112 protein-coding genes and 1 other RNA gene (1 of these 113 running past the window's edge) are annotated in these 114,625 nt (G+C 51.4%); 96 read left to right on the plus strand and 17 right to left on the minus strand.

What is annotated here, in order from left to right:
• Positions 1-177 precede the first annotated feature (177 nt).
• From ELY33_RS05370 to hisD, 9 genes are all read left to right on the plus strand, one after another.
• The gene (locus ELY33_RS05370; RefSeq protein ID WP_126945052.1) at positions 178-999 is read left to right on the plus strand and encodes an ABC transporter ATP-binding protein; all 822 of its coding nucleotides are present in this window, start codon (positions 178-180) and stop codon (positions 997-999) included.
• The gene (gene mlaE / locus ELY33_RS05375) at positions 1,000-1,800 is read left to right on the plus strand and encodes a lipid asymmetry maintenance ABC transporter permease subunit MlaE (protein WP_126945055.1); all 801 of its coding nucleotides are present in this window, start codon (positions 1,000-1,002) and stop codon (positions 1,798-1,800) included.
• 16 nt (positions 1,801-1,816) lie between these two features.
• The gene (gene mlaD, locus ELY33_RS05380) at positions 1,817-2,281 is read left to right on the plus strand and encodes an outer membrane lipid asymmetry maintenance protein MlaD (RefSeq protein ID WP_126945057.1); all 465 of its coding nucleotides are present in this window, start codon (positions 1,817-1,819) and stop codon (positions 2,279-2,281) included.
• Positions 2,282-2,353: 72 nt separating this feature from the next.
• Positions 2,354-3,013, plus strand: coding sequence for an MlaC/ttg2D family ABC transporter substrate-binding protein (locus ELY33_RS05385; protein ID WP_126945060.1), 660 nt, complete (start codon positions 2,354-2,356; stop codon positions 3,011-3,013).
• A complete protein-coding gene (locus ELY33_RS05390; protein ID WP_126945063.1) occupies positions 3,010-3,342 on the plus strand; it encodes an STAS domain-containing protein in 333 nt (110 codons plus the stop codon). The genes ELY33_RS05385 and ELY33_RS05390 overlap by 4 nt, the downstream gene beginning before the upstream one ends.
• 122 nt (positions 3,343-3,464) lie before the next feature.
• Complete coding sequence (locus tag ELY33_RS05395) at positions 3,465-3,713, plus strand: BolA family protein (protein ID WP_126945066.1); 249 nt, start codon at positions 3,465-3,467, stop codon at positions 3,711-3,713.
• Positions 3,714-3,726: 13 nt separating this feature from the next.
• Entirely contained in the window at positions 3,727-4,989 is a 1,263-nt protein-coding gene (gene murA / locus ELY33_RS05400; protein WP_126945069.1) for a UDP-N-acetylglucosamine 1-carboxyvinyltransferase, read from the plus strand.
• A 28-nt stretch (positions 4,990-5,017) separates the two neighbouring features.
• The gene (hisG, locus tag ELY33_RS05405) at positions 5,018-5,671 is read left to right on the plus strand and encodes an ATP phosphoribosyltransferase (protein WP_126945072.1); all 654 of its coding nucleotides are present in this window, start codon (positions 5,018-5,020) and stop codon (positions 5,669-5,671) included.
• 13 nt (positions 5,672-5,684) lie between these two features.
• Complete coding sequence (gene hisD / locus ELY33_RS05410; RefSeq protein ID WP_126945074.1) at positions 5,685-7,001, plus strand: histidinol dehydrogenase; 1,317 nt, start codon at positions 5,685-5,687, stop codon at positions 6,999-7,001.
• A 38-nt stretch (positions 7,002-7,039) separates the two neighbouring features.
• Here hisD and ELY33_RS05415 read toward each other — a convergent pair whose 3' ends face one another.
• On the minus strand, positions 7,040-8,284 hold the full coding sequence (locus ELY33_RS05415; RefSeq protein WP_126945077.1) for a Do family serine endopeptidase: 1,245 nt from the start codon (positions 8,282-8,284) through the stop codon (positions 7,040-7,042).
• Between the two features lie 138 nt (positions 8,285-8,422).
• Here ELY33_RS05415 and ELY33_RS05420 point away from each other — a divergent pair, with 138 nt between their 5' ends.
• Positions 8,423-9,184, plus strand: a complete 762-nt coding sequence (locus tag ELY33_RS05420; RefSeq protein ID WP_126945080.1) for a Nif3-like dinuclear metal center hexameric protein — start codon at positions 8,423-8,425, stop codon at positions 9,182-9,184.
• Between the two features lie 71 nt (positions 9,185-9,255).
• On the opposite strand, the gene ELY33_RS05425 is transcribed toward ELY33_RS05420, so the two are convergent.
• A complete protein-coding gene (locus tag ELY33_RS05425; protein WP_126945083.1) occupies positions 9,256-9,702 on the minus strand; it encodes a ZapG family protein in 447 nt (148 codons plus the stop codon).
• Between the two features lie 220 nt (positions 9,703-9,922).
• Between ELY33_RS05425 and zapE the strand changes: the two genes are divergently transcribed.
• The 8 genes from zapE (at position 9,923) to ELY33_RS05465 (ending at position 16,331) form a co-directional block, all read left to right on the plus strand.
• Complete coding sequence (gene zapE, locus ELY33_RS05430) at positions 9,923-11,104, plus strand: cell division protein ZapE (RefSeq protein WP_126945086.1); 1,182 nt, start codon at positions 9,923-9,925, stop codon at positions 11,102-11,104.
• Between the two features lie 233 nt (positions 11,105-11,337).
• A complete protein-coding gene (gene rplM / locus ELY33_RS05435; RefSeq protein ID WP_126945089.1) occupies positions 11,338-11,766 on the plus strand; it encodes a 50S ribosomal protein L13 in 429 nt (142 codons plus the stop codon).
• A 13-nt stretch (positions 11,767-11,779) separates the two neighbouring features.
• Positions 11,780-12,169: a 30S ribosomal protein S9 gene (gene rpsI, locus ELY33_RS05440; protein ID WP_022523918.1), complete on the plus strand. Its 390-nt coding sequence runs from the start codon at positions 11,780-11,782 to the stop codon at positions 12,167-12,169.
• A gap of 208 nt (positions 12,170-12,377) precedes the next feature.
• Positions 12,378-12,977 (plus strand): ubiquinol-cytochrome c reductase iron-sulfur subunit, encoded by a 600-nt coding sequence (petA, locus tag ELY33_RS05445; RefSeq protein WP_126945092.1) that lies wholly within the window; start codon positions 12,378-12,380, stop codon positions 12,975-12,977.
• Positions 12,977-14,236 carry a cytochrome b gene (locus ELY33_RS05450; RefSeq protein WP_126945095.1) on the plus strand — a complete coding sequence of 420 codons (1,260 nt, stop codon included), beginning with the start codon at positions 12,977-12,979 and terminating at the stop codon, positions 14,234-14,236. Before petA ends, ELY33_RS05450 begins: the two co-directional genes overlap by 1 nt.
• Positions 14,236-15,003, plus strand: a complete 768-nt coding sequence (locus ELY33_RS05455) for a cytochrome c1 (protein WP_126945098.1) — start codon at positions 14,236-14,238, stop codon at positions 15,001-15,003. Before ELY33_RS05450 ends, ELY33_RS05455 begins: the two co-directional genes overlap by 1 nt.
• Before the next feature lie 150 nt (positions 15,004-15,153).
• Entirely contained in the window at positions 15,154-15,780 is a 627-nt protein-coding gene (gene sspA / locus ELY33_RS05460; RefSeq protein WP_126945101.1) for a stringent starvation protein SspA, read from the plus strand.
• 62 nt (positions 15,781-15,842) lie between these two features.
• A complete protein-coding gene (locus ELY33_RS05465; protein WP_126945104.1) occupies positions 15,843-16,331 on the plus strand; it encodes a ClpXP protease specificity-enhancing factor in 489 nt (162 codons plus the stop codon).
• Positions 16,332-16,461: 130 nt separating this feature from the next.
• Here the strand turns inward: ELY33_RS05465 and ELY33_RS05470 are convergent, their stop codons facing one another.
• The 4 genes from ELY33_RS05470 to ELY33_RS05485 form a co-directional block, all read right to left on the minus strand.
• Entirely contained in the window at positions 16,462-17,034 is a 573-nt protein-coding gene (locus ELY33_RS05470; protein WP_126945107.1) for a BON domain-containing protein, read from the minus strand.
• Between the two features lie 130 nt (positions 17,035-17,164).
• Entirely contained in the window at positions 17,165-17,758 is a 594-nt protein-coding gene (locus ELY33_RS05475) for a phosphoheptose isomerase (protein ID WP_126945110.1), read from the minus strand.
• A 22-nt stretch (positions 17,759-17,780) separates the two neighbouring features.
• Complete coding sequence (locus ELY33_RS05480) at positions 17,781-18,170, minus strand: YraN family protein (RefSeq protein WP_126945113.1); 390 nt, start codon at positions 18,168-18,170, stop codon at positions 17,781-17,783.
• Entirely contained in the window at positions 18,160-19,665 is a 1,506-nt protein-coding gene (locus ELY33_RS05485; RefSeq protein ID WP_126945116.1) for a penicillin-binding protein activator, read from the minus strand. Before ELY33_RS05485 ends, ELY33_RS05480 begins: the two co-directional genes overlap by 11 nt.
• 113 nt (positions 19,666-19,778) lie before the next feature.
• On the opposite strand from ELY33_RS05485, the gene rsmI reads away from it, so the two are divergent.
• The 17 genes from rsmI (at position 19,779) to lpxC (ending at position 38,803) form a co-directional block, all read left to right on the plus strand.
• Positions 19,779-20,636, plus strand: coding sequence for a 16S rRNA (cytidine(1402)-2'-O)-methyltransferase (gene rsmI, locus ELY33_RS05490; protein ID WP_126945119.1), 858 nt, complete (start codon positions 19,779-19,781; stop codon positions 20,634-20,636).
• Positions 20,637-20,682: 46 nt separating this feature from the next.
• An RNA gene (gene rnpB, locus ELY33_RS05495) (RNase P RNA component class A) lies at positions 20,683-21,042 on the plus strand.
• Between the two features lie 50 nt (positions 21,043-21,092).
• On the plus strand, positions 21,093-22,049 hold the full coding sequence (gene rsmH / locus ELY33_RS05500; RefSeq protein ID WP_126945122.1) for a 16S rRNA (cytosine(1402)-N(4))-methyltransferase RsmH: 957 nt from the start codon (positions 21,093-21,095) through the stop codon (positions 22,047-22,049).
• A 2-nt stretch (positions 22,050-22,051) separates the two neighbouring features.
• Positions 22,052-22,387 (plus strand): cell division protein FtsL, encoded by a 336-nt coding sequence (gene ftsL / locus ELY33_RS05505; protein ID WP_126945125.1) that lies wholly within the window; start codon positions 22,052-22,054, stop codon positions 22,385-22,387.
• Positions 22,384-24,090 carry a peptidoglycan D,D-transpeptidase FtsI family protein gene (locus ELY33_RS05510; RefSeq protein ID WP_126945128.1) on the plus strand — a complete coding sequence of 569 codons (1,707 nt, stop codon included), beginning with the start codon at positions 22,384-22,386 and terminating at the stop codon, positions 24,088-24,090. The genes ftsL and ELY33_RS05510 overlap by 4 nt, the downstream gene beginning before the upstream one ends.
• Before the next feature lie 16 nt (positions 24,091-24,106).
• Positions 24,107-25,600 (plus strand): UDP-N-acetylmuramoyl-L-alanyl-D-glutamate--2,6-diaminopimelate ligase, encoded by a 1,494-nt coding sequence (locus ELY33_RS05515; RefSeq protein WP_126945131.1) that lies wholly within the window; start codon positions 24,107-24,109, stop codon positions 25,598-25,600.
• Positions 25,600-26,958, plus strand: coding sequence for a UDP-N-acetylmuramoyl-tripeptide--D-alanyl-D-alanine ligase (locus ELY33_RS05520; protein WP_126945134.1), 1,359 nt, complete (start codon positions 25,600-25,602; stop codon positions 26,956-26,958). Before ELY33_RS05515 ends, ELY33_RS05520 begins: the two co-directional genes overlap by 1 nt.
• Positions 26,959-26,967: 9 nt before the next feature.
• On the plus strand, positions 26,968-28,050 hold the full coding sequence (gene mraY / locus ELY33_RS05525; RefSeq protein WP_126945137.1) for a phospho-N-acetylmuramoyl-pentapeptide-transferase: 1,083 nt from the start codon (positions 26,968-26,970) through the stop codon (positions 28,048-28,050).
• A gap of 59 nt (positions 28,051-28,109) precedes the next feature.
• Positions 28,110-29,504, plus strand: a complete 1,395-nt coding sequence (gene murD / locus ELY33_RS05530) for a UDP-N-acetylmuramoyl-L-alanine--D-glutamate ligase (RefSeq protein WP_126945140.1) — start codon at positions 28,110-28,112, stop codon at positions 29,502-29,504.
• Positions 29,501-30,682 (plus strand): putative lipid II flippase FtsW, encoded by a 1,182-nt coding sequence (gene ftsW / locus ELY33_RS05535; RefSeq protein WP_126945143.1) that lies wholly within the window; start codon positions 29,501-29,503, stop codon positions 30,680-30,682. The genes murD and ftsW overlap by 4 nt, the downstream gene beginning before the upstream one ends.
• Before the next feature lie 18 nt (positions 30,683-30,700).
• Positions 30,701-31,798: an undecaprenyldiphospho-muramoylpentapeptide beta-N-acetylglucosaminyltransferase gene (murG, locus tag ELY33_RS05540; RefSeq protein ID WP_126945147.1), complete on the plus strand. Its 1,098-nt coding sequence runs from the start codon at positions 30,701-30,703 to the stop codon at positions 31,796-31,798.
• 53 nt (positions 31,799-31,851) lie between these two features.
• Positions 31,852-33,264, plus strand: coding sequence for a UDP-N-acetylmuramate--L-alanine ligase (gene murC, locus ELY33_RS05545; protein ID WP_126945480.1), 1,413 nt, complete (start codon positions 31,852-31,854; stop codon positions 33,262-33,264).
• The gene (locus tag ELY33_RS05550; RefSeq protein ID WP_126945150.1) at positions 33,261-34,202 is read left to right on the plus strand and encodes a D-alanine--D-alanine ligase; all 942 of its coding nucleotides are present in this window, start codon (positions 33,261-33,263) and stop codon (positions 34,200-34,202) included. Before murC ends, ELY33_RS05550 begins: the two co-directional genes overlap by 4 nt.
• On the plus strand, positions 34,199-34,912 hold the full coding sequence (locus tag ELY33_RS05555; protein ID WP_126945153.1) for a cell division protein FtsQ/DivIB: 714 nt from the start codon (positions 34,199-34,201) through the stop codon (positions 34,910-34,912). Before ELY33_RS05550 ends, ELY33_RS05555 begins: the two co-directional genes overlap by 4 nt.
• A 316-nt stretch (positions 34,913-35,228) precedes the next feature.
• On the plus strand, positions 35,229-36,518 hold the full coding sequence (ftsA, locus tag ELY33_RS05560; RefSeq protein WP_126945156.1) for a cell division protein FtsA: 1,290 nt from the start codon (positions 35,229-35,231) through the stop codon (positions 36,516-36,518).
• 34 nt (positions 36,519-36,552) lie between these two features.
• Positions 36,553-37,731 (plus strand): cell division protein FtsZ, encoded by a 1,179-nt coding sequence (gene ftsZ, locus ELY33_RS05565; RefSeq protein WP_126945159.1) that lies wholly within the window; start codon positions 36,553-36,555, stop codon positions 37,729-37,731.
• A 160-nt stretch (positions 37,732-37,891) separates the two neighbouring features.
• Positions 37,892-38,803 carry a UDP-3-O-acyl-N-acetylglucosamine deacetylase gene (lpxC, locus tag ELY33_RS05570; protein ID WP_126945484.1) on the plus strand — a complete coding sequence of 304 codons (912 nt, stop codon included), beginning with the start codon at positions 37,892-37,894 and terminating at the stop codon, positions 38,801-38,803.
• A 177-nt stretch (positions 38,804-38,980) separates the two neighbouring features.
• Here the strand turns inward: lpxC and ELY33_RS05575 are convergent, their stop codons facing one another.
• Positions 38,981-39,454 (minus strand): DUF721 domain-containing protein, encoded by a 474-nt coding sequence (locus tag ELY33_RS05575; protein ID WP_126945162.1) that lies wholly within the window; start codon positions 39,452-39,454, stop codon positions 38,981-38,983.
• Positions 39,455-40,002: 548 nt separating this feature from the next.
• Here ELY33_RS05575 and secA point away from each other — a divergent pair.
• From secA to ELY33_RS05595, 3 genes are all read left to right on the plus strand, one after another.
• Positions 40,003-42,735, plus strand: a complete 2,733-nt coding sequence (gene secA / locus ELY33_RS05585) for a preprotein translocase subunit SecA (protein WP_126945169.1) — start codon at positions 40,003-40,005, stop codon at positions 42,733-42,735.
• Between the two features lie 36 nt (positions 42,736-42,771).
• Positions 42,772-44,001 carry a bifunctional glutamate N-acetyltransferase/amino-acid acetyltransferase ArgJ gene (gene argJ / locus ELY33_RS05590; RefSeq protein WP_126945172.1) on the plus strand — a complete coding sequence of 410 codons (1,230 nt, stop codon included), beginning with the start codon at positions 42,772-42,774 and terminating at the stop codon, positions 43,999-44,001.
• Between the two features lie 112 nt (positions 44,002-44,113).
• Complete coding sequence (locus tag ELY33_RS05595) at positions 44,114-45,061, plus strand: Nudix family hydrolase (protein WP_126945175.1); 948 nt, start codon at positions 44,114-44,116, stop codon at positions 45,059-45,061.
• 88 nt (positions 45,062-45,149) lie between these two features.
• Here ELY33_RS05595 and ELY33_RS05600 read toward each other — a convergent pair whose 3' ends face one another.
• Positions 45,150-46,052, minus strand: a complete 903-nt coding sequence (locus tag ELY33_RS05600; protein ID WP_126945178.1) for a carbon-nitrogen hydrolase — start codon at positions 46,050-46,052, stop codon at positions 45,150-45,152.
• A gap of 41 nt (positions 46,053-46,093) precedes the next feature.
• A complete protein-coding gene (locus ELY33_RS05605) occupies positions 46,094-47,164 on the minus strand; it encodes an agmatine deiminase family protein (RefSeq protein WP_126945181.1) in 1,071 nt (356 codons plus the stop codon).
• A 237-nt stretch (positions 47,165-47,401) separates the two neighbouring features.
• Here ELY33_RS05605 and ELY33_RS05610 point away from each other — a divergent pair, with 237 nt between their 5' ends.
• Entirely contained in the window at positions 47,402-48,643 is a 1,242-nt protein-coding gene (locus ELY33_RS05610) for a lipoprotein-releasing ABC transporter permease subunit (protein WP_126945184.1), read from the plus strand.
• Between the two features lie 10 nt (positions 48,644-48,653).
• Positions 48,654-49,364 (plus strand): ABC transporter ATP-binding protein, encoded by a 711-nt coding sequence (locus ELY33_RS05615; RefSeq protein ID WP_126945187.1) that lies wholly within the window; start codon positions 48,654-48,656, stop codon positions 49,362-49,364.
• Positions 49,365-49,376: 12 nt separating this feature from the next.
• Here the strand turns inward: ELY33_RS05615 and ELY33_RS05620 are convergent, their stop codons facing one another.
• A complete protein-coding gene (locus tag ELY33_RS05620; protein WP_126945190.1) occupies positions 49,377-49,928 on the minus strand; it encodes a DUF2062 domain-containing protein in 552 nt (183 codons plus the stop codon).
• A gap of 96 nt (positions 49,929-50,024) precedes the next feature.
• Here ELY33_RS05620 and ELY33_RS05625 point away from each other — a divergent pair, with 96 nt between their 5' ends.
• Genes ELY33_RS05625 through murB form a run of 7 tightly spaced genes read left to right on the plus strand, consistent with a single transcriptional unit; the run spans position 50,025 to position 57,627 of the window.
• Complete coding sequence (locus ELY33_RS05625) at positions 50,025-52,292, plus strand: DNA internalization-related competence protein ComEC/Rec2 (protein ID WP_126945193.1); 2,268 nt, start codon at positions 50,025-50,027, stop codon at positions 52,290-52,292.
• A gap of 56 nt (positions 52,293-52,348) precedes the next feature.
• On the plus strand, positions 52,349-54,085 hold the full coding sequence (gene msbA, locus ELY33_RS05630; RefSeq protein ID WP_126945196.1) for a lipid A export permease/ATP-binding protein MsbA: 1,737 nt from the start codon (positions 52,349-52,351) through the stop codon (positions 54,083-54,085).
• Entirely contained in the window at positions 54,082-55,077 is a 996-nt protein-coding gene (gene lpxK / locus ELY33_RS05635) for a tetraacyldisaccharide 4'-kinase (RefSeq protein ID WP_126945199.1), read from the plus strand. The genes msbA and lpxK overlap by 4 nt, the downstream gene beginning before the upstream one ends.
• A 13-nt stretch (positions 55,078-55,090) precedes the next feature.
• Positions 55,091-55,300 carry a Trm112 family protein gene (locus tag ELY33_RS05640; protein ID WP_126945202.1) on the plus strand — a complete coding sequence of 70 codons (210 nt, stop codon included), beginning with the start codon at positions 55,091-55,093 and terminating at the stop codon, positions 55,298-55,300.
• Positions 55,300-56,091 (plus strand): 3-deoxy-manno-octulosonate cytidylyltransferase, encoded by a 792-nt coding sequence (gene kdsB, locus ELY33_RS05645; protein ID WP_126945205.1) that lies wholly within the window; start codon positions 55,300-55,302, stop codon positions 56,089-56,091. Before ELY33_RS05640 ends, kdsB begins: the two co-directional genes overlap by 1 nt.
• On the plus strand, positions 56,088-56,573 hold the full coding sequence (locus tag ELY33_RS05650; protein WP_126945208.1) for a low molecular weight protein-tyrosine-phosphatase: 486 nt from the start codon (positions 56,088-56,090) through the stop codon (positions 56,571-56,573). The genes kdsB and ELY33_RS05650 overlap by 4 nt, the downstream gene beginning before the upstream one ends.
• 1 nt (position 56,574) lies before the next feature.
• A complete protein-coding gene (gene murB, locus ELY33_RS05655) occupies positions 56,575-57,627 on the plus strand; it encodes a UDP-N-acetylmuramate dehydrogenase (RefSeq protein ID WP_126945211.1) in 1,053 nt (350 codons plus the stop codon).
• Between the two features lie 52 nt (positions 57,628-57,679).
• On the opposite strand, the gene rne is transcribed toward murB, so the two are convergent.
• Positions 57,680-61,069: a ribonuclease E gene (rne, locus tag ELY33_RS05660; RefSeq protein ID WP_126945214.1), complete on the minus strand. Its 3,390-nt coding sequence runs from the start codon at positions 61,067-61,069 to the stop codon at positions 57,680-57,682.
• Between the two features lie 703 nt (positions 61,070-61,772).
• Between rne and ELY33_RS05665 the strand changes: the two genes are divergently transcribed.
• The 3 genes from ELY33_RS05665 to sppA are packed head-to-tail and all read left to right on the plus strand — an operon-like array spanning position 61,773 to position 64,586.
• Positions 61,773-62,714 carry an RluA family pseudouridine synthase gene (locus ELY33_RS05665; RefSeq protein ID WP_126945217.1) on the plus strand — a complete coding sequence of 314 codons (942 nt, stop codon included), beginning with the start codon at positions 61,773-61,775 and terminating at the stop codon, positions 62,712-62,714.
• 9 nt (positions 62,715-62,723) lie between these two features.
• A complete protein-coding gene (locus ELY33_RS05670; RefSeq protein ID WP_126945220.1) occupies positions 62,724-63,374 on the plus strand; it encodes an HAD-IA family hydrolase in 651 nt (216 codons plus the stop codon).
• Positions 63,375-63,434: 60 nt separating this feature from the next.
• Positions 63,435-64,586, plus strand: coding sequence for a signal peptide peptidase SppA (gene sppA, locus ELY33_RS05675; RefSeq protein WP_126945223.1), 1,152 nt, complete (start codon positions 63,435-63,437; stop codon positions 64,584-64,586).
• Positions 64,587-64,629: 43 nt separating this feature from the next.
• Here the strand turns inward: sppA and ELY33_RS05680 are convergent, their stop codons facing one another.
• Positions 64,630-65,232, minus strand: a complete 603-nt coding sequence (locus tag ELY33_RS05680) for a Maf family protein (RefSeq protein WP_126945226.1) — start codon at positions 65,230-65,232, stop codon at positions 64,630-64,632.
• Between the two features lie 230 nt (positions 65,233-65,462).
• Between ELY33_RS05680 and ELY33_RS05685 the strand changes: the two genes are divergently transcribed.
• The 15 genes from ELY33_RS05685 to ELY33_RS05755 all read left to right on the plus strand — a co-directional run bounded on the left by ELY33_RS05685 (position 65,463) and on the right by ELY33_RS05755 (position 78,619).
• A complete protein-coding gene (locus ELY33_RS05685; protein WP_126945229.1) occupies positions 65,463-66,011 on the plus strand; it encodes a YceD family protein in 549 nt (182 codons plus the stop codon).
• Positions 66,012-66,047: 36 nt separating this feature from the next.
• Entirely contained in the window at positions 66,048-66,218 is a 171-nt protein-coding gene (gene rpmF / locus ELY33_RS05690) for a 50S ribosomal protein L32 (protein ID WP_075879182.1), read from the plus strand.
• Between the two features lie 42 nt (positions 66,219-66,260).
• Entirely contained in the window at positions 66,261-67,280 is a 1,020-nt protein-coding gene (gene plsX / locus ELY33_RS05695; RefSeq protein WP_126945232.1) for a phosphate acyltransferase PlsX, read from the plus strand.
• Positions 67,281-67,430: 150 nt separating this feature from the next.
• Positions 67,431-68,390, plus strand: a complete 960-nt coding sequence (fabD, locus tag ELY33_RS05700) for an ACP S-malonyltransferase (RefSeq protein WP_126945235.1) — start codon at positions 67,431-67,433, stop codon at positions 68,388-68,390.
• Between the two features lie 66 nt (positions 68,391-68,456).
• Entirely contained in the window at positions 68,457-69,200 is a 744-nt protein-coding gene (gene fabG, locus ELY33_RS05705) for a 3-oxoacyl-ACP reductase FabG (RefSeq protein WP_126945239.1), read from the plus strand.
• A 124-nt stretch (positions 69,201-69,324) separates the two neighbouring features.
• Positions 69,325-69,558, plus strand: coding sequence for an acyl carrier protein (gene acpP / locus ELY33_RS05710; protein ID WP_083005609.1), 234 nt, complete (start codon positions 69,325-69,327; stop codon positions 69,556-69,558).
• A gap of 193 nt (positions 69,559-69,751) precedes the next feature.
• On the plus strand, positions 69,752-70,990 hold the full coding sequence (gene fabF / locus ELY33_RS05715) for a beta-ketoacyl-ACP synthase II (protein ID WP_126945242.1): 1,239 nt from the start codon (positions 69,752-69,754) through the stop codon (positions 70,988-70,990).
• Positions 70,991-70,996: 6 nt separating this feature from the next.
• Complete coding sequence (gene pabC / locus ELY33_RS05720; protein WP_126945245.1) at positions 70,997-71,803, plus strand: aminodeoxychorismate lyase; 807 nt, start codon at positions 70,997-70,999, stop codon at positions 71,801-71,803.
• A gap of 30 nt (positions 71,804-71,833) precedes the next feature.
• Positions 71,834-72,841 carry an endolytic transglycosylase MltG gene (mltG, locus tag ELY33_RS05725; protein WP_126945248.1) on the plus strand — a complete coding sequence of 336 codons (1,008 nt, stop codon included), beginning with the start codon at positions 71,834-71,836 and terminating at the stop codon, positions 72,839-72,841.
• Positions 72,842-72,944: 103 nt separating this feature from the next.
• The gene (tmk, locus tag ELY33_RS05730; RefSeq protein WP_126945251.1) at positions 72,945-73,598 is read left to right on the plus strand and encodes a dTMP kinase; all 654 of its coding nucleotides are present in this window, start codon (positions 72,945-72,947) and stop codon (positions 73,596-73,598) included.
• A complete protein-coding gene (locus tag ELY33_RS05735) occupies positions 73,589-74,572 on the plus strand; it encodes a DNA polymerase III subunit delta' (RefSeq protein ID WP_126945269.1) in 984 nt (327 codons plus the stop codon). The genes tmk and ELY33_RS05735 overlap by 10 nt, the downstream gene beginning before the upstream one ends.
• A 22-nt stretch (positions 74,573-74,594) precedes the next feature.
• Positions 74,595-74,930 (plus strand): PilZ domain-containing protein, encoded by a 336-nt coding sequence (locus tag ELY33_RS05740; protein ID WP_126945272.1) that lies wholly within the window; start codon positions 74,595-74,597, stop codon positions 74,928-74,930.
• Between the two features lie 54 nt (positions 74,931-74,984).
• A complete protein-coding gene (locus ELY33_RS05745) occupies positions 74,985-75,818 on the plus strand; it encodes a TatD family hydrolase (protein WP_126945273.1) in 834 nt (277 codons plus the stop codon).
• Positions 75,819-75,848: 30 nt separating this feature from the next.
• The gene (locus ELY33_RS05750; protein WP_126945276.1) at positions 75,849-76,415 is read left to right on the plus strand and encodes a DUF1285 domain-containing protein; all 567 of its coding nucleotides are present in this window, start codon (positions 75,849-75,851) and stop codon (positions 76,413-76,415) included.
• Complete coding sequence (locus tag ELY33_RS05755; protein WP_126945279.1) at positions 76,412-78,619, plus strand: ATP-dependent helicase; 2,208 nt, start codon at positions 76,412-76,414, stop codon at positions 78,617-78,619. The genes ELY33_RS05750 and ELY33_RS05755 overlap by 4 nt, the downstream gene beginning before the upstream one ends.
• 50 nt (positions 78,620-78,669) lie before the next feature.
• Here the strand turns inward: ELY33_RS05755 and ELY33_RS05760 are convergent, their stop codons facing one another.
• Positions 78,670-80,334, minus strand: coding sequence for an electron transfer flavoprotein-ubiquinone oxidoreductase (locus ELY33_RS05760; RefSeq protein ID WP_126945282.1), 1,665 nt, complete (start codon positions 80,332-80,334; stop codon positions 78,670-78,672).
• A gap of 423 nt (positions 80,335-80,757) precedes the next feature.
• On the opposite strand from ELY33_RS05760, the gene ELY33_RS05765 reads away from it, so the two are divergent.
• From ELY33_RS05765 to ELY33_RS05845, 16 genes are all read left to right on the plus strand, one after another.
• Positions 80,758-81,507, plus strand: a complete 750-nt coding sequence (locus ELY33_RS05765) for an electron transfer flavoprotein subunit beta/FixA family protein (protein ID WP_126945285.1) — start codon at positions 80,758-80,760, stop codon at positions 81,505-81,507.
• A 14-nt stretch (positions 81,508-81,521) separates the two neighbouring features.
• Complete coding sequence (locus ELY33_RS05770; protein WP_126945288.1) at positions 81,522-82,448, plus strand: electron transfer flavoprotein subunit alpha/FixB family protein; 927 nt, start codon at positions 81,522-81,524, stop codon at positions 82,446-82,448.
• A gap of 231 nt (positions 82,449-82,679) precedes the next feature.
• Entirely contained in the window at positions 82,680-83,291 is a 612-nt protein-coding gene (locus tag ELY33_RS05775) for a superoxide dismutase (RefSeq protein WP_126945291.1), read from the plus strand.
• Positions 83,292-83,544: 253 nt separating this feature from the next.
• The gene (gene nrdH / locus ELY33_RS05780) at positions 83,545-83,766 is read left to right on the plus strand and encodes a glutaredoxin-like protein NrdH (RefSeq protein WP_126945294.1); all 222 of its coding nucleotides are present in this window, start codon (positions 83,545-83,547) and stop codon (positions 83,764-83,766) included.
• A gap of 9 nt (positions 83,767-83,775) precedes the next feature.
• Positions 83,776-84,225 carry a class Ib ribonucleoside-diphosphate reductase assembly flavoprotein NrdI gene (gene nrdI / locus ELY33_RS05785; protein ID WP_126945297.1) on the plus strand — a complete coding sequence of 150 codons (450 nt, stop codon included), beginning with the start codon at positions 83,776-83,778 and terminating at the stop codon, positions 84,223-84,225.
• Complete coding sequence (gene nrdE / locus ELY33_RS05790; protein ID WP_126945300.1) at positions 84,192-86,420, plus strand: class 1b ribonucleoside-diphosphate reductase subunit alpha; 2,229 nt, start codon at positions 84,192-84,194, stop codon at positions 86,418-86,420. The genes nrdI and nrdE overlap by 34 nt, the downstream gene beginning before the upstream one ends.
• 43 nt (positions 86,421-86,463) lie before the next feature.
• Entirely contained in the window at positions 86,464-87,435 is a 972-nt protein-coding gene (nrdF, locus tag ELY33_RS05795; protein WP_126945301.1) for a class 1b ribonucleoside-diphosphate reductase subunit beta, read from the plus strand.
• 100 nt (positions 87,436-87,535) lie between these two features.
• Complete coding sequence (locus ELY33_RS18355; RefSeq protein ID WP_208644206.1) at positions 87,536-87,763, plus strand: GNAT family N-acetyltransferase; 228 nt, start codon at positions 87,536-87,538, stop codon at positions 87,761-87,763.
• Between the two features lie 182 nt (positions 87,764-87,945).
• Entirely contained in the window at positions 87,946-88,203 is a 258-nt protein-coding gene (locus ELY33_RS05805) for a type II toxin-antitoxin system Phd/YefM family antitoxin (protein WP_126945304.1), read from the plus strand.
• Positions 88,191-88,493: a type II toxin-antitoxin system RelE/ParE family toxin gene (locus tag ELY33_RS05810; protein WP_126945307.1), complete on the plus strand. Its 303-nt coding sequence runs from the start codon at positions 88,191-88,193 to the stop codon at positions 88,491-88,493. The genes ELY33_RS05805 and ELY33_RS05810 overlap by 13 nt, the downstream gene beginning before the upstream one ends.
• Before the next feature lie 346 nt (positions 88,494-88,839).
• A complete protein-coding gene (locus ELY33_RS05820; protein WP_126945310.1) occupies positions 88,840-89,622 on the plus strand; it encodes a DUF3450 domain-containing protein in 783 nt (260 codons plus the stop codon).
• Positions 89,619-90,989, plus strand: coding sequence for a MotA/TolQ/ExbB proton channel family protein (locus tag ELY33_RS05825; protein WP_126945313.1), 1,371 nt, complete (start codon positions 89,619-89,621; stop codon positions 90,987-90,989). The genes ELY33_RS05820 and ELY33_RS05825 overlap by 4 nt, the downstream gene beginning before the upstream one ends.
• 1 nt (position 90,990) lies before the next feature.
• Entirely contained in the window at positions 90,991-91,533 is a 543-nt protein-coding gene (locus tag ELY33_RS05830) for a MotA/TolQ/ExbB proton channel family protein (protein WP_126945316.1), read from the plus strand.
• A complete protein-coding gene (locus ELY33_RS05835; RefSeq protein WP_126945319.1) occupies positions 91,526-91,933 on the plus strand; it encodes an ExbD/TolR family protein in 408 nt (135 codons plus the stop codon). Before ELY33_RS05830 ends, ELY33_RS05835 begins: the two co-directional genes overlap by 8 nt.
• Positions 91,930-92,697, plus strand: coding sequence for an energy transducer TonB (locus ELY33_RS05840; protein WP_126945322.1), 768 nt, complete (start codon positions 91,930-91,932; stop codon positions 92,695-92,697). The genes ELY33_RS05835 and ELY33_RS05840 overlap by 4 nt, the downstream gene beginning before the upstream one ends.
• Before the next feature lie 43 nt (positions 92,698-92,740).
• Positions 92,741-93,835 (plus strand): tetratricopeptide repeat protein, encoded by a 1,095-nt coding sequence (locus ELY33_RS05845; protein ID WP_126945325.1) that lies wholly within the window; start codon positions 92,741-92,743, stop codon positions 93,833-93,835.
• A 46-nt stretch (positions 93,836-93,881) separates the two neighbouring features.
• Here ELY33_RS05845 and xthA read toward each other — a convergent pair whose 3' ends face one another.
• Positions 93,882-94,715: an exodeoxyribonuclease III gene (gene xthA / locus ELY33_RS05850; RefSeq protein ID WP_126945328.1), complete on the minus strand. Its 834-nt coding sequence runs from the start codon at positions 94,713-94,715 to the stop codon at positions 93,882-93,884.
• Positions 94,715-94,963 (minus strand): hypothetical protein, encoded by a 249-nt coding sequence (locus tag ELY33_RS05855; RefSeq protein ID WP_126945331.1) that lies wholly within the window; start codon positions 94,961-94,963, stop codon positions 94,715-94,717. Before ELY33_RS05855 ends, xthA begins: the two co-directional genes overlap by 1 nt.
• A 146-nt stretch (positions 94,964-95,109) precedes the next feature.
• Here ELY33_RS05855 and rhlB point away from each other — a divergent pair, with 146 nt between their 5' ends.
• Together rhlB and dinG are read left to right on the plus strand one after the other, a co-directional pair.
• Positions 95,110-96,384, plus strand: coding sequence for an ATP-dependent RNA helicase RhlB (gene rhlB / locus ELY33_RS05860; RefSeq protein WP_126945334.1), 1,275 nt, complete (start codon positions 95,110-95,112; stop codon positions 96,382-96,384).
• A gap of 5 nt (positions 96,385-96,389) precedes the next feature.
• Complete coding sequence (dinG, locus tag ELY33_RS05865) at positions 96,390-98,516, plus strand: ATP-dependent DNA helicase DinG (RefSeq protein ID WP_126945337.1); 2,127 nt, start codon at positions 96,390-96,392, stop codon at positions 98,514-98,516.
• Positions 98,517-98,614: 98 nt separating this feature from the next.
• Here dinG and ELY33_RS05870 read toward each other — a convergent pair whose 3' ends face one another.
• The gene (locus ELY33_RS05870) at positions 98,615-99,691 is read right to left on the minus strand and encodes a 3-deoxy-7-phosphoheptulonate synthase (protein ID WP_126945340.1); all 1,077 of its coding nucleotides are present in this window, start codon (positions 99,689-99,691) and stop codon (positions 98,615-98,617) included.
• A 381-nt stretch (positions 99,692-100,072) separates the two neighbouring features.
• Between ELY33_RS05870 and rpoE the strand changes: the two genes are divergently transcribed.
• The 12 genes from rpoE to acpS all read left to right on the plus strand — a co-directional run bounded on the left by rpoE (position 100,073) and on the right by acpS (position 111,159).
• Complete coding sequence (gene rpoE / locus ELY33_RS05875; protein ID WP_126945343.1) at positions 100,073-100,672, plus strand: RNA polymerase sigma factor RpoE; 600 nt, start codon at positions 100,073-100,075, stop codon at positions 100,670-100,672.
• Positions 100,673-101,044: 372 nt separating this feature from the next.
• On the plus strand, positions 101,045-101,785 hold the full coding sequence (locus tag ELY33_RS05880; RefSeq protein ID WP_126945346.1) for a sigma-E factor negative regulatory protein: 741 nt from the start codon (positions 101,045-101,047) through the stop codon (positions 101,783-101,785).
• A gap of 84 nt (positions 101,786-101,869) precedes the next feature.
• The gene (locus tag ELY33_RS05885; protein ID WP_244208565.1) at positions 101,870-102,787 is read left to right on the plus strand and encodes a MucB/RseB C-terminal domain-containing protein; all 918 of its coding nucleotides are present in this window, start codon (positions 101,870-101,872) and stop codon (positions 102,785-102,787) included.
• A gap of 14 nt (positions 102,788-102,801) precedes the next feature.
• Positions 102,802-103,248: a SoxR reducing system RseC family protein gene (locus ELY33_RS05890; RefSeq protein ID WP_244208566.1), complete on the plus strand. Its 447-nt coding sequence runs from the start codon at positions 102,802-102,804 to the stop codon at positions 103,246-103,248.
• 78 nt (positions 103,249-103,326) lie between these two features.
• Positions 103,327-104,742 carry a DegQ family serine endoprotease gene (locus ELY33_RS05895; protein ID WP_126945352.1) on the plus strand — a complete coding sequence of 472 codons (1,416 nt, stop codon included), beginning with the start codon at positions 103,327-103,329 and terminating at the stop codon, positions 104,740-104,742.
• 191 nt (positions 104,743-104,933) lie between these two features.
• Positions 104,934-106,751 (plus strand): translation elongation factor 4, encoded by a 1,818-nt coding sequence (gene lepA / locus ELY33_RS05900; protein WP_126945355.1) that lies wholly within the window; start codon positions 104,934-104,936, stop codon positions 106,749-106,751.
• Between the two features lie 15 nt (positions 106,752-106,766).
• Positions 106,767-107,570, plus strand: coding sequence for a signal peptidase I (lepB, locus tag ELY33_RS05905; RefSeq protein WP_126945358.1), 804 nt, complete (start codon positions 106,767-106,769; stop codon positions 107,568-107,570).
• A 61-nt stretch (positions 107,571-107,631) separates the two neighbouring features.
• Positions 107,632-108,324: a ribonuclease III gene (gene rnc, locus ELY33_RS05910; protein WP_126945362.1), complete on the plus strand. Its 693-nt coding sequence runs from the start codon at positions 107,632-107,634 to the stop codon at positions 108,322-108,324.
• Entirely contained in the window at positions 108,321-109,220 is a 900-nt protein-coding gene (gene era, locus ELY33_RS05915) for a GTPase Era (protein ID WP_126945365.1), read from the plus strand. The genes rnc and era overlap by 4 nt, the downstream gene beginning before the upstream one ends.
• An 8-nt stretch (positions 109,221-109,228) precedes the next feature.
• Positions 109,229-109,921: a DNA repair protein RecO gene (recO, locus tag ELY33_RS05920; protein WP_126945368.1), complete on the plus strand. Its 693-nt coding sequence runs from the start codon at positions 109,229-109,231 to the stop codon at positions 109,919-109,921.
• 34 nt (positions 109,922-109,955) lie between these two features.
• A complete protein-coding gene (gene pdxJ / locus ELY33_RS05925) occupies positions 109,956-110,780 on the plus strand; it encodes a pyridoxine 5'-phosphate synthase (protein WP_126945371.1) in 825 nt (274 codons plus the stop codon).
• A 1-nt stretch (position 110,781) separates the two neighbouring features.
• Entirely contained in the window at positions 110,782-111,159 is a 378-nt protein-coding gene (gene acpS, locus ELY33_RS05930) for a holo-ACP synthase (protein ID WP_126945490.1), read from the plus strand.
• A 41-nt stretch (positions 111,160-111,200) separates the two neighbouring features.
• Here the strand turns inward: acpS and ELY33_RS05935 are convergent, their stop codons facing one another.
• Positions 111,201-113,900 (minus strand): ATP-binding protein, encoded by a 2,700-nt coding sequence (locus tag ELY33_RS05935; RefSeq protein WP_126945374.1) that lies wholly within the window; start codon positions 113,898-113,900, stop codon positions 111,201-111,203.
• Positions 113,901-113,991: 91 nt separating this feature from the next.
• Here ELY33_RS05935 and cysM point away from each other — a divergent pair, with 91 nt between their 5' ends.
• Positions 113,992-114,625: the 5' portion of a cysteine synthase CysM gene (gene cysM, locus ELY33_RS05940; RefSeq protein ID WP_126945377.1), read on the plus strand. It continues 263 nt past the right edge of the window; 634 of the gene's 897 nt are visible here — the first part of the coding sequence; its start codon is at positions 113,992-113,994; the stop codon falls past the right edge of the window.

Here is a 114,625-nt window from a genome sequence, read left to right on the forward strand (position 1 = left end):
GCCACAACAAGACAGTCATAACGAGCGAATCTGTTACTGTGGGTAGCGTTAAGTTACGATGTTCGATAATATTTCGAAAACACTGTTTTTTAAACTGTCATTTTTTTAACTATCGCGTGCGTAGCCAGCATATACTACTGCTGTTGCGCCAAGACGACTATCAAGGCCAGCCAGCCCATGACAGATGTTCCTTTCATCGAAATTGAAGATTTGTATTTCTCGCGGGGTGATCACGATATTTTTCGTGGAATCAATATGACGATTTCGCGCGGCCAGGTAACGGCTATCATGGGACCAAGCGGTACCGGCAAGACGACCCTTTTGAAGTTAATTGGTGGACAGTTAACGCCTGACCGAGGTCGAGTGCTAATCGATGGGCAAGACGTACATCGATTGTCACGTAAAGCACTGTTTGCACTTCGAAAACGCATGGGTATGTTGTTTCAGAGCGGCGCGTTGTTTTCAGATCTAGACGTTTTTGAAAATGTAGCATTTCCACTTCGGGTGCATACTGACCTGCCGGATCAGATGATACGTGACCTTGTGCTTCTTAAGTTACAGGCAGTGGGTTTGCGCGGAGCAAGACATTTATCGCCTGCTGAGCTTTCGGGTGGCATGGCAAGGCGTGTGGCGTTGGCTCGGGCGGTGGCACTTGACCCAGAACTGATCCTTTATGATGAGCCTTTTGTTGGTCAAGATCCCATTTCAATGGGGGTGCTTGTACAGCTGATTAAACGCCTTAATCAAGCATTGTCGCTTACGTCAGTGATCGTTTCTCACGATATCAAAGAGACCCTTAGTATTGCCGATTATTTGTATCTCATTGCCGATGGGCAGGTGGTAGCCTCCGGCACGCCACGTACCTTAGATACGAACCAAGACCCTCGGGTGAGCCAGTTTATTCATGGGGAGCCAGACGGGCCGGTGCCGTTTCACTATCCTGCTGAGACACTTTACCGCGATATTTTAGGTCAAACCTCTGCAGGGAAGGTGGGTTAAATGCAATCAAACGTAAAACATGCTATCTCGCATGTTGCTCAGCTGGGGCGAAAAGGATGTGACGCCTTAGAATCGCTAGGGCGTGCAGGTGTCTTTTTGGCTCAGTCAGCCGTCGGGGTTCCTTCACGGGAAGGATGGTCATTGTGGCTGCGCCAAGTGCATTTCGTTGGTGTTCTGTCTCTAGCTATTGTGCTGGTATCAGGGCTGTTTATTGGCATGGTGCTTGCGCTACAGGGATATACCATTTTGGTTGACTTTGGGGCTGAACAAGCGCTCGGCCAAATGGTTGCGCTGTCACTTCTTCGAGAGCTGGCGCCGGTGGTCGCCGCGCTGTTGTTTGCTGGCCGCGCAGGCTCTGCGTTAACGGCAGAAATCGGTCTTATGAAGGCGACCGAGCAGTTGACAAGCATGGAAATGATTGGCGTCGACCCATTGCGCCGGGTGGTGGCGCCAAGGCTGTGGGCAGGCTTTATTTCGCTACCTATTCTTACCGTTGGTTTCAGTGTGGTGGGAATTTGGGGCGGTTATTTAGTCGGGGTTGAATGGCTGGGGGTTTTTGAAGGTTCTTATTGGAGCAATATGCAAGCGAGCGTTTCGTTTGTTAATGATATTGGTAACGGCATAATCAAAAGCCTTGTATTTGCCGTCGTAGTTACCTGGATTGCGGTGTTCCAAGGGTATGACTTAGTGCCCACTTCTGAAGGGATTTCACGTGCGACAACACGTACGGTGGTCTATTCGTCGCTTGCTGTTTTAGGGCTGGATTTTGTGTTGACTGCCGTTATGTTTGGCGGTCTTTAATGGGTGGAGCAATAACATGAAGCGCAGTAAAACCATGGAGTTTGGTGTTGGCCTGTTTATGCTTGCGGGCATTCTGGGGCTTGTTTTTTTGGGCTTGCGCGTCAGTGGAATGACACTATCGGCACCTTCTGATACGTTTCGCCTTGAGGCAAATTTTGCCAACATCGGCAGTCTGAAGCCGCGTGCGCGCGTCACTATGGCCGGTGTTACTGTGGGTCGGGTAGAGGCTATTGAGCTTGATACTGAATGGTATGATGCGCGGGTGGTGTTAAGCCTCAATAGCGAGCTTGCAGGCCAGCTTTCGCAAGATACTACCGCGGCAATTTTGACGGCTGGCCTGCTTGGAGAGCAGTACATTGGCCTGAGTGTTGGCGGTGCTCCAGAAGTGCTTGCAGAAGGTGATGTTATTCGAGATACCCAGTCTGCCTTGGTGCTCGAAGAACTTATCCAGCAATTTGTATCCAATATGGTTACTAACTAAAAATAGTTACTAGCTAAATATGGTCACTGGGTGAGCGCTAAGAGTGCTACCAGTTGTCAAGAGGTGATTTTAATGAAAGAAAACAGCGTAATGTTGGCTCGTCGTTTGGTCTTTTTGCTGGCGTTAGCGGTGGCTTTGCTGCCATTTATTGCCCAGGCTCAGTCGAAATCGCCAGAAGCGTTGGTTCGTGAAAACGTCAATGAATTCATGGAGCAGATTAACGGTAGAGAAGATTACTATGCCAATAATCTTAATGAGCTAAAAGCGCTAGTTAACGATAGCCTGAATGATGTGGCAGACTTTCGTTATATTGGCGCGAGCGTGATGGGAAGTTATTTCCGCAATGCCACGCCAGAGCAGCGTAGCCAGTTCGCCGATGTGTTTCGTCAAACTCTGATCGACACCTACACGCGCGGACTTGTGACATTTGATTATGACGAGCTGAGGGTGCTGACCGATCAGCGCGGTCAGCGCTACGATGATCAAGCCAGCGTTGATATGGAAGTTGTTGCCAATAATGGTCAAATTTACCCTGTTAGCTACAGCTTGCGGCTGTCGAATGGTGAATGGAAAGTAGTCAATGTCATTGTTAATGGGATCAATTTAGGGCTAACGTTCCGCAATCAATTTGACCAGTCAATGCGCGAACATAACCGTGACTATGATGCGGTAATTCGTAGCTGGTCACCTGAAATTGGCGTCGACGAACTTGAACAAGGTGGCAATGCATGACGACGCTGTTATCTACGCCCCATGTTTCGCTGACTGCCCAGTCTTGCACGTTGGGGGTTCAAGGTGATCTTAATGTTAATGCAGCGGCCGAAGTGGCCGCTGCAGGCGTTAAATGGCTTGAGAGTGCTCATTTAACCGAGGTCGCCCTGAATTTCGCTGAAGTTTCTAAAGCCAGCAGTGCGGCCATTAGCGTGTTATTTGAATGGCTGCGTGCTTGTCACTCGCTGGGAATTGTCGTTACATCGATTGCATTGTCTACGCCACTAGAGCGTTTGACCTCGCTTGCCGAGCTTGATGCGCTGATAGACTCGCCCAACGCTGAAGCGTGAGTGGCCGTCCGGCATCGCCAAGCGTGCCGCTTTTCTTTATCATGTTTTTTATTTTTCGCTATTTCAGCGTCCCCTCTATTTTAATGCCCCCATTCAATGACCCCAAAGGAGTTTCCTGTCTTATGCAACCCAACGAGGTAAAAGCACTGCTTGAGTCCCGCATCGATGGATGTAATTTCCATATCCAGGGTGAAGGCTGTAACTTTCAGGTGATCGCAGTTGGCGAAGCTTTCGAAGGTCTTTCTCCTGTAAAGCGTCAGCAGTTAGTTTACGCGGCGCTAAGTGATGAAATTGCGTCCGGCGCGCTTCACGCCATTAGTATCAAAACGTTTACTCCGGGGCAGTGGCAAACTGCACCGGAAAACGTTTAGTTGCGGCCACTCTATGGATAAATTAATCATAACCGGCAATGGGTCGGTAGATGGCGAAGTGTGGGTGAGCGGTGCTAAGAATGCGGCGTTGCCGATTTTGTGCGCAAGTCTTTTGGCAGATGGCCCGGTAATTATTGGTAACTTGCCTCACTTGCAAGATATCACTACTACGCTGGAGCTGCTGGGGAGAATGGGCGTTGAACCTGTGATGGGAGAGAGGCTCAGTATTCAGCTTGATGGCTCCCAGGTAACGCAGTGCCACGCCCCTTATGAGCTAGTTAAGAAGATGCGTGCCTCCATTCTAGTGCTAGGCCCGTTGTTAGCGCATTTTGGCAAGGCAGATGTTTCCTTGCCAGGCGGGTGCGCAATTGGTTCGCGTCCGGTGGACTTGCATATTCGTGGTCTCGAGGCGATGGGTGCAGAAATTCGCGTTGAAGCCGGTTATATTCGTGCCCGAGTCGATGGACGCCTGAAAGGAGCGACCATATTTTTTGATACTGTCACGGTAACGGGTACTGAAAATCTGTTGATGGCGGCGACCCTTGCAGAGGGTACCACTATTCTTGAGAATGCTGCGCGTGAGCCTGAAATCGTTGATCTCGCCGAGTGTTTGATCAAGATGGGGGCCAAGATTCGTGGTCATGGCACTGACACCATCGTAATTGAGGGCGTTGCATCGCTTCACGGTTGTGAGCACGATGTCATGCCTGATCGTATTGAAACCGGCACTTTTCTGGTGGCGGCGGCTATGACGGGTGGCCGCGTGAAAGTTAAGCGTACCCGTGCTGATATTTTGGAAGCGGTTCTCGCTAAGCTTGAGGAAGCGGGTGCTGAGATTACTAGCGGCGATGATTGGATCGCGTTGGATATGCATGGCAAGCGGCCAAAAGCGGTTAATATTCGCACCGCCCCTTATCCTGCCTTTCCTACAGATATGCAGGCACAGTTTGTGGCGATGAATGCTGTCGCTGTGGGCCATTCCCGGGTAGTGGAAACCATCTTTGAAAACCGTTTTATGCACGTGCAAGAGCTAAACCGGATGGGTGCGAATATTGCGCTTGAAGGTAATACTGCTCTGATTGAAGGGGTAGAAAAACTCTCAGGTGCACCGGTAATGGCGACCGACCTTCGTGCGTCAGCATCATTGGTGATCGCGGCAATGATGGCCGAAGGTGAAACACTTGTAGATCGTATCTACCATATCGATCGTGGTTATGAGTGCATAGAGGAAAAATTACAGCTGCTGGGTGCGCGCATTCGCCGTATTCCCGGCTAAGCCATGTTATTAACCATTGGCCTAAAAAATGAGTAAGCAACTGATTTTAGCCCTTTCAAAAGGGCGTATTTTGGACGAAACACTGCCATTATTGGCAGATGCGGGAATTACTCCGGTAGAAGATTTGAGTAAGAGTCGTAAGCTGTTGTTTGATACCAATTTGCCAGACGTGAAGCTGGTTATCATACGGGCAACCGATGTGCCGACTTATGTGCAGTTGGGTGCTGCAGATGTGGGGATTGCCGGTAAGGATGTGCTGCTTGAGCATGGCGCCGAGGGGCTATACGAGCCGCTAGACTTAGATATCGCTCGTTGCAAGCTAATGACAGCCGGCGTCACAGGCCAGTCGCCTGCCAAAGCACGCCGCCGCGTAGCCACTAAGTTCGTCAATGTGGCAAGGCGTTACTACGCAGAGCAGGGCATTCAAGCCGAAGTGATTAAACTATATGGGGCGATGGAGCTTGCGCCCCTCATGAATTTGGCCGATGAAATTGTTGATATTGTAGATACTGGCAACACGTTGCGTGCCAATGGAATGGAACCTCGTGAGCTCATTGCTTATATCAGCACCCGTCTAGTGGTTAATAAAGCGGCCATGACCATGAAACATGACCGAATTAAGCCATTGTTAGCCCGTTTGGAAAGTGCGGTTAAAAAGCGCCAGACTCAGCCTATTGAATGACGCGAGGTTTACCATGAGCGATAAGTTCGCAGCCACCATTGCCCGTCTCTCGACTGTTGATGGGACATTTCATCAGCATTTAGATGCGCTGCTGGATTGGGAAGGAGTGTCTGATAAGGCAGTGCAGGCTCGTGTTGAAGAGATATTAGCAGACGTTAAGCAGCGAGGTGATAGTGCTGTGGTCGAGGCGACAAATCGCTTTGATCGGCTGTCAGTCGAAAGTATGGAGCAGCTACGTTTAACCCCGGAGCAGCTGAAAAAGGCCTTTGACGGTCTATCTACTGAGCAACGGGATGCGCTGTCGGCCGCCGCTGAGCGCATAAAGCGTTATCATGAGCGGCAGAAGCCAAGCTCGTGGCAATACGAAGAGGCTGATGGAACGGTGCTTGGTCAAAAGGTAACGCCCTTGGATCGAGCTGGTATTTATGTACCGGGCGGAAAAGCGTCTTATCCGTCATCAGTATTGATGAACGCGATCCCGGCGCATGTTGCTGGCGTGCGCGAAATTGTGATGGTGGTGCCGACCCCGGATGGTGTGCTGAATGACCTTGTGTTGGCGGCTGCCCATCTTGCGGGCGTCGATTATGTGTTCACGATTGGTGGAGCCCAGGCGGTTGCGGCGCTTGCCTATGGTACTGAGAGTGTTCCGCGGGTAGATAAAATCGTCGGGCCCGGAAATATCTACGTGGCGACTGCTAAGCGCGCCGTGTTTGGTCAGGTCGGTATTGATATGATTGCAGGTCCTTCTGAAATCATGGTGGTATCCGATGGTCAAACAGATCCGGATTGGTTGGCAATGGATTTGTTTTCCCAGGCTGAGCACGACGAGGATGCCCAAGCGATTTTGGTTAGTTGGAACGCTGCCCACTTAGATGACGTAGAGGCTTCAATTGAGCGGTTACTGCCGACACTTGAGCGGGAAAATATTGCACGTGCTTCGCTGCAGCGTCGTGGAGCGTTAGTTTTATGCCAAGATCAAGCTGAAGCGATAGCGTTGATTAACCGCATTGCGCCCGAACATCTCGAACTTTCTGTCGATACACCTAGCGGTTGGCTTGAAGATATACGTCACGCTGGAGCTATCTTTATGGGACGGCATACGTCTGAAGCGCTGGGTGACTATTGTGCGGGGCCGAATCACGTGCTGCCCACGTCTGGAACGGCCCGTTTTTCGTCGCCACTGGGGGTTTATGATTTTCAGAAACGCTCATCCATTATCCACTGCTCACCTGAGGGTGCGTCTGAACTTGGCAAAATTGCGTCGGTACTTGCTCGCGGCGAATCGCTAACTGCTCATGCGCGTTCAGCTGAATATCGTATTAACAACTAAGCATTGTTTGCATAGGCATCAATAACCATCAGGGCGACTTATGAGTCGCCTTGATGTTCTCCAGAGGTAGCATTGGTTGGCACAGGCCGTTCGCCTACCTTGAGCGTCATATCCATACGCTCACCGCTCCGGACAATTGTCAGCGGTAGCTCTGTGCCGGGTGGTATGGAAGCAATCGCACTCATTGTGGCTCGAGCATCCAAGATTACTTGACCGTCAATCGACAGTAGGACATCACCGGGCTGAAGACCTGCTTTGGCGGCAGGCCCATCTTTTACGACGCCAGCGACGATCACGCCTTGAGGTGTTCTTAATCCGAACGATGCAGCTAGCTCGCGGGAAAGAGCCTGTGCTTCTATGCCTAACCAGCCGCGTATAACGCGACCGCGAGTAACAAGCTCATTCAAAATGCTGTGGGCAAGGTTGGCTGGAATCGCAAATCCAATCCCTTGTGAGCCTCCTGAGCGTGAAAAAATAGCTGTATTAATGCCCACTAAAGCGCCATCAGGATTAACTAATGCACCTCCAGAATTACCCGGGTTTATCGCGGCATCTGTCTGGATAAAGTCTTCATAGGCATTTAAGCCCAAGTGGCTACGTCCCGTCGCGCTGATAATACCCATGGTAACTGTTTGCCCAACACCGAAAGGGTTGCCTATAGCGAGTGCTACATCGCCCACGGCTACCTGTTCAGAATCAGCCAGCTCTATCGCTGGCAAATCATCAAGGGTAATGCGTAAAACGGCAAGGTCGCTCTCCGGATCAGTGCCAATTACCTCTGCAAGGGTTTCTCGCCCGTCTCGAAGTGCCACCTGTATTTGGTCGGCGCCGTTAATGACATGGTGATTGGTCAATACGTAGCCGTCATGGCTGACAATAACGCCAGAGCCCAAGCTCGACAGCATTCGCTGATGAGTGGTGGCATCGTCGCCGCTGAAGAACTGTTGAAAAAAAGGATCGGACATTAATGGGTGTTGATCCCGCTCAACAATGCGCGACGAGTAAATGTTAACGACAGCTGGTGCCGCTAGATTAACGGCATTGGAGTAGCTGGCAGGCCCCTGATTACGATTGAGCGGTTCTGCATGACGGATTTCTGGCGCTGGTCGACTTGCTAACGGTTCGCCGCTGGTTGGTACAAGCGAAGAGGGAGATTCGGCGGTTGCGGGAGGCGTTTGCCTAAACGGGTTAGGCAAATACTCTGGGAAGGCAAGTAGTACCAGGGCAGCAAGAAGTAGTCCGGTGATAATCGGCCATACATAAGGCAGCACAGAGCGGTGCATGCGAAGTTTCCTCAGCGGGTGGTCGTCTAAATAGTCGCGAGGTTCGCGATAACGCGAAGCGAGATTTACAATGGTTCTATCGTAACACTTTATTGAGACGTTCCTCACGATAGCCTGTTAATCGATTAAGGAGTCAGAGTGATCCATCGCGACCAGTTAGTAGCCGCTTGTGACCATCAATTGCGCTCATCGCAATTTAAAGATTTTACCGTTAACGGCCTTCAGGTAGAGGGAGGCGATACGGTAAAGCGGGTGATGTCAGGCGTAACGGCATGTCAGGCGTTATTGGAGGAAGCGGTTGCTTGGCAAGCGGACATGGTATTAGTACATCATGGTTATTTCTGGAAAAATGAACCGGTAGCCATTACTGGCATGAAGCAGAGGCGAATTAAAACTCTGCTTAACAACGAAATAAGCTTACTAGCTTATCATTTGCCATTAGATGCCCATGCAGAGTTTGGCAATAATGCTGAGCTTGCCAAGCGTCTGGGCTGGAAGGTCGAGGGTTGTATAGATGGTGAGCTTGGCGAGGGTTTGTTGTGGTCTGGCCGACTGCCTGAGCCGCTAAGCATAGGCGAGCTGGGGGCTCATTTGGGCGCAGTGTTGCACCGAGCGCCTTTAGTGGTCGAGGCGCCAATAGATGGCCCAATAGAGCGGATAGCGTGGTGTAGCGGCGGTGCTCAGGACATGATCGCAGCGGCTTATAACGCTGGGGCGCAAGTTTTCGTGTCTGGGGAAATTTCAGAGCGCACTACGCATTTGGCTAGAGAGATGGGTATTCACTATATCGCGGCGGGGCATCATGCAACTGAGCGCTTTGGCGTTCAGGCGCTGGGTGAATGGTTAGCGAGCGAGTATGGTATCGAACATCGATTCGTCGATATTGATAATCCAGCTTAATACTGACTTGCGTAAAGCATCCGCATTAATTTGTCGTGCGGATGCGACAGAGACATTGGTCCTGTTATTTATCAATAACGAGGTGGTTGTGGTGTGGATGCGTCATGTTCTTTCGCACTGCCTTTTAATCCAAAGTCCTCAGACAGTGTTCCGCTTTTGCCATCAGCATAATCACGCGGGGTGTTAACATCGTCTTCGCTTTCGGTGCTAGGCAAGGGGGCATCCGCGGCGGGTGTTATGGAGGTTTCCAGTTTCCATTCAGCCGCTTCGCTCTCTATTTGTTGCTCTAGCTGATCAGCTTCTTTTCTAAGAGTAATTAAGTGCTGCTGGATGCCAGAGAGGTGGCTTCCCATACCTTTCTTAAGCTCGGCAATTTGATGTTCACGCTCAAGCAATGCTTGCTTTAATGTGGCGTGATCACGCTGATTTTTGCTGAACAAGCGATAGCACGCCAAGCCGACAGCAAATCCAATAACGAGACCAATAATCGCAAAAGTGAGTGGTGAGCTTGCTTCCACAGTATTCTCCCTAGGGGTGATGCACGCCACCAAACGTATGGCGAAATTTAACAAACAGCTTAACAAAGCTCGACCATTATAGGCGTGTATCTGTTGGTTGGGTCAATTCGCTCATGCGCTCAGTTACTATGCAGCGTATAATATTTCTCTTTTATCTGAGCAGGCTGCGTTCTGACAGTCTCACAGTTTTGTTCAGGAAGCGCGCTGCTGGAGCGAGTTAATGTCATCATTATCTGCACGTGAAGACCGTGAGCAGGCGAGCCGATTAACGCCATTTGCACGGTATCAAGAAGACTTAAAGCGTGACGATTTTCAGTACGATCCTGCTCAAGAACAGGCAGTTAAGCATCTTCAGCATCTTTATGATGAATTGTTGGCTACGCCTGCTAATGCACCAAAAGCCGTTGTTGCGAGCAAAGGGTTAAAAGCAAAAGTTGCCGGGCTACTGGGTAAAAAGACCAGCGCTGTTGGACCAGCAATGCCTGAAGTAAAGGGACTTTATTTTTGGGGAGGCGTGGGGCGTGGCAAAACGTATCTGGTCGATACCTTTTACGAGGCTTTGCCGTTCCCCGAAAAGATGCGCACGCACTTTCACCGGTTTATGCAGCGTGTTCACAACGAGTTGACGCATTACAAGGGTGAAAAGAACCCTCTGACACTGATCGCTGGCAAGTTTGCTGCTGAAGCACGCGTCATCTGCTTTGATGAATTCTTCGTCAAAGATATTACTGATGCGATGATCTTGGCAAATTTACTAGAGGCGCTGTTTGAGCGCGGTGTGGTGTTAGTTGCAACCTCAAATATAGTGCCTGATGACCTTTATAAAGATGGGTTGCAGCGCGCACGATTTGTTCCTGCTATTGAGCTAGTGAATCGTCATTGTGAGGTCGTCAACGTGGATTCCGGCATTGACTATCGTTTGCGTGCTTTGGAGCGGGCCGAAATATTTCACGCGCCACTTGATGAAGCGGCAGAGCAAGAACTAAACAGAAGCTTTAGAGAAATAGCGGGTCATAAGGGCGAGGAGAGTGCGCCCCTTGAGATCAATCATCGCGTTTTAAAGACACGCCGTCTTCACGACGATGTAGCATGGTTTGAATTCGCTGAATTATGTGATGGGCCGCGCAGCCAAAATGATTACATCGAGCTCGCCAGGGAATTCCATACGGTTTTGGTATCTAACGTTATCCAGATGAGTGGCAAAACAGATGACCAGGCTCGGCGTTTTATTAACATGGTTGATGAGTTTTATGATCGCGGGGTTAAGCTGTTGATGTCGGCGGAAGTACCGGTTGAAGCGCTCTACGGCGATGGGAAGCTAACATTTGAATTTCAGAGGACGCTGTCGCGTCTGCAAGAAATGCAGTCTAAAGAATATTTAGCGTTACCTCATAAGCCATAACGCCGAATATGTAATGGCTGGGTTATGAGCATGGCGTCGGAAATACGGTATTGATAAAACGGTACTAATAAAAAAGATGGTCGGCTCTTAACTTGCTGCTGCGCTTACTGTAGAATGCTGCTTCGCTGCATGTTGCTGGGTTTTCTCTGGCAACCAAAAAAAATAGGGATGGTGCTTCACCGCTTGTTTTGCGATGTAAGCTACCCAATACACTTAATCTGGTGATTTTATCCATGAAGACGTTCAGTGCTAAGCCGCAGTCCGTCCAGCGCGACTGGTATGTAGTCGATGCTACGGACAAAACGCTCGGTCGTCTGTCAACCGAGATTGCTCGCCGCCTGCGTGGCAAGCATAAACCCGAATTTACTCCTCACGTTGATACTGGCGACTATATTGTTGTTATCAACGCTGAAAAAGTCCATGTAACCGGTAACAAGGCGAAGGCAAAAACCTATTACCGCCACACTGGTTACCCGGGCGGTTTGCGCTCTATGACATTCGACAAAATGCTTGATCATGCCCCTGAGCGCATTATCGAGTCTGCCGTTAAAGGCATGTTGCCGAAAGGTCCTTTGGGTCGCGCCATGTACTCCAAGTTAAAAGTGTACGCCGGTGCCGAGCATCCGCATGCTGCCCAACAGCCGCTTGAACTGAACATCTGAGGAAATCTTCGCCATGACACAGCAGTATTACGGTACCGGGCGCCGCAAGACTTCCACCGCTCGCGTGTTTATGAAGCCGGGCTCTGGCAAAATTACTGTCAATAACCAAGACCTTGACCTGTATTTCGGTCGCGTCACTGGTCGCATGGTTGTTCGTCAGCCGCTTGAATTGACTGAAACGCTGAATCAATTTGACATTTTTGTAACAGTTGCTGGTGGTGGTGGCTCCTCTCAAGCAGGTGCTATTCGTCACGGTATTACTCGTGCTCTAATGAACTACAATGAAGATCTACGCCCATCACTGCGTGCCGCTGGTTATGTAACCCGCGATGCCCGTCAGGTCGAGCGTAAGAAAGTCGGTCTGCGTAAAGCACGTCGTCGTCCGCAGTTCTCCAAGCGTTAATTTCGAGCTATGCGGCAAAAGCGCTCAGGTCAACGGCCTGGGCGTTTTTTATTGGAATATCAAAAAATTATAACGCTTATACCACCATGGTCACGGGCGGTAGTTCTTGTGCAGAGCGCTTTGTTTTTTTAACATAGAACGTATTTGATATTCGTCGTCGCAAGACGCCTTTGCGGCGGAACGGGTAAGCTGATGGGAGAAACCAGAAATGGCAGATAACGGCGTAAACAAAGGTCGGCGCCGTTTCCTCGTAGGCGCCACCTCCGTTGTAGGGGCGGTGGGCGCTGTCGGGGTTGCGGTCCCCTTTGTGGCTTCTTGGCAGCCTAGTGCCAAGGCAAAAGCGGCAGGCGCGCCTGTTCAAGCTGATATATCGAAGCTTGAGCCTGGTCAGCGTATGACTGTCGAGTGGCGTGGTCGTCCGGTGTGGATTATTAATCGTACGCCTGAAATGATAGAGCGTACTGAGGCTCTGGGTGCCGATAGTTTGTCGGATCCTAATTCGGAAGTGCCTCAGCAACCAGCCTATATTCAAGGTGGTCTACGCTCTATTAAGCCAGAGATAGGGGTGTTGATTGGGATCTGTACGCACTTGGGCTGTTCGCCATTGTTTCGGCCTGAGCCAAATGCCGAAGGAGTAGGGGTGGATAACTGGCCGGGTGGTTTCTTTTGTCCATGCCATGGTTCCCGCTTTGACTTAGCTGGCCGCGTGTACAGTAATGTCCCTGCGCCAACTAACCTTGAAGTGCCGCCCTACCGTTTCGAAAGCGATGACATCATCGTGGTAGGCGAAGATCAGGAGGCTGTATAATGGGTAATCCAGATAAGGCCAAGGCAGAAAGCGGGATCATGCGTTGGGTGGATGATCGTTTTCCTGCCACGCAGATGATGCAAGATCATCTGACAAAATACTACGCTCCGAAGAACTTCAACTTCTTTTACCTTTTTGGTGTTTTGGCATTGTTGATGCTAATTAACCAAATTCTGACCGGTGTGTGGCTCACAATGAGCTATAACCCGTCAGCTGAAGGTGCTTTTGCCTCCGTTGAGTACATCATGCGCGATGTGGAATGGGGCTGGCTGATTCGTTATATGCATACCACGGGGGCATCTGCCTTCTTTTTGGTGATTTACCTGCATATGTTCCGCGGCTTGATGTACGGCTCCTATAAAGCCCCGCGCGAGCTGGTGTGGATCTTTGGTATGACCATTTATCTGATGCTTATGGCAGAAGCCTTTATGGGTTACCTACTGCCATGGGGGCAGATGTCTTACTGGGGTGCTCAGGTAATTATTTCGCTGTTCTCAGCTATTCCTGGTATCGGTCCTGACCTGGCTCAGTGGGTGCGTGGTGACTTCCTGATCTCTGGTATTACACTGAATCGTTTCTTTGCGCTTCATGTTGTCGCATTGCCCATTGTTATCTTAGCGTTAGTGGTTCTGCACATTATTGCGTTACACGAAGTAGGTTCGAATAACCCAGACGGCATCGATATCAAGCAAAAGAAAGATGAGACTGGTAAGCCGCTAGATGGTATCGCTTTCCATCCTTATTACACTGTGAAAGATCTGGTGGGTATTGCGATTTTCCTGTTCGTTTTCTGTGTGGTGGTCTTTTACTTCCCTGAGGGAGGTGGTTACTTCATTGAGAAACCGAACTTTGAACCAGCTAACCCATTGGTTACGCCTAACCACATTGCGCCGGTTTGGTACTTCACGCCTTTCTACGCGATTCTGCGAGCCATTACTTTTTCGTTATTTGGCTTAGATGCTAAGTTCCTTGGGGTCCTCTTCATGGGCGGAGCCATCGCGGTTCTTTTCGTCTTACCGTGGCTGGATCGTAGCCCGGTGCGTTCGATGCGCTACAAAGGCTGGATGTCCAAAGTGATGTTGCTGCTGTTCTGCATCAGCTTTGTGATCCTTGGTATTTTGGGCGTGCTGCCATCGACTGAGGGTCGCACTATTTTAGCGCAAGTATGTACAGTCATTTACTTCGCCTTCTTCGTGCTGATGCCGTTTTATACCAAGCTGGAGAAGACTAAACCCGTTCCGGAAAGGGTGACTGGCTAATGAAAAAACAACTGATTGCACTTCTGTTTGCGCTATTGCCGGTAACGGCACTAGCTGCTGGTGGCGCGAGTGTGCCCCATAGTATGGATCCTGATCTTCGAGATCAGGCGTCTTTGCAAAATGGTATGAAGCTTTTCGTTAACTATTGTATGGGTTGTCACTCGCTTGAACACCAGCGTTTTGCCCGCGCAGCAGAGGACTTGGGTATTCCGCAGGACTTGGTCGAGGAGAACTTGATTTTCTCCTCCGATCTAGCGTTTAACGATCAAATGCACATTGCAATGGATAGTGGCGATGCAGAAACTTGGTTCGGTGCCGCGCCGCCTGACCTTACGCTGATTGATCGTTTGCGTGGCTCGGACTACATCTATTCCTACCTGCTGACTTTCTATCGCGACCCTACCCAGCCGCTGGGTGTTAACAACATGGTGCTCGAAGCTTCAGCGATGCCAAACGTGTTGGAGCCGCTGCAAGGTGTTCAGGAGATGGTCTGTTCAGAAACAGATCAGCCGGTAGCAGGCCAGTCGCCGGACCCTCTGTCGGGTAAATACCAGTCTTGCGATGTATTGAAAGTGACGCAGGCGGGCGCCATGGAACCCGCTGAATTTGAGGAAGCGATTTATGATTTGACTAACTTCCTTGCCTACGTAGGTGAGCCGTCTAAGCTTCATGCTCAGACATTGGCTCCTAAAGTGCTTATTTTCATCTTTATTTTTGGTGTGATTGCCTACTTGCTTAAGCGTGAGTACTGGCGAGACGTTCACTAACAATTAAGTGATCACAGGCATGTCGGGCGCACGGCGTAAGCCGTGCGCCTTTTGTTTATATAGTCAGTCGTAATGCAAAGCGGGTTACCTTCCCATAAGCTAGCGCTGGCGTGTTATTATCAAAGATTGTTTTGATGCGAGGATGCTTTCATGGGTGTTGTGGCCAAGCGGTCGTCGATGATCTTTTATTCTGGTAGTGATGATCATTTTAGTCATCGTGTGCGCATTGTTCTGGCTGAAAAGGGGGTGGCAGTTGATATTGTTGACGTCAACGATGAGCGTCCGCCTGAAGAATTAGCAGACCTCAACCCGTACAACAGCGTGCCTACGCTGCTGGATCGTGACTTAGTGCTTTATGAATCTAAAGTCATGATGGAATATTTGGATGAGCGTTTCCCTCATCCGCCTTTGTTGCCTGTATACCCGGTAGCACGGGCGCAAAGCCGTTTGTGGATGCATCGCATTGAGCGCGAGTGGTGCCCGATGCTGGAGCAAATACGTACTAGTGGTAAAAAAGAAGCGGAAAAGGCGCGTAAAGAACTGCGCGAAAGCCTTATTGGAATTTCGCCTATCTTTGAAGACATGCCTTACTTCATGAGTGAAGAGTTCACGCTTGTAGACTGCTGTCTAGCGCCGATTTTGTGGCGTTTGCCGGAGCTGAATATTGAATTGCCTGAGAAGCAGGTGAAACCTTTGCTGGGCTATATGTCGCGGGTATTCGAACGCGAAGCGTTTAAGGCATCTTTAAACGAGCGTGAAAAAGAGATGCGCGCTTGAATTCATGTTGCCTCTTTTCCTTGACTAGGTAAGGGGCATATTTGTCAGGAGGAGGGAGTCTTATGAAATCGAGCCGTCCCTATCTCGCCCGAGCTCTCTATGAGTGGTTGTTGGATAATGAATTAACGCCATACGTGGTGGTGGATGCTACCCAACCTGGCGTGGAGGTGCCGCGTCAGTTTGTTCAAAATGGACAAATTGTGCTGAATGTAGCGCCAACCGCTGTACGTGATTTGTTTATGGAAAACCAGGCAATGGGTTTTAGCGCTCGTTTTGGAGGTCAGCCTATGCAGGTAATGATTCCAACATCTGCGCTTATCGCGATTTACGCTCGTGAAAATGGTGCTGGTATGGTGTTTGGGCATGAGCCAGAGCTGGATGCTGCAGAGTTTGATGATGCGGAATTGGAAGAGGATTTTGCAGACTCCTTTGATGAATCTTCCAAGCCCGAGTTGACGGTGACAGAGTCGGTTCCTGAGAAAGAAGGGGATATCTCTGCCCGGGCGTCTAAAAAGACTAAGAAAAAGCCGACGTTACGTGTGGTCAAGTAGGATGTTGGTTTGACTGCGTTATCTAGCTGTATTTATAACGACGGTTTTTCTTAGAAAAACCGTTGGCAAATAAAAAAACCTCGTTTCAGATATTACTGAGACGAGGTTTTTTTGTGAATTGACGCGTTAATCAATCCATATAGTCAAAGACTTTAACGATTCGCTGAATGCCGCCAACTGACGATACCGCATTAGCAATTCGATCGCCTTCATCGCGTGTCACCCTACCCATCAGATACACATTTGCGTTTTCTGTAGTGATTTTTAGTTTGGATGAATCGATGCGGTCATTGGTGGCGAGTTGGCTCATGACATTAGTGGTAAGCCAAGTGTCATTTAGACGTTGGCTAGTAGGTAAATTTGCAGCAATGCTAAGTTCATTGTGTACTTGGTTGACGCCTCGAAGAGAGCCGGCGACCTCGCCTGCTTTATTACGCAGTTCCTCGCTTGGTACTTGACCCACCAGAAGTAGCGAGCCGTTATAACTATGTGCTCTTATGCGTGCATCTCTTAATCGAGCATCTGAACGATCTAATGCTCGTGAGGCTTCACGCTCAATAGTGGTGTCGATGGCTTCAACATCGCTACTGCGCTGTCCATAATTGGACGGGTTAGATGCCGCGTTATTCGCACATCCGGCGAGTAAAATAACGCTAAGCGCCGCAACGGCAACCAGTTTGTGTGAAGAATAACGCAGGCCCATGGCAATGACTCCCTTTGAAAATGTTGAGTAAATAGGTATTAATCTATCTGCTTAATCGATTCTGTTCAGTTTAATCCGGTCAGTTTAAATTGTTTAGCACTGTCTATTTAGTTTAGTTAGCACTGTCTATTTAGTTAGCGCTGCCAAACAGCTGTTCGTCAATTAAATCACACAAACAGTGGATGACGAGTAGGTGAACTTCTTGAATGCGCGCGGTGGATGTTGCCGGAACGCGGATCTCACAGTCATCTTGGCCAAGCAGTGATGCCATATCGCCACCATCTCGGCCGGTTAGGGCTACTACCGTCATATCTCGATCATGGGCCGCCTGAATGGCTTGAACGATGTTGGCGGAGTTGCCGCTGGTGGAAATGGCTAATAGAACGTCTCCAGGCTGACCTAGCGCTCTGATCTGCTTGGAAAATACCTCATTATAACTGTAGTCGTTTGCAATAGAGGTAAGCGTTGAGGTGTCAGTGGTCAACGCTAATGCGGGCAGGCTAGGGCGTTCACGTTCAAAGCGATTCAATAGCTCTGAGGAAAAGTGCTGACTGTCGCCTGCGCTGCCGCCATTGCCACAGGCAAGAACTTTACCTTCGTTAACCAGGCACTGAACCATCATTTGGCTGGCGACTTCGATAAAAGGCGGCAGTACTTCGCTAGCATACGTTTTCGTGTCTATGCTGGCGTTAAAGTGATTAAGTATTCGTGATTGAAAGTCCATAAGGGCTTCCTAGGTAAAAGTATCAGTATGCGTCAAAGGCCGCTTTTTCCCATTGAAATTCTAGGGCGGGAGGCGTGCCTGTAATTGCTAGAATATCAAAGCGACAGGGACTTGAAACAGCATGCCGAGCGATATAGAGCTTGGCGGCTCGAATTAGGCGATGCCGCTTTTGCGCAGTGACGGTCTCTAAAGGATGGCCGTAGGTTGAAGTGGTACGGTGTTTGACCTCGATAAAGACCAGGGTATCCTGGTCTTTCATCACAAGATCTAGTTCACCACCTTTAACGTGGTGATTGCTAGTAATAAGCGTTAAGCCATGTTGCTGCAACCATCGAGCGGCTAATTGCTCAATGGCAGCACCTCGTGCTCGGGCTGTCTGCGGTGTATTAGACGTCTGTTGATTACTGGTCATCGTTCAGCAGGCCGGGAATCAAAATGGGCGAAGGCACACCATTTTGGAACTTAGCCCACGGTAACTCTCGATAAACCCTGCCATCTGCCGATAGGCGAAGTATTCCAGTGCTTCCATTCATTCCATCAAGGGCAGATAAATCTGAAAGGCGAATGCCAAGTTCGTAGGCATCCACACCCATTGCCATTAAACGGAACATGGAGGCATCTGACCCATTGCGTAGCTCAGTGTAGCTGGAATAAAAGGGTAGCGCCTCTTCACCGCCTACCGCTGCGTCAGGGATTTGCCAGGGAATATCGATAAACATCACACCATTCAGATCTTTATCTAAGCGTGCCTGTAAACGTCCTTCGTGAAGGTGGGAAGTGGCGTAAATAGGCAAGTTAGGGGCGTAGTAGTAATCCATGGTTGGCGGCACCTGGCGCGCATACTCGGGTAGTGCCAACAGGAATAGCGCATCAATGTTGCTAAGACGTGCGCGGTCACCGCTAACATTTAAGGCTGTTTTTACTGCGTTAGCTACGGCGCTACTAGGGTCATAGCGTACGGCGTTTGTGATTTCACCGCCTTGACCTTGCCATTCGTTCCAGAACGCTTCGCCTACACGTCGACCCCAGGCGTTGTCAGGCACCATAATTGACATTTGGCGATGGCCGTCCTGAAAGGCTCTGCGAGCCGCTTGGCGAGCTTCATCTTCAGCGGATAAACCATACTGAAGGAGTTGAGGCGCTTGATTGCTTGCGCTGTTGCCATAGTTCAGGGCCAGCGTAGGTAGCGGTACACTGTTGCGTTGCTCAAGTTGAGTGACTTGTTCTTTATCAATCGGGCCAATCAGAATTTGAGCATTCATTTGCGCTGCACGTTGGTAGACCTCATCAAGTGAATATTGAGACGTATCGATGAAATTAAGCTGTACGTTATCTCCCTTTAAGCCGTGATGACGGCGCATGGCGGTCGCGATCGCGTTAGCCACGCTACTCAGTGGGCCGGATTCTGGTAATGCCACTGCAATGCGGCGTATGTCGACGCCCTCTAACTCGGGTATAGATGCTGTGGCTGGCGGTGTTTGATCCAATGCTTGACGTGCCCACTGTTGGCGTTCAGCAAGCGTTTTTTGTTGATTTGCTTGCATGGGGAGTTCGTCGTCAAGCACTTGAGTCGCGCGAAGGACCGCGCGGGGGTTGTCAAGGCCACGTGCTAGTTCTGAGAAAAGCATTGCCCAGCGCACCCGATCCGATTCTGAAAGCATGCTTTCATTAACCGCATCGGCTGCGTCAAAAGCGCTTTCGCGTTGCCCTTGTCTGGCGAGGATATTTGCCGCTTCCAGTCGCGTTTTGGCTGCTTGCTCTGGCGCTTGCTGCTCTGCTTGATTGAGCAATCGATTAGCATCCTGGTCAGGGACGCGGTCAACCACGCTTGGCGGTTGCATGGCGCACCCTGTGATAAGAAGCGCCATGAAGGCAGTGGCCAGTAATCCACGTATTGACTGTTTCATGTATCCTTCCTTAGTTTCCATTTGCGCTGCCGCCACTCAACGAGCAGATAAATTTACCACTGCACAAGCATAGCGCACCGTCAGTGCAGGCTATTAACAAGTCGGGAGTCACAATGACACACCAACATCCGGGTATATTGTACGTGGTTGCAACACCAATTGGGAATTTGGAAGACTTATCGCCACGCGCTGCTCGGGTATTAGCAGAGGTATCACGTATTGCTGCTGAGGATACACGTCACAGCGGCCGCTTGTTAGCGCATTTAGGCATTAATACGCCGATGCTTTCATTGCATGAACACAACGAGGCGCGGCGAGTCGATACACTGGATAGCTATTTAATGGCGGGGGAAAATATTGCCCTAATTAGTGATGCCGGGACGCCGCTTATATGTGACCCGGGTTTCGTATTGGTGAGAGAGTTGCGATTGCGGGGTAGGCAGATCGTCCCACTTCCGGGGCCTTGTGCACTGGTTAGTGCGCTGTCAGCTGCTGGTTTACCTACAGACAGGTTTACATTTGGTGGTTTTTTGCCATCAAAACCCAGTGCGCGACGGCAAGCGCTTGAGAAATGGCAGGCCCGCGAGGAAACCTTGGTGTTCTATGAGTCGCCACACCGGATTGTGCATACTCTGGAAGCTTTGTGCGAGCAAATGCCTGATAGAGCAGTAGTGTTGGCAAGAGAGCTAACCAAGACATACGAAACCTTTCTGCAAGGTTCTCCCCAGGCATTACTTGAACAATTGTTACAAGATCCTAATCAAAGTCGAGGGGAGTTTGTGGTGATGATCGCTGGGGCGCCACCCGCTGTACAAAGCGATGAGCAATTGATTACTGCCGCCGAGCTGCTTAACGCAATGCTTGCAGAGGGTGTTGGCGTTAAGCAAGGTGCTGCTATTGCTGCAAAAATGTTAGGTGGTCGAAAACAAGAATGGTACGCAAGATTGCAAACATTAAAAGGTGAGTATTGAAAGGAGAGCATTGAGGCGACGGCGGGGCGCTGGTATGCTTGCCGCCGGAGTTGGCCAGACAGTCGCCGCTAACACGCTTGTAAAAGCGGTTGGGGGAGGAAAGTCCGGGCTCCATAGGGCAGAGTGCCAGGTAACGCCTGGGCGGCGTAAGCCGACGGAAAGTGCAGCAGAGAGTAGACCGCCTAAGCCTTTCGAGGCCGGTAAGGGTGAAAGGGTGCGGTAAGAGCGCACCGCGCGCCTGGCAACAGTGCGTGGCATGGTAAACCCCACTCGGAGCAAGACCAAATAGGGACCCAATGGCGTGGCCCGCGCTGGGTCCGGGTAGGTTGCTTGAGCGCTGTGGTGACGCAGCGCCTAGAGGAATGACTGTCCACGACAGAACCCGGCTTATCGGCCGACTCCCCATTTCCATAAAGGTGCTTCGTTAGTACCTTTTTAACATTGTGTGAGATTAACATGCCTTCTCCTGACGCTGACCAGGTTACTTCCCGTTTTCGCCACACCAGCGTTTTATTAGAAGGGGCAGTGGATACACTTGTTCATAATCCCGGTGGTATTTATTTAGACGGCACGTTCGGGCGAGGCGGGCATTCTCGTCTTATTCTTTCCCGTTTGAGCGAACAAGGCCGATTAATGGCCATGGATCGTGACCCTCAAGCAATTGCAGCCGCTGAAGATATCGATGATCCTCGCTTTGATATTACGCAGCGGGAGTTCGCGCGGTTAGCTGAATATGCACAAGAGCAAGAGGTTTACGGAAAGCTTGCAGGCGTATTGCTAGACATCGGCGTTTCTTCTCCACAGTTAGATGATCCAGAGCGTGGCTTTAGCTTCATGCGCAACGGGCCGCTTGATATGCGAATGGATCCAACGCAAGGAGAGAGTGCCGCCGCGTTTTTAGCCCGTGCAAGCGAAACTGATATTGCCTATGTATTTAAAACCTACGGGGAAGAGCGCTACGCAAAGCGCTTAGCGCGCGCCGTTGTTACGCGCCGCGTGGAAAGGCCGTTCACTCATACCGTCGACTTGGCAGACGTATTAAAAACGGCTCATCCTGCCTGGGAAAAAGGTCGTCACCCAGCTACTAAAGCCTTTCAGGGCCTACGCATCTATTTAAATGGTGAGCTTGATCAGCTGGATGCAGCGCTTGAAGGGGCGCTGGAAGCACTTGCGCCAGGCGGCCATCTTGTTGTGATTAGCTTCCACTCTCTTGAAGATCGTCGTGTAAAGCGTTTTATTCGCCACCATGTGCGTGGTGATACGCACTTGCCGCGGGGTGTGCCAATTCGCGATGATCAGCTAAATCGTCGTCTTGAAGCCTTGGGTAAAGGAATGCGCCCAAGCGATGAAGAGGTAGACGCTAACCCCCGGGCGCGCAGTGCCGTTATGCGAGCCGCCCGTAAACGAGTGTGATCATGAGCATGGATCGGATTGAGCGTTGGGCGTCAACGCTGCGCACCGAATGGCCTTTCAAGCTACGTTTTCGTGCTTGGCCAGCTATCCTTATTGTGCTGTTTTTAGCGTGTGTTGTTACTGGTGGTTTAGTAGTTGCCACTACACACATGACGCGAGTGCAATATGCGCAGCTACAACAACTGGAGCAGGAAAAAAATCAGCTGCAAACAGAGTGGGGGCAGCTGCTATTGGAAGAAGGGGCGTGGTCTACTCCGGCCCGTATAGAGCAAATTGCTACGGAACGGCTTGAGATGCGCATTCCCGATGTGAATGATGTCGAGGTGATTCGACCATGAAGCGCGAAAGTCGGGGAGGGATATCCCGTCAGATGCCTATCGCGCCGCCATTAGCTGGCGGACGGTTTTTGTTTATTCTTATCATTGTAATGGTCGCATCAGCCATCCTAGTCGGTAGGATTACGCTACTGCAGGTAATTGACCGTCCTTTTTTACAAAGCCAAGGCGATGCCCGGACGCTTCGCCATGAGGCAATACCTGCACACCGCGGTATGATCACTGATCGTAATGGTGAGCCGCTGGCTATTTCTACGCCTGTTGTGACACTTTGGGCAAACCCTCAAGAGCTTCCTACTGATGCCATTCAGCGGGTTATGCTGGCTCAAGCCCTAGGCATGTCATTAGATGACTTTGAGTCGCGCGTTTCTCGATATAGCAGCCGCGAGTTTATGTATCTGCGACGTCAAATGACCCCTGATGCGGCCCAGCGAATTTTAAACCTACGTACGCCAGGTGTTTATCAGCAACGTGAATATAAGCGTTACTACCCGGCGGGCGAGGTAGCGGCGCAGTTATTAGGGGTGACGAATGTTGACGATGTTGGTCAAGAGGGTTTAGAGCTCTCTTATCAGCCTTATCTGGCGGGCCACCCTGGCCAGCGCCGTGTGATTAAAGACCGGCGAGGACGCTTAGTGCGTGAGCTTGGTGTCATTCGCGATGCCCAGCCAGGCGGTGAATTAACGCTGGCGATTGATCAGCGGATTCAATACATGGCTTATCGTGAATTGCGCGCTGCCGTAGCTGAGCATGAAGCTGATGGTGGTGTGCTTGTAATGCTTGATGCTCGTTCCGGTGAAGTCTTGGCGATGGCTAATCTACCTTCCTACAATCCTAATAATCGCGCGGGTTTGGACCCGCGGGGGTTACGGAACCAGGCGTTGGTTGATGTGTTTGAGCCTGGGTCTGTAATGAAACCTCTGGCAATGGCTGCAATACTAGAAAGTGGCGTTGTAAATCGCGATGCTGTCGTGGATACCTCGCCAGGTTGGATGCGCTTGGATCAATTTACTATTCGTGATTTCCGTAATTATGGTGAGTTAGATTTAGCGGGGATTCTAGAAAAATCTTCGAATGTAGGCATGTCTCGCTTGGCACTGCAGCTAAGCGATACTGCCATCTGGGAAAAATACAATCAGTTAGGGCTTGGGCAGGCGCCAGGAACGGGCTTTCCTGGTGAAGCAACAGGCAGCTTGCCGGCGCCAGTGCGCTGGTCTCGAAGCGAGCGAGCAACGCTTTCCTATGGCTACGGCCTCTCTGTTTCAGCAGTTCAATTGGCTAGTGCCTACACAGCGCTTGCAAATAACGGCGATCGTTTACCGCCTTCGCTGTTGAAGCTTTCTGAACCCCCCCAAGGCATTCCCGCCATATCGCCCTCGGTTGCCAATGATTTACTGAATATTTTAGAAACGTCGGTCGCAGCTTATACAGGTGGGCGGCGAGCACGCGTTGAGGGCTACCGTGTGGGGGGGAAAACGGGCACGGTGCGTAAAATAGGGCAGCAAGGCTATACCAAAGACGCTTATCGCAGTGTTTTTGCGGGGATTGCGCCTATTTCTGACCCGCGTATTGTTACTGTCGTTATGATTGATCACCCACGTGCTGGCGAGTTTTATGGTGGGGCAGTGGCTGCTCCGGTGTTCTCTAGCGTTACAGGTAATGCCCTACGTTTGCTGGACGTGCCGCCTGATCGTGAGGTCGAGTAGCATTTAAGGAGATTGCATGAAGGTGTCCCCAGAGAGTTTATGGGTAGCGTTAAAACAGCTTTGGCCTAACGCCGTACTGCCTGAACCGCTACCTGTATTGCCGGAGCAGCTTCGCTTAGTGACTGATACGCGCAAGCTAGCGATGGGTGATGTATTTGTGGCTGTTCCTGGTAGTCAGCGTGATGGTTATGAATTTGCTGACCAAGCGCTAGCGGCAGGTGCATCACTTGTTTTGGCGCACACTAAAAAAGGCAGTGTCACATTAGATGGGGATATCCTTTATTTGCCTCATCTGTCTATGCGGCTTGGTGAGTTGGGGCGTGCACTGTTTTCTGTCCCCAATGATCTTCAAGTGATAGGGGTGACCGGTACGAATGGGAAAAGCTCTGTTACCCATTACATCGCAGCATTAAGCGAATTGCTTGGTAAGCCAACAGGGTTGATAGGGACATTAGGTGTAGGACGCCTCGGCCAGCTAGTCGACACAGGCCTTACCACGCCTGGTTCATTGGAAATGCAAGAAACCTTGGCTGATTTAGCTCACCAAGGGGTTAGGCGTGTGGCGCTTGAAGCGTCTTCGCATGCCCTTGAGCAGCGCCGTTTAGACGCAGTGAATGTGACTGCGGGGGTGTTTACCAACTTAACGCGTGATCATCTTGATTACCATGGCAGTATGGCGGCGTACGCTGCTGCAAAAGCCAAGTTGTTTAGGCGTTCTGAACTTGTGCTGGCGGTGGTCAACGCAGATGACCCTCTTGCGCGGCTGATGTTAGCAGGTTGTGATAGCAGTGTGCGTGTTCTGGCAGTAGGCGACGATGAGGCGGTGACGCTTCGTGTGCTTGGCTGGCATCCCCATGAGCATGGTCAGCAGGCCCTTGTTGCTACACCGGAGGGTGAAAAAACGCTCAATCTTGGTTTAATGGGGCGGTTTAACCTAGACAATGTATTGCTTGCTATTAGTGTGCTTTATGGATTGGGCGAACCACTAGGCCAGTTGTTTGAGTCGGCAACTGAGCTGGAACCAGTGCCTGGGCGAATGGCACTATATCGAGATGCTGATGCGCCAAGTGTTGTTATTGATTACGCGCATACACCTGATGCTTTAGCCAATGCACTCGAAGCGCTGAAAGAGCATTTGGGCAGTGCTGGAAAGTTATGGTGTCTGTTTGGTTGTGGTGGTGAGCGTGATACGGGTAAGCGCACTGAAATGGCCGCCGTAGCGGAACAGCGAGCTGATCATGTGATCGTTACTGACGATAATCCGCGTAATGAGCCTGCCGAGCAAATTCGTCAACAAATTATTTCGGGCTTTTCTGCTGTGGCTGTATTTACGGAAATAGCGGATCGTAGTCAGGCGATTTGCTACGCGGTACAGCATGCCGATGCCCAGGACGTTATATTGGTGGCTGGAAAAGGCCATGAAGCCTATCAACACATCGGGAACGTGCGTCATGACTACCAAGATAGCGAACAAGTGTTAAAAGCCTTCAAACTTAGGGCAGATATGTGATGAACTGGTCGTTAGCTAGCATTGCCTCAGCGCTAAAGCTTTCTGTTCCACAACCCTTGTGTGCAATACCGGTGACAGCGGTTATCACCGATACACGCCATATTGTACCTGGTTGTTTGTTTGTCGCTTTGAAAGGGCCTCGTTTTGATGGCCATGATTTTATTGATCAGGCGCTTGAGAAAGGGGCCGCAGCCGCTTTGGTAGAGCGTTCAGTCAGTAGTTTGCTTCCTCAATTGGTATGCGCAGATACTCGGTTGGGGCTTGGCTTGCTGGCGCGGGCTTGGCGTCAGCAAGCCAAGCTGCCACTGGTGGCTGTCACCGGTAACAGCGGTAAAACGACCGTGAAAGAGATGACGTCTGCGCTACTATCTCCATTAGGCAGTGTGCTGGCCACAGAGGGCAATTTAAACAATGATATTGGAGCCCCGCTAACGCTTCTGCGTTTAGCAACACACCATCAGGTAGGCGTGATTGAGCTGGGGGCGAACCATCTAGGCGAAATTGCCTGGACCAGCCAACTAACTTCTCCAAATGTTGCCATCATCACCAATGTGACAGGCGCGCATGTTGGAGAATTCGGTGGTATGGGGCAAATTGCTCAAGCCAAAAGCGAAATATTAGCCGGCTTAGTTGAAGACGGTATTGCGGTGCTAAATCGTGATGATCACTACTTTGAGTTTTGGTCAGCCTGTGCGGGAAACAAGAAAATTGTAAGCTATGGCTTACATGACGATGCGGATGTTCACGCCTCGGCACTTTCTTGCGATTCATTGGGGCGGTATGCTTTTACGCTTGTTGAGCGTGGCCAAAGACTGGGTGATGTACAATTACCGCTAATTGGTAAGCATAATGTAAGTAACGCGTTGGCTGCCGCTTCGGCAGCTCTTGCCTTAGGTGTTATGCCAGAGCAAGTAGTGAGAGGGCTTTCCGAGTTGTCCTCATTATCTGGTCGGTTAAGCATCGTGCCTGGCGTGCGGAATACGACACTGCTGGATGATACTTACAACGCGAATCCTGGTGCTGTAAAAGCGGCGCTGGATGCGTTAGCAAACTTTCCTCCACCTCGGTGGTGTGCGCTTGGCGCAATGGGAGAGCTGGGCAGTGAGTCTCATGCCTTACATGCTGAGATCGGTCGTTACGCAGCGTCACTAGGTATTGATACATTACTGACCTTTGGTGATGCCGCCCGTTCAGCAAGTGAAGCCTTCGGTCGCGGGCTGCATTTCGACGACCACGAGACGCTAGTGCGTCATGTTATTAATACTCTGCCGCCTAACACCACACTGCTGGTGAAAGGGTCGCGTAGTGCCGGCATGGAAAATGTCATAGCTGCGCTACGTGCGGATGAAACAAGGTAAGCGCCGTTCATGTTACTTCACCTGGCGAATTTTCTAGCCCAATATCAGTCTGCTTTCCAAGTTTTTAATTACCTAACCTTACGTGTCATTCTCGCAGCGCTAACGGCCCTTATGTTATGCCTATGGCTTGGTCCCTGGGTGATACGTCGTCTAGTAGAAGGCCAGATTGGCCAAGCAATTCGAGATGATGGCCCGCAATCACATTTGTCAAAAGCCGGCACGCCTACCATGGGCGGGGCAATGATTTTGTTAGCTATTGCTATCAGTACCTTGGTTTGGGGTGATTTAACAAACTATTATGTTTGGGTGGTTCTGCTGGTCACATTAGGCTTTGGGGCCGTTGGCTGGGTCGATGATTATCGTAAGGTCGTCGAAAAGAACCCGCGCGGACTACCCGCGCGTTGGAAGTATTTTTGGCAGTCGGTAGTGGGCCTTGGCGCTGCTGTGGTGCTTTATCTTACGGCCGCCACGCCAGCGGAAACTAGCTTACTGATCCCAATGTTTAAAGATGTTGCGCTGCCTCTTGGCGTTTTCTACATCGTGTTGACTTATTTTGTGATCGTTGGCAGTTCTAATGCAGTCAACCTTACCGATGGTCTTGATGGTCTGGCAATCATGCCCACCGTACTGGTGGCAATGGGCTTGTCTATATTTGCCTATGCGAGCGGGAATGCTGTGTTCGCCAACTATTTACATATCCCTTTTATTCACGGCACCGGTGAATTAGCCGTTTTTTGTGCCACTATTGCTGGTGCTGGCTTGGGCTTCTTATGGTTCAACACTTACCCCGCGCAGGTGTTTATGGGGGATGTGGGGGCGTTGGCACTTGGCGCAGCGTTAGGTGTTGTCGCTGTTATTGTGCGTCAAGAAATCGTGCTATTCATTATGGGGGGTATCTTCGTACTTGAAACGGTCTCAGTGATTCTTCAAGTAGGCTCTTATAAGCTTACCGGCCGGCGCATTTTCCGTATGGCACCGCTGCATCATCACTACGAGTTGAAAGGGTGGCCAGAGCCGAGAGTCATTGTTCGTTTCTGGATTATTACTGTTGTACTTGTGCTGTTAGGGCTGGCTACGCTGAAAGTTCGATGATTAGCAGAGTGATAGCGGCAGTATCGCCGTTATTAACGTGATGCACAAAGGAGCCAGTCATCGTGCAAGTCGCAAATGGAGTTACTGTTGTTATTGGCCTTGGGATCTCAGGGCAAGCTATTTGTCGGCATTTGGCGCGCCAAGGCACGTTTTTTATGGTGGCAGATACGCGAGCAGAACCTCCGGGGTTACTCGCTTTTCAAAACGAAAATCCTGGTGTTGAGGTTTATTGTGGCCCGCTTACAGCACTTGATCTTACCAATGCCTATGAAGTTGTTTTAAGTCCTGGCGTAGACCCTTATTCGCCGGGGCTTGAAGGCTTGCTAGAGCGCCATAACCCAGTAACGGGTGAGTCCATGCTGGTAGGCGAGATCGCTCTGTTTGTTCGCGCTGCGAGAGCGCCGATTGCAGCCATTACTGGTTCTAATGCCAAATCAACTGTTACAACATTACTTGGCGAGATGGCCATAGCTGCTGGTGTTAAGGCTGCAGTGGGTGGCAATTTAGGTACGCCTGCATTGGATTTATTAGTCGAATGCCCCGATGCCGAGCTTTACATCCTCGAACTTTCAAGTTTTCAACTGGAAACAACGCCTCATTTGGCGGCTAAAGCGGCAGCATTCTTAAATATCTGTGAAGATCATTTAGATCGTCACGGTGATATGGCGGGTTACCGTCGGGCCAAGCAGCGTATTTTTCATGGTGCGCAATCAGCTATTGTTAACGCGGATGATGCTCGCACTTGGCCAGAAGCGGCGATTGATCATATGGAGCGCTTTTCGGCTTTTGCTCCTACAGGTAATGACTGGGGATTAGCTGAAATTAATGGAGAGCTAATGTTGCTCCATGGAGAGGTTGCTTGGCTTAACACACAAAGACTTGCTATTGCGGGGCGGCATAACTACGTAAATGCGCTAGCAGCCTTGGCAATGGGCAACGCTTTGGGGTTCGCAAAAATGCCGATGTGTCAGGCGTTGACTGCTTTCAAGGGGTTGCCCCATCGTAGTGAAGTCATCGTTCGAATGAATGGTGTTATGTGGGTGAATGATTCAAAAGGCACTAACGTCGGCGCAACGCTAGCCGCGATCCAAGGCATTAGCGCGACACTGAAAGGGAAAATAATATTGTTGGCCGGTGGGGTCGGTAAAGGAGCTGACTTTACTCCTTTAGCCACGCCATTAGCAGAATGCGCTAAAGCCGCGTTGCTATTTGGTGCTGACGCGCATCGACTTGAAGCAGCGTTGTCACCGTCTGTTCCAGTGCAGTTAACCAATGATTTACTTCAAGCAATGGAAATAGCCTGGGAAATGGCAGAGCCCGGGGATTGCGTATTGTTGTCACCTGCCTGCGCAAGTCTAGATCAATTTATAAATTATCAAGCGAGAGGCGATGCTTTTCGGTATTGGGTTGAGCAAAAGTATAGTCAGCATAATCACTCAGAGGCGAGGTCATGAGTCGAGTGCAACGTATCCATGATGCTTTGACAACGCGCCATTTGCCTTCTGACGTTTGGTTAATCGTCGCCGCTATCGCGTTAGCTGGATTGGGTTGGGTGATGGTAAGTTCGGCATCGGTTGGGCTGCTTGAAAATAGTTATCACTATGCTCGCCAGCATGGAATTTTTCTGTTCTTAGCTGTACTGGCTTGTTTTTTTATGCTGTGCGTTCCTATGGAAGCATGGCGTCAAAACGCAGCATTAATCTTGCTGGTAAGTATTTTTATGCTTGGGCTAGTGCTAGTGATTGGGCAAGAGGTGAACGGTAGTAAGCGCTGGATTTCACTACCCGGTCCTTTACCTAGTTTGCAGGTTTCCGAGCTTGGAAAAATCGGTTTGATTTTTTACATGGCTGCGTTCATGTCTCGTTTTACTTTTGACCTGCGCAGTAGAGCGCTAAGTATGTGGCGACCTTTAGCGGTGCTTGCTGTTCCTGCAGGGCTGCTTTTTCTAGCGCCTGATTTTGGCGGCATGGTGGTTTATACCGTGTGTGTTATTGGCATGTTAATGATGAGCGGCGCGTCACTTACCTTGCTCATTGGTAGTGGCGGAGTATTAGCCGCTGGTGCTGTGATGATGGTCGTTATAGAGCCTTACCGGTTAGCGCGGTGGACGAGCTTCTTGGATCCATGGGCTGATCAGTTCGCTACTGGCTATCAGCTTACTCAGGCGCTGATTGCATTTGGTCGAGGGCATGTGACCGGCACGGGGTTGGGTAATAGCGTTCAAAAACTTCACTACCTGCCGGAAGCGCATACGGACTTTATCTTTGCTGTAATCGCCGAAGAACTTGGCATGATTGGTGCCATTATTGTTGTACTGCTATTTACAGTGCTAATTACTCGGGCGATGGTGATTGGTCGTCGTGCGGAACTGGCAGGCCATCTGTTCGGTGCTTATGTCAGTTATGGCATAGGTTTTGTTATTGCAGCCCAGGCATTCATCAACATGGCGGTAAGCTCAGGCCTGCTGCCAACAAAAGGGCTAACATTGCCTCTTATTAGCTATGGCGGTTCAAGTTTATTGGTCACCGGTATGATGATTGGCCTGTTGTTACGCGTAGATGCGGAAACGCGTCACCGACCGCGTCGCGTATCGACACCTTACAAATCGCGCCATGAACCTCGGTTATCGTAACTACTCAAGGAGTTGTTTGTGACGACGAACACACGTCGACGCATTTTAATTATGGCGGGAGGCACCGGAGGTCATGTTATTCCGGCACTTTCACTAGCACGTTCGCTTAAAGGTCACCATGTCGACGTTGAATGGCTGGGAAGCCCAAAAGGGATTGAGAACCGCCTGGTACCAGAAGCAGGCATTACACTTCATAACATCGACATAAGCGGTCTACGTGGTAACGGGGTGGCGGGCTGGCTGAAAGCACCGCTGAACCTTTCTCGTGCAGTGCTGCAAGCTCGAAAGGTAATTCGTCGCTTCAATCCTCATGTAGTGGTTGGACTCGGTGGATTTGCCAGTGGCCCTGGTGGGTTAGCGGCGTGGCTTTCTAGGGTGCCATTGGTGATTCATGAGCAAAATGCTATTGCTGGACTGACCAATAAGGTGCTTTCGAAATTAGCGACCCGCACCTACGCGGCGTTTGCCGAAGCTTTTGGTGACAAAGCCGAAGTGATTGGCAATCCGGTACGAGAAGCTATTGCTGCAGTGGGTGAGCACCCCAGGACGACTTCTGAGTTAGATGCTCGTCCGCTGCGCCTATTAGTGGTGGGTGGCTCGCTAGGAGCTGTCGCGTTGAATGAGCGCTTACCGCTTGGGCTGGCGGGTTTGCCTCCAGAGCGTCGCCCTGATGTTCGCCACCAAGCCGGTAAAGAGCGTGATGTGGCGACCGCAAAAGCCTACGTAGAGCATGGAATTGTGGCGGACGTTAGTCCTTTTATCGACGATATGGCTGCCGCTTATGAGTGGGCAGATTTAGTCGTTTGCCGAGCCGGAGCGTTAACAGTGGCAGAGCTTGCTGCAGCGGCAAAGCCTGCGTTGCTAGTGCCGTTTCCATTTGCTGTTGATGATCATCAGCGAGTAAATGCAGACGTGCTAGTAAAGGCAGGGGCGGCACTATGCGTTCCTCAATCTGAGCTTACCCCCGCGCGATTAACACACTATTTAGAAGAGCTATTAGTCCCGAGCGTATTGTCAGATATGGCGTCTAAAGCACGTCAGGCTGCCTACTTAGAGGCAACTGATCGGCTTACAAGGGGATGTTTAGCGCTGGTTAAACAAGGAGAAACTGCGTGACCGATTCTATTAATAACGTGTTGCATTCAGGTGTTCGTCCAAGCGGCCCTGGTATGCGCCGTATTAAGCGTTTGCACTTTGTTGGTATCGGTGGCGCAGGTATGTGTGGAATCGCTGAAGTGCTTGCTAATCAGGGCTATAGGGTGAGCGGTAGCGACATGAAAGGATCGAATGTCGTTGAACGCCTTCGCCAGTGCGGTGTTGACGTTGCGATCGGTCATGCTGAAGAAAATGTGGCGGGAGCGGATGTCGTCGTTGTTTCCAGCGCCATTGATGCAACAAATCCTGAAATCTGCTGGGCCCATGAGCATCGGGTGCCAGTGGTTCGGCGCGCTGAAATGCTGGCTGAATTAATGCGCTTTCGTCACGGTATTGCGGTCGCCGGTACTCACGGAAAGACGACCACAACCAGCTTAACTGCGACGTTGCTAGCGGAAGGAGGGTTAGACCCCACCTTTGTGATTGGTGGGAAACTCACTAGTGCTGGTGCTAACGCACGACTGGGTGAGGGGGATTATTTAGTTGCTGAGGCTGATGAGTCAGATGCGTCTTTCCTGCATCTTCAGCCAATGGTCTCAATCGTAACCAACATAGACGCTGACCATATGGCAACGTATGGAGGTGACTTTGAACGCCTAAAAAGCACCTTCATCGAGTTTCTGCATAATTTGCCATTTTATGGCCTGGCCATTTTGTGTATTGACGACGCAAACATTCGGTCGCTGCTTGATCAGGTAAAACGCCAGTTTGTGACCTATGGGTTTGATGAAGATGCCGACTACCGCATTGTAAATTTTACTCAGCAGGGCGGTGAAGTGTCGTTTACTGCGGTGCGCCCTGGGGACGCCGCTCCACTGGCCGTTCGACTGGCAATGCCTGGCCGTCACAATGCGCTAAACGCGATGGCGGCTATTGTTGTAGCAACGGATGCTGGGGTAAGCGACGACGCTATTCTTCGTGGGCTAGCAAGTTTTGCCGGTATTGGGCGCCGCTTTCAAGTGCATGGCCATTTCAGCGCCCCTAATGCTGATGGTGAGATCATGTTGGTGGACGATTATGGGCACCATCCACGTGAAGTTGACATGGTCATTCAGGCGGTACGTGCAGGTTGGCCAGAGCGCAGATTGGTTATGTTGTACCAGCCTCATCGCTACAGCCGCACTCGGGATCTTTATGAGGACTTTGTTCGCGTGCTCTCTCAAGTAGATACGCTCGTTCTACTGGATGTATATAGCGCTGGGGAGGCAGTAATCCCTGGTGCTGAAGGCCGCACCCTTGCAGGGTCTATTCGTCAGCGGGGAGAAGTCGATCCATTGTTCGTTGAGCATAAGCAGGAGCTGCCTGCACTGTTGAGCAAGCTTCTGCGTCCCGGTGATATTTTTATTACTCAAGGCGCTGGTGATGTGGGCGGTATTTCGCTTCGTTTCGCACAAGCCAAGTTGGCGCTGGATAAGGTAGAGCTATGAGTGTAGCAATGTCACTAAATGACCCTTTGGCGCGCGTCGTTGTGGTTTACGGCGGTACCTCAGCAGAGCGCGAGGTGTCGCTTAAAAGCGGTGCTGCGGTGCTGGCCGCCTTAAAGCGTCAAGGTATCGATGCGATTGGTTACGACCCAAAAGAAGAAGGCTTAGTAGGGCTAGAGCGCCTTGCTCCAACGGCTGTTTTTGTCGCTCTTCATGGTCGTGGTGGTGAAGATGGCATGTTACAGGGGGCGCTTGAGCTTCTAGGGTTGCCCTACACCGGCAGTGGCGTGTTGGCATCCGCGTTAGGAATGGACAAGCAGCGCACGAAGCAGATTTGGCAAGCAGTGGGATTGCCCACACCTGAAAGCATTATGCTCAACGAGACATCTGATTGGTCGAAGGTGGTGTCGCAACTAGGTTTGCCAATGATGGTTAAGCCTGTTCATGAAGGCTCCACTCTGGGCATTAGTATCGTCAAAAGCCAGGAAGCGTTAGAAGCTGCCTATCATGAAGCGGCGAAATATGATGCCCGTGTCATGGCTGAACGTTTCGTCGTGGGTGAGGAGTACACTGTTGCACTACTAAATAATGATGTGTTGCCGGCTATTCGCGTAGAAGTTCCGGGAGGCTTCTATGACTACGAGGCGAAGTACATTGCTAATACTACTCAGTACCATCTTCCCAGTGGTCTGTCATTGGTTGATGAGCAAGCCTTAGCAGATCTATGCAAGAAAGCGTTTGACGCGGTAGGTGGTGAAGGCTGGGGGCGTGTTGACGTTATGCGCGATGCGATGGGCAGGTTTTGGCTTATTGAAGTCAATACAGTGCCAGGAATGACGGATCATAGTTTAGTGCCTCAGGCGGCAGCGCATGCGGGCATCGATTTTGATCAGTTGGTGTTACGTATTTTGGATACTGCGGTTCAGCGCAGCTGCTCATGAAAAAGCGTAATGCGTGGTTAGGGCTCATATTGCTGGTGCTGTTGCTCGGCGCTGGTGGGCGTGCGCTGTGGATATGGTTAGATAGGCCTATCGAGCGCGTGTCTATTCGCGGCGAGTGGGAGTACGTGAGTGCTGATTATCTCCGTACTCAGTTAGCACCGCTCGTTCGAGAGGCGACTTGGCTCTCAGCAGATTTAGGTGAACTGCGTCGGCGTGCGCTTAGGATTGGTTGGCTGAATGAAGTTAGAATTTCTAGAGAGTGGCCCGATGCGCTTGTTTTTGAACTGGTAGAGCAAACGCCAGTGGCCCGTTGGAATGATGACTTTTTGCTTAATCCTCAAGGTGAGGCGTTTGCGTTTGCGCCACTAGACGTTCCTCAGGGGCTTCCCGATTTAGCTGGGCCGACGGGTAGTGGAGAGGAGGTGCTCACCTATTACCGCCGCTTAACGCCTCACTTCCAGGGGTTGTCGTTGTCACTTTCCCAGTTGCGCCTAGAACCCCGTGGCGCATGGCGGCTTCAGTTAAATAATGGTGCTTGGATAATGTTAGGAAGACGTCAGCACGAAATACGACTAGCCCGACTATCTGCGTCATGGCAGCGTGAACTTGCCCAGCTCGCCAATCATATTCGCTACATTGACTTGCGTTATCCCAATGGTGTTGCGGTTGCCTGGCATGGAGAGAGTGATTTTGCAGAAAAAGTTGAGTAATAAGCGGCTAACAATGTGCAAGAAGAAGGTAAATGTAAGTGGTTGCCAACACCGAAAAGCCATGAATAGGGTTTAAATTGCACGCAATCGCGATTATCGTAGGCGTGCGCTAGTCGTATTGTGGGTATTGTTTCTATACTATGTTATGGCTGATGCTTTTTTTATAGGCTTTTTTATTTAACCGTCGTCAGCTTTTGGCTTGATGTTACGTTAAGCGTTAGTGTTAGTACGCGTGATTTGTATCGACGTTTTAACAATTTGGCGCAAATGTTTTTAACACTTTTTTTTTAAATTTTTCTAGGAGATTATCCGACTCATGGCAGGCTCACCCAACGCATCCAATATGGTTGTCGGGCTGGACATTGGAACGTCCAAAGTCGTCGCAATAGTCGGTCAACCTACCGATGATGGTGGGATCGAGATAGCGGGTATCGGCTCTCATCCATCACGCGGCATGAAGCGCGGTGTCGTCATTAATATCGAGTCAACAGTGCAATCTATTCAGCGCGCTGTTGAAGAAGCGGAATTAATGGCTGGTTGTGAAATTCACTCTGTTTATGTCGGCGTTGCTGGCAGCCATATCAGTTCAATGAATTCAGATGGTGTTGTGGCGATTAAAGAACGAGAAGTGACGCCATCCGACATTGAGCGCGTCATCGACTCTGCCCGCGCACGTGCGGTTTCTGAAGGGCAGCGTGTGCTACACGTATTGCCGCAAGAATTCTCAATTGATGCACAAGGCGGTATCCGTGAACCGTTAGGTATGTCCGGTGTACGATTAGAAGCACAAGTTCACTTGGTGACAGCCGCATTGAACGCTGTTCAAAATATTGAAAAATGCGTACGGCGCTGTGGCCTAGACGTTGACGCTATCATTCTAGAGCAGCTAGCTTCTAGCATGGCGGTGCTCACAGAAGACGAACGTGAACTAGGCGTTTGTATGGTGGATATCGGCGGCGGTACCACCGATATGGCTATCTTCAGTGAAGGGGCCATTCGTCATACTGCAGTTATCCCGATTGCGGGTGACCAAGTAACTAACGATATAGCGATGGCATTGCGTACGCCAACGCAGCATGCCGAAGAAATTAAAGTTAAATACGCTTGCGCTCTTACACAGCTAGCTGCAAGCGATGAAATGATTAAAGTTCCCAGCGTAGGAGATCGTCCGGCACGCGATTTATCGCGACAGGCACTAGCTGAAGTGGTTGAGCCGCGTTACGAGGAACTATTTACGTTGGTGAGAGACGAATTACGCCGTAGTGGCTATGAAGATATGGTAGCTGCTGGTGTTGTGCTCACAGGAGGTACCTCGCGCATGGAAGGGGTTAGCGAACTGGCAGAAGAGATTTTTCATATGCCCGTTCGTATTGCTTGTCCGCAAAATGTCAAAGGTTTGGCTGATGTGGTACGCAATCCAATTTATGCAACAGGTGTGGGTTTACTGCATTATGCATTGCAAGAAGCGCGACATGGGCAAGGCCTAGAAAGCCACGGGGGAGTCGTTGCTGCGCAGAAAGGGCGCAACGAAGTAGCCCGGCGTGATATCAAGGAAGGTCAATCGGCGCTGGTAAGAATCAAAGGCTGGTTTAAAGGAAATTTCTGACAGGGCCGCAAGCGCGGTTCAGGAGACGGGGCTTATGTTCGAATTGGTAGATAACGCACCCTCGAGCAGTGCGGTCATCAAAGTGGTTGGTGTTGGCGGCGGCGGTGGCAACGCGGTTAACCACATGGTCGAAAGTAATATTGAAGGCGTCGAATTTATCTGCGCCAACACCGACGCTCAAGCGCTTAAACGGGTGTCTGCAAAAACAGTCTTACAGCTTGGTAGCGAAATTACTAAAGGGCTCGGAGCAGGTGCCAACCCTGAAGTAGGCCGCCAAGCAGCCATGGAAGATCGTGATCGCATCGCTGAGTTATTAACCGGTGCTGATATGGTCTTCATAACGGCGGGTATGGGTGGCGGTACAGGAACCGGCGGTGCGCCCGTTGTTGCTCAGGTCGCTAAAGAGCTGGGGATCCTCACGGTTGCTGTGGTAACTCGACCCTTTCCTTTTGAAGGGCCTAAGCGCATGCGCGCTGCTGAAGAAGGCATGAAAGAGCTTTCTGAGCATGTGGATTCGCTGATCACCATTCCAAACGAAAAGCTGCTTTCTGTACTAGGAAAAAACGCCACACTTTTAACCGCCTTTAGTGCTGCTAATGACGTGTTATTAGGAGCCGTTCAGGGTATTGCAGAGCTGATTACTAGCCCTGGCATCATCAACGTCGATTTCGCTGATGTGCGTACCGTTATGTCAGAAATGGGCATGGCGATGATGGGTACCGGTGGAGCTACCGGTGAGAATCGTGCTCGCGAAGCGGCAGAAAAAGCCATTCGTAGCCCGCTGCTTGAAGACATTGACTTACACGGTGCTCGCGGTATTTTGGTCAATATTACTGCTGGCCCTGACTTGTCAATTGGCGAGTTCAACGACGTGGGCGCGACTGTTCAAGAGTTTGCTTCTCAAGAAGCAACGATAGTCGTTGGCACCTCAATCGACATGGAAATGTCCGATGAGCTACGTGTGACCGTAGTAGCTGCCGGGCTGGATGGTAATAAAGGGAAAGTTGCCTCGCGTGAGCCTGTGCGTCGGTCTGCTACTGAAGCCTCCTCAGATTACCGCAAGCTGCAACAACCTACAGTCACGCGTCAACAAGCAGCAGCACGTAAAGAAGCACCCGAGGTAGCATCGAAACCTCGTCCTGAAAAGCGTCGAGCACCCGATGCAGATGACTATTTGGACATCCCCGCATTTTTACGCCGCCAGGCAGATTAACTGACGTTATCAGGCTCATTGAAACAGCAGACGAGAGTTTTATTGGTTAAAACGCTTGTTTGCTGTTAAAGTGAACACTGTTTCTTAACTTTCTTTCCCCTAGCGGTACTTGTCGGCACTTCTGCCGGTGACCGCCGTCATTAGAGTTCGACCACTGCCCATGATCAGACAACGCACACTACAAAACGTCATTCGCGCCACCGGAGTGGGTCTGCACTCTGGCAAAAAAGTCCACTTGGCTTTGCGTCCGGCGCCGGCCAATACGGGAATCGTGTTTATCCGGACCGATTTAGAGCCTGTTGTTCACGTGCCTGCTCGTGCTGAATTGGTGGAAGACACCACATTATGCACCGCACTTTCTTACAAGGGCGTGAAAGTCGCCACGGTCGAGCACTTGATGTCGGCATTTGCTGGACTGGGCATTGATAATGCTTATGTTGATGTAAGTGCACCCGAAGTGCCTATCATGGACGGTAGTGCTAGTCCGTTTGTGTTCCTGATTCAGTCGGCAGGTATCTTAGAGCAAGATGCGCCTAAGAAATTTATTCGAATTAAGCGCCGTGTCGCCGTTAGTGATGGTGATAAAGAAGCCGTCTTTTTGCCGCATCAAGGGTTTAAAGTCTCTTTTGCGATTGACTTTGATCACCCCGTATTTGAGCAGCAAAAACAAACCGCGTTGATCGATTTTTCAACGACGTCGTTCGTTAAAGAGGTTTCTCGTGCACGTACTTTCGGATTCATGCGGGATTTGGAATTTTTACGCTCTAATAATCTCGCGCTTGGTGGCAGCTTAGATAACGCCATTGTCGTGGATGATTATCGCATCGTGAATGAAGGTGGTTTGCGTTACGACGATGAGTTCGTTAAGCATAAAGTGTTAGATGCTATAGGTGATTTGTACCAACTCGGTCACAGTTTGATTGGCGAGTTCCAAGGTGTTAAATCAGGCCATTCGCTCAACAATCAGTTGTGTCGTGAGTTATTGGCGCAACCTGATGCCTATGAAATTGTTACATTTGAAGAAGATAAAGCCGTTGCGCCAATCTCTTACTCTGCACCTGCAATGGCATAAGCCGTTCATTGTCAAAGGTTATTTAATGGTACGGGCTATTCAATGGTATGGTTCGTGCACCTGTGAAACTTATGGCCAGCGCGACTTCAACAGTAAGTAATGTAAAACAGTAAGTAATGTAAAAAGCACCGCCATGGCGGTGCTTTTTACGTTCTGACGCTGGCCTTGACGTCTTAATCACCCGTTACCATCTGAATGATTGATTGCGTGAGCTGCCAGGCGCTCCAAGGCGCTTTTAAGGGAAGGGTTGTCGGTATCTTTTGCGCACTCAGCTAGTGTTTTCCCGGCATTTTCAGAGAGGATGCGGGTGTAACGCTTTGGAATTTCAATCGGCCGCACAGGACGAACTTTAAGGGTAAAGCCAGTCACGCTTTCAAATCCTGGCAGCTGGTGCAGTAGGACAAGAAGCCGTGGCTGTTCGTAGCGTAACCACGTTAGCCAACTTGCCTGGCCGCTTATTAGCGTCAATCGTCCATCTCGAAAGCCCCCGACGAAAATATGTTCCCGCATTGCTTCGGGAAGATGGACGCGTAAGTGACGTTGAGCCTGATCGATTAAGCGGGACTGCCGCATAAGCTGTCCCGCGCTGCCAGACTTGGTCAGCAGTTGGGTAATGGGCTGTGCGCGGGATCGCTTAACCTTTATACTCATCAACTTGATTCCTGGAACGTTGCTGGCTGCGATACGCCAACGGTTGTTACAACGTCTAATAGTGTCTTTTAATTGATAGAGCCTAACACGCTCAGGAGCCTGTCCACAGCATGTCATCAACGCCAGATGTTTTGTCTGCTTCGCCGCGGCGGCAACGCCGACACGGCTTAGCGCGTTGGTGGCTGGCAGGCCTCTTAGTGAGCTGTTTATTACCTGCTAGTTTACATCCCTCAGATGCATTTCGTAGTGGTGAGCGCGGCGTAATTATCTGTTTTTGGATGCCAGCGATGCTGCGTGCCCAATCACAATGGATCGCTAAGAAGCGCTGCGCGCTGCGCCACTGGGTGCGAAAACAGGTACGCGTGTATCCTGCTATCTTGCATTGCTCCTGCTGCTTTTTTCATATTCCATATCGTTTGGTTGCCGCTATTGATGTTCTGATTCCTCGGGGCCCGCCAGTTCAGCCGTCTGTTTATTAAATTTAGCTTTACTTGCCTTATATAAAAGGGCGTACCTGAGTGGGGCGCTCGTGAAGATTTGGAACTTTCATGATTAATAATTTGTTACGTAAAGTCGTTGGCTCTAAAAATGATCGCGACGTTAAGCGCATGCAAAAAAGCGTGCTCGGTATTAATGTGTTGGAGCAAGCGCTTGAAGAGTTAAGTGATGCTGATTTGCAGGCAAAAACAGGGCTGTTGCGTCAAAAGTTAGAAGAAGGTGCTTCAGTTGATAATTTATTACCTGAAGCATTTGCTGTCGTGCGCGAGGCCAGTAAGCGGGTAATGCATATGCGCCACTTTGACGTCCAGATGGTCGGTGGTATGACGTTGCATCGTGGCCGTATTGCGGAAATGAAAACCGGGGAGGGTAAAACCCTGGTGGCAACGCTTGCAGTATATTTAAATGCGCTGCCAAGCAAAGGCGTCCATGTTGTCACCGTGAACGACTATCTTGCTCGCCGCGATGCTGAATGGATGCGGCCTTTATATGAATTCCTTGGGTTATCGGTGGGTGTCATTTTTGCTGGCCAAACCGGCGAAGAGAAGCGTCATGCTTATCAGTGCGACATCACTTACGGCACTAACAATGAGTTCGGTTTCGATTATCTGCGCGACAACATGGCATTCTCACTTGAGGATAAAGTACAGCGTGGCCTGTATTACGCCATCGTTGATGAGGTCGACTCCATTTTAATTGATGAGGCCCGTACGCCGTTAATTATCTCGGGCGCAGTGGATGAAAACACGGATTTGTATGGCATTGTGAACCGCCTAGCTCAGCAGTTAGAGCAAGGCGAAGCCTCTGAAGACAGTGATGCACCAGTGACGGGAGATTTCCTGCTCGATGAAAAGCAAAAGCAGGTAGAGCTTACCGAACAGGGGCATAATAAAGTTGAAGAGCTAATGCGTGCTGAAGGATTATTGGGTGACGATGAATCACTCTATGCCGCACAAAACCTAAACTTGCTTCAGCATATGCATTCCGCGCTGCGCGCACGGCACCTTTATCACTTAGACGTTGATTACATCGTGTCTGAGGGGCAGGTGGTTATAGTCGATGAGCATACTGGGCGTTCCATGCCAGGGCGCCGTTGGTCAGAAGGTTTGCACCAAGCGGTTGAAGCGAAAGAGGGAGTGACGGTTCAGCGAGAGAGCCAAACACTGGCATCGACTACTTTCCAGAACTACTTCCGTTTATATGAAAAGCTTGCCGGGATGACCGGTACTGCCGATACCGAAGCCTTCGAATTCAGGCAAATTTATGGCCTTGACGTGGTCGTTATTCCCACAAACCGTCCCCTTTCGCGTAAAGACCTGAATGATTTGGTTTACCTTAGCGCGGAAGAAAAATACGAAGCAATTATTAAAGATGTGAAAGCCGAAACCGAAGCGGGCCGCCCTGTTCTCGTTGGTACCGCGTCGATTGAGACTTCAGAGTACCTCGCTCGACTTATGCGTGAGGCTGGCCTTGCGTTTAATGTGCTGAATGCTAAACAGCACCAGAGCGAAGCTGAAATCATCGCGCAAGCGGGTCGTCCTGGCGCTATTACTATCGCTACGAATATGGCAGGGCGTGGTACCGATATTGTTCTTGGGGGTAACTGGGAGGCCGAAGTGGCTAAGCTGCAAAATCCCAGTCAAGAACAGATAGATGCTCTAAAAGCGGAGTGGCAAAAGCGCCATGATGGAGTTTTAGAAGCGGGTGGTTTGCACGTTGTTGGTTCTGAGCGCCATGAGTCGCGCCGTATAGATAACCAGCTGCGTGGACGGGCGGGTCGGCAAGGCGACCCAGGTTCTACTCGTTTCTTCCTCTCATTAGAAGATAGCCTGATGCGCCTGTTCGGCTCTGATCGAGTGAAACGCCTAATGTTGGCACTCGGGTTAGAGCGTGGCGAAGCGATAGAGCACAAGATGGTGTCTAACGCTGTCGAGCGCGCCCAGAAAAAAGTAGAGGGGCGTAACTTTGACATCCGTAAGCAATTGTTGGAATACGATGATGTCGCCAACGATCAGCGCCGTGTTATCTATGAACAGCGCAATGAGATTCTTTCCGCTGATGAGGTTTCCGATGCCGTTATTGGTATTCGTGAAGAGGTTATGGAAGAGGCCATTAGCGATTTTGTGCCGCCTCAGAGCCTTGCTGAGCAATGGGATCTGCCTGGGTTAGAAGCGCATCTTAAGTCTGAATTCAATCTTGATGCTCCTGTCACACAGTGGGCAGCAGAAGATGAGCGCTTTAGTGAAGAGAAGCTGCGTGAGCGTTTGCAAGCGATGCACCGTGACGCGTATCAAGCCAAAATTGAGGCTGCTGGAGTTGAGTTGATTCGCCGTTTTGAAAAACAGGTAATGCTGCAAGTGTTAGATACCCGCTGGAAAGAGCATCTTCAGTCGATGGATCATTTGCGCCGGGGTATTCATTTACGGGGCTATGCTCAGAAGAATCCTAAGCAAGAGTACAAGCGCGAATCCTTCGAGTTATTTCAGCATTTGTTAACGAATATCAAGGCGGACGTTACGCGTATTTTAAGCCATGTGCAGGTTCGTCAGCCTGAAGAGGTTGATGCCCTAGAGCAGAAGCGCCGTGAAGAGTCAGTGCGTGAACACGCAACGGCGGCAAGTCGCCACGATGATCCTAATGCTCAGCAGAAAGGCGTTTCACAAGAAGCGCCGGGTGCTGACGGTCGCCCGCTGCGTCGTGAAGGGCCAAAAGTAGGGCGCAATGATCCGTGCTCATGTGGGTCGGGTAAAAAATATAAGCAGTGCTGCGGAAAACTAAGCTAATTACGCGTGGCGAAATCGAGTGCAAAGGAGAAAAACATGGCGGTGGGAAATCTTCCTTTTCCGGAATTGCCACCCCTTAACGGGGTGCGCCTTGGCAGTGCTATGGCGGGTATTAAAAAGCCGGATCGCCGTGATGTTGTGGTGATTGAGCTGCCAGACACTGCCACGGTAGCGGGGGTTTTTACTCGGAATGCGTTTTGTGCCGCCCCAGTAATCGTGGCGAAAGCGCACCTTGAGGAGTGTGCAAGCGCTGCACGAGTGCCTCGCTACTGGCTGGTTAATACTGGCAACGCCAATGCAGGAACCGGCGCATCAGGTTTGCAGGATGCTTATGCCAGCTGTGAAGCGCTCGCTGAGCAAATGGGCATTGATAAAAGCCAGATATTACCCTTTTCAACTGGTGTGATCGGCGAGCCGCTCCCTATGGCGCGCTTGCTTGCAGGTATACCGAGTGCACTGGGCTCTCTGACGGATACCAGTCTCGCCTGGCAGCAGGCAGGCGAAGGAATTCTAACGACGGATACCCGAGCCAAAGGTGCAACAGTAACCGTTTCAATTGGTGATCAGCAGGTTACGATTAACGGTATTACCAAGGGTTCCGGCATGATTAAACCCAATATGGCGACCATGTTGGGGTTTGTAGTGACCGATGCAGCGATTGAGCAGTCGTTGTTAGTAAGTTTGTTACGTGAAACGGTGGATCGCTCATTTAACTGCATCACAGTCGATAGCGATACCTCAACCAATGACGCGTGCATGCTGGCGGCGACAGGCACGGGTGTTCGTATTGAAAGCGAAGAGCAGGTGGCAACCTTCCGTAATGCGCTGCAGCGCGTTATGACTGAGCTTGCTCAAGCGATTATTCGCGATGGCGAAGGGGCAACTAAGTTTGTGACGCTTCAGGTGAATCAAGCGACTACTCGTCAGGAAGCACTGGATGTTGCCTTTACCGTTGCTCACTCGCCGTTGGTGAAGACTGCGCTCTACGCTTCTGATGCTAACTGGGGTCGTATCTTAGCTGCCGTTGGGCGAGCGCCGGTTGAGGCCTTCGATGTCGATCAAGTTGTCATTGATTTGGGTGACGTTCGTTTGGTTGAAAATGGCGGCCGCGCCGATAGTTATACAGAGGCGGCGGGTAGTGCTGTTATGGCGCAAGACGAAATCATCATTCGCATTAATTTGGGTCGTGGGGAAGAGAGTGCCACTGTGTGGACCTCGGATCTATCTCACGACTATGTGACTATCAACGCGGATTACCGTAGCTGAAGAGCACTGAAAAGTAGCTGAAAACAGTTGCAGTGACGTGCAAATGCAGCAAGATAGCGTCGCCTTTGATTAGGGCGGCGCGTAAAAAGTGGGTAAAGACGTAATGAGTGTAATGGTAAAACGACGAGTTCATGTCGCGGCGGCTGCAATGATCAGCGCCGATCAAAAGCGGGTCCTGATTGCGCGTCGGCCTTCTAATGTCGATCAAGGCGGCCTTTGGGAGTTTCCCGGTGGCAAGTTGGCGCCTTATGAAACAGGGCTGGAAGGTCTCAAACGCGAGCTTCACGAAGAGCTAGGCGTCGAGATTGTACGTGCCCGGCCACTTATCCGCGTACATCATGAGTATCCTGATAAACACATCCTACTGGATGTTTGGCAAGTACAAGAGTTTGCAGGCGAGCCCTTTGGTCGCGAGGGGCAGGCCGTGCGCTGGGTGCCCATGGAAGAGCTGGCAAATTATCCTTTTCCTGCTGCTAACCTGCCTATTTTGCGTGCAGTGATGTTGCCCACAGACTATTTGATAACCGGCGAAGAAACTGATGAAGCACGCTTCGATAGCTTGTTAGAGAGAGCGTTGCATGAAGACAATGTAAGGCTAGTACAGCTGCGGGCGAAAAATCTTGATGAAGCAGCTTACATTGCCCGCGCTGAGCGTGCCCTGCGACTTTGCCGTCAGTATGAAGCCAAGCTGTTGCTGAACGGAGAGCCTGCGTTGCTTGACGCTATTGATGCTGATGGCATTCATTTAACGAGCGCACGGTTAATGGACCTTGAGCGGCGTCCGATCGCTGAAAATAAATGGCTCTCGGCGTCGACTCATGATCAAAAGCAGCTTTCCCAGGCAGCGGTTTTAGGTTGCGATTTTGTGACGCTGTCGCCGTTGCGTACCACGCCTTCTCATCCAGAGGTAGCACCGTTGGGATGGCATGACTTTCAGCAACTAGTGGAACGTGCTGGCATGCCAGTATTTGCGTTAGGTGGTATGACACGTTTTGATGCTAGCCACGCACGCGCTGTTGGCGCCCAGGGAATAGCCTCTATTCGTGATTTTTGGAAATAAAGCCAATAATCACATGTTAGTGCTTTAAACGCCGCGCCTGCTCCTGATGGGAGCAGGCGCTTTGTTTGTTCACCAATCTCATTTGTTATCAATCGCGATAGCGACGTGTTAAATCACCGTAAGCATCAATACGCCGATCACGTAAATAAGGCCAGATTTGCCGCGTGCTCTCGCTACGCGCCATATCAATGCTAACTACCAGTTGCTGAGTATCTTCTCCTGCATGCGCTAGCAGTTCCCCCTGAGGGCCGCACACAAAGCTTCCCCCCCAAAACGCAATGCCGTCGCCAACGTTGGAGTGGTCAGGTTCAAAGCCGACACGGTTTGCAACCACTACAGGCAGCCCGTTAGCGACGCCATGGGAGCGCTGTATAATTGTCCAAGCATCTTTCTGACGGTTTTTTTCAGCGTCATCATCGTTTGGATCCCAGCCGATAGCCGTGGGATAGAGAAGTAGTTCCGCTCCACTGAGTGCCATTAAGCGAGCCGCTTCTGGGTACCATTGATCCCAGCAAACCAGGACGCCTAGTCGCCCAACAGAGGTGTCAATGGGGGTGAACCCTTGTTTGCGTGAGTCATCGGCATCGCCTGGGGTAAAGTAAAACTTTTCGTAAAAGGCCGGATCATCCGGGATGTGCATTTTTCGATACTGTCCCACACGCCCTTTTGCACGGTCATAAACAACAGCTGTGTTGTGGTAAAGCCCTGCGGCACGCTTCTCAAACAGCGACCCTACCAGCACAATGTCTAATTCTTTAGCAAGTTCTGCTAAGTGTTGGCCAGTTGGGCCGTCTAGCGGTTCAGCCAAGTCAAACAGGGCAGGGTCTTCGTACTGGCAGAAGTAGTGAGTGGCATGCAGCTCCTGAAGCAACACTAATTGTGCCCCTTGGCTAACGGCAGCGCGAATGCCAGCTTCGCTGGCAGCAATGCTGCGTGCTTTGTCTGGCCACGCAGGTTGTTGAACAACACCGACGGTTAAGCTGTTAGACATGATCGCTCCTTAGGATTGGCTATGCTTAGGATTGACTAAGCTCAGGATTGACTAAGCGCAGGGGCAAGGGTGCCGTTCGGTAGCTGCATGGTTAAACAGTGCAGGCTGCCATGCTGGCGAATGACGCTAACACACTCGATTGGAATTAGCGTGTGTTCTGGGAAGGCGACACTCAGCGCTTGCAGTGCGACGATATCGGCGGGGTCGCCGTAAGTCGGTACCAGCACTGCATGATTGATAATCAAAAAATTAGCGTAAGTGGCAGGGAGGCGATGGCCATCTTCCGGATCAAAGCAGGCTTTTGGCCACGGCAAAGCAATTAAGTGATAAGGGTTGCCGTCGCGCTGACGAAATGCGATTAGCTCTTGCTCCATCGCTTTTAATGCAGAGTAATGTGGGTCGGTCGGGTCATCACAGCGGACATAAGCAATGGTAGAAGCGTTGCAAAAGCGTGCGAGCGTATCAACATGGCTGTCGGTATCGTCACCCTCAAGATGCCCGTTCGCGAGCCAAAGAATTCGGTCGACACCAAAATCTGCCGCTAACCGAGCTTCAACATCTGTACGTGAAAGTGTCGGGTTGCGGTTTGGGTTTAACAGGCAGGCTTCGGTAGTTAGCAGCGTGCCTTCTCCGTCAGTTTCAATAGCACCGCCTTCTAGCACCATGCTCCGCGAGGCAATGGGACAGGCCCACACCCCGGCATTGGCCAGCCACTGGGTAAGCCGATTGTCATGGTCGGCGGGATACTTGCCTCCCCAGCCGGTAAACGTGTAATCCAGCATGAGTGGCTGCTGCGTTTCATCCACCACGGTAATAGGCCCATGATCTCTGGCCCAGGTGTCATCCGTAGGAGCGATAACAAGAACTAACTGTTGTTGGGGAATGCCATAGGCCTCAAACGTCGCTGCCAAACGGCGTTGGGTGGTTTCATCAAAAACGCTGATCAACACGCGCTGATAGCGCGTTGTTGCTATCACGATACGTTCAAGCGTTGCCTCAATACGCGATAGTAGTGATGCCCAGTCGCCGTCCGGGCGGGGCCAGGTCAGTTGCAAGCCGTCCTGGGGGTGCCACTCGGGCAATAAGCGGTAAGTTTTATTAGCCAACGTCACTGATGCCCTTAATAGTCGAAAAAAACGTGCCTTAAAGACCTGTCTTAATGACCTGCCCTAAAAACCTGTCTTAAAGACAATGAGAATGGGCGCAATTTAGGGGCTTGTTTACCAACATGCAAGCGTTACTGTGTTTGAGGGAACGGTGAGCAGGCTTGTTACTCTAACGCAGCGTTGTTACATGCACCCATGCTAAAAAAACCGTACCATGGACGCTTATTACTAAGGAAGAATGCCATGCTTGATCGTTTGCCTTTTCTGGTGGGGCTGCGCTACGTGCGCGCTAAACGCCGGAACCACTTTATTTCGTTTATTTCGCTAACTTCAATGTTGGGGTTAATGCTTGGCGTGGCAGTGCTAATCCTAGTGCTGTCGGTGATGAATGGTTTTGATCATGAGCTTCGCACCCGCATCTTGGGGATGGTGCCTCACACTAAAATTGAATCCCAAGAAGGGTTGGTTGAGTGGCAAGCGTTAGCAGAACAGCTCGTTGATCGGGAGCGAGTGATTGGTGCGGCGCCTTATGTTGAACAGCAGGGTATGTTTTCAGCGGGCGGAAGAAATCAAGGCGCCATGGTGAATGGCATCCATCCGGAGTGGGAAGATCAGGTGTCGATTATTGGTGAACACATGCGCGAAGGCCAGCTTTCCGATCTAGTACCTGGTGAGTGGAATGTGGTTCTAGGATCTATGCTGGCTCGTCGCTTGGGCGTGGGGGTGGGTGACCGCGTCACACTACTTGTTCCGGAGGCGTCAATTACGCCCGCTGGGGTTTTCCCAAGGCTAAAACGGTTTACGGTCAGCGGTATTTTTAGTGTCGGCGCTGATTTAGACGCCAATCTGGCTTACGCCAATATTGAAGACATGCAAACCTTAGCGCGCCTCGGCGATGCAGTGGGCGGCTTGCGGCTGGAACTGGATGACCTGTTTGTAGCTGGCAGTGAAACTCAGGCGATTGTCAACGAACTGGGCTTAGGCTACCGGGGCACGGATTGGACTGCTTCCCACGGCAGCCTCTTTCAAGCGATTCAGATGGAAAAGCGCATGATTGCATTGCTGCTTACCGTCATTATTGCTGTTGCTGCGTTTAACATCGTTTCTACGTTAGTGATGGTGGTGACCGATAAGCGAGCGGATATAGCCATTTTACGAACCATAGGCGCTACCCCGCGCTCGATTATGGGAATTTTTATTGTTCAAGGGCTAACCATTGGCCTTATTGGTATTGCGATTGGCGTTGCGGCGGGCGTTCTCTTAGCGCTCACCATCTCAGATGTAATCAGCTGGTTTGAAACGACGTTTGGTATTCAGTTCTTAGATGCCGGTGTTTACTTTATTAGTGATCTACCTTCTCAGCTGCAGTGGGGCGATGTGCGCGATATTGTCATCGCGGCCTTCGGTCTGACCTTCCTCTCGACGCTTTATCCCGCTTGGCGGGCCGCTCGGGTTCAGCCTGCCGACGTACTGCGTTATGAATAAGGATGCAATGATGACCGCAACGACACCGCATACAGCAACGGTTATGCTGGAATGTAACAACCTGACACGAGTTTATAACGAAGGCCCTCAAGATCTCACTGTATTAGATCAGCTTGAACTTAAGGTGCATGCGGGAGAACGTGTTGCCATTGTGGGTAGCTCAGGCTCAGGTAAAACGACGTTGCTAAACCTGTTGGGTGGGCTTGACCGGCCTAGCGCTGGCAGTGTGGTGATTGCTGGCGAGCCGCTATCAGGGCTTAATGAAGCGGCATTAGGCCGTTTTCGGAACCGTTATATTGGCTTTGTCTATCAGTTTCATCACTTGCTAGCAGAGTTCACAGCGGTCGAGAACGCCGCGCTTCCGTTAATTATTCGCGGACAGTCAAAAAAGGTGGCTGAGCAGCGCGCTATGCAGTTGCTTGAGCGAGTAGGTATGAAAGCGCGTGCTGATCATAAGCCTGGCGAGCTTTCGGGAGGAGAACGCCAGCGAGTGGCGATCGCACGAGCGCTAGTGACAGACCCCAGCCTTGTGCTAATGGACGAGCCAACCGGCAACCTTGACCAAACCACGGCCAGCACCATTTTAGCGCTCATGGATGAGTTAGCTAAAGAGAGCGCCTGTGCATTTGTCATTGTGACTCATGATGTCAGCTTGGCTGCCCATCAGGATCGTGTGTTGAAGTTGGATGGTGGGCAGTTAATAGAGCAGAAAAACGACTAATACCTGAGGGGACTAGTCATCGAACTCTGACTCAATACGAGCCCGGCGCTGCTGTCTCTTGAGACGGCGGCGCTTCCAATGGTGGGAAACGTGCCAGCGCCAAATAAGCCGTATGACGATATTGGCAATAATGGCTAAGAGTACGGCAGAAATTAACGACCCAAGCATTAGCGGCGGCATAATGTCGTGCATTTGTTCTGCAATCCAGCGCGTCGATATGCGCGATGGCGCCTCTCTCACTGGTGCTTCTAAAAGAAATGTGCCAATACGATAATTAAAATAAAAAATAATTGGCATGGTGAGTGGATTCGTAATCCACACCAATCCTACTGAAAGTGCCAAATTACAACGGCTAAACCTTGCCCCCAGGGCTGCCACTACCATCTGAAACGGTATGGGTAGCATGGCGCAAAAGAGCCCCACGCTGAACGCGTTTGCAACGCTTCGACGTGTTAGAAGCCATAACCCGGGATCAGCAATTAATGGCGCAATGAAGCGAAGTGAGCGCTGTCGCCTTAAAGTGTCGGGTTTTGGCATGTAGCGCTGCAAGAAACGGCGCGGCATGTCAGGTACTCTCTCAGTTGGTGCATCCTATTATCCATATAGCAACGTGCTTAGGCTACGGCGTGGGTATGAATGATTCAGTTCCAAGGAGGGAATATGCAACTAGGCGCCGCACTACCCGCTGCGTTGGCAGTATTGATAGGGGCGTTAGGCGCGCAGTTAAGCGGCCCCGAAGCGTACCTGCAGGTACTGTTGCCTGGTGTGCTCATAGTGGTGCTTTTGTTGGCTGTATTTCGGCGTAGGTTTCTAATTTGGTTATTTATATCAGGCTGGGTTTTTATCGGTGTGCAGCAAGAGTGGGGGCACCGTTTGCCAACTGGGCTCAGTGGTAAAGATGTCACCTTGCAGGCGCGAATTATCAATGTTCAAACGGACGCCGGCTCGTCACGATTACGCCTGGCAGTTGAATCCTGTCTTTCTCCTACCAATCTTCCAAGCTGTGGCGCACTGCGCAGTGTGCGAGTAAGTGCTTACGATGATCAACGCTACCGCGTTGGAGAGCGTTGGCAGATGACGCTGCGGCTTCGCCCACCTGGTGGCTTTTCCAACCCTGATACGTTTAATTTTCAACAGTGGTTGTGGCGCGAAGGCATACACGCGACTGGCTACGTGCGGCAAGAGCCTAAGCCTGAACGTCTGTCGGTGGCTACGCCGACACTTCGTCAGAAAGCAATTGAAATGCTGTCTAATCAACCATTGCAGGAGAAGACCCAGCGATGGCTTGCGGCGCTGACGCTGGGTGATAGTGAGCAGTTGACCCAAGATGATTGGACCCTGCTCAATGCAACGGGTACCACGCACTTAGTGGTTATTTCTGGATTGCACGTTGGTCTCGTCGCTTCATTTGTACTGCTATTGGCTCGTTTTACTGCCAGGCTGGTAACGCCTACCAATTGGCGCCTGCGCGCTTGGCCCTGGTGGTTAGCGGGCGCGGCGGCAGTGGGATATGCCATGTTAGCTGGGCTAGCACCTCCTGCCATGCGAGCTATGATCATGACGCTCTTAGGTTTATGGGTGCTTAGCGGACGTCATGCGCCGGGCGCTTGGCAAGCGTGGTGGCTTGCGCTAGGGATAGTGTTAGTGATTGATCCGCTTGCACTGTGGCGGCCAGGTTTGTGGCTATCGTTTATCGCGGTAGGCTGGCTGATTATTATTTGGCAAGGCCGCCCCCGCCCAAAAGGGCTGAAAGGGTGGTGTTGGGCGCTATTGCGCTCTCAACTGCTTATAGCGCCACTAATGGCGGCAGCGGTGCTGGTAGCGTTTGGGAGAGTCGCCCCTGCGGCTCCCCTGGTTAATCTGGTTGCTGTACCTTGGGTCAGCTCCGTTATGGTACCCAGTGCATTATTAGGGTGGGTGCTGTCGCCACTGCCTGGCATCGGTTTTTTTGTGTGGTGGTGTTTTGAGCAGGCTCTGCAGGTGTTTCATCAGTTATTAGTCATGACTGTGCAATGGGCACCGCTTTTGCAGCCACCTGCAATACTGGTTTTTCCGCTAGTAGGTGCGCTGTTATTGATATCACTATGCTGGGGGCTTCCCAATGTTCCAGGGTGGCTGCGTACCAGCGCGACATTGTTACTATTAAGCTTCCCATGGTGGTCAGTGGGTGAACAGCTTAGCCAGGGCGAATTACGCGTCATTGTTTATGATGTTGGGCAAGGTCAGCTGATTGAGTTGCGTAGCGCCAACTACCGATTACTGTATGACACAGGCCCCCAATTTCGCAGTGGATTTATGCCGTTGCAAACCCTTTGGTCTCCAGGTCAAGTGTTTGATCACGTTATTGTAAGTCATGCCGATAACGATCATGCCGGAGGTGTCAGTGCGCTTTTAAAACAGCACCAGGTAATGCAGTGGTCGGCTCCACGGGGAGAGCTTCTGCCCGTTGCTAGCGAGGCGTGCGTTCAAGGCCAGCAGTGGCGACGTGATGGCATCGACTACCAGATACTATGGCCACCAAAGGGGGAAAATGCATTCTCCTCAAATGATCGCTCCTGCGTACTTCAGGTAAGTGTGGGTGGACAGCGTTTATTAATCACGGGGGACGTCGGCAAGGACATCGAAAGAAGAATGTTAGCGAATATCGCTCCGCCGATTAGCGTGTTAGTAGCCGGGCATCATGGAAGCAATACAAGTTCGGGTGTTCAGTTCGTTCAAGTCAGCCGTCCACGGCATGTCATTTTTAGTGCTGGGAAAGATAATCCCTATAACCATCCTGTTGATTTGGTAGTGCGACGCTTTCGATACCAACAGAGCTGTTTGTGGAGTACCGCTCAGGATGGTGCTCTTGAATTTAGCCTCAACGCTACTCAACCTGTACAAATCATTTCGATGCAAAAACAGCTGGGCGTTCGTAAGCGGTGTTGATGCGGGTCACCATAAGGTAGAATTCTGTCAACTGTTCACTATGCCTGGGAGCGCGTGTGACCGATTCAGGTTGGGTTCTTTACAAGCGATTATTAGCTTACGTCAAACCTCACTGGCGCGCGTTCGCGTTAGCGATAGTAGGCTTTGTTATTTATGCCGCCTCTAGCACGGCATTAGCGGAAATGATGAAACGGCTGATTGATGGTATCCAAAATCCTGATGCCACCTTCCGTATATTGCTTCCACTGTTTGTTGTGATTATGTTCGCTTCGCGCGGGGTAGGGACATTTTTAAGCACTTACTTTATGTCCTACGTTGGCCGCTACGTGATTCACACGCTGCGCTGTGATGTATTTGCTCACCTGCTGCATTTGCCAGGGCGGTTCTTTGATCATCACTCCAGTGGTCATTTGGTATCTCGGGTAACGTATCACGTAGAACAGGTCGCAGGGGCCGCCACGAAAGCCGTCACTATTATTTTGCGTGAAGGGTTATTTGTTATCGGGCTGATCGGCTATCTGTTCTGGACCAATTGGATGCTGACGCTGCTATTTTTGGGTGTTACACCAGTGATTGCTGTTGTGGTGAGCTATGCTAGTAAACGCTTTAGACGTATTTCTAAACGTATTCAGCACTCTATGGGGGATGTCACTCACGTCGCTTCTGAAGCGCTCTCTGGCTACCGCGTCGTGCGCACACATGGCGCTGAAGAGTATGAAAAACAGCGCTTTGAGCGGGTAAGCGAAGAAAATCGCCGGCAAAGTATGAAAGAGGCGATGACGCGTGCCGTTAGCTCACCCGTGATTTTGATGCTGGTAGCGATTTCCATGGCAATTCTGGTGTGGCTAGCCATGGCACCTGCACTAATGGAAAATATGACGCCGGGTGAGTTTGTAGCCTTTATCACAGCGGCAGCGTTGATGATCAAGCCCGTACGCCAGCTCACAGAAATAAATAGCGAAATTCAAAAAGGCATTGCGGCGGCTTCTGAGCTATTTGGCCTGCTTGACCTGACGCCTGAACAAGATGAGGGCAAGAAAATCCCTCGCCAGCTAACGGGCAGTGTGGTGATTGATAACGTTAGTTTCCGCTATGCGGATGATCAGCCTGATGTATTGCGCGACATTAATATTAGCGTTGCCCCGGGCGAGTTAGTGGCAATCGTTGGCCGCTCTGGCAGTGGTAAGTCAACGTTGGTCAGCCTGCTACCACGTTTTTATCGGCCTAGTGAAGGGCGCATTTTGATTGATGGTGTGAACGCTGATGATTATGCGTTAGGCCCGTTGCGCCAACATATTGCATTGGTAACGCAACAAGTCACGCTGTTCAATGCAACCATTGCAGATAATATTGGCTATGGCGTTACCAATCCAGATCCGGCTGCCATTGAAGCCGCTGCTCAAGCGGCTTATGCCAGTGAGTTTATTGAGAAGTTGCCTCAGGGTTATGCCACGGTGGTGGGTGAAAACGGCGTCATGCTGTCTGGTGGGCAGCGCCAGCGCTTGGCAATCGCTCGGGCGATTTTTAAAGATGCACCTATTCTTATCCTGGACGAGGCTACATCGGCACTGGATACTGAATCCGAGCGCTATATCCAGAAAGCGCTTGAGTATGTGTGCAAAGGCCGCACTACGCTGGTAATTGCCCATCGCCTGTCCACTATTGAACGCGCTGACCGTATTTTGGTGATGGACCAGGGACGCATTATCGAACAGGGTAACCACCAAGCGTTGCTAGAAGCAGGAGGTGCCTACGCGGCGCTGCATCAGCTTCAGTTCCAGGAGAGTGAATGAGCTTGGAGCAACGCTGGCTAAAGGCAGCTTATAGCGGAAGCCGATGGTTAGCCCCGCTGTACCCGCTGGGCATTTTATACCGTTACCTTATGGCGCGTCGCAGCCGTCATTATTACTCAGGTAAAAAATCAGTAGTTAGGGCAACCGTCCCCGTTATCGTGGTGGGTAATATCACTTTGGGTGGAACTGGTAAATCACCGCTAGTGGCGTGGCTGGTCAACTGGCTTGTGAGGTGGGGGTGGTCGCCAGGTATTATTACCCGTGGTTACGGTGGTAAAGCATCGCACTACCCGTTACAGGTGACCGCACTAACTGATCCTGCCCAAAGCGGCGATGAGCCATTAATGCTGGCGCAGCAAACTGGCTGTCCGGTAGTGGCTGACCCCAACCGTTCTCGAGGCGTTCAAGTACTGGTTGATCAAGGGTGTGACATTGTTGTAAGCGATGATGGGTTACAGCATCTGGCGCTAGGGCGTGATATTGAATTAGTTGTCGTTGATGGGGTGAGGGGGCTAGGTAATGGGCGCTGTTTACCTGCTGGGCCACTGAGAGAATCATCCAGCCGGTTAACTCAAGTAGATGCCGTTATTATCAATGGTGAGCAGAATTGTCCCCTGCCAATAGAAGGGATATCGATGCAACTAGCACCGCTAAGCTGGCGAAGAATGCAGGACGGACAGCATATGCCACTCACTCCTCTACCATTTGCGCTACCCGTAAATGCCGTGGCGGGTATTGGCCACCCAGAACGGTTTTTTAATACGCTGCGCAGTTTAGGGGTGGAAGGCGAGATGCGTCCGCTAGCAGATCATCAGCGTTTTGATGATCAGACTTTTCGGTTTAGTCATCAGCGCCCCGTTGTAATGACCGCTAAAGATGCAGTGAAGTGCCAATCATTAGCGCCACCCGATAGCTGGGTGCTAGAGGTAGAAGCCGTGCTTCCGCCAGAGTTTGAACACTGGCTGGCAGCTAAATTGTCAGCGATTTCTTAAAAGGGATACACCGATGGATAAAGAACTATTGGCAATGCTGGTTTGCCCACTTTGCAATGGCAAGCTCAAGTATAATCGTGAAGCCCAAGAGCTTCGCTGCCACTACGACGGTTTGGCGTATCCTATTCAAGATGGTATCCCCGTGATGCTTCCTGAAGAGGCACGCGCAATGGATGCCGATGAAAAATTACCTATCTCGCCAGGTCGTACCGGAGAGGTGTAATGTCAGTCGCTGAGACCGAATTTATTGCTGTTGTTCCCGCGCGCTATGGCTCATCCCGCTTGCCAGGTAAGCCACTGCTGGATATAGCGGGTGAGCCGATGATTGCCCATGTCTGGCGCAGAGCCTGTCAAAGCCAAGCAAGCCGAGTCGTGGTGGCAACTGATGACTCGCGTATCCGTGAGGCAATGTTGCCATACGGTGCGGATATCGTTATGACGCGCTCGGACCATCCCTCTGGTACTGATCGACTGGCCGAAGTGGCAGCGCATCTAGGACTAAGCGATGACGCTTTAGTGGTAAATGTGCAAGGTGATGAACCGCTCATACCTCCGGTTTTAATTAACCAAGTAGCGATGCGTTTAGCCGAAGATCCAGACGCAGCCATCGCGACGCTTGCAGAACCCATTGGCGATGTTGACACGTTGTTTAACGCCAACGTTGTCAAAGTTGTTCGTTCTTTACAGGGACGCGCGCTGTACTTCTCGCGTGCGCCTATTCCATGGGATCGAGAGCAATTTAAAACACAGCCCGCGCTCTTAGCCACCGATGCTTGGCTGCGCCATATCGGTATATACGCCTACCGTGCCAGTTTTCTCGCAGCTTATCGCGAGCTGGTACCGTCGAGTCTTGAGCAGTTGGAGCAACTAGAGCAGTTGCGCGCGCTACAGCATGGCTATGTCATCCAAGTGGCACTGGCCAGCACCATTAATCCTCCTGGGGTGGATACACCAGAAGACTTAGCCCGGGTGAGAGCGCTGTTGGCCAGTGAAAATGGAGGTGAAAGCAAATGAAACGTGTACTGTTTGTCTGCTTGGGCAATATTTGTCGTTCGCCAACGGCTGAAGGCGTTTTTTGGCATGCTGTTGAGAAGGCCGGCTTAAGTAGTCATGTCAGCGTGGATTCCTGTGGTGTAGGTAACTGGCACGTCGGAAAAGCGCCAGATACTCGCGCCCAGGTAGCCGCTTTGCAGCGTGGTATCGATATTAGTAATTTGCGTGCTCGTCAGCTCAGCGCTAGCGACTTTCTTGAATTTGACTATGTACTGGGGATGGATCGCGACAACCTTGAGGCGATGCGAGCGTTGCAACCAAGTAATAGTCGTGCCCATGTTGGGCTTTTTTTAGATTTTGCCGATATGCCTGAGTCAGAAGTGCCCGACCCTTATTACGGTGGTGATGAAGGCTTTGAGTCTGTCCTGACTTTAATTGAAGCGGCCTCTGCTGGGTTGATTGCCCAATTGAGAAATGATGGGTTGAAAAACGGCGGGTTGTAAAATGGGAGGGGGTGAGATAACAGATTTTGAAATAGGCAGCGATTTGCTCAGTCGTTGCCAACCGGTCGATCTAACCACTGCTAATACGCTAAGGCTACCTTGCCAGGCGGAGCGGTATGTTGTTCCTAAAACGCTGCGTGCACTCCAGTATGCGGTGAATGAAGCCATGGATAAACGGTGGCCCATTACGCTCTTGGGAGGCGGCAGTAATGTTCTGCTTCCCAGCAAGCTAACCGGCATTGCTATTCGGCCTGGTATGCAACAGTGGTGGTTGGAGAGTGACGGAGAGTCTGTCGTTGCTTACGTGGGGGCCGGCGTTAATTGGCATTCATTGGTCATGACGTTGGCGGCCCGTGGCCTCTGGGGTGTCGAAAATCTAGCGCTGATTCCAGGCGATTGCGGTGCAGCGCCGGTACAAAATATTGGTGCATACGGTGTTGAGCTTAAAGACGTCCTGGACGGGGTGCAGATAGTAGAGCTGGCATCGGGTAACGTGCGCTGGTTAAGCGCCGAGGCTTGCCAGTTTGGGTACCGAGATAGCATCTTCAAAAAAACGCTAGCGGATAAAGTCGTTATTACGCAGTTGGCACTTCGGCTATCAAAAAAGCCGCTGCCAAGACTGGGTTATGGAGATTTGGCTGCCCGGGTGACCGCTTGGTCGAGTTGCTTGGCGGTGGCTCAAGCGGTGTGCGCTATTCGTCAGGAAAAGCTACCAGATCCTCAGGTGCTCGCAAATGCGGGTAGTTTCTTTAAAAACCCGTTGGTTAGCAGCGACCAGTTATCGCGCTTGTTACAGACATACCCTAGCATGCCTTATTTTCCGCAGGTTAATGGGCAAAGCAAACTGGCAGCAGGGTGGTTGATTGACCAGTGCGGCTTGAAAGGAACCCGGCAAGGGGCTTTCGGTGTTCACACACGACAAGCCTTAGTACTTGTGCATTTTGGTGGCGGTAACCGGCGTGAGTTATTGCAGTTCGCTGAGCATATTGCCCATAGGGTCTTTGAACAGTTTGGTGTTGAGCTAGAGCCTGAGCCACGCTTAATACAAGCATAAAAAACCCCGCCTAAGCGGGGTTTTTAGGGCTAGCTTTTTTGAGCATTAGCGATTACTCATTATTCGAGTTCTGTGCTTGTTTTCGCAGTTCACGAGGATCGTTATGAGCGCGACGACGGCGACGGCGAGGCTTGGTTGCCTCGTCTTGAGCTTCAGGCGTCACTGTTTCAGTAATGGGCCCTGATGCGGGTGCTTGAGCCTCTTCCATGACCGCCAGCGTAGACTGCGGCTCTTCGCTTTCTTGAGCATCAGTAGTGTTGTTAGCGGTTTCTGAAACCGTCTCTGGAGCCGTTTCTGAAACCGTCTTAGTTTCTGAAGCAGTCTCGTTGTTCATTGCATTGCTATTTGCAGTAACTGCTTCTGGCTGTTCAGCAGACTCTGGTGAGATTGCTTCAACAGTAGTCTCCGCCGTCTCCTCAGCATTCGACGCTTCTTTGTATGCGTCAACGGGTACTGATGTCTCTTGCGCCGTCTCCTGATGATCTTGAGACACGGGTTCTTGAGACACGGGTTCATGAGACACAGGTTCTTGAGCCACGGGTTCTTGAGCCACAGTCCCCAGGGGCTCGGCAGTCTCCTCTGCTGCTTCTTCGCCACGTGAATTCATTGATTCACTGTAGGTGGTATCTGGCTCCGTCGCATCTGAAGGACTCTTTTCCTGTGGCTGAGTACCCGCTTCAGCGGAAGGGGCTTCATCACTGGCGACATCCGACGGACCGTGGGGCGCTTGCGCTGCGGCTACATCATCCATTGGCTGTTGAGGGTTGCTCTCAGCGTCCTTGTCTGCAAGTGTCTCAGCGTTAGGTTCCGCGTGCTGAGGCTGGCGACGCTGACGGGTTGCCTTACGTGCTTTTTCTGCCTTTTCTGCAGGGCGTTCAGCCGTTGTACCATCGGCAGTTGCCGATTCCTCTTCAGCTAGGGTAGGCGTCTCAGTCTCCGTTACAGCGGCTGTTTCAGTAGTTGTGGTGACATCTTCCTGCACAGAGTTGCTAGCAGGGGCTGATTCACTACTGGGTGCTTCAGCAGCAGAGGTTGTAACAGCCGTTTCTTCAACCGCAGTTTTTTCTACAGCGGTTGCTTCAGCTTCAGCCGCTTCGGCTTGCAGTTTCAGCTGTTCCGCTTCGGCTTGAGGGTTTACGGCCTGTTGACGCGTGCGGTTGCGCGGATTATTGCGTGTGCGCTTTGGCTTGCCGTCATCTTGCTTGCTGTCATCTGCTTGTGATGTAGGCTCGCGAGCATCTTCGTTTTTCGGCGTTGCATCACGCGGTTTTTCACGACGGCCTTCTGGTTGGGCTGTGGTTTTTGTCGGCTCATCTTTGGGTGATTCTTTAACCGATTGGGTTGTCTGCTGTTCTTTCTGACGATTGCCCTTTTGGTCGTTGTCTTTGGCATCGTCCTGCTGAGGGTGACGTCGACGGTTACGAGTGCGGCTAGGGCCACTGCGTTTATCGTTTGCGTCGTCGCTATTATCAGTGTTGCGCGATTGGCTGGGCTGCTGATTGCTGGATTGCTGATTAGTGCGTTGCTCGTTTTTGGTGGTGCTTTCGCCACGCTCACGCTCACGGGCTGGCTTTGGCTTGCTTTCGGTGCGTTGCGCGCGGTTGCTGCTTGTTCTCTCTGGCTGCTTGCGGGGAACAGGCGCTTCCTCTTCGGGCTGGCTGGTGCGGGTATCTTCGCCCCCTAGCAGTTTTGCAAAGCCCCTGATAAAGCGACCAATCACACTGGGCTGCTCTTCAGTGGCAGGCGACGTCGCAGCAGCTTTCTCAGCTTTTACTACCTTGTCTGCTTTTACCACTTTTTCTGACTTTTCTTCAGTCTGAAGTGAAGCGGGCGCTGGTGCGTTGTGTATAACACTTTTCACTGCCGCTTCAGCACGCATAGCAGGTGGGGTGAAGCTTGGGTCGGGCTCTTTGCCGACTTCAGTATCAGTAGAAAGCTCGAAGCTGGACAACGTCAGACTTTCATCATCGTCTAAGTGGTCATCGCGCAGCCGTTGGACGTCGTAATGGGGCGTATCCATTTCAGGGTTCGGTAAGAGAACCACACGGACGCCTTGGCGCGATTCGATGTCTGCCAGTACGCTACGCTTTTCATTCAGTAAGTAGGTGGCTACGGGTACCGGGAGAATGGCGCGAATTTGGGCACTACGCTCTTTCATGGCTTCTTCTTCAATTAGGCGCATGATAGAGAGTGAAAGTGAGCGAACATCGCGAATAGTGCCTTGTCCGTTACAACGCGGGCAAACAACGCCGCTGGTTTCGCCTAATGAAGGACGCAGGCGCTGGCGAGACATTTCCATCAAGCCAAACCGTGAGATACGACCAATCTGAACACGTGCACGATCCAGCTTCAGCGCATCGCGCATGCGATTTTCAACCTCGCGCTGATTACGCGCAGGGCCCATATCAATGAAGTCGATAACTACCAGGCCACCGATATCGCGCAAGCGTAACTGCCGAGCAATCTCTTCGGCTGCTTCAGAGTTGGTCTGTAGTGCGGTTTCTTCAATATCGCTGCCACGCGTAGCTCGGGCAGAGTTGATATCAACAGAGACCAGCGCTTCGGTGTGATCGATGACAATGGAACCACCAGAAGGAAGTTTTACTTCTCGCTGGTAAGCAGTCTCGATTTGCGACTCAATTTGGAAGCGCGAGAAAAGCGGGACTTCATCCACATAAAGTTTAATTTTCTGCTGATAAGAGGGCATTACCTGACGAATAAATGACAGGGCTTCTTCATGAATCTCTGGGCTGTCAATTAACACCTCGCCAATGTCCTGGCGTAGGTAATCGCGCATGGCGCGGATAATGACATTGGACTCGCGGTAAATCAGGAAAGGGGCTGAGCGCTTGCCTGCTTCCGTGGTGATGGATTCCCACACTTGGACAAGGTAATCCAAATCCCACTGCAGCTCTTCTGGGCTACGACCGATACCGGCGGTGCGAACGATTAAGCCCATTTTGTCCGGCACGGTCATTTGGCCCATGGCGTCTTTCAGCTGGCTACGATCGTCACCTTCAATGCGGCGTGAAATGCCGCCCGCTCGAGGGTTGTTCGGCATAAGAACAAGAAAGCGACCCGCCAAGCTAATAAAGGTAGTAAGTGCGGCCCCTTTATTGCCACGCTCTTCCTTATCAACTTGCACAATGACTTCCTGGCCTTCTTTCAGTACTTCTTTGATGCTAGGGCGGCCGGAAACATCTTTTATGAAATATTCGCGAGAAATTTCTTTTAGCGGTAGGAAGCCATGGCGTTCGGCTCCAAAATCAACAAAAGCGGCTTCAAGGGAAGGTTCTACTCGGGTGATTTTACCCCGGTAAATGTTGGCTTTTTTCTGTTCTCGAGCGCCAGATTCGATGTCTAAATCGTAAAGGCGTTGCCCGTCTACCAGCGCGACCCGAAGCTCTTCTGGCTGGGTCGCGTTAATCAGCATCCGTTTCATGTTGTCTCACATAGCATTGCGAGCCGACGAGGCGTCTAGGCTTGGCGTAGACGAACCGCTGGGTGCTGCGTGCTTGTGCTCGGCGCATGGCTATGCTGACGCATTAAACCGGGAAGGCAAATATGCCGACCCGGCCGAAAGGGCGTTGAGTACGTGGCGGAGGCAAAACATGTTTCGGTGGCTGTCACGTCCATCCGGCTCTGCTGACACCGCCAACACCTGGCATTCATCGATTCGTCAACGCCGGTCATCGGCACAGCGTTGAACTTAGCGCCCCAAGTCAAGCAGCACCTTGTGACGAACAGGAGAGGCTGTTTGGGGCGTGACGTTTATTAATTAAATTGCCTGCCATTGCGGGCGAAGCAAATATATCTCTGCCGTCGAAAAACATGCGACAGAGTAACTGTATATCCAGTACGTTATTTCAGTACGTTATTTCAATGCATTAGGCGTTCGGGTAGTGCGTGCACTACACCATTTTGCCTGTGCTCTGGCCTGCGTGTTTGTCGGGCAGGCGCTAGGCGAAGCGTGATAAAACACCCGTTACGACATGTCTTTTTACGGGTAAGGCACACTTGGCCGCTGAACGTTTTGGAATATAACAGTAAAGACAACTACCAGCAATTGACGCAATGCGCATTGGTCTACGCTAGAATGCCGTTTTTAGCCTGTCGCAATAAGATTACACCAGGAGTGAGCGTTAATGTCCGAAGGGCGGGAAGTGCAGTGGGTGGATATCGCCCCGGAGCAAGCAGGTCAACGAATCGACAATTTTCTAATGACACGTTTAAAAGGTGCTCCGCGTGCATTGATTTACCGAATTGTGCGTAAAGGCGAGGTAAGAGTTAATAAAAAGCGCGTTAAAGTGGATTATCGACTCCAAGCGGGTGATTTGGTGCGCGTGCCGCCGTTGCGCTTAGCGCCGAAAGAAGCGGTTAAAGAGGTGAGTGACAACTTACGTGATTTATTGATTGGTAGCGTCATTATGGAAGGGCCGGATTGGATGGTGATTAATAAACCATCTGGTCTGGCAGTCCATGGAGGAAGTGGTGTAAAAATTGGCCTAATTGAGGCGCTGCGACAAGTACGCGATGACCTTACTTTTTTAGAGTTGGTTCATCGCTTAGATCGTGACACGTCGGGTTGTTTGCTGTTGGCAAAATCTCGTGATGCGCTAGTCACCCTTAACGAATCGCTGAAAAAGCACGCAATGGACAAACGTTACTTGGCGTTAGTCAGTGGGCGCTGGCCTGCCCGAAAGACCTATGTGAGTGCTCGCTTAGATCGATTTGATGCGGGGAATGGTGAGCGGCGTGTTCGAGTGGATCCAAATGGCAAGGTTTCACGGACTCATTTTTCGGTAGTGGAAACCTTTGAAAGGGCCACGCTGATAGAAGTGGAACCTGTAACAGGTCGCACTCACCAGATACGTGTGCATGCAGCTCATGCCGGGCACGCGTTATTGGGCGACGACAAATACGGAACCCGCGAAAGTAATCATACGGCGCAGCGCCTTGGCTTGAGTCGTCTCTTTCTTCATGCCCGTGCATTGACGTTTCCTGAACCTGGCAATGGCCGCCCTGTTACGGTGAAGGCGCCCTTGCCTGAGGCATTGGAAGAAACACTAACACGTGCTCGTAAATAAGGAAGCGACATGCGCTATGAGCTAATTATCTTTGATTGGGATGGCACCCTGATGAACTCTGTGCCGAAAATTGTTGCCTGCATGCAGGCCGCTGCTTTTGATGCAGAATTAGGTGAGTTAGATGTCAGTGCTATCGAGAATATTATTGGATTGGGTCTGCCTGAGGCGATAGCGACGTTATGTCCTGGTATTGAAGCGACTCAGGCCGAGCGTTTGCGTCAGCGTTATGCCTATCATTTTGTACATGGTGATGCGACGCCAATGCCTTTTTTTGAAGGTGTAAAAGAACAAGTCGCCCGGTTGCGCGAGCGTCCCGGTCAGCGCCTTGCGGTGGCAACGGGCAAAAGTCGTTGTGGTTTAGATCGCATTTTCTCCGAGGCAGAGTGTGGTGCTTGGTTCCATGCCAGCCGAACGGCAGACGAAACGCGCTCTAAGCCCCATCCACAAATGCTTCTTGAGTTGCTTGACGAGCTTAAAGTGCCTGTTGAGCGTGCTGTGATGGTGGGTGATACCGAATATGACCTTGAAATGGCTAGGTCTATTGGTATGGATCGCGTGGGCGTTACTTACGGCGTGCATACTCCCGCTCGGCTGGCGGCCTGTCAGCCTGTGTGGCTGGCAGATAATGTAAAGGTGCTGTTCGACTGGCTCCACGGTTAGGCGTATTAACAGTGGCTGCGGGCAGTAGGTGTACGACCAGGCGAACACTAGGAAACGTATATGAGCGATGAGCAGCAACGTGGCGATAATGGTAGTGGCTCCCCGGCGAGTGATGATTTCCCAGGAAAGGAGAGCGGTGACCGTTGGACCGATGGGCCGGAAGTCGCCCCACAAGCCAAGCAGCAACCGCTGACTGGGGCGCAGAGCGAAGGAGTAAAGAGTGGCGGGGCAAAGGGTGATGATGCGGAGACGCTTCGTGAGCGACAGCGGCTAGCGCAGTTAGAAATGATGGATCGTTGGGTTGGTGGCGTCTTAACGGAACAGCGTAGGACCCGACGCTGGAAATTATTCTTTCGTTTGTTGCTGCTGGCGATTGTACTGACATCGGTAACAGCTATGCTCTACCGCGTATTTTTCGCTGAGCCAACGGCTTCATTGCCCACGCAACGCCATTTGGCCCTGGTTGAAGTACATGGTGTGATTACCAGCGATTCGCCAGCGAATGCTGAGCGCATTATCAAGGGTTTGAATCGTGCATGGTCATCGAGGAGTGCCGCTGCGATTGTGCTGCACATTGATAGCCCAGGTGGGAGCCCTGTTCAATCGCAGCGTATCTATGCAGAAATTATGCGCCTGCGCGATCAGGGTGATAAGCCCATTATTGCCGTAATAGAAGATATTGGTGCTAGTGGTGCTTACTACATTGCCTCCGCTGCCGATAGCATTGTGGCCTCACGGGCCAGCTTGGTTGGCTCTATCGGTGTTATTTACGCGGGCTTTGGCTTCCAAGAAGCGATTAACCAGATTGGTGTTGAGCGTCGCGTAATGACTGCCGGTGAAAACAAAGCTTTTCTGGATCCTTTTCAGCCGCTTGATGATGACGTGGCACAATTCTGGCAAGGCGTTCTGACTCAAACCCATCAGCAGTTTATAGACGATGTTAAGGCTGGGCGTGGTGAGCGCTTAAGCGACAGCCCTGAACTATTTTCAGGGCTTGTCTGGAGTGGGGAGCAGGCGTTAGAGCTGGGGTTGGTAGATGAGTTAGCTAGCCTTGAGCAAGTGGCCCGTGCCCAGGTGGGAGAAGCTGATTGGGAAAACTATACGCCCAGCTTGGACCCCTTTGAGCGCTTGACACGGCGATTTACCCAAACCGCTGCTGAGGTACTTGGCTTGCAGCGTACGCAGGCTCCTTTGCGCTTTCAGGCCCAGTGAGCCAAGAACGTGTGAATCAAACTATTATCAATCAAACCACGCGTTAATCATCGCCGAGTGGGTTCATGCCCGCTTGGCGAAGCATATCGCAAAGTGCTATGAGGGGCAGCCCAATTAGTGCGTTTGGATCTCGGCCTTCGAGTTTTTCAAATAAACTAATCCCCAGCCCTTCCATGCGGAAACTGCCTGCGCTATCTAATGGCTGCTCAAGGGCAACATAACGCGCAATCTCTTGTTCGCTCAATGAGCGAAATAACACCTCAAACGGCTCGATATGGACTTGGTGCCGTTGGTGGCGAGTGTCGACTAGCGCTAAGCCAGTCAGAAAAGTTACTTTTTGGCCTGAGAAGCGAGCCAGGTTCTCTCTTGCGCGCTTTTCTGTATGTGGCTTGCCGAGAATATCGCCATCAAACAGAGCTATTTGATCAGAGCCAATAATGCAATGGTTGGGAAAGCGATCAGCAACGGCATTGGCTTTGCTAAGCGCCAAACGGTGTACTAGGGCGTTGGGTGCTTCATTAGGGTGGGGTGTTTCGTCAATGTCGGGTGAGTAGCACTGATAGGGCAATAATAGCCTATCCAGTAGTGCTTTTCGGAAACGAGAGCTAGAGGCGAGGACAAGTGTCGCGTTGGGTGTTTGAGGCACGGCATACTCCTTAATAGGCCTGGTTAGGCCTGGTTAGGCCTGGTTAGGCCTGGTTAGGCCTGGTTAGGCCTGGTTAGGCCTGGTTAGGCCTGGTTAGGCGTTGTTCATGGCTTAAAAGTGTAACGAAACCTCAGTGGCCTGCCTATTTTAGTGGTTTTAGTAGATAATCTCATAAGAATTGCACCGACAGCTTTGACAGCAGGAGGGCGAGTGCCTATCATTGCGCGCCTATGTTGACCTCACAAATCCCCAGCCGGGTTGAGCCTTATAAGCTTGCAGCCCGCCGCGAACGACTAGAAGGCATTGTGGTGCTTGATAAGCTGCTACGCCTCGCTGAAGAAGCAGGTGACCAAACCGGCGACTGTCATGTCGTTCTTGAGTTTGGTGTTGATGCCCAAGGCCGTCGCGAAATTCGTGGCCATTTGCAAGCGACCCTGGCGTTGCCTTGCCGACGTTGTCTGGTGCCGCTAAGTCAAGAAGTTTCCAGTGATTTCTTATTAGGAATGATTGCGGACGAAGCCTTGGCTGCTGAGCTGCCTGCCAGTCATGAGCCGGTGCTGGTGGAAAATGAACAGCTGGACTTGCTGACGGTGATAGAGGATGAGCTTATCCTCAGCTTGCCGCAGGTGGTCTATCACGATGAGGCCGAATGCCATGTCTCGGCGGAGCAGCTGGTCAGCAAGACTGAAGGCGCAGCGGAAGAGTCCGCTCCGGCCAAGAACCCTTTCGCAGTGCTTAATGCGTTGAAAAGCAGTGGCGCTTTGAAAGGCAAAAAGTAAGCATCACTTACCTTAATTACCTTGGAGTAAACACCCATGGCAGTTCAAAAGAACCGTAAAACTCGTTCCAAACGCGGTATGCGCCGTAGCCACGATGCGCTGAGTGCACCGACTTTGTCTCAGGACAAAGAAACAGGTACTACTCACCTGCGTCATCACGTTTCTCCAGACGGTTTTTACCGTGGACGCAAAGTGGTCGAGGTTTAAGTCTTAGTACTTTTATGAGTGGCAAAACAGTGTGGGTGCTGCGTGCGCCTAGCGATTGATGTAATGGGGGGTGACCAAGGCCCTCGTGCCATTATCGAAGGCTCCGCAAGGGCAGCTGTAGAGCGCCCTGACTTAGTATTAACCCTGTTTGGCCCGATTCAGCAGATTAATGCTGAACTTTCGCGTTTGCCGCAGCCTTTGGCTGCGGCAACGTCACGTTTGGTGGCTGCTGATGTTCCGGAAAGTGTCTCCCAGGCGGCAACAGCGGCCTGGGCGATGCGGCGCGGAGGCGCTACCAGCATGGCGTGCATGCTGCGCAGCCTATCTTCAGGTGAAGCCGCTGCGGGAGTCAGTGCGGGAAATACGGGTGCTTTAGTCGCTTTAGCGAGGCGTGAACTTGGTATGTTTCCTGGCATCTCAAGGCCTGCCATAAGTACCGCTATCCCCGCGCGTGGAGGGCGGCGTTGTTATTTGCTTGATCTAGGAGCGAATGTCGATTCTCCAGCATCCAGGCTACTGGATTTTGCCATGATGGGTGCTGCTATGGCTCAGTGCATAGACCGCATTAAGCGGCCTCGTGTTGCTCTGCTGAACGTAGGTTCTGAGGCTACAAAGGGTAGTGCCAATGTCCGCGAAGCAGATCGTTTGCTTCGTGAAAGCGCCAGTGATTTAAGCTTTGATTATCTTGGCTATGCCGAGGGTGGGGATATTTTTCAAGGTGAACTGGACGTTGTGGTTTGTGATGGCTTTGTTGGTAATGTCACGTTGAAAGCCAGTGAAGGGTTGACTCGTATGTTGGTAGAACGTGTACAAATGGCGTTTGAATCACGCTTGAGTGGACGTTTGGCAAGTATACTGGCCAGGCCTGTGCTGAAAAGGCTTAAACGCGAGCTAGACCCGGTGCGCTATAATGGAGCCAGTCTCTTAGGCTTGCAGGGAATTGTGGTAAAAAGTCACGGCAGCACCCAGGCAGATGGTTTTTATTATGCTATTCAGCGTGCATTGCAAGAAGTAGAGCATGACTTGCCTTCACGAATTGCTGCACGCTGGTCGCGCCAATGAGCGTTATCAACGTAGTAGATAATAAGACGTCATATATTTTTTGCGGGCTGTTAGTAGTAGCACCATGTGCCAAAACCGTTCTAGAAACGGTGCTAATAGCACGCTTATCGCTCAACTGAGCAAATGCCTACAAGAGCAAAGGTGAACGACATGTCTCAACCCCTTGCCCTCATTTTTCCCGGGCAAGGCTCTCAGCAGCTTGGAATGTTGCGAGAGCTAGCCGAGCGCTACAGTGTGGTGGGAACTACATTTGAGGAAGCGTCAGACGCTCTGGGCTACGATTTGTGGAAAGTCGTCCAGGAAGGTCCCGAAGAAGCGTTGAATGCGACGGCATGCACTCAGCCGGCACTACTTACTTCCAGTATAGCTATTTGGCGTATTTGGCAAGAGCTGGAAGGGCCACGTCCAGGCGTCATGGCAGGCCATAGCCTTGGTGAATATAGTGCGATGGTTTGTGCAGGCGTAATCGGGTTTGCTGAGGCCGTGCGTCTTGTTCGCTTACGTGGTGAAGCCATGCAGGAAGCTGTTCCTGCGGGAGAGGGTGGCATGGCGGCGATTCTCGGGCTTGACGATGGTGCCGTGGAAGCGGCGTGTGCCCAAGCAGCTGAAGATGAGGTAGTGTCTGCCGTCAATTACAACTCGCCTGGTCAGGTTGTCATCGCAGGCAGTAAACATGCCGTTGAGCGTGCCATCGCGGCTTGCCAAGAAGCCGGAGCTAAGCGAGCCCTTTCACTACCGGTTTCAGTACCTTCACATTGTGCGCTAATGCGGCCAGCCGCAGAGCGTCTTGCCGCGGCTATGCAGGAAATTGATTTACGTACGCCTCGTTATGCGGTTATTCAAAACGTCGATGCACAGGCCCATACCGATATTGACACATTGCGTACGCGCCTAATCGAGCAGCTGTATCAGCCTGTTCGTTGGTCATCTTGCGTTGAAGCGATGGTCGGACAAGGTGCTAATGTATTTATTGAATGCGGGCCTGGCAAAGTGCTTACCGGGCTTAATAAGCGCATTGTACGCAGTGCCAAAGGGTTGGCGGTAAATGATCCTGATAGCTTGGATTCAGCCCTTGAGTTAGCGCGTGAGGCATCGGCGGGTGGTGCGTGAACAACGGGACATGTTATGTCGCTATTTTCCGCTACCCTTGCTTAGTTAGGTTGAAGGAAGAACGTTATGACGCAAGAACAAAGAGTTGCGCTAGTTACTGGTGCTAGCCGAGGTATTGGGCGCGCCATTGCTTATGAGCTTGGGCGTCAAGGACGAATTGTGGTGGGAACTGCCACTAGCGAATCGGGCGCTGAAAAAATTGATGCTGACTTAAAAGAGAAGGGCATTGAAGGTGCAGGTATGTGCCTCAATGTTACTGATCAGCAAAGTATTGACCAAGTGCTTAAAACGATCGGTGAGCGATTTGGTGCGCCCACTATTTTGGTTAATAATGCCGGCATTACCCGCGATAACTTGCTAATGCGCATGAAAGAAGATGAGTGGGATTCCGTAATGGATACCAATCTCAAATCTGTTTACCGCGTTAGCAAAGCATGTTTGCGCGGTATGACAAAAGCTCGCTTTGGGCGTATCGTGTCGATAAGTTCTGTAGTGGCAACGATGGGTAACTTAGGCCAAACTAACTACGCCGCTGCTAAAGCAGGGATGGAAGGCTTTAGTCGCGCCTTGGCGCGTGAGGTCGCTTCGCGTGCTATTACGGTTAATGCGGTAGCGCCTGGGTTTATTGCAACGGATATGACCGAAGCGTTACCTGAAGCGCAGCATGAGATGCTGCTCAAGCAAATTCCTCTTTCGCGTTTGGGCGGGCCTGAGGAAATTGCCGCTGCCGTCGGCTTTTTGACAAGTGATGCTGCAGGTTATATCACTGGTGAAACGCTACACGTTAACGGCGGCATGAATATGCGTTGATGGCCTTGGGCTTGGCGGTTGCGTCATCCTAAGGGCGTCTATAAACTATCCCGCAGCTTTTGGCTTGCGGTTTCCAAGTGGCTGGTTATCAAAAACGGCTAATGTGAACGACTGGAGTACGTTGATGAGTACTATTGAAGAGCGCGTGAAGAAAGTTGTGGCAGAGCGCCTGAACGTTAAAGAAGAAGACATCCAGAACAGCTCTTCTTTTACTGAAGACTTAGGTGCTGATTCTCTTGACACCGTTGAACTGGTGATGGCGCTTGAAGAGGAATTTGACACTGAAATTCCAGATGAAGAAGCCGAAAAAATCACCACGGTTCAAGAGGCTATCGACTACGTAAATACCCATCAGTAAGGGTTAAGTCGAAGCAGTGAGCCAGGGTGGGGTGCTTATCCACCCGTATAAAAAGCCGTCCTGATTAGGGGCGGCTTTTTTGCTTTGTAGTCACAATGAATATAACGTTCAATCTCCGTTATACTAGTCACCAAATTTCTGCAGCAAATGACCCAGATGGGTCGTGTCACCATGGATGCCTGGAGGAAAGCTGATGGCGCGAAGAAGGGTAGTGGTAACTGGGTTAGGCCTGGTGACCCCAGTGGGCAACAGTGTTAACGAGTCGTGGGCAAATATTGTCGCCGGCAAAAGTGGCATAGCGCCGATTGAACACTTTGATACAAGTGGCTTCAACACGCGTTTTGGAGGGTCAGTTAAAAATTTCGATATTAGCCCCTATCTGAATCCTAAAGACGCCCGCAAGATGGATCTTTTTATTCAGTATGGCATGGCGGCGGGAGCCCAAGCCGTTCAGGATTCAGGCATTGAGTGTACTGAGGAGAATGCTGAGCGAATTGGTGTGGCTATTGGTTCAGGCATTGGCGGTTTGCCGATGATTGAACATAACCATGATGCGCTTAATAAAGGCGGTGCACGCCGGGTTTCTCCGTTTTTTGTTCCCGGTTCAATCATTAATATGATTTCCGGCAACATGGCGATTCAACATGGCTTTAAAGGCCCGAACATTGCGATCACCACGGCGTGTACAACCGGTACTCACAATATTGGCTACAGTGCCCGCACGATTGCTTACGGCGATGCCGATGTGATGGTTTGTGGCGGTGCGGAAATGGCCACTACCCCGTTAGGATTGAGTGGCTTTTCTGCAGCGCGAGCACTTTCAACACGCAATGAAGACCCTGAGGCGGCCAGTCGCCCATGGGATGCTAACCGTGACGGTTTTGTGCTGTCAGACGGTGCTGGCGTGCTCGTCTTGGAAGAGTACGAACATGCCAAAGCGCGTGGCGCCAACATATACGCAGAGCTTGCTGGCTTTGGTATGAGTGATGATGCCTACCATATGACGGCTCCGCCGGAAGATGGTCGCGGTGCTGCGCTTTCCATGAGCAATGCGATTAAAGATGCGTGTATCGACCCAACGGATGTGCATTATATTAATGCGCATGGCACTTCAACTGCTGCGGGTGATTTAGCAGAAAGCCGTGCGATTGAGAAAGTGCTAGGTAGCTCGGCTCGGCAGGTTGCTGTTAGCTCCACCAAGTCAATGATTGGTCACCTGTTGGGGGCTGCAGGTGCAGTTGAGGCTGTGTTTAGCATTCTAGCTATCCGAGACCAAGTTGCGCCGCCCACCATTAACCTGGATAACCCACAGGAAGGTTGTAATCTCGACTATGTACCGCACACCGCGAGGAAAATGCCCATTGATATAGCCCTCTCAAACTCGTTTGGGTTTGGTGGCACCAACGGCTCATTGCTGTTTAAAAAGGTATAGCACGCGATGCTAATGCCCCAGGTGCCATTTGACGACCGAGGGCTCGCGTATGGTGACGGTGTATTTGAAACAGTGCTTCTGCGCGCAGGTGCTCCCGTGCTATGGGATTACCACCACGCGCGCTTAGTGAAGGGTTGCCAGCGTTTAAATATTCCGTTGCCCTCTATGGAACAGTTGATCGCTAGCTGGCAATCTCCGCCTACCGCTGAGCTTGAGATACTCAAGCTCGTATTGACGCGTGGTAGTGGGGGAAGAGGGTATGCGACACCTGACAATTCACACCCACGCTTGATGAGCCGTAGAACGCCTTTTGTGGTGAATGCTGACCGCTGGCATGAGGGTGTTAACGTGCGCTTATGTCAGTTGCGTTTGGGTCATCAGCCGCTATTGGCGGGTATTAAACACCTAAATCGGTTGGAAAATGTACTAGCGCGCCAGGAGTGGAATGACCCATCCATCGCTGAGGGTTTACTCGGAGATACCGATGGCTGGCTAGTGGAAGCCACTAGCATGAATGTCTTTTGGCAGCAGGCGGGGACGCTATTCACGCCTCCATTATCGCAATGTGGCGTAGCAGGAACTCTGCGTGCTGCATTACTGGATCGTGGGGTAGTGCAGGAAGCCACCATTGCACTAAACGCTATCCATGAGGTTGATCGTCTCTGGGTGGCTAACTCGGTACAAGGTGTGTGGCCAGTGAGTAAGCTGCTAAGTGAAACGGGTGCAACGCTGCAGACCTGGCCGCTGTTAGGCCAAGATAGACTACAAGAGATCAGCCATCATTTACTTGGTTATTCGCCGACATCCCGTTAGGCAGAATTTTATTAATATTATTGAGGTGTCATGGTGAAACGGTTATTAGCTGCCATCGGTGTCGTGGTCGTAGTTGGGTTCGCCGCAGTGGCGGGCGGCTATGCTTACTGGCAACACCGCGTATCGGCACCGATTACGCTTAACGAGCCGATACTTTACCAGGTTCCTGCTGGCGCGGGTTTCAACCAGGTCGTTCGAGAGCTGGAAAGCCAAGGTGTTATTGAAGATGCTTGGGCATTTCAACTGCTAGCGCGTGTTGAGCCTGAGCGTGTGCCACGCTTGCGTGTAGGGGAGTATCAGCTCACTCCAGGCATGAGTGGTCTTGAGTTGATCGCCCTGCTAGGGAGCAATAACGTTGTCACTTATTCGTTAACGATTCCCGAAGGATGGACGTTCCGCCAAATGCGAGAGCTGCTCAATAGTGCGCCAAAGTTAGAGAACCAAACCGCAGCGTTAAGCGATAGCGACGTAATGACACTGCTAGAGCGTGAAGATGCGTTTCCTGAAGGTTGGTTTTTTCCCGATACCTACCGCTATCACTTGGGTATGAGTGACGTTGATATTCTGCGTCAGGCGCTTTCCCGCATGGAACGAATTTTAGATGAGGTTTGGAGCGCCCGTGATGACGATCTGACTATCGAGACGCCTTACGAAGCGCTCATTATGGCATCGCTTATCGAGCGTGAAACGGGTGCGCCGGAAGAGCGCCGAGAGATTGCAGGTGTCTTTAAGCGTCGCATGGAGCAGGGAATGCGCCTTCAAACAGATCCTACCGTCATTTATGGCATGGGCGAGCGCTATGAAGGGCGAATTACGTATGCGGATTTACGTGAAGCGACACCCTATAACACCTATGTGATTGACGGCATGCCGCCAACGCCGATTGCGTTGCCTGGACGCGCCTCCCTTGAAGCAGCGGTGAAGCCACTGCCGGGTGAAACGCTTTACTTCGTCTCTCGTGGTGATGGCACCCATCATTTTTCGCGTACGTTACGTGAGCATAATAACGCGGTTAATCGCTATATCCGCAATCGTTGATTTATCCAAGTCATTGTTTCTAAGTCATTGTTTATGATGCATTGTTTCTAAGAAATTATTTAAAGTGATTTGCTATTTAAAACTTACTAGGTAAGGGGCTTCAATGATCAAACGCGGACGCTTTATCACCCTTGAGGGTGGTGAAGGGGTCGGAAAATCGACTAACGTGGCGTTTGTGGCGTCATGGTTAAAAGAGCGCGGGATAGAGGTCGTGCGGACCCGTGAGCCAGGGGGAACGCCACGGGCGGAGGCGATTAGGGGGCTGCTGCTTGACCCCTCTTTCGATGAGACTTTGCACACTGATGCCGAATTACTATTAATGTTTGCCGCGCGAGCCCAGCATTTAGCGCAAAAAATAGTGCCAGCCCTTGAGCGCGGTGCTTGGGTGGTCTGTGATCGCTTTACTGATGCTACTTTTGCCTACCAGGGCGGCGGTCGCGGTATTGAGTCAGGTCGCATTGCTCAACTAGAGCAGTTTGTGCAAAAAGGGCTCTCTCCGGACCTAACCTTGTTATTAGATATGTCTCCCGACGCTGCAAAAGAGCGTCTTGAAGGGCGGTTAAGAGATCAGCAGACACAGCGTGATCGCTTTGAACAAGAGCAGCTCAGCTTTTTTGAAGCAGTACGTCACGCGTATTTAGAGCGTGCAACGGCGGCACCACAGCGCTTCGCGTTAATTGATGCTGGGCAAGCGCTTGATCAAGTACAGGCGTCGCTAGCTCAAACGCTGGAAGAACGAGTGACTCTATGGCAATAACAGGCGTGCTGCCTTGGCACCAGTCCACGTGGCAGCAGTTGATTCGCCTTACCAATGAAGGACGACTGCCGCATGCGCTGTTAATAAGCGGTGCTCATGGGGTTGGCAAGCAGCAATTGGCGGAAGCGTTAATCGCTAGGACGCTATGCGCACAGCCCGGTGAGCTAGCCTGCGGCCATTGTCATAGTTGCGCCATGCTTGCTTCTGGCTACCACCCAGACTTAATGCGCATTTCTCCGGAAGAGGGTAAGCGCCAAATTCGCATTGACCCTATCCGAGAAGTAAACCGCTTTGTTTCGCAAACTGCGCAGCAAGGAGGTTACCGTGTGATTGTTATTTCTCCCGCTGAAGCGATGAATATTGCGGCGGCGAACGCACTGCTCAAAAGCCTGGAAGAGCCCGGCGACAAAACGCTGTTTATTTTGCTCTCGGACGTGCCTTCACGCACGCTACCAACGATTCGCTCCCGTTGTCAGCAGTGGCCATTAGCCAGTGTCTCGTTTAGTGACTGCCAAGGGTGGCTGACTGAGAAACTTGGCAGTGAAGAAGCATACTTTTGGTGGCGAGTGTCGGGTGGCCTGCCGTTGCTGGCTGTCGAGTTGGCATCGCCAGAGGAACGTGCTCTTCGTCATCAAATTCATGACAGTTTTGAACAGCTAGTGCGGGGCGCTGAGCCTGTCTCAGAAGCCGCCAGACTTGACCGTCAGGCCATTGATGCGATCTTGTGGTACGGTATTGCTTGGCTTGAAGACTTGATTCGATTGGGTTTGTCTGGCGAAACCTCGGTACTGCATAACCCTGATTTAGAGTCGTTATACCGTCAAGCAATGAAAAATGGACGGGTGCGAGACTGGTTCCGATTATTGGATTATGCACGAGAGCAGCGCCGCTTATTCGCAGTTGGTGCTAACCCTAACCCTCAACTTGTGCTCGAAGCATGGCTAGTGCGCTGGTCTGCGCTGCTGCGCTCCTAAGGTTGTTGCCAACGAGGCTGTTATGACGGTTCAAAAAGCGCTTTCTTTGACAATACCGGATATACCGACATTGCTTTCCGCGTATATGCCCTTTTTAGATAGAGGCGGCATTTTTGTCCCGACTAAAGCGTCCTACAACCTTGGTCAGCAGGTCTATCTGTTACTGACGTTGCCAGGGGAGAGCGAGCGTCTCTCTATCACCGGCCATGTTGTTTGGGTGTCACCTGAAGGCGTGAGTGGACAACGAATGCCAGGTATTGGTGTGCATTTCAGTCAGCGGGACTACTCAGTCCGCGATCGCATTGAAACGTTGTTGGCCGGCCAGCTAGATAATGCGCCTCCCTCCTTTACACTCTGATGAACCTCATAGCGCCTGTTCCTTTACTTGTTTGAAGAATTTTAAGAGAGCTGCATGTTTGTCGATTCCCACTGCCATTTAGACCGCTTATCTGAGCAAACCCATGGTGGCGATATTGCCGCAACGCTGGTGGCTGCTCGGGCTGCCAATGTTAACCAGTTCTTAGCCATTGCGGTGACGCTGGAAGATGTGCCTGGATTAGCGGCGGTTGCTCGCGAGCACCACGATGTGGTTATTTCTGCTGGGCTGCATCCGCTTCATCAGGCCCCAAAAGAGCCAACGGTTAGCGATATTGTTGATGTTGCTGAACAGTACGGTGCAGTCGCGATTGGTGAAACGGGCCTAGACTATCACTATCAGGACAGCGTGCCCGTGGAAGTTCAGCATGAACGCTTTAAACGCCACTTAATGGCGGCCAATGAGCTAGAACTGCCAATTATTATTCATACCCGTGAAGCAAAAGAAGACACGCTAGCGTTGCTACGCGAGCATACTAATCCTCACGTCGGCGGTGTGTTGCACTGTTTTACGGAAGATTTAGACATGGCGCGTGAAGCGGTTCGGCTTGGGTTCTATATTTCATTATCGGGCATTATAACGTTCCGCAATGCCGCGTCGCTTAGAGAGCTAGCGCGAAAGCTGCCCCTTGACCGCCTGCTGATTGAAACCGATAGCCCCTACTTGGCGCCTGTTCCTTATCGTGGAAAACCTAACGAGCCTGCCTGGGTGGTTGAGGTGGCAGAGTGTATCGCTAAAGAGCGGGGGATCAGCGTTGATGAAGTAGCGATGCAAACCACCGCTAATTTTTATCACTTATTTCGCGCTGCTTTGCCCGATGCGCCTGATAACGTAAAGGAAGCGTTGGCACAGTCCGGTTTAGTGGTATAAGTGCTGAAAGCACAGCCTGGGAGGTAAGCGATGAATATTGATCGGCTTATGCAGCAATTTGACGGTTCGGCAGCGATTCCGCCCGTTAATGAGTGGCAACCGGCGCTGAGTGGCGATATTGATATCGTTATTCAGGCTGATGGCTCGTGGCTGCATGAAGGAAAGCCGTTTGAGCGTCTTGCCATACCGCGGCTGTTAGCGAGCCTATTGCGACACGACGACGATGGCTATTGCCTGGTAACGCCTGTTGAACGTTGGCGAGTCACCGTGGTTGATTGCCCGTTCGTGGCGGTAGAAGCAGATTTTCACGATGATGCCTGGTGGCTTAAGACCCAATTTGATGATGTCGTTCGTGTAGATGCATCGCATCCACTTACTCTTTCAAAAACGCCTGAGGGTGACCTTGCCCCAGAGTGTGTCGTGCGCTTTGGGCTAGCGGCTCGCTTGCATCGCAATGTGTATTACCGGTTGGTAGAGGAGGCCACGTTGAGCGAAGTAGACGACGGCGAATGTCAGTGTCGGCTTTATAGCGCTGGGTCTTGGTATGTCTTAGGTCAGTTTAATGCCAATGATGCGATGCCAGGCGAGGCGACGTGAAGTTAACAGCCGAACAGCAGGCGGTCGTCCATCATCGCGAGGGGCATGCCCGGGTAGCCGCCGTCGCGGGAGCGGGTAAGACCACCACCATGGCGGCGCGTGTGCTTCACTTGTTGGCGTCGGGTACCTCGCCAAAACGCATGTTGGTACTGATGTTTAACCGTTCCGCTCGAGATGATTTTCAACGTCGCTTGGTCAGCATGGCGCCTAAAGGGCAGCGGTTACCTGATGTGCGCACCTTTCACTCTCTTGGCCATCGGTTAACTCAGAGCTTATGTCGCTGGGGAGTGCTTGCGCCAAGACGTCTGTTGCCTGCAGACTGGCAGTTAGAACGCCTTTTACGTCAAGCAAGTTTGAATGTGCTTCACGATGCCGCTGAGCGTCGTGATGCGGCAATAGAAGGGGATCGTTTAGAAGCCCTTGCCCATTTTTGCGGATTGGTAAAGGCGGAAATGCTATCTGCTGATACGCTTTACAAGCGGCTGAATTACGAGCCAGATACTGATTACTTCCCCATGGCGTTTGATGAGGCTGAACGGCTGCTTAGCGGCGAAGGTGTTATGACGTATGCCGATTTGTTATATCGCCCGCTGCAAGTTTTAGAAGCAGACAAGGCCTTGCGCGATCGGGTACAAGGTTTTCTCGACCACGTGATCATTGATGAATATCAGGATATCAATACCGCGCAGCAGCGATTACTGGCTGTGTTGGCAGGCTCCAGTGCCAATGTGATGGCGGTAGGTGATGCCAATCAATGTATCTACGAATGGCGGGGCGCACGCCCTGACACCATGCTGGAAAACTTTACCGCAACGTTTGGTATCGCCAAGGACTATCCGCTTTCTATTACGTTTCGCCATGGTCATGCGCTGGCGCTTACTGCTAATCACGCCATTATGGCTAACCAGCGCCGACCAGATCAGCTTTGTTTGGCGGATGCCAACAACCCCCAGACCCATATCTCTGTTGGGCAGGGCAGTCGACTACTGCTTGATGCCTTGGTCGATTGGCAAGCTCAAGGGCGCGCACTGAGTGATGCTAGTTTACTGGTACGCAGTTGGGCGCTGTCGGTGCCGTTTCAGCTGGCACTCCTGCAGGCGGGCATCCCGTTTCGTCTTCAGCGAGAAGATCGTTTCGTTTTCCGGCTACCCCTCGTGCAGGCATTGGCAGGCTATTTGAAACTTTCTCGCCAGCCAGAACTGCTGCGCAACCCAGAGCAGCTATTGCTGTTGCTTTCTCAGCCAACGCCTTTCGTTGCCCGTGAGCGCCTTCAGCAACTCGCGTACCAGTTAGCTAGCACTCAACGCTGGCCTGAGCGCCATGAGCCCGTGCTGGCGGCTCTGAAGCCACTCCAGCGCCGCACGTTAAAAAAACGCTGGGCACTGCTATGCGAATTGCCTAAGTTGAGCGCCTGGCCGCCTGCCAAGCTGCTTAGCCATGTAGTGGAAACGATTGATGCGGAAAAAACCCTAAAGCGAGCAGCCGCACGGCGTGATAAGGGCGAAGAGGATGTTCGCCTGCTAGACGTGCTTATTGAGCAGGCCGATAGCGTGAAAGACCCAGATGCATTTATCGAGCTGCTAGAGCGTCCGGTAGAGAATCAAGCGGGCGGCGTTTTGATTAGCACGGTTCACGGAGCGAAAGGTCTAGAGTGGCCGTTGGTCGCTGTTGCCGGGGTGAACGAAGAAGACTTTCCGCACTACAGTCGTGATAATCCGCTTAATGACGAGCGGTTAGAGGAAGAGCGCCGACTGTTTTACGTAGCGATTACGCGTGCCCAAGAGCAATTGCTGGTGCTGCATGATGGCGGGGTGCATCGGCCTAGTCGCTTTATTGCGGAAAGTGCTTGGCAAGATAGTTTGCGGATGGCAGCGTGCCTGTCGCGCCAAGATCCCCCCGAAACAGCCGTGCAAGTCACATCGCCGAGTTTAGTGAAGCGCTATCTTGAACGGTTAGGTAGAGCGGATATTGAATTGGCAGCACCACAGGTCAATGAGACAACGGCAAATTATCAGGCAGATACCCGCTTTTACCCTGGGCAACGCTTAATGCATGCCGTGTTTGGAGAGGGGGAAGTAGCCACGGTAGAAGGCAATCCCTCTGATCCGATCATCGATGTACGCTTTGCGCAGGCCGGTCGTCGTCGTTTAATTGCTCGACGCGCACCGATTGAGTGCTTAGAGCCACCGGCGCAGCCAGCGTAACTGGCTGCGCCTCTTGGCTATCTACTAGTGCGAATGTCATGTAGTGCGAATTACATATTGGGATAGTTAGGCCCGCCGCCGCCTTCGGGTGCCACCCAGGTAATATTTTGCGCTGGGTCTTTAATATCGCAGGTTTTGCAGTGTACGCAGTTTTGGAAGTTGATCTGGAAGCGTGGCTTGCCTTGATCATCCTCAAGGACTTCATAAACCCCAGCAGGGCAGTAACGTTGAGCGGGTTCTGCGTAAGTGGGCAGGTTGTCACGAATCGGCAGCTCAGGGTCTGCCAGGCGCAGATGGCAGCGCTGGTCTTCTTCGTGGTTAGTGTTGGACAAGAAAACAGAGGTCGACTTATCAAACGAAAGCTTGCCATCAGGTTTCGGATAATTGATTTTCTCGAAATCAGCAGCGGGCTTCAGCGCGCCGTGATCGGTGGTGGTATCGTGAACGTTGGGTAGTTTATTGCCCAATAGCTGATTGGCAAAATTATAAGCGCCGCCGCCCACCGTGCCATATTTGTGTATGGCAGGGCCGAAGCTTGCACTCTCTTTTAGTTCTTCATACGCCCAGCTTTTTTCCCATTTTTCAGTGAAACTAACTAGCTCTTGGGCACCTTCATCGCCACCCTTGATTGCCTCAAAGACGCTTTCTGCTGCTACTAAGCCGGATTTCATTGCCGTATGCAGTCCTTTGATCTTGGCAAAGTTCAGCGTACCTGCATCACAGCCAATCAACAGGCCACCAGGAAAGGTCATTTTCGGTAGGCAATTAAAGCCGCCTTTGGTAATGGCACGCGCGCCGTAGGCTACCCGTTTGCCGCCTTCTAAATATTGGCTAAGCACTGGGTGGTGCTTCATGCGTTGGAATTCGTCAAATGGCGACAGCCAAGGGTTCTTATAGCCAAGGTCCATTATTAGGCCGACCACCACTTGCTGATTTTCCGCGTGATAAAGGAACCAGCCGCCGTAGGTGTCTTTTTCAAGCGGCCAGCCAGAACCGTGAAGAACCAAGCCTGGTTCATGTTTGTCGGCGGGAACATCCCATAGCTCTTTCAAGCCAATCCCGTAATGCTGCGGGTCGCGGCCAGCATCTAATGAAAACTCTTTGATTAGCCGTTTGCCCAAATGGCCTCGGGCACCTTCGGCAAAAAGCGTGTACTTGGCGCGAAGTTCCATGCCCGGCATATGGCCATCTTTGGGTGTACCATCTGCACCAATACCCATGTCGCCAATTAGGATGCCACGTACCGCATCATCTTCGATAATCACGTCTTGGGCCGCAAAACCGGGGAAGATTTCCACGCCAAGCGCTTCGGCCTGTTCCGCCAGCCAACGGCACAGGTTGCCAGCGCTAATCACATAGCGGTTGAGTTCGCCGCCAGTGTTATGCATGCTTTTCGGCACTAGCGCGTTGGGGATTTTTTGCCCTTTTTGGGCATCTTTAAGCAGATAAACATCGTCACGTATGGCAGGGGTATTGAGCGGTGCGCCGCGCTCTTCCCAATCGGGGAATAGCTCAGCGAGTGCGCGTGGCTCAAAGACAGCACCGGAAAGAATATGGGCGCCGACTTCTGATCCCTTTTCTACCACACAAACCGTCAGTTCTTGTTCCGCTTGATTTGCCTGCTGCATCAGACGGCAAGCGGAAGCAAGGCCAGAGGGGCCAGCCCCGACAATAACTACATCGAAGTCCATGACATCGCGTTCAACATTTTCCACCCGGCTTCTCCTTATTTTCATAAGTACCATCACTTACAAAAACTAGACTGTAGGAACGTCAAGTCAACGTTAAGAGAACTAGCTTATAAAAAGATGGCCTTAATTTAAAACGGTCGTTTGCTTCTGATTATACCCCATGATAGGCATAATACTCCTGTAAGGTCACCCCTACGATGGCAAAAGCACCATTCACCAATGGAGTTTGCATCGCTGCTACGACCAAGGCCGTAGTAAATCGGTGTTGTCGCTAGTTACTAGGTTGTGGCAGATTGATAGAGTTTTTTCATTTACAGACCTATCAAACGCTTGCATGAATTTTAAGGTGTCGTTTTAAAATAACGTCGCCCCCTATTTCAAGTGGCATCAGTTGTTACGATGCCGGGACAGGCTAACGGCTTTCATCACAAGCCAAGCGAGGAATCTATGAAAGTACTCGTCGCGGTTAAACGCGTCATTGACTATAACGTCAAAATCCGCGTGAAAGCGGATAATTCCGATGTTGATCTTACCAACGTCAAAATGGCGATGAACCCTTTCTGCGAAATTGCGGTTGAAGAAGCGGTGCGCCTTAAAGAGAAGGGTGTTGCGACAGAAGTTGTGGCGGTTACCGTTGGCCCTAAAGCGTCTCAAGAGCAGTTGCGTACCGCTCTGGCGCTTGGGGCAGATCGTGCTATTCATATCGAAACCGACGAGCGCGTTGAGTCGCTTGCGGTGGCTAAGCTGCTTGCTAAAGTCGTTGAAGAAGAGCATCCCGGTTTAGTGATCCTGGGTAAGCAAGCTATCGATACCGACAACAACCAAACGGGTCAAATGCTTGCCGCGCTGACCAACCTTCCCCAGGGTACTTTTGCCTCTGAAGTTGTCGTTGATGGCGACAAGGTGAATGTCACGCGGGAAATTGATGGTGGCCTGCAAACCGTTGCGCTTTCTCTGCCTGCTATCGTCACCACCGATCTGCGTTTGAACGAACCGCGCTACGCTAAGCTGCCAGATATCATGAAGGCTAAGAAAAAGCCTTTAGATGTCAAAACGCCCGCTGATTACGGCGTCGATGTGGCCTCCAAGGTCAGTCTGCTCAAGGTGGAATCCCCGGCGGAGCGCAAAGGCGGTGTCAAGGTCGCCTCGGTAGACGAGTTAATCGATAAACTGAAAAACGAAGCCAAAGTGCTTTAATAGGAGCTGATCTCATGAGTATTCTGGTACTTGTCGACCTCCATGAAGGTCAGTTGGCGGGCTCAACCGCCCATGTGGTTGCTGCTGCCAAGGCGATTGGTGGTGATATTGACGTGCTGGTTGCCGGTGAAGGCGTTCAAGCGGCCGCCGACGCTGCCGCAACACTCGATGGCGTCAGCAAGGTTCGCGTTGCAGACAACGCTGTTTACGCGCATCAGCTAGCCGAGCCCATGGGAGCGTTAATGGTAGAGCTGGCTGGCGATTACAGCCACGTACTGGCTAGCGCGTCTACCACCGGTAAAAACGTACTGCCGCGTTTGGCTGCGTTAAAAGATGTTAGCCAGCTTTCTGATGTGATTGGCGTTGAAAGCCCCGATACCTTCTTGCGCCCTATCTACGCGGGCAACGCCATCGCGACGGTAAAAAGCGACGATGCGCTGAAAGTAATGACCGTGCGCACCACCGCGTTTGATGCGGTAGAAAGCACGGGCAGCGCCTCGGTAGAAACAGTAGAAGTGGTGGTCGAAAATAGTCAGTCTAGCTTTGTTAAGCAAGAGCTGGCGAAATCTGATCGCCCAGAGCTTGGTGGCGCCAAAGTGGTGGTATCCGGCGGCCGCGGTATGGGTAACGGCGAAAACTTTAAGCTGCTCGATGGCATCGCAGATAAGCTGGGTGCTGCCATCGGTGCATCACGAGCTGCCGTCGATGCAGGGTTTGTGCCCAACGATATGCAGGTTGGTCAAACTGGTAAAATCGTGGCGCCTGATCTGTATATTGCTGTGGGTATTTCCGGCGCAATTCAGCACTTGGCGGGCATGAAAGACTCCAAGGTCATTGTTGCGATCAACAAAGACGAAGAAGCACCTATCTTCCAAGTAGCCGACTACGGGTTAGTGGGTGATCTCTTCGAGATTTTGCCGGAGCTTGAGAGCAAGCTATAAGCCACTGAACTTGAACTGACTAAAAGCCGACTTCACCAGAAGTCGGCTTTTTTATTGGCGATGAATTCGATAAACTGCCAATAGTTGACTAAGGTACTGGGGTATATAACGTATTAGTTATTAATAATCGCCGTTCACGGAAATAAACACGGCCGTGACGGTTGAAAAAGGTGGGGCAAGACCGCACCTAGTTAAGTGAACGTAACAAAAGCCACTTAAGGAGAAGTTAGCATGGCACATACACTTCCAGAATTACCGTACGCTTATGACGCGCTTGAGCCACACATCGATGCGATGACGATGGAGATCCACCACTCTCGTCACCACAACACGTACGTTACTAGCCTGAACACTGCGCTTGAAGGCACCGGCCTTGAAGACTTACCGGTAGAAGAGCTGGTGGCTAATCTTGACCGTGTACCTGAAGAGAAGCGTCAAGCTGTTATCAATCACGGTGGCGGCCATGCCAACCACTCTATGTTCTGGCAGATGATGTCACCCAATGGCGGTGGACAAGCCCAGGGAGATGTAGCAAAAGCTATTGATGCCGAGCTAGGCGGTCTTGACGCGTTCAAGGAAGCGTTCAAGAAAGCGGCACTGGGTCGTTTTGGTAGCGGTTGGGCGTGGCTCTCTGTTACACCAGAGAAAAAGCTGGTCGTCGAAAACACCCTGAACCAAGACAGCCCGCTGATGCACGGCAATACGCCGGTATTGGGTCTGGACGTTTGGGAGCACGCTTACTACCTGAAGTTCCAAAACAAGCGCCCTGATTACGTAGAAGCCTTCTTCAACGTTATCAATTGGGAAGATGTTGAGCGTCGTTATCAGGCTGCTATCGCCTAAGCTCAATCCCATAGAAAGGGGTGCCAATTCAGTTGGCACCTAGTTAAAAGCCGCCCTTATCAAAAGGGCGGTTTTTTTCGTTTTGGCTACTATCCTGGGTAAGAGCTGTCAATAACCTGTGGATGAAAAATACCACATATGCTTGAATTGATTTTCTTATGGTCTATATATAGTATGCGTTGTATGTTCAAGAGAGGGCGAGCACAAGATGTGCCCTACCCGAAAAACACCGCTATGAAAAGGAAAAATAGCCATGGATATCCAAATTTATAGCAAGCCTGCTTGTGTCCAATGCACCGCGACCTACCGTGCGCTGGATAAGCAGGGTTTAGAATATACCGTTATTGATATTACTGCTGAAAGTGGCGCTCAAGAAGAAGTGGAAGCGCTGGGTTATCGTCAGTTGCCGGTTGTTGTCGTGGGTGAAGATCATTGGTCCGGCTTCCGCCCTGACCGCATCCAAGCACTGGCATAAAACGTCGCTATGCAAAATGCTGATGTGCAAGCTGCGCGCGATGGTTCGTTGGTTTATTTTTCTACCAAGTCAGGCAATACCCACCGTTTTATACAAAAACTTGGTTTGAACGCGCAGCGGTTGCCGCTCAACCGTGAAGAACCAACTCTACGCGTAGAGCAGCCCTACCTATTAGTGACACCTACCTATGGTGGTGGCTATGCCGAAGGGGCAGTGCCGAAGCAGGTGATCCGGTTTTTAAACGATGAGCACAATCGACGCCTCATCAGGGGTGTTATTGCCGCTGGTAATACGAATTTTGGTGAAGCATACGGTCTAGCAGGGCGAATTATTGCCAAAAAGTGCCAAGTACCGCTGCTTTATCGATTTGAACTGTTTGGCACTGACGACGATGTCGCCAAGGTCCGCAAAGGAGTAGAAGAGTTTTGGAAACGTCAAGCTCAGTCTCTAGCAACGTAGCCGCTAACGATGACGCTACAAAAAATGCCGCTACGACAAAACCGGCAGAAACAAAACGGTCTGCGGCGGTAGCATCTGAGGCGCGCACCCTGGATTACCATGCGCTGAACGCGATGTTGAACCTATACGGTGCTAACGGTGAATTGCAGCTCGATAAAGACCGTGAAGCCGCTCGCCAATATTTTCTGCAGCACGTTAATCAAAACACCGTATTCTTCCACTCGTTGGAAGAGAAGCTCGATTATCTGGTGGAAGAGCAGTACTACGAACCAGGCATGTTGGCTCAGTACAGCTTTTCCTTTATCAAGGCGCTGTTTGAGCAGGCATATGCCTACAAATTTCGTTTCCCAAGTTTCCTGGGAGCGTTTAAATACTACACCAGCTACACGCTAAAGACGTTCGACGGTAAGCGTTACCTCGAACGCTATGAAGACCGTGTCTGCATGGTGGCGTTGACGCTGGCGCGTGGCGATGAAGCCCTGGCCAAGTCATTGGTTGATGAAATTATCAGCGGCCGTTTTCAGCCAGCTACGCCGACGTTCCTGAACTGCGGCAAACAGCAGCGCGGCGAGCTTGTTTCCTGCTTCCTGCTGCGTATTGAAGACAATATGGAGTCGATTGGTCGTTCGATTAACTCCGCGCTGCAGCTATCTAAGCGCGGCGGCGGCGTAGCCTTCTTGTTGACGAATATCCGTGAGTCTGGCGCTCCTATTAAGCGTATCGAAAACCAGTCGTCGGGCATTATTCCGATTATGAAGTTGCTGGAAGATGCCTTCTCCTATGCTAACCAATTAGGCGCGCGGCAGGGTGCTGGTGCGGTTTACCTAAATGCTCACCACCCAGATATTCTGCGCTTCTTAGACACTAAGCGTGAAAATGCCGATGAAAAAATCCGCATTAAAACCTTGTCGCTGGGCGTAACGATTCCAGACATTACGTTTGAGCTGGCCAAGCGCAACGACGATATGTACCTATTCTCGCCCTACGATGTTGAGCGGGTGTATGGCGTGCCGTTTGGCGATATCAGCGTGACCGAGAAGTACCATGAAATGGTCGCTGATGCGCGTATTCGCAAGCACAAGATCAATGCGCGTGCGTTTTTCCAAACCCTGGCTGAACTGCAGTTCGAATCGGGCTACCCGTACATCATGTTTGAAGATACGGTTAACCGCGCCAACCCGATTGCTGGCCGTATCAACATGAGCAACTTGTGCTCAGAAATTCTTCAGGTGAATACGCCCACCGAATACGATGACGACCTCGGCTATCGCCAGATTGGTCAGGACATCTCCTGTAACCTTGGCTCGATGAACATCGCTAAAGTGATGGATGCAGGCGATATCGGCACTAGCGTTGAAATTGCTATTCGTGGTTTGACCGCCGTTTCCGAGATGAGCAACCTGCGCAGCGTGCCGTCTATTGCTGAAGGTAACGCCAAGTCTCGTGCCATTGGCCTTGGGCAAATGAACCTGCACGGTTTCCTTGCACGCGAGCACATTTACTACGGTTCAGATGAGGGCTTGGACTTTACCAATCTCTACTTCTATTGTGTGGCCTTCCATGCGATTCGTGCCTCTAACCAGCTGTCGATTGAGCACGGCGAAGCCTTTGCTGGGTTTGAAGACTCCACCTACGCATCGGGTGCGTTCTTTGATAAGTACACCGACCAAGCGTGGCTGCCGCGAACCGAGAAAGTGCGCCATTTATTTGAGCGTAGCGGTATTGCCCTGCCTACCCAGGAAGAGTGGCAGGCGCTAAAGGTCTCAGTGATGGCGCATGGGCTGTACAACCGTAATTTGCAAGCGGTGCCGCCGACGGGGTCTATCTCCTACATTAATCACTCCACCTCCAGTATTCATCCGGTGGCAGCGAAAATTGAGATCCGCAAAGAAGGCAAGCTGGGGCGTGTTTACTACCCCGCGCCATTCTTGAACGAGGCGAACTTCGACTATTTTCAGGATGCCTACGAAATTGGCCCTGAAAAAATTATCGATACCTATGCCGAAGCGTCTAAACACGTCGATCAGGGGCTTTCATTAACGTTGTTCTTCCCCGATACCGCTTCCACGCGAGACATTAACAAGGCGCAAATTTACGCGTGGCGTATGGGTATCAAAACGCTTTACTACATCCGTTTGCGCCAGAGCGCACTTGAAGGAACGGAAGTAGAAGGCTGTGTCTCCTGTTCGCTGTAATCGAGTATCGCTTCTATCAGATTATGTTTGTGAGAGAACTCTAATGACCATGATGCAACGCTTATCGCGGGTCGATGCGATCAACTGGAACCGCCTTCAGGACGATAAAGACCTGGAAGTGTGGAACCGTCTGACTAGCAACTTCTGGTTGCCGGAAAAAGTGCCGCTCTCCAACGATATTCAGTCGTGGAACACGCTGACCCAGCAGGAAAAACAGCTGACGATTCGTGTTTTCACCGGCCTGACGCTGCTCGATACGATCCAGAGCAGCGTGGGCGCGCCGGTATTAATGGATGATGCCCGCACACCCCATGAAGAGGCGGTTTACACTAATATCGCCTTTATGGAATCGGTACATGCGCGCTCCTACAGCTCGATCTTCTCGACGTTATGTAACACTCGTGATGTAGACGATGCCTTCCGCTGGAGCGAAGAAAACCCAACGCTGCAGATGAAGTCTGAGCTGATCCTCAAGCGCTACCGCGCAGATGACCCCCTGATGCGCAAGGTGGCCAGTGTTTTTCTTGAGTCGTTTTTGTTCTACTCAGGCTTCTATTTGCCCATGTACTGGTCGAGCCACGCCAAGCTGACCAACACGGCAGACCTGATTCGCTTAATCATTCGCGATGAAGCGGTACACGGTTACTATGTGGGCTATAAGTTCCAGCAAGCGCTTGCGGAAGCAACGCCTGAGCGCCAGCAGGAAGTGAAAGATTATGCTTATGAGCTGCTGCTAGAGCTTTACGACAACGAAGTGCGCTACACCGAATCGCTTTATGATGAAGTGGGCTTAACGGAAGACGTGAAGAAATTTCTTCACTACAACGCCAACAAAGCGTTGATGAACCTCGGGTTTGAACCGCTGTTTCCCAGCAGTGTCACCGACGTCGACCCCACCATTATGGCCGCGCTTTCCCCGAGCGCGGACGAAAACCACGACTTCTTCTCCGGCTCTGGTTCTTCCTACGTCATCGGCAAAGCCGTCGCTACTGAAGACGACGACTGGGCGTTTTAAGCCTTTGCTTCTTTCCGCCTGACAAGTGGCGAGCAGGGCGCTCGCCACTACCTTCCTAAGTAAACTCTGCTACGCTCTGACTGAAAATGGTTGTGCCATCGTGGGCATCGCACGCAGCGTCACTGATTTTAACTATGCATGTTATCTATCGGATCTAGCTGTTAATAAGGATTACCAAAAGTCAGGCATTGGTAACCGGTTGCAGTCTCTTACTCAGGAGCAGCTCGGACCCCGGTATAAATTGACCATCATCTCATCTCATCTCATCTCATCTCATCTCAGCACCAGCGGCCAGCTCGTACCATGGTTCAATAGGGTACACACATGATGACCGTTGCTGGGTTTTTTGAACCCGGGCTACCTATTGGCAATTAACAATTCGCGTCACTCGGATGTTCTTTACGCCGCTCCGCTCTGTAAGGGTCTCTGGTTTGTTCTGCGGTAGCCATGATTGCCTAACCTATAAAGTGATACTATAGTGTCACTTTTGATTTGGATCAGGGTGAGCCCATGAAAGTTGAGCTGGTTACAAACCTCAAGCGTCAAGCCACAAAAATCCTGGCAGACTTGCATCTGTCCAAAGAGCCGGTGCTGATCACTGAACACGGTAAGCCATCCGCTTATCTTGTTGATGTGCAGGATTATGAGTTCATGCAGCGCCGACTTGAGCTACTTGAGGGACTCTCTCGGGGAGAGCGAGCTGTACTTGAAGGAAGATCGTACAGCCAACGTGAAGCCAGGGAGAAAATGAGTCAATGGCTGAAGTAATCTGGGCTGAGCCGGCGCTTCAAGAACTGGACTCAGTTGCTGAGTATATTGCTCTGGATAATCCTGCCGCTGCGAGCCGTCTCGTCCAGGAAGTTTTCGATAAGACTGAGCGTTTAAAAGATTTTCCACAATCCGGGCGGATACCACCAGAACTTCCTGATTCAGTATACAGGGAAGTCGTGGTCTCGCCGTGCCGCATTTTTTATCGTCAGGAGGGTGAGCATGTTTTTATCCTCTATGTCATGCGAGAGGAGCGACGGCTTCGTGCATACATGCTTGAGAACAGCTAATTACCCCCGTGCTATACAAAGCGGTCGTCCTAACTTTATTGTTTGATTGATGAAACCGCCGATTCTCACCAGCCAATGTGATGTGGAGCAGTCTTTCATCATCAGTTTTGCCATGGGCATGAAAGCGATACTCCTTCTGGTTGTGTTCGGAGTCTTCCAGCACCAGAAGCGCCTCACTATAGTAAATGTCTTCCGCGTCACATCAAATGCTAATGATAAATATTGTCATTTATTTTATTAATGGTAGGCTATGCATCGCTTAAACGAAACGCAAATCGTTCCTATACATAATTTATTGCTAGCGCGCCGTTAATAGCAGCGTGCTAGTCAGTAACGGAGACGTAACGTGCTGAAAAGGCCTTTCTTTGCCTTGCATAGAGGTTGGCTTGCCGGGGTGCTGGTCAGCGGTTCGCTAATGGCAAGCGATGAGACAGTCGATCAAGCGGCCCAGAGTGTCGAGGCCCAGCAAGCGCAGTCCGCACTTCAGCAGCAAATTGATGAGGCTGATGACGTCACGCGTTCAGCAATTGAAGAACTGCGCCGCCTAGAGCGGGAAACCCGCCAGATGGAAGCGTCTAACGTTGCTCTAAGTGGCCGCTTGGCCAGTGAAGCCGAACGCCAACAGCGCCTTAACCAAGCACTTGATACGTTAAGCGACACTCGCGCTGCGTTGCCTGCTGTCGAGCAGGATATGACGGAACAGCTGATCCGCTGGATCGAATCAGACCTACCGTTTCTGAAAGATGAGCGTTTAGCACGTGCTCAACCTGCTGAACCGCCCGCCACTGGAAGTGCCGACCGTATTGCCAACCTGCTTGAAGCATGGCGGGCTGAATTAGCCTATGGCCGTGAGGTGGATAGCTGGCGTGGTCGTTTGCAATTAACACAAGGCAATCCACGTCAGGTGGACTATTTACGCATCGGTCGAATCGGCTTTTATTACTTAACTCCTGATGGTCGAGAAGGGGGCGTGTGGGATAAGGCGAGCGGTGAGTGGCAAGTGCTTGATGAACGTGCTCGCCGCCAAGTGCGCAACGGTCTGCGCATTGCTGACAATCAGCGCACGCCAGAATTGCTGCGTTTACCGCTTTCGATTACTGCTAACGATAATGCAGGGGGGCAGCAATGAGTCTGTTGACACGCCAACGTGGTGCGCGCAGAACCGCTATCTGTTTAGCGCTGTTGGCCACTCTTCTGGGCAGCAGTGTAGCGATGGCACAAACCGACAGCATGGGTTCATTACGTGAAGCACGCGAGGCGGCTGAAGCGCGTGACCAAGCGCGCTTACAGTCGTTCCTTGATGATCAGGAGGCGCTGGATGACGCATTAGCTGAGGCGCGGGCTGAGCACCAAGCCGCACAAGAGCAGCAGGCAGCGTTAGCCTCGCAACAACAAGAACAAACTCAGCAGGCGCAAGTGCTGGCGGCGCGCCAAGAAGAGCAGGGCGAAGCACTCGCTTCGCTGTTGGCAGACTTGTCACGGCACAGTGAAGAATTACGCAACGAACTAGGCGGTGACAGTTGGTTAACGCTGGATGCTGCCGCGCTTGCTCCACGGCTTAATGAGGTCGAGGTGCTAGAGCGCCAACACATCGAAACCCTAGTGGACAGCTTGGCAATACTCACGCAGAACACCGGGCGTGCTGAACGGCTTGAATTACCGGTGGCCGATGACAGTGGCGAAATCGAGCCGCGCAGTGTTGTGCGCTTGGGGGATTTTGTCGCGTTTACCGAAACAGCGTTGCTCAGAAAAGGCCAGGATGACGATAGCTTGGCCGAAGTGCCGCGCACGCCTACCGAAATTAGCGACGTACTGGCGGCTTATCATCAAGGCGAAAGCCGTATTTTTGCCATTGACCCTACCCAAGGCAGTGTTCTTAAAGCCCTGGCCCAGCGGCCAACACTGTGGGAGCGTTTTCAGCAGGGTGGTTACGTCGGTTATGTAGTAGTGGCGCTGGGTGGTTTGGGCCTATTCGTGGCATTGGCTCAGTACCTTTACTTAGTGGTCGTCAGTGCACGGGTGCATCGTCAGCGTAAAACGCTGGATCAGCCCAATGCCAATAACCCGCTGGGTCGCGTGCTTCAGCGCTTCCAGGATATGGATAAACACCAAACGCCAGAAGCACTCGAGGCGAGGTTAGATGAGGCGGTGCTTGCTGAGTTGCCACGTATCGAGCGTGGCCAGCCTATCGTTAAGCTGTTGGCGGCGATTGCACCGCTGCTGGGCCTGTTAGGTACTGTGACCGGTATGATTGTCACTTTCCAGGCAATTACCGTGTTCGGTACCGGTGATCCGCAATTGATGGCAGGTGGGATTAGCCAAGCGCTGGTGACTACAGTGCTGGGGCTTGTAACCGCTGTGCCGCTATTGTTTGCTCAGACGGCCTTGGCGAGTCGCAGCCGCTTGATTACCCAAGCCATTGAAGGCGAAGCAAGTGCCAGCTTGGCTGACCATCTCGAAGCCCAGTCGACGGCTAATGCGCAAGCGGTGACCTAATATGCCCACGTTACCTCTTTGGCTTGAGCCCGTTGAACGGCTGCTTGATGCCGGTGGTGCCGTTTTAGTGGTGCTGGCGTTTGTTGCCGTGCTGGTGTTTGGAATGGCAATTGAGCGCTGGTGGTATTACCGCGTTAGCTGGCGGCGTGCCCGTCGCCAACTCATCCACCGTTGGGCGGCACGCAGTGATCATCGTAGTTGGAGTGCGCGCACGCTTCGCGATGTTTGGACAGAAGCACTGGTTGCTAAACTGCGCCGCCCGTTGCCATGGATCAAGCTGCTCGTGGCGCTATGCCCATTGTTAGGTTTGCTGGGTACCGTCACCGGCATGATTACCGTGTTCGATAGCCTGTCTCTCAGTGATACCCATCAGGCCCGGGCAATGGCTGATGGTGTGGCCCGAGCCACGCTGCCCACCCTAACCGGCATGGCGATTGCGGTGGTGGGGTTGCTGTTTATTAGTCGTTTAGAGCACGTGATTCGTCGCGAAGACCAGCGGTTACACGACCGCTTAGCTCGTGCCTTGGAGGAGAAGGATGCGTAGACGCCGTTCCATAGATACCACGGCTGATAGCAATGAAGTTAACCTGACGCCGATGCTGGACGTTGTTTTTATCATGCTGATCTTCTTTATTGTGACGACCAGCTTTATTAAAGAGAGCGGTGTTGAGATTAATCGCCCTGAAGCCGCGGCGGCAAGCCCACGCCCCGACGCGCAGGTGCTAATTGCTGTGACGCCAGAAGGCGCTGTTTGGGTCGATGGTAAACCCGTCGATATTCACCGTATTGGCCAGCAAGTTGCCAGCATGCTGAGTGATGATGGCTCGGTGGTTATTCAGGCAGATAGAGAGTCCACGACTGGGCTGTTGATTGAAGTGATGGATCGTCTCAAGCAGGCAGGCGTTGATCAGGTCGCCGTGGCAGCGAGTCGGAGTGCGCCATGATTCGTCATGCCCTCTCAATTCTCGGCGGCATGGTCTTGGCCGTTGGCTTGTTTTGGATGCTGGCGCTATTAGTAACGCCACCTGAACGCTCGCCAGAGACGCCGATAATGACCATGTCGATGACTATGATAGACGCTCCAGAAGTGGCACCAAAGCAAGAGGCACCCCCGCCAGCACCTTCTGAAGCAGCGCCAGCAGCACCGCCACCGATGCCATTGCCAGCCCCTGCACCTATTGCTGATAGTGCAATTGCGCTGCCTGACGTTGAGCTTCCAGATGAACCAGTGGAACCGGTTGAGCTGGAGAGTGAGCTGCCAGAGCTGACAGAAATTACTCCCGAGCCGACGCCGCAGCCAGCGCCAAAGCCATCTCCAAAACCAGCGCCGCAACCTAAGCCAGCACCACAGCCAGCTGAAACAGCGGCGCCTTCTCCTGCCCCTGCGACAGCACAGCGTGAGGCCGCACCAGTCGCAGAACCCGCGCCATCGAATGAGCCAGTCAGTGTCGGGCAAGTTGCGCCGACCAGTCGCGTGAATCCTTCTTACCCATCTCGCGCCCAGCGGCGTGGTATGGAGGGGTTCGTTGAGGTGGAGTTTGTTATTCGCCGTGATGGTAGTGTCGATAACGGCACGATTCGCGTCACACGTGCACAGCCAAGGAGAGTGTTTGAAGATTCAGCCCGCGACGCCATCGCGCGCTGGCAGTTTGAGCCCAGTCAGCAACTTCGCCGCGCCACGCAGCGTATTGAGTTCCAGTTGAGATAGCCAGTTGAGATAGCTTGTCGAAATAGCCAGTTGAGGAAAGCGTATGCAGCGTTGGGTAGGAATCGTCGTATTAAGCGCGCTAAGCTTTTTGGCGCACGCTAACGAACCGCTGCCGGGTGACATTGTTCGCGATCTTAACGGGCTACAAAGCCAATTAGCGGAACAGCCCAGCGACGAGGCTGATAGCGATGTGCTCATGCGTATTATTAGCCATGCACGTTCTCAGGCGGCGCGCCTTGCCAGCGGTAACCGTGCCGACCAGTGGGCCAGTGCGCTGTATCATCAGCTCGCCGCGAGTGGGTTGGTGCGTCAAGGCGATCACATTGCAGCAGCTGCTGAGTTAGCCAGTGCACAGCAGCGCCTTAGCGTGCCAAATAGCCAAGTTCTGCGCTGGCTGCGCGATGAGGCGACACTGCGTCGCGCAGGTAATCAGCGTACTGAGGCCATTGCATTGTATGAGCAGTGGCTAACGCAATCTCAAGGCAACCCTCACTATGATGAATCCGCATGGCGGCTAGTTAGACTATTAGCCCAAGAGGAACGCTGGGATGATGCTGTTGAATGGCTGTCGCCGTTACTACAAAAAGGCGGATTTACGGATTCGCAGCAGGCATTAACCACGGCGGTGTTGCGCAATGCCGGGCAAAACGAACAAGCTGTTGGTTGGTTAGTAGACGGTTTAAACGAACACAGTGAGCCTGATGCCTGGCGTCAGGCGGCAGGGCTTGCCCAGCAAGCAGGGCAGGCGGATGTGGCTGCCGGCGTGTGGGAGATGGCATGGCAGCTGGGTAAATTCACCGCGCTTGAGGATCGCTTAACGTTAATTCGTTTGCATTTGGCAGGTGGTACGCCAGCCAGAGCAGGCGAGCACTTGGAAGCGGCTATCCAAGAGGGCGAGTTAACCCCTGACGAGGAAACGCTACGGCTGCTAGCGGGGGCATGGCAGCAGGCTAGGCATATTGAAAAGGCGCTGGGTGCTTGGAAAGCGCTTGCTGAGAATACTCAAAAAGCGCAAGACTTTCGGCAATACGGACAGCTCGCTTACCGCTGGGGGAAAGACGATCAGGCCAAGGAGGCGTTTATTAAGGCAGTGAACCTTGGCGATGCTCAAGCGGAGCAGTGGTTATCGAATTTTTGATAGCTGCCATGAAATATAGCCCCTCGAATGACGGGAGGGGCGGGACCTAGCTTGTCTGTGGAAGCGTTAGTGCAAAATCACTCCAGACTGGAGCATGATCGGAAGGTCGCTCCATACCGCGCAGCTGATAGTCGATACCTGCGCCGGTGACGCACTCGGCAAGCGGTTTAGTCACCAGAATGTAGTCGATGCGCAGACCACGTTTTGGCTCACGGTCAAATCCCTTTGAGCGATAGTCAAACCAGCTGAACCAATCGCTGTTATCGGGGTAGCATAGCCGATAGCTGTCGCTGAGCCCCCACGCTTTTATGCCTTCAAGCCATTCCCGCTCGATGGGCTGAAAGCTGGTTTTACCCTCGCGTAGCCAGCGTTTGCGGCTTGGTTCACCAATGCCGATGTCCTGATCTTCCGGCGATATGTTGAAATCACCCATGATCGCCAGCTGCTCGTCTGGGCGGTGCTGGTGTTGAAGCAGGCTTGTCAGCTGTTGATAGAAGCGCTCTTTATGGGGAAACTTAGTCGGGTGCTCCACGTTTTCACCCTGGGGAAAATAGCCATTCCAAACGGTGATTGTTTCGCCATTATCGGTGAGTAACCGCACACCGATCATACGGCGTTGGGCGTCTTCCTCGTCATCAGGAAAACCATAAAAAACCGCTTGGGGTTTTTGCCGGCACATTAAGGCAACCCCGTAATGGCCTTTTTGTCCGTAATAAAAAACGTGATAGCCCATGGCTTCAACGTCAGCCAGAGGAAACTCGCTATCTTGTACTTTGGTTTCTTGCAGTCCTATGACGTCTGGCTGCTGCGTGTCGATCAGCGCTTGAAGCTGATGAAGCCGTGCCCGAATGCCATTGATATTAAACGAGACCAAGCGCATTAAGAATGATCTCCAGACGGCTTGTCTCCTTCTTTATCAGGATGGATAGCAATGTGTTGGCCCTCTTGCTGGCGTGCCAGTTTACGCACCGCTTGAAGCTTGCGCTGTTGCTGCTTTTTAGCCACAAAACGGCGTGAAGAGGTCACTTGGTCGGGGTTATCATGGCGCCACTTTTTGTAATCTTTGCGGCGACCAGTGCGGATCGTTACCTTATCCGCCAGCGAACGAGTTTTTTTCTTACGCGTCATGTCGCGCTCCTTGGGTTAATTTATGTCTCATTCTAACAGGCAAGAGTACTCCTTCGACAGCAGGACGCGCTCTTATCGCCAACCCCTGGTACAATACGCACTTCGTGATGCCTAACCATCCACAGCAATGGACAGATACACAGCCTATGAGCGAGTCGGAACAGACCACAGCATCGGCCCAGAACCGCAAGCCTAAACGCCGCCGTCGGAAACCGCGTCGTCGTCAATCGAACTGGGATCTTCGTCAGTTTCAGGTGCCCGCCGTTGCCGGCAAGTGGCGCTTTCATGACTTTGATTTGCCGCTGCCTTTAATGCGCGCCATTCATGCCCAAGGGTTTGAATACTGCACGCCTATTCAGTCAGAGGCGCTGCGTCACACCTTGCTGGGTGGCGATATTGTCGGCAAGGCGCAAACAGGCACCGGAAAAACCGCCGCCTTTTTGATTTCGGTTATGGCGTATTTTCTGGAAGAGCCAACCCCTGATGGCCAGAAATCCGGTGCGCCCCGCGCGTTGATTATTGCGCCTACCCGGGAGCTGGCACTACAAATCGAAAAAGATGCCAAAGCACTTGCTCGCTTTACGCAGCTCAATGTGGCCAGCGTTGTTGGCGGCATGGACTATCAAAAGCAGCGAGAGAGCTTAGGCAAGAAGATCGATATCTTAGTGGCGACACCCGGGCGCTTGCTTGATTTCCACCAGAAGCGTGATATCGACCTTTCTGAAGTGGAAGTGTTGGTGCTGGATGAAGCGGATCGCATGCTTTCCATGGGCTTTATTCCCGATGTGAAACGCATTATTCGCTATACGCCTAAAAAAGAAGAGCGCCAAACGTTCTTGTTCTCGGCAACCTTCACCGACGATATCCTGAGCCTGGCGAGTCAATGGACACTTGATCCTGCGCATGTCGAGATTGAAGTCACCGTTGAGAACCAAGCTGATATCGATCAGCGTGTATATCTGGTATCTGATGACGACAAGCAGCGCCTGTTAGTGAACCTGCTAACACAGGAAAGCTTTGAGCGGGTGATGGTGTTTGGTAACCGTCGCGATCTCGTGCGCAAGTTAGATGATCTACTGAAAAAGGCGGGCGTTAGTGTCGCCATGCTATCTGGCGATGTGCCGCAAAATCAGCGTATCAAAACCTTGGAATGCTTCCGTGAGGGGGAAATTCAAGTGCTGGTGGCAACCGATGTCGCTGGGCGTGGTATTCATATTGAAGATGTCAGCCACGTGATCAACTACACGTTGCCGGAAGATCCGGAAGATTACGTTCATCGCATTGGACGTACCGGGCGTGCGGGTGCCAAAGGCATCTCAATTAGTTTTGTTGGCGAGGAAGATGCATTCTCGCTACCAGAAATTGAGCGCTACATTAACGGTAAGCTGCCCTGCGAACATCCGCCGGAAGGCATGCTGTAACGCGCATGCTCGATAATGCGCTAAAAAGCGATATTCAAGACGCTTATCGTCGTGTGGTGGAAAAGCTTGAGCTAACACCACGCTACGGTCAGCGTCTGATGATCGCAGAAATTGCCCGCACCTTAGGTGGCATTGAGCAGGACGGCGAAGGCAAGCGTACAAACGACAATCACGTATGTGTATTGGAAGCGGGTACCGGAACCGGGAAAACGCTTGCCTACCTGATTGCTGCGTTGCCGATTGCCAAGGCGCAGGGAAAGCGGCTGATTGTATCTACCGCGACGGTGGCACTGCAGGAGCAGGTGCTTAACCAAGACCTGCCTTCGCTTGCCAGCCATAGCGGTATCGCCTTTCGTTACGCCTTGGCAAAAGGGCGTGGCAGGTATGTGTGCGTTGCGCGCCTTGATCAGGCGTTAGAAGGCTCTGAGCCAAACCCGACCCTGTCGCTGTTTGAGCAGTCACTTCAAGCCCATAGCAGTGACTTTTCCTTATTAGCCACGGATATGGCGGAAGCTTACGGAAAAGGCGAATGGGAGGGTGATCGCGATACGTGGTCGGCATCGATTGATGACGGTCATTGGCGGCAGCTAACAGTGGATCATCGCCAATGCACAGGCCGTCGCTGCGGTCATTTTGGTGCTTGCGCCTTTTTTCGTTCCCGCCGCGAGTTGGAAGATGCCGATGTAATAGTCGCCAATCATGACTTGGTGCTTGCCGACTTGGCGCTGGGTGGCGGGGCTATTCTGCCGGATCCCGCCGACTGCATTTTTATCTTTGATGAAGGCCACCATCTGCCTGATAAGGCGCTTTCTCACTTTGCCCACCGTTTTGCGGTGCATGGTTGTTTGCGCTGGCTTAAAACTCTGAAAAGCAGTTTGACTGATCTGCACCAGGGGTTGGCGGCTCAGCCGACCATCGCGCGTTTGCTTGCTGGATTACCTGAGCTGTTGCACAGTTTAGAGCCAGCGTTGGGCGATGTGTTTAGCATGGGGCACCAGTTGGCTGGGCGGGAAAATGGCCTATCGGATGAAGAGGCTAGCCATCAGCAGCGTTTTGAAAAAGGCCAAGTGCCAGAAGCGCTTCGCGAACATGCTCAGCAGTTGTTGGTTATGTTTGCCACGCTGTCTCGTAGCTTAGAAAGCATTAGCGATATCCTGCGCGAAAGTCTCGATCCCGACAAGCAAACAGGGTTGGATAGAGATCAAGCCGACACGTGGTTACCGCTGATTGCATTGCTGCATGGGCGCTCGCTGGATGCCCATGCGCTGTGGCAAGCCTTTAGTGAGCAAGATGCCGCCAATGCGCCGCCCAGTGCTCGCTGGATAACGCTAAGCCGTGTTGCGGGAGAGCCAGAAATTGAGTTTTCGGCAAGCCCGGTATCCGCGGCGCATACGTTGGCGAAACATTTGTGGGGGCGCTGTCATGGCGCGGTAGTGACGTCAGCAACGCTTACCGCGCTGGGGCGCTTTGAGCGAATCCAAGAGCGCGCGGGGTTGGCAAACCGCTATCGCTATCAGGCACTACCGAGCCCCTTTGATTACGCCAATGCCATTTTGCGTGTGCCCAAAGAGGCGACGGATCCCAGTGATCGCGATGCCCATGAAAGCGCCATCGTTAATTTCGTCACCCAATTGGGTGATGACGAAGCCGTTTTGGTGCTGTTTTCTTCTCGGGCGCAGCTACGGGCGGTGGAAAAAGCGTTGCCTGCGGCAACCAAGCATCGGGTGTTGGCGCAGGATACGCTGCCCAAGCGAGAATTACTTGAGCGCCATCGCGCTGCTGTTGACGACCGCAATGGGAGCATCATTTTTGGCTTGGCTAGTTTTGCTGAGGGTATCGACTTGCCCGGCGACTATTTAACCCATGTAGTGATTACACGGCTGCCATTTGCGGTGCCTGATGATCCGGTTGGGGCCACGCTTGCCGAGTGGATTGAAAGCCAGGGCGGTAACCCGTTTATGCGCATTAGCGTTCCAGATGCGTCAATTAAATTGGTACAAGCCTGTGGGAGGCTGATCCGCAAGGAGAGTGACCGTGGTGTCATCACGCTGTTGGACCGACGAGTGATTACTCGCCGGTATGGTCAGGCGTTGCTAGATGCATTACCGCCGTTCAAACGAGAAATCATGTAAGTATAAGCTGCAGCAATTAAAACGCCCCGTTAAGGTGAATATCCTTGCGGGGCGCTTATGGTTGCTATTGCTAGCCGTTTTTCTAGCTGTCTTTTAATTTACTTTTCGATGCGCTTGGCGAGCACAGAAGCAAGTTTTTCGTTCATGCGAGTAAAGGTGTCTACCGTCGTACCCCAATCAATGCAGGCGTCGGTGATAGAAACGCCGTATGTTAGCTGGCTAAGATCGGCAGGAACTTTTTGATTGCCCCAGCCAATGTTTGACTCAACCATCAGGCCGATAATGGACGTATTGCCTTCCAGAATTTGGTTGGTGACGTTTTCGAGCACCAGCGGCTGTAGGCCAGCATCTTTATTGGAGTTGGCGTGGGAGCAGTCAATCATGATGTTGGCTGAAAGGTCGGCCTTCTTAAGCTCTTTTTCAGCCATAGCAACGCTGACACTGTCGTAATTAGGCTTACCATTGCCGCCGCGTAATACCACGTGACCGTATGCGTTACCGCGTGTACGGATAATGGCAACCTGACCTGCGTTGTTGATACCCAAAAAGTTGTGCGGGCTGGCAACAGACTGCAAGGCGTTAATGGCGACGTCGAGGCTGCCGTCGGTACCGTTTTTGAAGCCGACTGGGCAAGAAAGCCCTGACGCCATTTCACGGTGGGTTTGCGATTCTGTGGTGCGAGCGCCAATCGCTGACCAGCTAATACAGTCTTGCATATACTGAGGAGAAATTGGGTCTAGCGCTTCGGTTGCGAGCGGTAGGCCAAGTTCAGCCAGATCGACGAGTAACTTACGTGCGATGTGGAGGCCTTCATCAATTTCGAAAGAGTCGTTAAGATGCGGGTCGTTAATCAGCCCTTTCCATCCCACTGTGGTACGGGGTTTTTCGAAATACACGCGCATGACAATGAACAGGCTATCGCTGACTTGATCTGCCAATTTGCGCAGACGGCGGGCATAGTCCAGTGCGGCATCTACATCATGAATAGAGCATGGACCGACAACCACGAGAAGCCGAGGGTCTTTGCCATCGAGGATGTTTTGAATGGTATGGCGGCCCTCGATGACACATCGTTCCGCAGCGTCTGTCAGCGGAATAGTCTGTTTAAGGGCTTCGGGGGTGGTGAGAACATCCTGTGCAAGGACGTTAAGGTTACTAACCTGCTGATCTGACATCGTGCTACCTGTGCGTGCGCTATGAACTAAAAAGTAGCCCTACTATGGCGCGTCAGGCAGGTAAAAATCAATTGTTGCGGAACTTGATCTAAACGAAAAGTGTCACGGTCAAGGTTCTTCAGGGGACTGAGGGGGCAAGTCGAGGCGAAATGAGAACTACAGAGTGTAAGCGCTTGATGCCCCGCTTAGAACGCGTAACACTAAGTACCATTGGAAGCCTTTTTACACTGTATAGGGTAGGCGGATCATCCACTATCATCTGTCATCATTAAGATTAACCAATGCCCAAGGGACACTATGCTGCTTGCTGTGAAGGCCCACATGAAAGGGCGAAGAGAGATAGCGCTCGGCGTGCGTCGCACGAGCGGGAGGGGAGTTTGAATGGGCACCCGTGAAACAGACCAGCAGTTGGTTGAACGTGCCCAAAAAGGCGATAATCGCGCTTTCGATCTACTGGTGAAAAAATATCAGCACAAAATTATTGGGTTGATTGGACGTTATGTCCACGATCATTCCGAAGTACAAGATGTGGCGCAAGAGGCCTTCATCAAAGCGTATCGTGCACTTGGTAAGTTTCGGTCGGAAAGTGCGTTTTACACATGGATGTATCGGATCGCGATTAATACTGCCAAAAATCATTTGGTGTCTCGAGGCCGAAGACCGCCCGGCAGTGACCTGGATATTGTCGATGCTGAAATGGTTGATCAGAGTGGGCGGTTGGCTGACTCCGAGTCGCCAGAGGCATCGATTGCCCGGGACCAGTTAGAAGCCGCCGTTTATGAAGCCATCGAAAACCTGCCCGATGATTTACGTACTGCTATTACGTTACGTGAACTGGATGGTCTTGCTTACGAGGATATTGCGCAAGTCATGCAATGCCCCGTAGGAACCGTGCGTTCGCGTATTTTTCGTGCTCGCGAAGCGGTTGATGAGCATATACGCCCACTCGTCACAACGTCACGGAACAGCCGCGATGAGTAAGCGTCATTGTGCTTAGATTTAGTGCTTAGGCTTAGTGTTTAGACTTAGTGCTTAGATTTAGTGCCCAGACTAAAGGCTTAGGCTAAGGGCTTAAACGTAGGGTTTTGAATTCACATTTGATTACGTTTTTACATTTTTTGTGAACTGACTGGAAAGTAAAGCGTCATAGAACCTGACGATCTTAGTTAGGTCGAGTAGGCGCCAAGTGAACGTTTAGTGTTCAATAGCCGAGTGGTTAACCTGTTGAGCATCAAACGTTTACACATTGGCTATTTGAAGTTAGGACTTGGCCTGTGGAGTTGCTGCGGTGTTAAACACTCGTTAGCAGTGTTATCGCAGCGCTTCTTTTAACACAGTGTGAGGGTGTGAAGTATGAGTCATAACACACGGGAATCGCTTTCAGCTTTAATGGATAGCGAAAGTGATGAGCTAGAACTGCGCCGAGTGTTGAAGTCATTGCCCGACGATTCTGATGCGGCAGAGACATGGCGGCGCTACCATTTGGCGCGCAGCATGATGCAGGGTGAAAGAAATGTAGATGTAAGTGTCGATCTTTCTGCTGGCATCATGGACCGTTTGCGTGATGAGCCTGCTCCTGCCTTTGAGGATGATGTCGTGATTTCTTCCGCCCGACCCGGCGGACTTTCTTTTGCCCGCGGTGCCGGGGTGGCGGCAGCTGTCTCACTCATGGTTATTACGGGTGTTCAGTTCTTCAATGGCGGCAAGACTGTCCAGAGCACAGCCAGTTCTCCGGGGGAAAGTATCGCTGCCCAATCTAGCGGTGGTGCGCAAGTTCAGTCTGTTAACCTAGCTGCTTCTCAACCCGCTTCGATGACGTCACCAGAAATGCCGATGTTTGAACAGACGCCGTTTCGTGTTAATGGCCAATCAGGCCAAGGCGGTTTTATGAATGTTAGCGACGCTGGTTTCTCAACACCCTATGTGTCCCAGGGAAACATGGCCCAGCAAACTCTGGCGATTGACCCAGAGCAGATCCGTCTGCTTAAAACGTACCTTGAGCAGCATGCACAAGGTGCTGCCGGTGGAAGTGGTGATAGCTGGATGCCATTAATGCGCTCTTCCTCGGTAACAGAGCCTCTAGGGCAACGTTAATAAAGTCGTTAGCTGACGTATGACCAAGTGAGGGCCCGCGTGGCTGTAAATGTGACTGGTAAATATTTCTACTGGAGAGGTAGATTGGCAATTGGTCTGTGCGTACTGAGCACCAGTTTGCTGCCTCTCCAACTCAACGCTGATAGTTATCCGTCGCTCTCCTGCACAGAAGCATTTGACCAGTCTGCATCTACTACTGCTCATGAATGGCTTGTGTCTAGTGTATATGCTGGTCATTGTTTCGAGTTCCAGGCGCGCGCTGTTTCTATTGACACAGTGGGAGTAAGAACGCTCGCGCTTTCCCATCGCGTCCGAGATGGCATTCGACAACAAGTTGTTCAGCAACTAGATGGCCCGTCCGTAAGTGTTGAGCGCCGTTCCATCGCTGGGCATTTGGCGTGGTTCCCGCCTAGTGAGTCCGGCTCAGCGTCTCCGGCAGAGGCATGGGCTGATCATGTTGCTGGTTACTATGAAATATCACTTGAAGACAAAACACGTGTGGCTGAACGCGATGCGGTAGAACTTCGTTTCTCGCCTATTGATAATCAGCGATACCATCATGCTTGGTGGATCGATCAAGCGACAGGGATACTGCTCAAGCACGTGCTTAGCGATACTCAGGGACGTGTCCTTGAAACCTTCCAGATTACTCAACTGCAATCTCCCACCGCCTATAGCGGTGATGTCCCTATCCCTTCAGATGAAAAAATGCTCGACCAGTCGTGGCAAGTCGCTTGGCTGCCAGATGGATTTGTTGAGCAACCTCTAGAGCCGGGTCAGCAAAGCGGCCAGCGAGTGTATAGCGACGGGTTAGCTGCCGTGAGTGTATTTGTATCGCCCGCCAGCCAACCGGCATTGCAGGAAGGCCTACACCAAATAGGCGTTTCCACAGCGGCGGTGTCGTTGGTCGATGTTGGCGATCAGAGCTGGCAATTAGTGGGTGTCGGCGAGTTACCGGCTGATTTGTTGCAGCGCATCGTGCAATCGGTGCAGTTTGAATAACGAGGTACGCTATTGTGAGCACTACCTGTTGCAATGCTATTGTACGTTCCGGCACTGTCATTGCTCACTCTAAGGCAGGATTGGTCGTTGATGTGTCAAACAATGTCGCTTGTCAGCAATGTGCTGAAGGCCGTGGTTGTGGCGTAGGGTTGCTGGCCCGTCGTCGACCACACACCGTTATTGATCCGGGTGGTTTGCCCTCGCAATTTCCAGACCATTATCCCATCGGTAGCCTTATCTCGTTCACTGTCGCTGAAAGCGATGTGAACAGGCTTGCGCTGCTTGTCTATGCGCTCCCCCTTCTGTTAGCCATTATCATTTCCGGTGTTGCGTCAGGGATGGGGGGGGGCGATTGGTTTTGTGCAATGCTATTTTTTAGTACGTTAATTGGCTCTGTTGTGATTCTAAAATATCTTCTGCGTGGACGAGTGGAACGCTTCCGTCCTCGTCTGGTCAGTTAATACTCCTGTAACTCGCCGAGAGTTGCACTTCCTTTTGTTTAGTACGTGGTTAGTACTTGCTTGATTAGGAGCTGTTGCATGAAGCGCTTGGTTCTTCCTTACGCACTTTGGCTGTGCTTTGTCGCATTATTCGCCGTGGGGCAAAACGCCCACGCGCAGAATCTGCCAGACTTTACCAAGTTGGTAGAGGATGCGGCCCCCGGTGTTGTTAATATCTCTACTAGCAGGACGATTCAGCGTGGCTCGGGACCTTCTATTCAAGGGTTTGGTAGCCAAGATATCCCCGAAATATTCCGACACTTTTTTGGCGACAGCTTTCCTGCGCCCCCCAGCAGTGGGCCAGGCCGAAGTGAAGAGCGCCAGTCACTTGGCTCCGGCTTCGTCATTAGTGCAGATGGCTACGTGTTAACGAATGCTCATGTGGTTCAAGATGCGGATGAAATTCTTGTGCGGTTAAGTGATCGTCGAGAATTAACCGCAGAGCTGGTGGGTAGCGACACGCAAACAGATGTTGCGCTACTTAAGGTTGATGCCAATAATTTGCCAGTGCTAAACCTAGGCGATTCAGATGAGTTAAAAGTTGGTGAGTGGGTGGCTGCAATCGGTTCACCCTTTGGTTTTGACCATTCTGTATCTGCTGGGATCGTGAGCGCTATTAACCGCACGCTGCCTCGTGATGTCTACGTGCCCTTTATTCAAACCGACGTTGCCATTAATCCAGGTAATTCCGGCGGGCCACTGTTTAACCTTGAGGGGGAGGTGGTAGGTATTAATTCACAAATACTTACGCGTAGTGGCGGCTTTATGGGGCTCTCTTTTGCTATTCCTATTAATGTAGCAATGGATGTGGCTGATCAGCTACGCGAGGACGGCTATGTGGATCGTGGTTGGTTAGGCGTAATGATTCAGCCTGTGTCTCGTGATCTGGCCGAGTCGTTTGGTATGGAAGAAGCAATTGGCGCGCTGATTGCTGACCTAGATCCGGATGGGCCCGCAGCCCAAGGTGGCCTTCAGGCAGGTGACGTCATTATTGAAGTGAACGGTGAAGAGGTTGATCGCTCCAGTACGTTGCCTCGTTTAATTGGTCGCGTCGCTCCAGGGAGTGATGTGGATTTAACACTGATGCGCGATGGTAAAGAGGTAACAGAAACGGTTGAGCTGGGCAGTTGGCCTGACTCAGCAACTAACCCAAGAGATAGCTCGAGCAGCAATAATCAGGTTCGCCTGGGTTTGGCAGTGGTAGAAGTTGATGAAGCAACACGCGAGCGCCTGAATATTAGTGGTGGTGTTGAAGTGCGCGAAGTTGACCCCGAGAGTGTTGCCTCTCAAGCGGGGCTGCGCGTGGGCGATATTTTAGTCAGCATTGATCATCGTGGTGTTTCTTCGGCAGATGAATTGTTGAAAATTGTTGAAGAACTGCCAGATGATCGCGCCATTCCAGTGCGTTTGTACCGAGATGGACGCTCGCTATTTGTTGCATTACGTCTAGAGTAATCCACTGATTGTCTCTCCAGTCCGGCGGTTCTCGCCGGACTGCTGTTCCTATCCCCCGCATATCGCTACAATAGCGCTTATCTTTTTGACGAACATTGGCAACGTAGTGGTGCGGCAATGTTTATTGCTTGCACATGTCGGCTCAATAAAGCCAGCTACACCTTGCACACCCATAAGGCAGAACACTCTCGATGTCTCAAGACGTTTCCAGCGGAAAGCTCAAGCACATACGTAACTTCTCTATTATCGCGCATATCGATCATGGTAAATCGACGCTATCAGATCGTTTGATTCAGACCTGCGGCGGTCTGACCGAGCGAGAGCTTAAAGAGCAAGTGCTCGACTCCATGGATATTGAGCGCGAGCGTGGTATTACCATCAAGGCGCAGTCCGTAACGCTTGATTACACGGCGGCAGATGGTCAAGTTTATCAACTCAACTTCATCGACACGCCAGGGCATGTGGATTTCTCTTACGAGGTATCGCGTTCTCTGTACGCTTGTGAAGGGGCGCTATTGGTTGTTGATGCGGCTCAAGGGGTTGAAGCACAGTCGGTTGCCAATTGTTACACCGCGATTGAGCAGGGGCTAGAAGTGCTGCCGGTACTCAATAAGATTGATTTGCCCCAGGCCGACCCTGATCGCGTCGCGCAAGAAGTGGAAGAAATTATTGGGCTTGACGCAACGGATGCCTGCCAGGTGTCGGCGAAAAGTGGTATTGGAATCGACGCTTTATTAGAGCGGCTAGTGCGGGATATTCCGCCTCCCAAGGGAGATCCAGAGGCACCGCTTCAAGCACTGATCATTGACTCCTGGTTTGATAATTACCTGGGTGTTGTTTCATTGGTACGCCTATTCGACGGTACATTGCGTAAAGGCGAAAAGATCCGCATCAAGTCGACAGGGCGTGATTGGAGCACCACCGAAGTGGGTATCTTTACGCCAACGCGCAAAGAAACAAATATCCTGCGTGCTGGCGAAGTAGGCTTTATTGTTGCCGGTATTAAAGAGATTCATGGCGCACCAGTGGGCGATACTATCACCCACACAAAAACGCCGGATGTACCGCGTTTGCCTGGTTTCCAGAAGGTGAAACCCCAGGTATACGCAGGTATGTTCCCAGTAAGTGCCGATGATTACGAAGATTTCCGCGATGCGCTTGAGAAGCTTGCACTCAACGATGCCTCTCTTGAATATGTGCCAGAAAACTCAGATGCGCTGGGGTTTGGTTTCCGTGTCGGTTTCCTGGGCACGCTGCACATGGAGATTATTCAAGAACGCTTAGAGCGTGAATATGACCTTGATCTACTCACTACTGCGCCGACGGTGGTTTACGAACTCGCCATGAAAAATGGCGATATTCAATACGTATCAAACCCTTCTAAACTGCCGGATATGGCAGACGTTGAAGAGATGCGTGAACCTATCGTGCGCGCCAGTATTCTGGTGCCGCAGGAGTATGTGGGGAATGTGATCGCTGAGTGTGAGCAGCGTCGTGGCACACAGTTAGATATGCAGTTCCTGGGTAATCAGATCCAGCTAACCTACGAATTGCCCATGTCGGAAGTGGTCATGGATTTCTTTGATCGCTTGAAGTCCATTTCTCGTGGCTATGCATCACTTGACTATAATTTTGAGCGTTTTGAAGCAGCTAAGTTAGTTCGCCTGGACGTTCTGATTAACGGCGATAAAGTAGATGCGCTCGCTGTTATTATCCATCGTGATCATGCGCACAACCGTGGTCGCCTGTTAGTGGAAAAAATGAAAGAACTAATACCGCGGCAAATGTTTGATGTGGCTATTCAGGCGGCTATTGGTGGCCAAGTTGTCGCACGCTCAACAGTCAAAGCCCTGCGTAAAAACGTAACGGCTAAATGTTACGGCGGTGATGTTAGCCGTAAGAAGAAACTATTGGAAAAACAGAAGGCCGGTAAGAAACGGATGAAACAGGTGGGGCGTGTTGAAATTCCCCAGGATGCCTTCCTTGCTGTGCTCAAGGTAAACGACTAGGGATACGAACCCCACATGGATTTTTCATTATTACTGGTAATCGCCGTAGCACTTTCCGGGGCAATATATTTTCTGGATGTGCTTTGGCTCAGACCTAAGCGCCGTGAGCGATTAGCCACTGCAGAAGCAGCCACTACGGAAGGCCTGGACGCGCCTACGCGAGAGAAGTTGCTAAAAGAGCCGTGGCCGATCGATTACTCACGCTCGTTCTTTCCAGTGCTGCTGATAGTGCTGGTAGTACGCAGCTTTATTGTTGAACCGTTTCAAATTCCATCCGGATCGATGAAGCCGACGCTTGAAGTGGGTGACTTTATCCTGGTGAATAAATTTGCCTACGGTTTGCGATTGCCTGTGGTTCATAACCGCTTTTTAGAGGTTGATGACCCAGAACGGGGGGACGTAATGGTCTTCCGCTTCCCTGAAGAGCCTGCGGTCAACTTTATTAAACGGGTGGTTGGTTTGCCAGGGGATAGTATTCGCTATGAAGGTAAGCAGCTGTATGTTAACGGCGATCCAGTCAGTAAGGCATTGATTGAAGAAGGTCCTGAACTTTCGCCGCAACAGCTATTATTTGAAGAGCAATTAGGTAGCGTTAGCCACCATATATATAATAACCCCCGAGATCCAGGCCCCCAGATGCGCGAAGTCGTCGTGCCGGATGGACATTATTTCACGATGGGTGACAACCGTGACCACTCCAACGATAGCCGTTATTGGGGATTTGTTCCTGAAGATAATATCGTTGGTAGGGCATTTGCCGTTTGGATGCATTGGGACGGTGGCTTGCCTAGCTTTACCAGCGTACGGCGTATTGAATGAAACATAGTTTTGAAATTGTTAATGCTGTCATATTAGTTAACGTCAACGACGTAGGAGCACTGTGAGTAATTCCTTAACCGTTTTTTGCCGACGAATCGGCCATGCCTTCGGTGATCCTACGCTGATGGAATTGGCCATGACTCACCGTAGCTACGGTGGTCGTAACAATGAGCGCCTGGAATTTTTGGGTGATTCCATCGTCAATTTTGTAATCGCTGAAGCACTTTTCCAACGGTTCCCTCAGGCTAGAGAAGGTCAATTATCGCGTCTCAGGGCGCGTTTAGTGAAAGGACAAACACTAGCCGAGCTGGCTCGGGAGATGGAGTTCGGCGAATGTTTACGGCTTGGCTCAGGAGAAATGAAGAGCGGTGGCCATCGCCGTGAATCCATTTTGGCTGATGCAGTAGAAGCTGTAATAGGTGCTATTTATTTAGATGCAGGCATGGACGTCGTGCGCCAACGAGTGCTGGCATGGTACGCCGAGCGGCTTGAAAATATTTCGTTACAAGATACTCAAAAAGATCCAAAAACACGCTTACAAGAGTTTTTGCAATCGCGCCAGGCAGCGTTGCCGCGCTATGAAGTAGTCTCTGTTAAGGGGGAAGCGCATGCCCAGACGTTTACCGTGGAGTGCTACATTGATTTGCTGACCGAGCATACCACTGGTAAAGGCCCCAGCCGCCGCCATGCTGAGCAGCAGGCAGCTGAAGAAGCGCTGTTCTATCTTGAAAAAACACCTGGAGACAAATCATGAGTCAAACCTGCGGCTTCGTGGCCATCGTTGGCCGGCCCAACGTAGGCAAATCAACCCTCATGAATCGGATTCTAGGGCAAAAAATTTCGATTACCTCGCGTCGCCCTCAAACCACGCGGCACCAGGTGATGGGTATTAAAACGGTCGAAGAAACGCAATTCATTTATGTGGATACGCCTGGCATGCACATCATGTCAAAAGACCGCAATAAAGCGATCAATCGTTTTATGAACCAAGCGGCAACACAGGCGTTGCGTGATGTTGACTGCGTGGTGTTTATCATTGACCGGACCCGTTGGACAGATGAAGACCAAGCCGTTTTAAAGCGGCTTGAGCACGTTAAGGCACCCGTGATTTTAGCCGTCAACAAAGTGGATCGGTTAAATGATAAAGGAGACTTGTTACCATGGTTAGCAGAAGTCGGCGCACGTCGTGAGTTTGCGGCGGTCGTGCCTATTTCTGCCAAGCATGGTACCCAAGTGGATACGCTCGAGCAGGAAGTTGCCAAATATTTGCCAGAGAGCGTTCACTTTTTCCCTGAAGATCAAGTCACTGATAAGAGTTTGCGCTTTATGGCGGCCGAGCTGGTGCGTGAAAAAGTCATGCGTCAATTGGGTGATGAACTCCCATATCAAATGACCGTGGAAATCGAAGAGTTCCGTGAAACCGAGCGCGTGACCCATATCAGTGCCTTAATTCTGGTCGAGCGCCAGGGCCAAAAAGTTATTTTGATCGGCGAGAACGGTGACCGTCTTAAAAGCATTGGTCGCGAAGCACGCTTAGATATGGAGCGTGCCTTGGGCACCAAGGTAATGTTAAATCTATGGGTCAAAGTGAAGCGTGGCTGGTCAGATGACGAGCGGGCATTGAAAAGCTTGGGTTACGATCTCGATTGAGTGCTTCAATGACGGCAGAGCCAGCGTTTTTACTGCATCGCAAGGCTTACCGTGAAACCAGCGCGCTGGTGGATTTATTAACCCTTAATTATGGCCGTATCCGTGCCGTTGCCCATGGTGGGCAACGGCCAGGTTCTAAATCGCGTCAGCGGCTGCAGCCCTTCACCCCTTTGTTTGTGTCGTGGCGAGGTGAGCGCGACCTAAAGCGATTAACGCTGATGGAGTCGCGAGGCCAAACGGCACTGCTTGCCGGAGAAGGGTTGCTTTGCGGTTTATACGCTAATGAAATCGCCACACGTCTACTTCCTTTGGAGCTTTCAGCACCCGAGGTCTTCGCATTTTATAGTGCGCTGTTAGAAAAGTTGCCGATACCGGCAGATCGCGCCTTGGCGTTGCGACGTTTTGAGTGGGCGTTGTTGGAAACACTGGAAGCCACACCGCGTTTTTGCACCTACGATGGCGATGCGCTTGATCCTCAAACGCGCTATCGGTTTGATGCAGAAAGCCGCGCTTTTGTCCCTGCAGAGCAGGGCATAGAAGGCCGGACGCTGCGCTATATAGATCAAGGCGATTGGCAGCCCGTTGGCTTAGCAAGCGCACTGAAAGCGGTGATGAGGGCAGCACTTGCGCCTCATCTAGGTGCTACCGCTTTACGCTCCCGAGAACTTATGCTCGATTTGGCTCGCCGCCGACAGCGCTAATGGGTACCTTGATATCACTTATTGGAGACACGCGATGCATCCTCCGCGGATTTTATTAGGCGTTAACATCGATCACATTGCGACGCTGCGCCAAGCGCGTGGTACTCGTTACCCCGATCCCGTTCAAGCAGCGTTGTTAGCGGAAGAAGCAGGCGCTGATGGTATTACGGTGCACCTGCGTGAAGACCGTCGCCATATCCAGCCTAGAGACGTTCGCCTATTGGCAGAAGTGCTCAATACACGCATGAATTTAGAGATGGCTGTTACTGAAGAAATGTTGGCGTTGGCTGAGGAAATACGCCCGACGCACGTGTGTTTGGTGCCAGAAAAGCGTGAAGAGTTAACGACAGAAGGTGGCTTGGACGTTGTTGGTGGATTTGATCTTATTGCCAATGCCTGTCAACGCTTACGTGCAGCTGGTTGCGATGTGTCTTTGTTTATAGATCCAGATAGCGCGCAAATTGATGCTGCTATACGTGCGGGTGCACCAACGATTGAGCTTCATACCGGAGCCTATGCAGAAGCAAAGCCTGGCAGTGAAGCTGCTATTGCCGAATATGACCGCCTGAGTGCAGCGGCCATTCATGCTGTTTCTGCTGGCCTAGTGGTTAACGCTGGCCATGGGTTGCACTACCACAACGTGGAAGCGATTGCTGCGCTGCCGGGAGTCAATGAGCTCAATATTGGTCACGCCATTATCGCACGTGCGCTTTTTGTCGGGTTGAAAGACGCTATTCAAGAAATGAAGCGCTTGATTATTGCGGGTCAAGAAGCGGGTTTAATGGCAGCATTAGATGCGCATGACCACGATCACAACGACGACCACAACCACGACCACCGTGGTTGCTGTAGCCACTAAGATGATCATCGGAATTGGATCAGATATCGCCCAAGTCGAGCGTTTTACTAAAGCAGTAAAACGTCATGGGCCACGCTTTGCCCATCGAATTTTAGGCCCTGACGAGCAAGCGGTCTGGCAGGAAAAAGGTCAGCCCGCCAGCTATCTAGCAAAGCGTTTTGCGGCAAAAGAAGCCTATGTTAAAGCGCTAGGGCTTGGTCTGAGAAGCGGCATGCAATGGGGCGATATTCAGATCCTCAATGATTCGCTGGGCAAGCCAAGCCTGCAGCTAAGCGGTGAAGCACTTCGTCTGTTTCAAACCAGTGGCGCTTCTGCAGCCCATATAACGCTTAGCGATGAAGCAGATTACGCAGTGGCATTCGTAGTGCTTGAGCGATAGTTCTTAAGGGTTAGCTTTTTCTAGGATCAGTTCTTTAATAATTAACGCTCATCTAACGTGCTTCGCTGCTCTCTGAGGCGTTTAATGGTGGTATACAGCTCATCAATTAAGCTCTCGGCTTGCTCTAATCCTCCTGTGCGCAAACGTGTTTCCAGTGTTTCTACCGTCAGTGCTAGCTCGGGTGCACCACAGTACCGGCTGGCACCATTGAGCGCATGAATATGATCGATCAACACCATCAGATTGTTGTCTTCGAAAGCGCTGCGGATTCGCTGTTCACATTCATTCAGGCTATCGATCAGTCGTTTCAACTGCATTTTAGCGAACTTGGGATTGCCACCTGCTAAGCGCGTGCCTAGCTCAAGGTCAATGACAGGTAATGAATCTGGTGCAGAACCAATTGCAGACGCCTTCTGCGACTTATCTAAAAGCGGGCTTGTCGGCAACGCAATGCCTAAGAAGCGTTGAAATTGCTGTTGCAGTTGAGCTTCACTGATAGGTTTTACTAGTATTTCGTCTAACCCTTCTGCAAGCCACTGTTGGCGCTCAGCGCTAAGTACATGAGCGGTTACTGCAATAATAGGGCAGCGTGCCCAGCTATTATTAATCCGCCGCAATGCCTGGGTGGTTTGAACGCCGTCCATATCAGGCATGCGAATATCCATTAGCACCATGTCGGCTTCGTGCTGGCGCGCATAATTCAGCGCTTCCTGTCCGCTGGCAGCTAACACAATGTTGAGATGATCGCTTTCCAGTATGGCTTTTAATAGTTCGCGATTGGGTGCGTTATCGTCAACGATCAGAACTGTCAATGTTGGTAAGGGTAATGACTTAATCGTTGGTGTGTTTGCTAGAGTAGGAGCTTTGACAGGCTCTAATAGCAGTTTAAACGTGGCAACCAATTTAGCTCTGGTAAATGGTTTACACAGCATATCGCCCCCATTGGGAAGCTCCCAGAGAGGCAACTCAAAGCTGGTAGCGTTAGCAAGTATCAGTGTGGGGCAGGGTGCTTGAGCAATAATCGATAGCCAATACGTCTTTCGCTCACCGATAAAATCATCACGTTCCAGGCTCAGTATGAGCAACTGTTCATTGCCGGACTCAATGAAAGAGACGGCCGATGCGCCCCAGCGTTCCACCAAGTGCTCTAATACGTTACGAGTGGGTAGATGGGGTTCATGAATACGAATGATTGAGCCGTCCAGTGAGAGTTCTTGCGTCCGTTCATTTGTCATGTCTGCAAGTAATGGCAACGTGAATGAGAACGTTGCCCCTTCTCTTGGCTCGCTATCAACCGAAATCTCTCCGCCCATTCGTTGAACCAGCTGCCTGCAAATAGTCAGTCCTAAACCACTACCGCCAAATTGTCTGGAGTGGCTGGGGTCTGCTTGGGAAAACGCACTAAACAGTTGCGGTTGTTGTTCATTGCTCAAGCCAATGCCTGTGTCGCTAACGCTAACGCGCAGTACAACATGCTGGCCCTCTTGGCTATCCAGCATCACACGGATAATGACTTCTCCCTTATGGGTAAACTTCAGGGCGTTACTGGTTAAATTATTAAGGACTTGATGAATTCGTAGCGGGTCGCCATAAAGCGTTGGCGGTACATCGTCGTACACCATCGCCACTAAATGGAGTTGTTTACGTTGCGCTTCGGGCGCGTGAAGGCCAACGACTTCATCTACTAGTGTCACAAAATCAATATCAACCTTCTCTAGCGTCAGCTGGTCAGCTTCTAGTTTCGAGAAGTCCAACACATCATTGACTAGCATCAACAGGTTGTCGCAAGCTCGATGCACATGTTCTAGCCACTCTTTCTGTCGAGCATCGAGCGATGAGCGGCCTAGTAAACGGCAAAACCCAATAATGCCGTTTAAAGGGGTGCGAATCTCATGGCTCATATTAGCTAGGAATTCCGACTTCACGGCATTCGCTCGAAGGGCGCTTCGGTGAGCAAGATCGAGTTTGATATTTTGTTCTTCAATCGTCTCCATGGACTCTTGCAGTTCACTGGTCGCTTGCTCGATCTGGCTTTGCATATCATGCTGAGCCTGCTGAAAATGTTCCGCTAGACTATTAATATGCTCTGCCAATTGTCGAAACTCGGTAGGGCGGGCAGCCGCAACAAAAAGTCGATAGTCCCCCCGGGATAGACGGTAAAGTGCTTGATTGGCTTCTTCAATTGGGCGGGTAGCGTAACGACTGATTGCAAACGCGACTAAAAAAAGCAGCAGGCCAAGCAGCATGCCGCCTAAGCTAAGACTAGCAATAAGTTTGTAGCGCTCCAGCTTAAGCGTGCGTATGTCCATCTCGGCTTCCAGCCAGCCAGTATTGGTAAAATTAGATTGCTGGCCGTGAAACGTGCTTAACAGCACCTGTATACGCCAAATAGTTTCATCCATGGTGAGCGCCGTGGAGCTGGGGGCATTTAGGCGAGGCGGTGGAGGTATCGAATGCCCCAGCACCAATAAACGGCTCCCTTGCTCGTCGAAAAGTGTCACCGCGCGTAACCCGTTGTGTTCCAAAAGCTGTCTGGCAATGGCTTCTAAGCGAGGTAAATCGCCATCTACCATGGCGTTGCCTAGGCTTGGTGCCAGCAACTCACCTGCGCTAACTAACCGTTCCTTTAGTCTGTCACTGTTAGTGGCCTCGCTTTGAACCACCAGCAGTATTGCCATGACGGCATAGACAAGAAGCGGAAATCCGAGTAACGCAAACAATAAGCGCGTGTTTAAAGACATGAGAGAAGCTCGTTGATTCAATGAGGGTGCCTGTCAAGCTAACGGCAGCACCGATATAATGCAGCATAATGGTGACGATAAGGAATGTACGATGAATTATCCGACGCTCGAAGATGTGGTTGGCAATACGCCACTGGTTCGTTTAAAGCGCATAACCGCCGGTCGTAATAACACGCTTCTTGCCAAGCTAGAGGGTAATAACCCTGCTGGTTCTGTGAAAGATCGCCCAGCACTTTCTATGCTCAGTGAAGCAGAAGCGCGGGGCGATATCGTTCCAGGCGATACGCTGGTGGAGGCAACCTCAGGCAATACTGGCATTGCACTCGCCATGGCTGCTGCTATCAAAGGCTACAAAATGACGCTAATTATGCCTGAAAACGCCTCAGAAGAGCGCAAGCAGGCCATGGCGGCTTACGGCGCCACGTTGATTTCAGCCAGTAAACAAGGCGGAATGGAGGAGGCACGAGACATTGCTGATGCCATGATTGCGAAAGGTGAAGGTAAGCCGCTAAATCAATTTGCCAATCCTGATAATCCGCTAGCACATTACCGCACAACGGGGCCGGAAGTATGGCAGCAAACTGGCGGTGAAGTGACGCATTTTGTCAGTTCAATGGGCACGACGGGCACCATCATGGGGGTGTCGCGCTACCTTAAGGAACAGAACCCAGCGATCCAAATTGTTGGTTTACAACCTGCGGATGGCGCAAGCATTCCTGGGATTC

The organism is Vreelandella andesensis (assembly GCF_003989795.1).
Taxonomy (GTDB): domain Bacteria; phylum Pseudomonadota; class Gammaproteobacteria; order Pseudomonadales; family Halomonadaceae; genus Vreelandella; species Vreelandella andesensis.

Bases quoted from the DNA above. Each gene is read 5' to 3' on its own strand.
- ELY33_RS05370 (WP_126945052.1), top strand. From the start codon at position 178: ATGACAGATGTTCCTTTCATCGAAATTGAAGATTTGTATTTCTCGCGG.
- mlaE (WP_126945055.1), top strand. From the start codon at position 1,000: ATGCAATCAAACGTAAAACATGCTATCTCGCATGTTGCTCAGCTGGGG.
- mlaD (WP_126945057.1), top strand. From the start codon at position 1,817: ATGAAGCGCAGTAAAACCATGGAGTTTGGTGTTGGCCTGTTTATGCTT.
- ELY33_RS05385 (WP_126945060.1), top strand. From the start codon at position 2,354: ATGAAAGAAAACAGCGTAATGTTGGCTCGTCGTTTGGTCTTTTTGCTG.
- ELY33_RS05390 (WP_126945063.1), top strand. From the start codon at position 3,010: ATGACGACGCTGTTATCTACGCCCCATGTTTCGCTGACTGCCCAGTCT.
- ELY33_RS05395 (WP_126945066.1), top strand. From the start codon at position 3,465: ATGCAACCCAACGAGGTAAAAGCACTGCTTGAGTCCCGCATCGATGGA.
- murA (WP_126945069.1), top strand. From the start codon at position 3,727: ATGGATAAATTAATCATAACCGGCAATGGGTCGGTAGATGGCGAAGTG.
- hisG (WP_126945072.1), top strand. From the start codon at position 5,018: ATGAGTAAGCAACTGATTTTAGCCCTTTCAAAAGGGCGTATTTTGGAC.
- hisD (WP_126945074.1), top strand. From the start codon at position 5,685: ATGAGCGATAAGTTCGCAGCCACCATTGCCCGTCTCTCGACTGTTGAT.
- ELY33_RS05415 (WP_126945077.1), bottom strand. From the start codon at position 8,284: ATGCACCGCTCTGTGCTGCCTTATGTATGGCCGATTATCACCGGACTA.
- zapE (WP_126945086.1), top strand. From the start codon at position 9,923: ATGTCATCATTATCTGCACGTGAAGACCGTGAGCAGGCGAGCCGATTA.
- rplM (WP_126945089.1), top strand. From the start codon at position 11,338: ATGAAGACGTTCAGTGCTAAGCCGCAGTCCGTCCAGCGCGACTGGTAT.
- rpsI (WP_022523918.1), top strand. From the start codon at position 11,780: ATGACACAGCAGTATTACGGTACCGGGCGCCGCAAGACTTCCACCGCT.
- petA (WP_126945092.1), top strand. From the start codon at position 12,378: ATGGCAGATAACGGCGTAAACAAAGGTCGGCGCCGTTTCCTCGTAGGC.
- ELY33_RS05450 (WP_126945095.1), top strand. From the start codon at position 12,977: ATGGGTAATCCAGATAAGGCCAAGGCAGAAAGCGGGATCATGCGTTGG.
- ELY33_RS05455 (WP_126945098.1), top strand. From the start codon at position 14,236: ATGAAAAAACAACTGATTGCACTTCTGTTTGCGCTATTGCCGGTAACG.
- sspA (WP_126945101.1), top strand. From the start codon at position 15,154: ATGGGTGTTGTGGCCAAGCGGTCGTCGATGATCTTTTATTCTGGTAGT.
- ELY33_RS05465 (WP_126945104.1), top strand. From the start codon at position 15,843: ATGAAATCGAGCCGTCCCTATCTCGCCCGAGCTCTCTATGAGTGGTTG.
- ELY33_RS05470 (WP_126945107.1), bottom strand. From the start codon at position 17,034: ATGGGCCTGCGTTATTCTTCACACAAACTGGTTGCCGTTGCGGCGCTT.
- ELY33_RS05475 (WP_126945110.1), bottom strand. From the start codon at position 17,758: ATGGACTTTCAATCACGAATACTTAATCACTTTAACGCCAGCATAGAC.
- ELY33_RS05480 (WP_126945113.1), bottom strand. From the start codon at position 18,170: ATGACCAGTAATCAACAGACGTCTAATACACCGCAGACAGCCCGAGCA.
- ELY33_RS05485 (WP_126945116.1), bottom strand. From the start codon at position 19,665: ATGAAACAGTCAATACGTGGATTACTGGCCACTGCCTTCATGGCGCTT.
- rsmI (WP_126945119.1), top strand. From the start codon at position 19,779: ATGACACACCAACATCCGGGTATATTGTACGTGGTTGCAACACCAATT.
- rsmH (WP_126945122.1), top strand. From the start codon at position 21,093: ATGCCTTCTCCTGACGCTGACCAGGTTACTTCCCGTTTTCGCCACACC.
- ftsL (WP_126945125.1), top strand. From the start codon at position 22,052: ATGAGCATGGATCGGATTGAGCGTTGGGCGTCAACGCTGCGCACCGAA.
- ELY33_RS05510 (WP_126945128.1), top strand. From the start codon at position 22,384: ATGAAGCGCGAAAGTCGGGGAGGGATATCCCGTCAGATGCCTATCGCG.
- ELY33_RS05515 (WP_126945131.1), top strand. From the start codon at position 24,107: ATGAAGGTGTCCCCAGAGAGTTTATGGGTAGCGTTAAAACAGCTTTGG.
- ELY33_RS05520 (WP_126945134.1), top strand. From the start codon at position 25,600: ATGAACTGGTCGTTAGCTAGCATTGCCTCAGCGCTAAAGCTTTCTGTT.
- mraY (WP_126945137.1), top strand. From the start codon at position 26,968: ATGTTACTTCACCTGGCGAATTTTCTAGCCCAATATCAGTCTGCTTTC.
- ftsW (WP_126945143.1), top strand. From the start codon at position 29,501: ATGAGTCGAGTGCAACGTATCCATGATGCTTTGACAACGCGCCATTTG.
- murC (WP_126945480.1), top strand. From the start codon at position 31,852: ATGCGCCGTATTAAGCGTTTGCACTTTGTTGGTATCGGTGGCGCAGGT.
- ELY33_RS05550 (WP_126945150.1), top strand. From the start codon at position 33,261: ATGAGTGTAGCAATGTCACTAAATGACCCTTTGGCGCGCGTCGTTGTG.
- ELY33_RS05555 (WP_126945153.1), top strand. From the start codon at position 34,199: ATGAAAAAGCGTAATGCGTGGTTAGGGCTCATATTGCTGGTGCTGTTG.
- ftsA (WP_126945156.1), top strand. From the start codon at position 35,229: ATGGCAGGCTCACCCAACGCATCCAATATGGTTGTCGGGCTGGACATT.
- ftsZ (WP_126945159.1), top strand. From the start codon at position 36,553: ATGTTCGAATTGGTAGATAACGCACCCTCGAGCAGTGCGGTCATCAAA.
- lpxC (WP_126945484.1), top strand. From the start codon at position 37,892: ATGATCAGACAACGCACACTACAAAACGTCATTCGCGCCACCGGAGTG.
- ELY33_RS05575 (WP_126945162.1), bottom strand. From the start codon at position 39,454: ATGAGTATAAAGGTTAAGCGATCCCGCGCACAGCCCATTACCCAACTG.
- secA (WP_126945169.1), top strand. From the start codon at position 40,003: ATGATTAATAATTTGTTACGTAAAGTCGTTGGCTCTAAAAATGATCGC.
- argJ (WP_126945172.1), top strand. From the start codon at position 42,772: ATGGCGGTGGGAAATCTTCCTTTTCCGGAATTGCCACCCCTTAACGGG.
- ELY33_RS05595 (WP_126945175.1), top strand. From the start codon at position 44,114: ATGGTAAAACGACGAGTTCATGTCGCGGCGGCTGCAATGATCAGCGCC.
- ELY33_RS05600 (WP_126945178.1), bottom strand. From the start codon at position 46,052: ATGTCTAACAGCTTAACCGTCGGTGTTGTTCAACAACCTGCGTGGCCA.
- ELY33_RS05610 (WP_126945184.1), top strand. From the start codon at position 47,402: ATGCTTGATCGTTTGCCTTTTCTGGTGGGGCTGCGCTACGTGCGCGCT.
- ELY33_RS05615 (WP_126945187.1), top strand. From the start codon at position 48,654: ATGACCGCAACGACACCGCATACAGCAACGGTTATGCTGGAATGTAAC.
- ELY33_RS05620 (WP_126945190.1), bottom strand. From the start codon at position 49,928: ATGCCGCGCCGTTTCTTGCAGCGCTACATGCCAAAACCCGACACTTTA.
- ELY33_RS05625 (WP_126945193.1), top strand. From the start codon at position 50,025: ATGCAACTAGGCGCCGCACTACCCGCTGCGTTGGCAGTATTGATAGGG.
- lpxK (WP_126945199.1), top strand. From the start codon at position 54,082: ATGAGCTTGGAGCAACGCTGGCTAAAGGCAGCTTATAGCGGAAGCCGA.
- ELY33_RS05640 (WP_126945202.1), top strand. From the start codon at position 55,091: ATGGATAAAGAACTATTGGCAATGCTGGTTTGCCCACTTTGCAATGGC.
- kdsB (WP_126945205.1), top strand. From the start codon at position 55,300: ATGTCAGTCGCTGAGACCGAATTTATTGCTGTTGTTCCCGCGCGCTAT.
- ELY33_RS05650 (WP_126945208.1), top strand. From the start codon at position 56,088: ATGAAACGTGTACTGTTTGTCTGCTTGGGCAATATTTGTCGTTCGCCA.
- murB (WP_126945211.1), top strand. From the start codon at position 56,575: ATGGGAGGGGGTGAGATAACAGATTTTGAAATAGGCAGCGATTTGCTC.
- rne (WP_126945214.1), bottom strand. From the start codon at position 61,069: ATGAAACGGATGCTGATTAACGCGACCCAGCCAGAAGAGCTTCGGGTC.
- ELY33_RS05665 (WP_126945217.1), top strand. From the start codon at position 61,773: ATGTCCGAAGGGCGGGAAGTGCAGTGGGTGGATATCGCCCCGGAGCAA.
- ELY33_RS05670 (WP_126945220.1), top strand. From the start codon at position 62,724: ATGCGCTATGAGCTAATTATCTTTGATTGGGATGGCACCCTGATGAAC.
- sppA (WP_126945223.1), top strand. From the start codon at position 63,435: ATGAGCGATGAGCAGCAACGTGGCGATAATGGTAGTGGCTCCCCGGCG.
- ELY33_RS05685 (WP_126945229.1), top strand. From the start codon at position 65,463: ATGTTGACCTCACAAATCCCCAGCCGGGTTGAGCCTTATAAGCTTGCA.
- rpmF (WP_075879182.1), top strand. From the start codon at position 66,048: ATGGCAGTTCAAAAGAACCGTAAAACTCGTTCCAAACGCGGTATGCGC.
- fabD (WP_126945235.1), top strand. From the start codon at position 67,431: ATGTCTCAACCCCTTGCCCTCATTTTTCCCGGGCAAGGCTCTCAGCAG.
- fabG (WP_126945239.1), top strand. From the start codon at position 68,457: ATGACGCAAGAACAAAGAGTTGCGCTAGTTACTGGTGCTAGCCGAGGT.
- acpP (WP_083005609.1), top strand. From the start codon at position 69,325: ATGAGTACTATTGAAGAGCGCGTGAAGAAAGTTGTGGCAGAGCGCCTG.
- fabF (WP_126945242.1), top strand. From the start codon at position 69,752: ATGGCGCGAAGAAGGGTAGTGGTAACTGGGTTAGGCCTGGTGACCCCA.
- pabC (WP_126945245.1), top strand. From the start codon at position 70,997: ATGCTAATGCCCCAGGTGCCATTTGACGACCGAGGGCTCGCGTATGGT.
- mltG (WP_126945248.1), top strand. From the start codon at position 71,834: ATGGTGAAACGGTTATTAGCTGCCATCGGTGTCGTGGTCGTAGTTGGG.
- tmk (WP_126945251.1), top strand. From the start codon at position 72,945: ATGATCAAACGCGGACGCTTTATCACCCTTGAGGGTGGTGAAGGGGTC.
- ELY33_RS05735 (WP_126945269.1), top strand. From the start codon at position 73,589: ATGGCAATAACAGGCGTGCTGCCTTGGCACCAGTCCACGTGGCAGCAG.
- ELY33_RS05740 (WP_126945272.1), top strand. From the start codon at position 74,595: ATGACGGTTCAAAAAGCGCTTTCTTTGACAATACCGGATATACCGACA.
- ELY33_RS05745 (WP_126945273.1), top strand. From the start codon at position 74,985: ATGTTTGTCGATTCCCACTGCCATTTAGACCGCTTATCTGAGCAAACC.
- ELY33_RS05750 (WP_126945276.1), top strand. From the start codon at position 75,849: ATGAATATTGATCGGCTTATGCAGCAATTTGACGGTTCGGCAGCGATT.
- ELY33_RS05765 (WP_126945285.1), top strand. From the start codon at position 80,758: ATGAAAGTACTCGTCGCGGTTAAACGCGTCATTGACTATAACGTCAAA.
- ELY33_RS05770 (WP_126945288.1), top strand. From the start codon at position 81,522: ATGAGTATTCTGGTACTTGTCGACCTCCATGAAGGTCAGTTGGCGGGC.
- ELY33_RS05775 (WP_126945291.1), top strand. From the start codon at position 82,680: ATGGCACATACACTTCCAGAATTACCGTACGCTTATGACGCGCTTGAG.
- nrdH (WP_126945294.1), top strand. From the start codon at position 83,545: ATGGATATCCAAATTTATAGCAAGCCTGCTTGTGTCCAATGCACCGCG.
- nrdI (WP_126945297.1), top strand. From the start codon at position 83,776: ATGCAAAATGCTGATGTGCAAGCTGCGCGCGATGGTTCGTTGGTTTAT.
- nrdF (WP_126945301.1), top strand. From the start codon at position 86,464: ATGACCATGATGCAACGCTTATCGCGGGTCGATGCGATCAACTGGAAC.
- ELY33_RS05805 (WP_126945304.1), top strand. From the start codon at position 87,946: ATGAAAGTTGAGCTGGTTACAAACCTCAAGCGTCAAGCCACAAAAATC.
- ELY33_RS05810 (WP_126945307.1), top strand. From the start codon at position 88,191: ATGGCTGAAGTAATCTGGGCTGAGCCGGCGCTTCAAGAACTGGACTCA.
- ELY33_RS05825 (WP_126945313.1), top strand. From the start codon at position 89,619: ATGAGTCTGTTGACACGCCAACGTGGTGCGCGCAGAACCGCTATCTGT.
- ELY33_RS05830 (WP_126945316.1), top strand. From the start codon at position 90,991: ATGCCCACGTTACCTCTTTGGCTTGAGCCCGTTGAACGGCTGCTTGAT.
- ELY33_RS05835 (WP_126945319.1), top strand. From the start codon at position 91,526: ATGCGTAGACGCCGTTCCATAGATACCACGGCTGATAGCAATGAAGTT.
- ELY33_RS05840 (WP_126945322.1), top strand. From the start codon at position 91,930: ATGATTCGTCATGCCCTCTCAATTCTCGGCGGCATGGTCTTGGCCGTT.
- ELY33_RS05845 (WP_126945325.1), top strand. From the start codon at position 92,741: ATGCAGCGTTGGGTAGGAATCGTCGTATTAAGCGCGCTAAGCTTTTTG.
- xthA (WP_126945328.1), bottom strand. From the start codon at position 94,715: ATGCGCTTGGTCTCGTTTAATATCAATGGCATTCGGGCACGGCTTCAT.
- ELY33_RS05855 (WP_126945331.1), bottom strand. From the start codon at position 94,963: ATGACGCGTAAGAAAAAAACTCGTTCGCTGGCGGATAAGGTAACGATC.
- rhlB (WP_126945334.1), top strand. From the start codon at position 95,110: ATGAGCGAGTCGGAACAGACCACAGCATCGGCCCAGAACCGCAAGCCT.
- dinG (WP_126945337.1), top strand. From the start codon at position 96,390: ATGCTCGATAATGCGCTAAAAAGCGATATTCAAGACGCTTATCGTCGT.
- ELY33_RS05870 (WP_126945340.1), bottom strand. From the start codon at position 99,691: ATGTCAGATCAGCAGGTTAGTAACCTTAACGTCCTTGCACAGGATGTT.
- rpoE (WP_126945343.1), top strand. From the start codon at position 100,073: ATGGGCACCCGTGAAACAGACCAGCAGTTGGTTGAACGTGCCCAAAAA.
- ELY33_RS05880 (WP_126945346.1), top strand. From the start codon at position 101,045: ATGAGTCATAACACACGGGAATCGCTTTCAGCTTTAATGGATAGCGAA.
- ELY33_RS05895 (WP_126945352.1), top strand. From the start codon at position 103,327: ATGAAGCGCTTGGTTCTTCCTTACGCACTTTGGCTGTGCTTTGTCGCA.
- lepA (WP_126945355.1), top strand. From the start codon at position 104,934: ATGTCTCAAGACGTTTCCAGCGGAAAGCTCAAGCACATACGTAACTTC.
- lepB (WP_126945358.1), top strand. From the start codon at position 106,767: ATGGATTTTTCATTATTACTGGTAATCGCCGTAGCACTTTCCGGGGCA.
- era (WP_126945365.1), top strand. From the start codon at position 108,321: ATGAGTCAAACCTGCGGCTTCGTGGCCATCGTTGGCCGGCCCAACGTA.
- recO (WP_126945368.1), top strand. From the start codon at position 109,229: ATGACGGCAGAGCCAGCGTTTTTACTGCATCGCAAGGCTTACCGTGAA.
- pdxJ (WP_126945371.1), top strand. From the start codon at position 109,956: ATGCATCCTCCGCGGATTTTATTAGGCGTTAACATCGATCACATTGCG.
- acpS (WP_126945490.1), top strand. From the start codon at position 110,782: ATGATCATCGGAATTGGATCAGATATCGCCCAAGTCGAGCGTTTTACT.
- ELY33_RS05935 (WP_126945374.1), bottom strand. From the start codon at position 113,900: ATGTCTTTAAACACGCGCTTATTGTTTGCGTTACTCGGATTTCCGCTT.